The organism is Paenibacillus sp. SER-28, assembly GCF_052906305.1.
This window is the reverse complement of the sequence record NZ_JBRECM010000002.1, coordinates 748305-863647: the sequence shown is the minus strand read 5'-3', so window position 1 is coordinate 863647 and position 115343 is coordinate 748305. Positions and strand designations below refer to the sequence as shown.

Genomic DNA, 115343 nt, shown 5'->3' with positions numbered 1-115343 from the left:
TGGCAAGATGTGGCAAAGTTAATCCTGCTTCATTTGCAAGGGTTTGGAGCTTAGCAACGGCTTCGAACTTGATGCGATTTTCTTCTCGATTCGGATCTACAACAGTTGAAAGCTTCCCTAGAGAACTTGCTGCTCTTGAATCTGGGGCAACAGCTTCTCCCGAGCGGTATTTTCCCGTTAGTAGACCACCCGAAAGTGGGCTCCAAACCATTACGCCCATTCCGTATTTAACGGTTGCAGCAAGCAAATCGAATTCGATGCTTCGATTCAATATGGAATACGGGGCTTGCTCGGATACAAAGCGTGCGGTATTTTTGCGTTCGCTAGTCCATTGTGCTTCGGTCACTTGCCATGCCTGAAAATTGGATGTACCAATATAGCGAATCTTCCCTTCACGAACCAGGTCCGTAAGTGCATCAAGACTCTCTTCAATGTCAGTATGGAGATCTGGCTGATGTAGTTGATACAAATCGATATAGTCCGTTTGCAACCTTCTCAAGCTTCCCTCTACTGCACGCTTAATCCAATATTTTGAGTTACCGGATTGATTAAGCCCACTGCCCATGGGCATTCCGCCTTTCGTGGCTAGAATAACTTCCTGTCTGCGTCCTTTTAGGATGTGACCCAGAATTTCTTCGGATTGACCACTTGAATAGACATCCGCTGTATCGATCAGATTAATGCCTCCAGCCAAAGCCTCATCTAACATGACTGCAGCTTCTTTCTCCGTATTGTTGCCCCAAAAACCAAAAGTACCTGTACCTAATGCAAAACTGCTTATTTTAAGGCCTGTATTTCCTAATACACGATATTCCATGTTCAATCCATCCCTTCTCCATCTGCTAATTAGAATGATCGTTCTAATATTCGTAGAAGAGTTCACGGCAAGATCTCACACCACTCCTCATAACTCTTGGCTTCTTATCCGTGTATTCCTCCTACGCCAACAATATAACATATTTAGAATGATCGGTAAAGAATGATTTTATGCCCGAAATTAAGATCCTTCCTGAAAATGAACTAAGAAGACTCCAAAGCCGCGGTCAAAACGGAGCTGAAGTCTTCTTTTCAGTAGTAATGAACATCCAAAGCGGGATGTAAAAATTACATTAGTTTACGCATCTAACGTATACAAGGGCAGGTTTTCCGGTAAAGCCGCCGGGCGCAGACATGTGCTCTGCATGGGATAGAAGGTCTGCTGATCGGAGGAATCGTGGAACGCCCACATCGCCTCCAGCACATGATAAGCCAATTCACCACTAGCGCGGTGAGGCCGTCCGCTGCGGATAGCGTAAGCCATATCGGCAACGCCGATGCCCCGTGTATTCTCCTGGTAGCCCGGCAGCAGCGGTACCTCTGTCCATTCTTGCTCGCCTAGCAGCCTGTAGCGAACTGGTCCTCCGAACGTGTTCGGGTCAGGCACCTGTAGCGTCCCCTGAGTGCCGTATACCTCGATCGGTGGCAGAGTGCTTCCACCAAAGATGTCAAAGCTGGTAATGAGCGTACCGACAGCCCCCTGCTTGAAACGCAGCAATCCGGCCACATGGGTCGGTATATCGACCGGGATGGTCTGGCCTCTCTTTTTCTCGCTCGTAATCGTTCGCTGATCCATCGCCTTGCTTGTCATGCCCGAAATGGCAGCAATCGGACCCAGCAATTGCACCAGAGCCGTCAAATAATAAGGGCCCATATCAAACATTGGACCGCCGCCGACTGCATAATAAAATTCAGGATCAGGATGCCAATGTTCATGTCCACGGATCATCATGAAAGCCGTAGCGGCTACCGGACTCCCAATGACTCCGTCTTCAATCAGCTTCAATGATGTCTGTATACCGGAACCGAAGAAGGTCTCTGGTGCGCAGCCGACAAGCAGTCCCTTTTGATGAGCAAGATCCAAGACAGCCTGCCCCTGCTCACGGGTGACGGCAAGTGGCTTCTCCACATAGACATGCTTGCCTGCCTCAAGAGCTCTGAGACATACGTCGGCGTGAACGCCCGGAATGGTCAAATTAATGATGAGTTCGATCTCCGGATCAGCCAAAATCTCATCTACCGAATATACATGCGGAACGTTGAACGCTACCGCCTGCTCCTCTGCCCGACCTTGGTCCAGATCCGCTACAGCGTACAGCTCCAGAATGTCGAAACGATGGCAATTTTCCATGTAAATTCCGCTAATTTTACCACACCCGATAATGCCTACTTTCATTTTGTTCATGCCTAGACTCCCTTCTTCTTCAGAAAAAATGGATAATGGCATTCTTTTATTACCGCTGTTGGTTGTCTGTCATGCCTGTATAAGCCTCTGCCAGAGAGCTGCCCCGGGTGGCCACCGCCTGTTTGCCTGCTGCTGCCCACAGAAACCCGCTGCGCATCATCTCGGTCACTTGAGGCATATCTATGATATCTGCGTGATGGCCCAGCGAATTGTAGAAGACGCGGCCGTTCCCCCAGCGCTTCGTCCATACAACGGGCATATCCACTGGCCCATTGGCTGAATGAGGGCCTGGTACGATCGGAAAGCGTGTGGTTGCCAGCACTTCAACAGCCGGGTCTACGTGGAGGTAATACTGCTCGCTTTTGACCTGAAAATCCTCAATATGGTCTAGAAGTGGGCTGGAGCCGCGCTTCATGTTCACCATGTACTCTACGCCGTCATTGCCGGGATGCGCAACCCATTGCCCGCCTGTCATAAACTGCCAGTCCACGTTGTTCCGGAAGGCATCACACATGCCGCCATGGCAGCCTGTGAGACCTACGCCGCTTTGAACCGCAGCTGAGACATTATTGACCAGTTCCTGCTCAATCTGTCCCATGGTCCACATTGGAACGATCAGGTCCAAGTCAAGCAGTTTCTCAGCATCCTGGTAGGCTTCCAGGGTATTAGACACTTCCACCTCGAACTGCTCTTCCTTCAAAATGCGTTCAAAAATGGCCGCCACCTGCTCCGGCTCATGTCCGTTCCATCCACCCCATACAATCAGTGCCTTGCGCATCTGTAATCCACTCACCTTTCGGAATGTATTGTTATACTACATTTCTTCAATGGATACCCAGCGGCGTTCCTCTATGGATCGTTCTACCGCTTCAAGCACAGCCTGACAAGCAACACCGTCGTGGAAATTCGGCGACGGTTGCCGTCCTTCAGAGATGGCACTCAACATCTCAAGCATCTCATGGGTGAAGGTATGTTCGAATCCAATCGTATGTCCTGCAGGCCACCAGGCTTCGGAGTACTTGTGTGCCGGATCGGTGGCGAGTACGCGGCGAAAGCCCTGAACGTCCTCCTCATCCTGTGTGAAATACACTTCCAGTTCGTTCATTCGTTCAAAGTCAAACCGTACACTGCCTATGCTACCGTTGATCTCGAATGAATTTGTGCTCCGATGTCCGGCAGCAAAACGTGTGGCTTCGAAGCTGCCCAACGCTCCTCCGGCGAAGCGTGCCAGGAACAACGTGGCATCATCGACTGTCACTTCTCCCATCGGAGCATTTGCTTCAGCGCTCCTTTTGGAGCTCAACCCGCTCATCTCCAAAGCCAACGGGCGCTGTTTGATGAATGTCTCGCTCATGCCGATCACTTCATGGAACTCGCCGACCAAGAAGCGAGCGAGATCAATCAGATGGGCGCCAAGATCACCATGAGAGCCAGAACCGGCCACTTCTTTTTGCAGCCGCCATACCAGGGGGAAGTACGGGTCCATGATCCAGTCTTGAAGGAAGAAGGCACGGAAATGATAAATTTTGCCTAGGCGTCCGCTCTCGACTAGCTGCTTAGCCAGCTGGACAGCCGGAGAAAAACGGTAGTTGAAGCCTACCATATGTCTGATCCCTGCTTCCTCTGCTACCTGCAGCATGTCACGTGAATCCGCCAGCGAGAGCGCAAGTGGCTTCTCACAGAATAGATGCTTGCCATGGAGGGCTGCCTCAACGACAATTTCCTTATGGGCATTACTCGGGGCGTTAATGTCAATGAGGTCAATATCGTTACGTTTCACTAGATCACGCCAATCCGTAACACTTTCGGTCCAGCCGTACTGGCGGGCAGCTGCCTGAACCCCCTGCTCGTTGCGTCCACAGATAACGGACATCTCTGGCTGCAGCGGGGCATCTGGGAAGAACATAGGTAGACTACGGTAAGCGTTGCTGTGAGCCTTGCCCATAAATTTGTAGCCAACCATTCCGATACGAAGACGATTAGACATGTCGTGATCCTCCTTATGGGTCTGAGTTTCAACGAATTTTTGACGAATGGTGTTATGGACGAATGGATGACGCCCTGATAATCAGCTCTGTGGACAGGAGTTCTCTTATCGAGTCGCGCCCGGTTAGTTCCAGGGCTGGAATAAGATTCAGAGAATCGGGTATAAGTTTCGAGGCTGCAAGCTCCCCCATCTCATAAAAAGGTACGCGGACACTGCTTAGCGGCGGAACAGCCATCTCAGCCGCATCCGAATCGTCATAGCCTACAAACGCCGGAAACCGGTCTGCTGCCAGTCCGCGCTCACGGAGACCCTGCATTACCCCTAGGGCCATCCGGTCGTTCGCCGCAAATACAGCATCAATATCATTCAATTTGTCTGCGATTGTAGCTGAGGCTTCGAGCCCGCTTCGACGGCTGTAATTGCCTTCCAGAAGTAGATCGTGGTCATATTCAATACCGGCCTCCTGAAGCGCGTTACGGTAACCCTTCAATCGCTCAGTACTGTTGGAATAGATGTCCGGGCCGTTGAGAAAGGCAATCCGTTTGTATCCCTGCTCGATGAGGTGACTTACAGCCGCCCGGCTGCCTTCTACATGGTCTGCATCCACTTCACAGAACGATTGCCCTTCAAAATGGTGATTCATGACGCAGAACGGACGTCCTTCTTCCTGAAGTCTCTTTAGAGCTTCCTCCTCATCGTGGTCATCCCTGGCTCCAAGGATGATACAGGTATCGATTCTTTGCTGGCGGAAAAGACTACTGTAATCAATCCGTTCCCCCGGCTTTCGGAACAATAGAAGCAGATCGAGCCCGCTGTCTCTGGCCTTGTTTCCGATACCGCTCAGCATCTCAGAGAAAAAATAGGCTGAGAACAGGTGCGCCTTCGGGACATAAGGCATAACTACACCAAGATGGCCACTCTTACTTCGGGCAAAGTTACGAGCCAGCGCACTGGGTACATATCCAAGCTGATTAGCTGCGTCCAGAACCCTTCTCCGCGTATCCTCTTTGATAGGACCTACTGCATTCAAGACCCGAGATACCGTCGCTTCAGACACGCCGGAAAGTTCTGCTACTTCCTTGCGCGAAACGATATTACCCACCTCCAAATCATTTTATGTACGCGCGTACATTTTCTCATGCAGCCATACCTCTGTCAATCCCCAAAAAGCGTACCCCATAGATGGATAAGCTCTTTTCGTTACTCAAAGGAAAGGGTCTCGATTCCTTAAGGCTTGAGCAAGCTAATCATTCCTACTCCAATCATAAGTACTGTAATTCCCGCAAGTATGCCTATCCATTCCTTTGGACTCTTCTTTTCCTTAAATATTAAAATGCTGCCAACACAAGCAATCGCAATGCTCGCTTGAGAGATTGGAAAACTAGCCGCCATGCCGATCAGCCCGTTGGAAATAAATAATGCTAGATTCGCGATGCTCCAAACCAATCCTGTAGGTAAATTGCGAACCACCAGAGAGAATCGTAGCCGCTTTTTGCCCTTCAGGTTCATGACCATGGCTGAGCATAGCATACCGAGCGATTGCGGCAGAATGACGGATAGTCCCGATATATGAAAGAACTGATTAATAACGACATAACTACTTAACGCTAACCCCGAGCAAACCAACATTATGATAATGGGTACCGGCAAAGGCTTGGACAACCCAGCAGACTTGCCCTGATAGCTGGTTAACAGAACCCCTGCCAATATACACAGAAGAGAACCAACGCCTATCCCATATTGGTACCCTGTTATCCATTCACCCAAAATAAGTGCGGCAAATAGCGTCGTCCCTATCAACTGCAGACCACAAATCACAGGAATGGCGATCGATACGCTTACTTTTTGAAAAGCTTGAAACTGAAGCAATTGTCCAGCAGCCCAGAAAATACCAGATATAAAACTTACCACAAAATGAATCGGTGCTAATGAGGTAGGGTGAATGATATACAAGCACAGGGCAAACAGCACAGCACCAATCACGGTACCTGTCAGCTGTTCTCGGGGACTGGCTTTTGTTATATGTGCCAATATCGGCATAACTCCCCAGCCAACGGCTGGAATAAAAGCAATAATGAAATCCACGCGCGGAATTCTCCTCTCGTAAAAAGTACTCTTCCTACAATTGTTAAATAAGCTATGCAGGAAAAAAACTACAGTTTTACGATAGCAAAAAAAACCGCTTCTAAATACAAATATTTTTATAGATTAATATAGCAAAATCAAAGAAATTGTTTTCTATACGCACTGGGAGATATACTCATTACATTTCTAAAAGCTCGCGAAAAGGTCAATTGATCGGTATAGCCGACCGAATTTGATATGACCTGAATCGAATAGTCTGTATGTTGCAGCAGTTCACACGCTTTTTTAATCCTAAGGTCTATCAGATATTGTTTAGGCGTTTCACCAGTCTCAAGTTTGAAAACGGAGGTCAGATAATTCTGATGTAGACCGAGGTACTCCGCTACTTCACTAATCTGGATGCCGCTGATGTAGTTTTTCTCAATAAAGTTTATCGCTTGAACCGAATAAGGAAGCTGCTCCTTTACCGACATCGTTTCTCCCAAGTCGTGCACAAGTTTGGCGAGAATATGGAATAAATACCCCTGTATAGCCAACGATGAAGAAAGTGTGTTATCTCCGATCCGCAACATCTCAAGAATCGTGGAATGAAAGAACGTAATATCTTCAATATCGATTACATAAGGGTTCTGGCTCGGAAGTGATATGTTTTGCAGGTAGATGTCGGATTTAATGCCCATAAAGCCGACCCAACAGTACTCCCAAGGCTCGGCTTCATCCGCCTGGTAATAAGCTACCCTATTGGCCGGAATTAAAAAAGCCTGTCCTTCTCCTATATCGTAATTTTTGTTGTCAATCACCAACCTACCTCGTCCTTTTAGCACAAAATGAACCAGATTAAAAGCGCGGGCGATGGGTCCAAAATCCTGATTGGATAAGCAGAGCTCTGTGCCACAGTTATATAAAATCAAATCTGATATATTTTTATGCTCTGAACTGGTATACGTATCAACATATTGAATCATATTCTCGCCCATTGGCATCCTCCCCACTTTCCCAAATAAAGAACCTATGCTTGTTAATTTATCAGTATAGCATAAGTTAAGGATGACAAATATCCAGAAAAAGTTTAGCTCTAAACTATAGTTTTTTGTAAGGTTCTTTGTTTTTCCTATATTCGACTTAAAAAAAGTCATGTATTTTCTATCACTCCCTTTGTTATGCTGATTCAATAATAGCGTTAACAAGTGGTTGACATATTTTGAAAGGGGCTATGTACATGGCTGGTCTACAAGTTAATCAAAAGGAACGGACATTTCACTTAACGAACAAATACTGCAGTTATCTTTTCCGTGTCATGGAGAACGGGCAATTGGAACATTTATATTACGGCAAAAAAATAGAGTACCTGGGTCAATATGACCGTTTTATCGAGCGAAGCTACCGTCCCGTGTCTGTCGGTGAGTTTGATAGTGACTTGGTGACATCGTTGGAAAGTATTAAGCAGGAATTTCCTTCTGCGGGAAGTGGAGACTTCCGAGAGCCAGCAATTGAGATCATACAGGAGGACGGATCTCATATAATGGAATTCACTTATGACCATTACGAGGTAATCACTGGGAAGCCTAAAATCCCCCATCTTCCAGCTACGTTTTGTAAGGAAGCACATGAAGCAGAGACACTCCTCATAACGCTGACCGATTCTCTTACTGGAGCGGTGGCCGTGCTTGCTTACACTATCTTCAGCGAACTGCCCGTGATCACGAGATCCGTATCCATAACGAATTCCGGGAATAATCCCGTGAGAGTCAGCCGTCTAATGAGCCTGAGTCTTGATCTCCCTGACTCCGAATATGAAATTATTCATTTATCAGGGGCTTGGGGCAGGGAACGTCATGTGGAGCGTACACCATTGAGACCTGGGCTACAGTCGATTGGGAGCACACGAGGAATTAGTAGTCATGTTCACAACCCATTTCTGGCGCTTGCCAAACCCGGATCACAGGAACACCAAGGAGAAGTATATGCGGTTAATCTCGTTTACAGCGGGAACTTTCTTGCCCAGGCGGAAGTGGACAGCTATTCAACTACCCGATTGATGATCGGCATTCATCCTGACAAATTCTGCTGGACCCTGAAGCCAGGAGAATGTTTTTATTCGCCTGAAGCAGTTCTGGTCTATTCTGAGAACGGTTTAAATGGCATGAGCCAAGCATACCATAGCCTGTACAATAAACACTTAATTCGCAGCAGTTGGACCGAGCGGGAACGACCTGTATTGATCAATAACTGGGAGGGGACCTATTTTGATTTTACTGAGCAGAAAATAGTTGAAATGGCAAAAAAAGCAGGTGAACTGGGGATTGAACTCTTTGTCTTGGATGACGGATGGTTCGGTCGAAGAAACAATGATACCTCTTCCCTAGGTGACTGGTTTGAAAATCCTGAAAAGCTACCGAACGGTATCTCGAATTTGGCAAAGAAGATCAATGCGCTCGGGATGAAATTTGGTCTTTGGTTCGAGCCGGAAATGGTTAACTCCGACTCTCATATTATGAGGGAGCATCCAGACTGGGTTGTGGGAACACCCGGCCGTCAACGCAAGCATGGACGCCATCAATATGTTCTTGATTATTCCCAACCGCCTGTTGTGGATTACCTGTTTAAGTTAATGGATGACGTGCTCTCTTCTGCTCGGATCGAATACGTAAAATGGGATATGAATCGCTGTATTTCAGAAGCCTATTCGTTATCTCTGGGCAAGGAAAGACAGGGCGAATTTTTTCACCGCTATGTCTTGGGTGTATATGCTTTATATGAGAAACTGACTACCGAACACCCTGAGATTTTGTTTGAGTCCTGTGCTTCCGGTGGAGGACGGTTTGATCCAGGGATGCTTTATTATGCTCCGCAAACATGGACAAGCGACGATAGTGAGGCTATAGAACGTCTGAAGATTCAGTATGGTACATCCATGGCCTATCCGCTTAGCAGCATGGGTGCTCATGTGTCAACCATCCCGAACCACCAGGTAGGCAGAACTGCACCGCTGCAAACCAGATCCAATGTCGCCTACTTTGGTATATTCGGTTATGAACTTGACCCATTGGCTTTGTCCGAAGAAGAGTGCAATGTAATTAAAAAACAAATACAAGTGTATAAACGTCACCGACGATTAATTACACAGGGAACCTTTTACCGTTTGCTAAGTCCCTTTGAAAAAAATGAGACTGCCTGGATGGTCATTGATGCAGAATGTGAGCATGCTCTCGTCGGTTGGTACCAGGTGCTCTCGCGTCCGAATCAAGCTTATTTACGACTAAAGCTAGTCGGGCTGGACGAAATGGCAGTATATTTTGTGGAAGAGCTGGGCCAACGTTTTACCGGCAGCGAGTTAATGAACATTGGACTTATACTCACCCCGCCTCATAAGGCGGGACAGGATTTTAATATTGCGGAGAAATACGATTTCTCATCTCAATTATTTACTTTAACAAAAGAGATTTCCTCATGATTGGATTATGACTTGAAGAATTAGATCAAAGACCCGTTCTTCTCTCCAATTCCTCCGTATATCCGGCGCCCATCAAAGTGATCTGCGAGGCTGCGCTGTTAATATTGCGCACATCTTTGGATGTGAGTTCAATGTCTACTGCGCCTAGATTTTCTTCCAGACGGTAATTTTCGTGTGCCCGGGATTGGAACGATCCACGGCTTCTGGGCTAGCAGCCAGGCGAGTGCGATTTGGGCTGGCGTTGCTTTTAACTGCTCAGCCATCTCATTAAGCAGGTCGACCAGCACCTGATTGCCCTCCAGTGCTTCTGGAGTAAAACGTGGAAGAACGCTACGCAAGTCGCCATGATTGAATGTCGTATTTGCATTAAAACTCCCCGTCAGGTACCCCTTGCCCAAAGGACTGAACGGAACGAAGCCAATACCGAGCTCCTCTAGGGAGGGAGGAGTTCCTCTTCGGGGCGTCTCCACCACAGGGAATATTCACTCTGAATTGCAGTGAGTGGCTGAACCGCGTGTGCCCAACGAATGGTCTTCACTCCTGCTTCAGACAATCCCCAGTGCTTCACCTTTCCTTCCTGGATCAGATCTTGCACGGCTCCCGCTACTTCTTCGATCGGCACATCTGGATCGACCCGGTGCTGATAGTACAGGTCGATGGCTTCAATCTTGAGCCGACTAAGCGATTCTTCGGGCAACTTTCTTGATATGCTCAGGGCGACTGTTCATCCCGTACTGCTTGCCATCCTGGATATTGAAGCCGAACTTCGTGGCAATCACGACTTGATCTCGAACGGGCAGAAGAGCTTCGCCCAAGAGTTCTTCATTCGTGTAAGGTCCGTATTTTTTCTTTATCTAGTAGGAGGGTTTGTAATGAATGATAAATGTTCATTATTTTTCTTTAGTTAATTGGCTTACGATCCTATCAAGAGAGCTATTATACATTTGTTTAAAACATTCATGCTCTTCAAACTCTATTAATGTGATAAGCCTTTGAACTAATAAGTTCCTAAACCAACGATTCAAATAATTCATCTCCTCCCCCTTGCTTGATTCTAGGCTTGCCCGTCTGCTGGACACCCCGGGAGAAATTCCGTTTCTCGCTCCTCTTTACACGAAGGAGATTTTATATAGGCTGTTGCAGGGACCTTATGGAGTCGAATTGGCTCAGATTGCAGTCGAAGGAAGCAGCACCTATCGAATCCGAGAAGCTATTGACTATATTGTCCGGAATTGGGACCAGTCTTTTCGGATCGAAGATCTTGCAGACACCGCCAGCATGAGTGTTTCTTCGTTCCATCGGCATTTTAAAGAGGTAACCGCCATGAGCCCAATTCAGTTCCAAAAACAGCTGAGACTCCAGGAAGCCCGCCGCCTCTTATTAGCTGAATCGGCGGACGCCGCAGACATCGCTTTCAGGGTCGGATACGAGAGTTCCTCCCAATTCAGCCGCGAATACTCCCGAATGTTTGGGGCTCCTCCAAGAGCGGATATTAAGCGATTGAAGGAAAAATACGACCAGGTCATGAATGACTGAGTATCTGTACCGATCGGTGAAGAAGAAAAAAAGACGGCCTTGGGCCGTACCTTTTTCGGTATGCTTCGTTTAACTTCGCAGCGAGTGTGCCCGCTCCTCCTTAGCAGAAATGGCTGATACAGAATGCTTGCCATTGATAAATACGCTTGATTTCTTCATTAATAGACATATAAGTTAAAACATTCAATTATCATTTAGAAATTTAGGGGTTGAACACAGTGAAAGTGGATCAGGGCCAAATACAAGATTGGCGGACTGCTTGGCATCCTCGATGACCTTCATGACCTTTTCACTATGTTCAAGCATATCAGAAACTTTTTCCAAATCGTTTTCTCGGATGATACGGTCAAATTCAACGAATTCGTCATACATTCGATGCGAATGATCTTTTAGGTCCACCCGAATTGGCGTTTCCTTATTCGCAGTGTAATCAAAGCAGTCGCATATATTAGCTGAACTTGCCATGTGTATATAGCCCTTATTACCTTGAATGTTCACGGCATTGGGAGCCGTACTATCTTTTGAACCGATGCAGACACACTTGAAATCACCGTAATCAAGCAGCAGCATACCTGAAGTATCAATTCCACGCTCCATGTTCGCCCAATACTCCACTTTCTTAGGTCTCCCGAAGAATCCAACAACAAAATGAATATTATATAAATTAATATCCATCAAGGCTCCACCAGACATTTCTGGATTAAACGCAGGCTGGATTATTCCCGCTTTGAAAGCTTCATACCGAGATGAGTATTGAGAATAGTTGCATTCAACGATTTTGATCTCACCCAGTTTAGGTAGATACTCCTTCATGGACAAATAATTTTTCAAATATTGATTTGTTATGGCTTCCACCAATATCAATTTTCTTTCCTGAGCAATTTCTTTTAGCTCTAGGAATTCTTGCAAATTGGAAGTAAACGGCTTCTCACAAATGACATGTTTGCCACTCAATAATGCTTCTTTGGCATATGCATAATGAAGATGATTAGGCAGCCCGATATAAACTGTATCCACTTCACGATTCATCAGCATCTCGCTGTAATCCGAATAAATCTGAGAGATTCCATATCTATGTTGCCAATCCAGTAATTTTTCCTCATGACTAGGTCTAGAACAAATTGCCTTTAATAAAATAGTCGGGATATCCTGAATAAAGCTCAATAGATCCCCTACGATCATCCCTGCTCCGACAATTCCCAACTTCATTTTAGTTGCACTCCTCTATAGCTTTTTCAAGTATTTCCATACAAATTATCGTCTCTTCGTCTTTAATCACTTTTTCTTTACCAAGTACGATCGACTGATAGATATCGTCATATACTCGAGCATAGTCTCCCTTTTCAGAAACGACTTTTTCTTCATGATACTCGCCTTTATCATCCAGATATGTTAAGATGCCGTAATGCTCGGGCTGGTCGATACCGAAATCGGAGTGTCCCTTAGGTAGATAGTATAATTTCAGATGCTCCTCCTGACGATCCTTCGTTTGCTTTATAAAAACGCCTTTTTTGCCGTATACAACAAAACCCGGCCGCTCTTTTAAGCGAAAAAAGCTGGATTTGATGGATACCTTGAGCGAGGGATAATAAAAATCCAGATCAAAGTAATCATTCATTCTCCCAGTACCCAGCAATTGACGAACATCATAATGGATTGTGTCCGGCTTCCCAAAATAAGAAAGAACCTGGTCAATGGTATGAACGCCATGTCCATATAGGTAACTGTTATATCTGGAAAAATGAGAAGTGGAGTTCGGGATCTCAGGGCGATAATAATCATTATGCATCTCCACCTCCAGCAAATCTCCAAGCTTTCCTGATTCAATAACCTTCTGGGTAGTGAGGAAATCCGAATCGTAACGTCTATTCTGATAGCATTGTATAACCAGATTTTTCTCTTTAGCATATTGGAAGATCGACACGGCTTCTTCTTTGGTTAACATAAAAGGTTTCTCAACAAGTACATTTTTCCCGTGGTCTAGCGCCATTTTCGCATAAGAGTAGTGGGATTCTACAGGTGTACAGATAACAATCAACTGAATCTCCTTATCGTTCATTAAAGATTCTATATTATCTGTATACAGCACGTCAGGGATTTTTTTCCACTCCCTTTTATCTGGATTACGGGCATATATCGTCTTCACTTTCAATTCAGCTCTGTTCAATGAAAAAGGAAGATGATAACGGTTCGTGCTTTTCCCATTTCCAATATAACCGATGGTAAGCATATTATTTCCCCCTTAGGCTCTTTTTCATTTATTATAAAAGAAGAACGTTGATCGTAAAGGATTCGCCACCAAAATGGTACATTCAACCGATTATTTTTAAAAATGGTTGTTTATTTTTAAACAAAATGTTTATTTCATATTATTTTTCGAACGTTTTATTCAATTGAGCCGGGGTGAACCTGTTGAAAATACTGATACAATTATCAGAAATGCAAAACTTTACACCAAACGAAAAAAGCATTGCATCTTATATTTTGCTTCATAAGGAAAGTATCCTGCACTTAAATATTCAGGAGCTTGCAAAGGCAACGTATACTTCGCATTCCGCAATTAATCGATTAACACATAAACTTGGGCTATCGGGCTTCAAGGAGTTTATAATCAAACTTGCTCGGGAGTTTCAGCAGAACACCCAGAACATTTCCAATGTAGACCCCAACTATCCCTTCGGTTATGATGAATCCCCACTTCAAGTGGCGAAAGAAATTGCAGAATTAATGAAAGAAACGATTGAAAAAAACTTTACATTCATGGATGATAATTCATTGTCGCAAACAGCCCTATTGCTGGATCAAGCGAAAAGGATCTTTATATATGCGTTGGGCGATTCACAAATCCGTGCGAAAAGTTTCCAAAATAAATTGGTAAAAATAAACAAGTATGTGGTTATAGCTACGGAGCTGTCTGAATGGGCTTACCATACGGCTAATCTTACGACACAGGACTGCGCTGTGTTTTTAACTTACCACGGAAAGTCGCCGATTTTTTTAAAAGCAGCACGGCATTTCGCACATGAAAATATCCCTTTTATCACAATTACAGCAACCAATCAAAGTGAATTGGCCAAACTCAGTAATATCTGTATCCGGGTGCCTAATGACGAAGTAAAACATGCCAAGATTGGTACATTTTCGTCGCAAATTGCTTTTGACTATGTACTAAATGTGATCTATTCCTGTATCTATAAAATCGACTACTTGAAAAACATGCAAACCCTAACACAATCGTTGGAGAATTCGCATCTCAATGACATGATGAATGACGTATAAAATGAATATGCACTAAAATAAAAAGTCGCCAATATGGCGACTTTTTCAGTATATATATTGTTCTCCTCAGTCAAGAATCAACTTTCATCTATTGCTTTTCGAATATCATAATCATTGATATCGATATCTACATTCATTCCAAGTGCTAACTTTGCCAACTGATTTCCAATAAAGGGGCCCATGGTCAACCCGGATGCTCCAAGCCCATTTGCCGCTATAAGACCATCCCAGCCTGGAACAGCTCCGATCACCGGTAGAAAACCGGGTGTAAAAGGACGGAAACCAACTCTTACCTCCTGAAAAGTGCTGTTTGCTAAATCAGGGGCCAATGCTAAACCTTTATCCAGAATTTCCTGCATCCCCCCTGCTGTTACTCTCGTATCGTAACCTTCGATTTCATTTTCGTGAGTCGCCCCTATTACGATCTTCTGTTTATCAAAAGCCAGCAGATATTGATCAGAAGGCGGTATGACTACAGGCCAAGTGCCTGTGTCTTGCCTATTAGGAACCTGCAAATGCATAATTTGTGCTTTTTGATAACTAACCTTAAAATGAATGCCCAAAGGCAACATTAGTTGATTTGCCCATGCACCTGCACAAACAATGACCTTGTCAGACGAGAAGCTTCGTGCACCGACCACTACTCCCGTTATATGATCGGACTCATATTGAAGCGTAGCATTTCCTTGTATAAGGACAGCTCCGTTTTTTTGTGCTGATCGGACCAACGCATCCCGCAGCGCACGACCATCTATTCGGGCGGCACCGCTAATATGAACAGAATTATAACCTTCTACTAACAAAGGAAACCGTTCATGGGTTTCTTTTTCATTTAGCCGGGTAATTTCACCGATTTCCGGTGCATCCGCTTGTCGTAAGTGTGCCCGCTTCTCCATTTTTTTGATTTTCTCCAAATCATCATGAATACTGAGAGCCCCCACTTGAGCATAGCCCGTTTCTGTTTCTCCCTCGCTTTTGAGTTCTTCAATCAACCCAGGGTAAAAACGCGCTCCCGCTTTGGCTAGCTGGTACCAAGCCTGATTGCGTCGCTGTGATAGCCAGGGACAGATAATGCCAGCAGCGGCATCAGTAGCCTGTCCTTTATCTTTACGATCTACAATAATGACATTAGCACCCATTTTTGCTAGATGGTATGCTGTCGATGCCCCCAGAATTCCTGATCCGATTACGATGACCTTCTTCATGATTACATCCCTTTCCTAAATCACTGTATCCATTATAGCGAATAGTGCATGAATGCATAAAGTTTGAAATTAATATTTTAAATCCTTATAAAGTTCTTAGAATTGATCTTTAAAGTAGTTGTCAGAACAAATGAAAAGGATGAACTGATATGGATAACATTATTTTACAGACTAAAAATCTCTGCAAAACCTTCGGACGACAACAGGCGGTGAACAACGTCACACTGTCTATTCAGGAGAATTCCGTCTATGGACTACTTGGCCCAAATGGGGCTGGAAAATCAACCACCTTGAAAATGTTAACCGGTATGCTACGCCCGACATCCGGTGAGATTTTATTTCAAGGAAAACCCTGGTCCCGAAAAGATCTTGCTCAGATCGGCGCACTGATCGAATCCCCTCCACTCTATGAGAATTTGACAGCTAGAGAGAACCTCAAAGTTCGTACAACGTTGCTGGGATTGCCTGATTCGCAGATTGATGAAGTGCTGAACATGGTTGATTTGACCCATACCGGGAAAAAGCGCTCGGGCCAGTTCTCGATGGGTATGAAACAGCGGCTGGGCATTGCCATTGCTCTCCTCAATCATCCCAAGCTATTGATCTTAGATGAGCCAACCAACGGACTAGACCCCATTGGTATTCAGGAGCAACGCGAGTTGATTCGCTCCTTCCCGAAGCAAGGAATTACCGTAATTCTTTCCAGCCATATTTTATCCGAAGTCGAACAAATCGTTGACCATGTCGGTATCATTGCCGGCGGCGTATTAGCTTATCAAGAGGCGGTCACTCCAGGGCAAAACCTGGAATCGTTGTTCATGCAGATTGCACAGGAATACCGAAAAGGGGATGAGTAGGATGCAGCAATATATAGCCGCCGAACATCTAAAATTAAAGCGCACCTTCACAAAAAAGTTGGTCTGGCTTGCCCCCATCGCTACTCTTCTTCTGTGTACCGTACTCATGGGGGGACGTATGCTCCAAAGCGCCAGCTACAATTGGTGGTATTTCATGCTGCTGCCAGGTACCCTCACCTTAACGTGCTCAGGAGTGATCCAAAAGGATGGCAAGAAGCTGAAATACCGTGCTGTCCTCGGCATGGCTGTAGATTTGGCTCAGGTATGGTACGGTAAAATCGGGGTTTGCGTAAGACTCTTAATGGTTTCCTTTATTGTCCTATTTATAGGGATAACTCTTGGCGGATTCGTATTCTCAACTTCCGTGACACTAGCAGGAAGCGTTGCTGCAACTCTAATCCTCTTCATCACCTTTTTGTGGCAAGTTCCACTTTGCCTGTTCCTGACGGACCGAATAGGCATGTTTGCCACTCTAATTATTAATATGCTGGGCAACGTATCCTGCACCATTTTGTTCGCTACGTCCTCTGTGTGGTGGGCGGTCCCTTATGCTATTCCAGCCCGATTAATGTGCGCCGTCATTAAAGTGCTACCTAATGGGCTTACCGTTCCTTCAGGAGATCCGCTTTTGGATAAAGGCGTGATTGTGCCCGGCCTAGTGATCACAATCTGCCTGTTTATAATTCTGTCGATACTGACGGCGATGTCCTTCCGCAAGCGGGAGGCTAAATAAGATGATTTCTTTTTTCCGCTATCTGAAATCCGATGTGCTTAAACTTAGAAGGCAGCCCTTACTGCTTGTGCAGCTGTTTGTGCCGCTTTTAGGCATAGCAATCTTTCTAGCCTACTATTCCTTTACTCCGTATTCACCGATTTCAAAGGTGGACGGCTATTTGCAGGTCTTGGCCGTGGTTCTTCCTACCATGATTGGTATTGTCTGCTCTATTGCTGTTGAGCAGGAGTCAGTCGCTGGTAATTTCCAGCAGCTATTAATCTCGCCAATGAAGCTGCTACCTTTCCTGAGCAAGCTCAGCCTGCTCCTGATCTTGGGATTTGGCAGTGTGCTGCTTGCCTCCGGTGGCTTTGGGGCTGGCTATATATATCTTATGAGAGAGTCACCGTATGGCTTGAAGTTTTATGTGTTGGCTGCCTGCATTCTGTTTATGTCCAGTGTATTCCTCTATTTTCTGCATTTTTTCATTAGTTTGCGGTTCGGCAAGGGAGCTTCCATCGGTCTAGGCATTATGGAGAGTCTATTGTCCGCTTTGCTTCTTACAGGGCTGGGTGATCATAATTGGATATTCATCCCCTCTGCTTGGGCTGCCCGGTTCATCACGATCTGGGTGCAATACGATATAAACTCAGCAGTATCTATTCCTGAAGCTATACGGCTTGATTCGGGAGTCAGATATTGCGTAGTAGGGACCGTAGTCATCATGGTATTATTAGGATTATGGATTTTTCGTTGGGAAGGACACAATTCGTCGGAATAAAGACTAGAGTAAAGAAAGCAAGGGAAGTGAATTAAGCATGGCAAACTTGTTGGCCGTTGATGATGAACCCGCCGTTTTGGCACTCCTTCAAAATATTTTGCAGAAAGATGGCCATGTTGTCACGGTGGTCTCCGACTCCCCACAGGTTCTCACCATGCAGCTTGGAGCCTTTGACCTCATCCTGCTTGACGTGATGATGCCTACCATGGACGGGTTCACACTCTGTCGGGAAATTCGCAGCAAAATAGACTGCCCGATCCTGTTCCTCACCGCAAAATCCATGGAGAACGATGTGATGTTAGGGCTTGGGGAAGGGGCGGACGATTATATTGTCAAGCCGTTTGGTGCTGGAGAGTTGCGCGCAAGAATCAACGCCCATCTCAGACGGGAGAATCGTGAACGGCGTAATGTATTCTGCATCGGGGAAGTTCATTTCAATCTGTCCGGCAAGGAAATCACCGTTCAGAATGTTGTAGTCCCGTTTACCAAAAGCGAATATGAGATATGTAAGTTTCTAGCCCTGAACTGGGGACAGGTGTTCCCTAAAGAGCAGATTTACGAAGCTGTCTTCGGCTTGGATGGGGACAGCGATTCCGCCACCATCGTGGAGCATATTAAAAATATCCGAGCCAAGCTTGGCAAAGTAGATGTTTCGCCAGTGGAGACGGTTTGGGGGATCGGGTACCGATGGAAGTAACCAAAGTACAGCAAGCATGCAAGACAACCAAACTACGAACCATTTTTCTGGGTTATTTAGTTATGTTCTGTATCGGGACGATTGCGCTCGCTCTGTTCCTGGTTCTCATCTTCTATGTCCTGATGTCTTGTGGGACCATTCTCCCCGCGAACTATGCTGAGAATCAGGTGCGGGAGGACAAGACAATCATTGAAGCTGGCAAGACCCTACAGCCGGATTCTCGGCAGAAACTGTATAAATACGCATCATTCACTTCGGAAGGCCGCCTCAATGAGGGAAACCTTTCTGAAAAGCAGGCTCAAACTGCTTGGAGTGTTACGCAGCAGAACGATACTGCTTATCAATTTCCCTATAACTATGTAAAAGTCTCACATAATGATAAAGTTACTGTGATGCGCTATTCTGTCTCGGCTCAGTTTGAACTTCCTATCCTGCGTCAATACCTGCCGAACGCGGAATTGTCCTTTTTTGCCGTGTTCTGTATCGCCTTTCTGGGGGGAGGTGCCTTGCTGGCTTCCTCCTTCGGACGAAAGCTGGCACGTAAGATGAGTGGGTTGCAGCAGGCCACCAAACAAATTCAAGCACAGGATCTGGACTTCTCAATCGAATTCAGTGGCGTGATGGAGATCGATCAGGTGCTGCATTCCATGGATAAAATGAAAGAAACGTTAAAGACTTCGCTTCAGAAACAGTGGAATCTCGAAAGATCCCGCCGCGAGCAAATATCCGCCCTAGCACACGATGTCAAAACACCACTCACTATCGTTCGTGGAAACGTAGAGCTGCTGTCCGAGACCGATCAGTCCGAAGAGCAAAAGAACTATACGGATTATATATCGGAAAGCACCAGGCAGATGGAGCAGTATATTAAGACTCTTATTGAAATTTCAAAAGCGGAAACGCTAGTCACCCTGCGGGCGGAAACGATGGATGCTGACTTCTATTTAACGAAAGTGAAAGATCAGATAATAGCCTTGGCTGCTGTCAAAAAAATATCTGTAGCATTCGCTGCATATAACCTCCCTAAGACGCTGTATGCAGACCCAGTTCTACTTGAGCGAGCCATTATGAATGTTGCTTCTAATGCTGTAGATCAGGCGCCTGAATATAGCGAGATCCAGCTGACCGTAGAGTCTGTGGAAGACTGCATTCGGTTCAGCATCTTAGACGAAGGCCCAGGCTTCTCTCCAGAAGGCCTCAAACAGGCCGCCGAGCAGTTCTATATGGGTGACTCGTCCAGAAGAATAAATGGACATTACGGTATGGGTCTGTATATAACAAAATCCATTGTCAATCTACATGGTGGAAAGCTGATCATCACCAACTCCACCCAGACAGGCGGCGGACAGGTAAGCATTGAGATTCCGTCAGTTCATTAGCGACATAATGAGAAAATTACCGAAATAAATAATTTGCTCTTAAGCTTGGTTCGATTTATAAGGCACACACCTCTTCCTCGTTTGTTATTGAAACAATTTAAAACGCTACTGACATATGAAGGTCAGTAGCGTTTTATCATTTTGCCATCGGAATGAAAACACTCCTGGCACAGACTCGCGATTATTATAAGGAACATGGGTTTATTGGATTACTATATGTGCTGCTGAACGGATGATGCTATAATTTTGCTTTGTACTCCTTGATCAAGTACGGAACCAAGAATAGACGTTCCGATAGCCCCCGCCATAAAGCTTCCCATCATATAGATACCCATACCAACTCCGGTTTGGTTGCCACTTAATGTTCGAGAAATGGTGTTTGCCATTGTAATCGGTCGCCCTCTCCATTTTCCAGAACATAAGGGGCTACGCTTCTTGGATTATGGCTTCCTTCGGGTAAGTTATACTCTCCCCATTTAACAACATCTTGAAGGAATACAATGTCTGCTCTATTGGAAGCTTCAGTCATGTGATTCTCGGAAAACGTATTCATCGTTGTAGCAGGGTGTTCAAAGTATTGTCGGTTGATCAAATTTGCAAGCAATTTTTAATTAGCTCACGTCAATTCCAACGCAAATTTAAAAAAGCTAGCGGAATAACCTATACAAAAATGCTACAGGATATTCGTATTCACGAGAGTTGTAGCTTACTACTAGATACTAGTTGGAGCGTTCAAACGATCGCACTTGAAGTCGGGATTCATGATATGAAGTATTTCTATCGAATCTTCAAGGAACGATGTGGATTGACCCCGCATGAATTTCGTTTTAATGCCTGTTCGAATATACAGTAATCATTAAGCGTTAAATGATTCCCCTTACGAAGGTGACGAGAGATGACAACAAATTTTAAAATGAAAGAACTTATGGATCAATTCCAAATCAGTGAGGATACCTTACGGTATTATGAGAAAATGAGTCTTCTTCCTCCCGTGGCCCGCAAAAATAATGGGCACAGGATATATAACAATTCACACAAAGAGGCACTTCTAATGATCAAGTGTTTAAAAAAAGCCGGAATGTCGCTGAAGGAGTTAAAACCTATTATCCAGCTTCAATTAGATGAGAGCAACATATCAAATAATGAATGGCATGATAGGCTTTACAATTACCAAAAAAAGATAGATCAGCAGCTGCAAGAACTTCAGGAAATTAAGGATATGATTGAATTGAAATTGCAAACCGGGCAAAAATTTGGCCATAACTTTTTGCCGCTTGAGACCCAAACTTAATCTTTTTTTAAAACTGAATTGCTCTGCTTGACCTAGTGTTTACACCAGGTTGTAAGATGTGCATTAGATTCCCTCCAAGGATTCCACATCATACAAAAGGGAGCTTATAAACATGAACAATACAATAGCAATAGGAAAAACAGGATTAAAAGCATTTAAACTTGGTTTTGGAGCAGGTGTGGTAGGAGATTGTCATTGTTCTACATACACTTCCTAATACACAGAAAGGGTTCAAAAGTGAAAACTTTAGAACCCTTTTTTGCAGAAGTATTTATTTTGTAATCGTAATTTGTTTGGATGCAGTATTATAGTTCACCTGATACCCCGAAAGCTCGCTAATCACTCGTAATGGAACCAGCGTGTAGCCGTTAACAATAACCGGAGCTGTGATGTTCGTCGAATAACTCCGGGAGTTGTTCAACTCATACACGGCAAGGGTAGAATTCTTGACCTGAAGTACTACTTGTTTGCCGTCTGTAGGTCGAGTCAGAATGATCTTTTTGGTCGCTTTTTCATAATTTACCTCGTAACCTATCCGTTCACTGATAAAGCGTAGCGGGACCATCGTTGCCCCATTTATGATTCGCGGAGCCTGAGCCATCGTCGTAGCACGACCATCGACATAAGCTGATTTAGCTCCTGGTGTCAGGGTGAACGAAGTTGAATATGAGGAAACCGCATTGTTAGGGTATGAGGACGTTGTACCAGAAGTTGTTGTTGTAGTAGAACTCGTCCCGGATGATGAACTACTGGTCCCAATTGCTCTATTGCGAATAGCTTCTAACCGATCCAGCAAATCGCTTTTACGGGTTCCGCTCGGCAGATCACTGATTGCATCTCTGGCAGAACGCCAGTCGGAGGCATTCAGACTGTTTTCTGCAATTCGCATCAAATCTCTCGCTTTCTCATAGTTCGATGAACTAGATGACGAAGAAGAGTAGTAACCATCCGAATCCGTGCGTTCTGATATCTTTACACCGCTAGACTCTCTTCCATTACTATTGACAGTCACGACCTTAATCTCATACCAGCGTCCTTCTCGCAAATCCGTTATTTTATAGGACTCAGAGCTTGTAGTTCCCTCATAATCACCATCAACATATATCTTTACCTTGTCGGCTTTACTCGGCATATCGTAGGTGATTTTGATCCAGGTGTCGCTCTTACTATCTACTTCAAGATTGGACACTTCTGACGAATTGGAGGACGTACTGTCCGTTGTGGCAGTCAGTCTCACACCAGAGGACAATGCACCTGTGCTTCGCTTGGACCTAATCGTGAACGTGTAGGTCTGGCTTGCCGAAAGATTGTTGAATGTATAGGATGATCCTGTTGAATCAGTTACCAGTTGCCCATCCTTATACAGACTGACCGTATTAATTCCGCTAGGTCTTGTCCAGGAAACAGTAACGCTATAGTTATTAACTGATGTCACTGAAGCTCCTGTCACTTCGGGCACTGTATCAACGGTGAGCGCTGAGGTCGTAACCGGAATACTGATTCCTCCAGATATGTTGCCGGATTTGTCAATAGTCTTGACCAGTACTGTATAGTTTGTAGAAGCGATCAATCCACTGAATGAATAGGACGTCCCTGTAGTTCGCTGCACTTCCTTACCATTTAAATAGATGATCGCTTGGCTCAGGTCAGCATCCTTAGGCAATATGTAATTTACGGTAAAAGCGTTATATCCTACATTCGTAGCTGTCAGTCCGCTTACCTCTCCTGGAGGTGTCTTATCCACAGGACCATCAACGGAGGCCGTTTTAGCCTGTATTGTCGTACCTAGAGATTCATCTCCACTCTTATTCACCGTTTTCACGCGAAAAGTATATGTCGTGTTCGGCTGTAAACCGCTCATCATATAAGAGTTACTTCGAATGTTATCTACATATACATCGTTAGTGACATTTACCACTTTTATGTGGTCAAAATTAATGTCCGACGGATTGGTCCAAGACAAATTTACTTTTGTTGTTTCTGTAGGAACCGCTGTCAGATTGCTTACCTCTGCCGGTGCGATATTCGCAGTAACCATTTGACTCGACATTACTTTTAGCATTTGGTTAAGATAGGTATTCTGACTATAACCTTTTGTTAACGTAGTCACTTTCGTGCCCGAAGTAACAGGCACATGACGGCCTTGAGTGGTTGCTAATTTGGTATGTAACTGTGCTGTATTCAGGCCTGTCAGATTTAAGTTATGCCTTTCAGTCGACAACGCGCTAGCCACTGCATCGGGTGCCAAAATGCCATATCCCGTATTCAAAATCAGTGTAGCCGTTGCGAACGGAGCCATCCATTGACGCAAACGTTTTTTATTCATAATCTATGCTCTCCTTGATACCAGTATGGAAATTTTATTTGTCAAAACTAATAAGTCAAGCTTACAAACCCTTCTGCTGCAATCCAGCTTTTAAAATTCACACTATAATGTACAGGCATTCATTTAACTGTTATCGGAATTTACATACAAAATGTTTAGGCTTCACACTAGCATTTTTACAGATAGGGGTCGCGCAAACAATATATGCTAAGCCTTCGAACTACACCAGCGTAGTGTTTTTTCTTACTCCAAGCCATCTTTCTAAACCCCATTGTTTGTTTCAACAATTTAAACGAAATTACGATTATCGTCTCCGGGCACGCTAAGCTGTGGTACGTTGGATACTTCAATCATGTGAAAGCTCTGACATAACCTTTTGATTCAGCTATAAATATTCGATATATCGTAACTTTCTACCGTTTAATAACATTGCATTATAGGATATATTAAATTTTAAGCAATAGGAGAAGGAGGTGTATTATGTTCAAAAATGCCTTTAAGATGTTTGGTGTTATTGGTAATATTGAAGCGATTTCATATCTGCTGCTTGTGTGTATCGCTATGCCACTTAAATACGCAGCTGGAATGCCACAAATGGTAAGCTGGGTGGGTATGATCCATGGGGTACTGTTCGTGGCCTATGTTGTAGCGACTGTGGTCATGCTGATTCTGCGAAAAATAACGCTATTGCAAAGTCTTGCAGCCTTGATTGCATCGCTGTTGCCGTTTGGTCCTTTCATTTTTGATCGTAAGGTGCTTAAGAAAGCCGAAGCACGTGCCAGTCATAACAGCCCGATAAAAGCTACATAAGCATGTACAAGGGAAAGTGCCAACACAATAACGTTGCTTTTTCTTCCCACTCATGCAGCAGTATACAAAAACAACCGATGGCTCTAAACCACTCGGTTGTTTTTGTATACGCGAATTGTAAATTGTTACTTTCCCACGCAGTAAGGGAGACTCTAACTTTGTCATTCTTTTCTTCCCTATCTGCTATATTTATGTAATCACAACAACTAATCTCTCGGGTAATTTACACTCATAATATCCATAAAAGGAACTTTATCCGTTTCTCCATTACTCTCTACATGAACCTTTCCTGTTCTCGGGTCCATTTTAACAATTTGTCCACGGGTTGTTTCTTCGCGTCCCCATACGGTCAATACAACTTCGGATTGCTCTCGTTGTGCTTCTACAAGCTGATTCCCGATTTCCTCCAGTACAAATTCATCCCGAGTAGGCCGTTTGGGTACCTTCGCTTTTGCCACTTGCTATCACCCTTCCTTCGTGCAAAATCAAAATCAAATTCATTCTATTTTACCATACTTTTCATCATTTGGTGCTGGTAATGTGAGTAAAATTACGTCTCAGAACCACAAAAAAGCCGAGTTCTCAAAACCGAAAACATCGGCTTTTTAAAGTTGCTTGTTGGAGCTCATTAGGAGCGATTGAAAATCGAAGAGACAGGATTATTTGACCAACTGTGGAATGTAATCCACGATATTATATATAGGAGCACTGCTCTGTTGCGTAACGGCCAAAATCAATGCACCTTCGAGCATCGAAATAATAAGTACCGCCAGACTATGTGCCTTTTCCTCTTCCCAGCCCGAATCCTGAAGGCGCTCCATATAGATGTGCTGCCAATCTGTAAACGTATTCACACAAGCATGACGTAGCGATTCACTAATACAGGAAGTTTCCGCAGCAGCCCAGAAGCCAATCGGCATGAAGTCGTTAAAGCCGGTACGGTCTGCCTCCTCAGCTGTATTACGGATAAAATCCTGAATGGCTAGTACTGGATTATCATTCCCGTTCAGTGTCTGTTTTAATTTTTGCTTTATAAACTCATTCCCTCTTCTTATGCACTCCAAAGCCAATTCTTCTTTACCACGCGGAAAATAATAATAAAGTGACCCTTTCGGTGATCCACTCTCCGCAAGAATCTGATTCAGTCCGGTCGCGTGATACCCCTGATGAAAAAAGAGCTTCGATGCGGTTTGTACGATATTCTCGTATGATTCGGGTTTAGCAGCCATATACAGCATCCTTCATTATATAGTAGTTATAACTTATACTTTGACAAAAAAATAACAACATGTTTATTATATATAGACCGATCGTTATAATTCAACACCATTAATTTATTGGAGGAACAAAAACAACATGAATACAATGAGTCAATCGAGTTCACCCTCTGAACCCAAAACGTTCAAGGTGCTACCTATTATGATTGCCCTGCTCCTTAGCGGCTTTATTGGGATGTTCAGTGAAACGGCACTTAACATTGCACTGAATGATTTGATGCAGATTTTGCATATTACAACTGCAACAGCCCAATGGTTGACTACCGCTTATCTGCTTACACTCGGTATTTTAGTACCTGTATCGGGAATGCTGATTCAAACCTTTACGACAAGACAGCTGTTTGTGACATCGTTGCTGTTTTCAATAGCTGGTTGTCTCGTTGCTGCACTTGCACCTACTTTTTCAGTGCTATTGATCGCACGTATTCTTCAGGCCATTGGTACAGCGTTGTTATTGCCGTTGATGTTTAACACCATCTTGATCATTTTCCCGGCTGAAAAGAGAGGCGCGGCTATGGGGATCATCGGATTGGTAATTATGTTTGCACCTGCCGTTGGACCTACCATTGCAGGACTGGTACTGCAAAATCTGTCTTGGCACTGGATCTTCTGGATTTCTCTTCCGTTCTTGGTTCTCTCGCTGATTTGCGGTATTTTATTTATGCAAAACGTTTCAGAAACGACCAAGCCTAAAATTGATCTTTTATCTATCCTCCTGTCTTCCATTGGCTTCGGCGGTGTTGTGTTTGGTTTCAGTAAATCCGGAGAAGGTGGCGAAGGTTGGGCTAGCCTGATGGTTCTGCTTCCTGTGATTGTCGGTTTGGTATCGTTGATACTGTTCTCTGTACGTCAGTTGAAGATGAAGCAGCCTATGTTGAACTTGCGTGTGTTTAAATATCCTATGTTCGTGATCGGCGTTATTATGGTGTTCTTATGTATGATGACGATCCTTTCTACGATGCTGATTCTTCCACTCTTTTTGCAAAAAGGGCTGGCTTTGTCTGCTCTAACAGCAGGTTTGGTACTTCTGCCTGGTGGGATTATCAATGGTCTCTTGTCTCCCATTATGGGCTCACTATTCGATAAATTCGGTCCCAAATGGCTTGTCATTCCAGGGCTTGTGATTGTGGCCGCTGTTTTATTTTTCCTGTCTGGAATTACAACAACATCAACTCTCGTACTCATTATTGTGCTTCATAGCTGCTTGATGATCGGCATTTCCATGATTATGATGCCAGCTCAGACAAACGGACTTAACCAGCTCCCTATGGATTTATACCCAGACGGAACGGCCATTATGAGCACGCTCCAACAAGTTGCTGGTGCTATCGGTACAGCCGTAGCGGTAAGCATTCTCTCGAAGGGCATGGACAGCTATTTGAGCCAATCCAGTATGCCTGAATCCGTAAATGAAATGGCCAATGCCATGGCAATCGGATCACAAAATTCATTTTTCTTTGCGATGATTATCAGTGTGATCGGGTTGATCCTTGCGTTTTTCATCCGCAGAGTTCATGTTGAACATGGCACTGCCAAAGCACCCATGCATTAATTCATAAATTTTTAGCCATTCCAAATTAAACATATCTAAATATACTTAAAGGCTGCTAACCATCTCACTATTGGTTATGCAGCCTTTTTTTCATATGAATTTACATACACATTCATCAATTACATATTTACAAAGCTCCTTCATTTGGTTACGATATGGTTTATAAATTAAAGCGTAAAAATTACGATTACTATTAAGGAGGACTCCCTGTTGTTTAAGCGTTCGTATTTTAAACTATTTATACCTGCGGTAATGGCGGTGATGATGGCAGCCTGCGCTTCATCTCCGTCAGCTTCACCCTCTCCATCTGCTGCACCACAAGATAAAAGTGTCACCTTATTGTTTAACGTGCAAAGCCCTTCTATAGACCCTCATTCAGATGTAAATTACACAGCTGTTCGTGCTGGAGTAAGTGAAACACTGATCAAAGTGAACAAGGATCTTAAGCTGGAAGCTTGGCTTGCAGAGAAATGGGACAGCAAGGACGGACAGCACTGGACCTTCAACATCCGACCAGGTGTGAACTTCCACAGCGGTAAAGCCGTCAATGCCGCTGCTGTCAAAGCCTCTTTGGAAAGAGCGCTAAAGCTCAATCCATCGGTCAAAAATGCGCTGCATATCCGTGATATTCATGCGGATAGACAAATTTTGAACATTACGACAGACAAGCCTTTCCCAGAATTTGTGTCTGAGCTGGTTCATCCGAATACGGCTATTATAGACACCACAGCTACAGGTGACCTCCCATCAGGGACGGGACCGTTCAAGGTTGCCAGCTTCCGTGCTGGAAGTGAACTGAATTTAGATCGCCATGAACAATATTGGAACGGTGAAGTAAAGTTGAAACATGCCAAATTCATGTTTAACGAAGACGCCAATGCGCGTCAGCTTGCTTTTCAAGCCAAAACAGCTGATATTGTGTATCGCCCGCCAATTGAAAGCTTGGAGCTATTGAAAGCTGATTCTACTGTTAAGGTAGACTCGCTTCCTAGTTTGCGAACGCATCAACTGATTTACAATATGAACAATAACGATCTGAAAAAGACGGCTGTGCGTAAAGCATTCGATAACCTGATCAACCGGGATGAGATTGCTAGTGGTATCATGTCTGGTCAGGGAACCCCTGCTCAAGGCCCGTTCTTGTCCGACTTTCCTTTTTCACCGAAATATATTACGAAACAGTTTGATTTGAATGCTGCACGAGAAGGCTTCAAGCAAGCTGGATATACAGTGCAGAACGGAAAAGTTGCGAACCCCGACGGCAAGCCGCTTCATCTTACATTGCTAACTTACCAGTCGAGAGCGGAGCTTCCACTCATTTCCCAGCTGATTCAGGCTAACGCTAAAGAACTTGGCATTACGATTGATATCCGGCAGGTTGATAATATTGACGAATATCTCGCCGCACATCAGGATTGGGATTTAGCAACTTATAGTAGCATTACAGTCCCGCGCGGCGATGCAAGCTATTTTCTGAATGCGGCTTACATGCCTGAAGGAGCACTGAATTATGGGCGTGTGCATGTACCAGAACTCACGGGTATGATCTCACAGCTGAACACAACCGTGAATGAGGAACAACGCAACAAGCTGGCGCTGAAGGCTGTCACGCTGATTGACCAACAAAATCTGCAATCCTTTCTGGTCCATCCTAACAACGTAGTGGCCTATCGCGATTACGTACATAACTGGGTAACTAGCCAAAGTGAATACTACTTGCTGACCCAGGACCTGGATGTGAACTAGCATGTTTAAATCCATCGCCAAAAAGTTTCTTGAACTGGTTTTGTTCTTTCTTATTCTTTCCTTTGTGAGCTTTTGTCTGCTTAAGCTTGTTCCGGGCGATCCCGTCCGGAGCATTCTCCGAGTCGACGATGTAGCTGTGTCCAATCAGCAAATTGCAGATATGCGCAGCCAACTGGGGCTTGATCAGCCATTACCTGTACAATATGGGAAGTGGCTGATGCAGTTGCTTCAGTTTGATTTTGGACAATCTTATTTAACCCATCGTCCGGTATTCACAGAGTTTATGGAAAAACTGCCTTATACACTTCTGCTGACCGGAGGCTCCCTGTTCATTATGCTGCTGATAGCTCTCCCGCTCGGAACGATGGCAGCGCTCTACCGTAACCGTTGGATTGACAGAGCCAGTCGTGTGTTTGCCTTAATCGGCTCCTCGATTCCCAGCTTTTGGCTGGGGCTTTTGTTTATCGAATGGTTTGCAGTTAAATTGCGCATTTTGCCGTCTATGGGTGAAGGAACCGCTTTTCATTTGGTACTCCCTTCTCTTACCTTGGGATTGGCAATGGCGGCCGTTTATGTACGAATGATCCGCGCAAGTCTGATTGAAAGCTCGGGGCAAGACTTTATCAAAGCGGCGCAAGCGCGTGGAATCAGCCCCATCCGCATTTTTTTCAGACACATGCTTCGTCACAGTCTAGTTCCGCTTATTACGGTATTCAGTGAGAGTATAGGCAGCCTACTGGGAGGTACAGTCGTAATTGAAGTGCTATTCGCCTATCCGGGGCTGGGCAAATGGATTGTGGATGCCATCGCTGCAAGGGATTACCCCATAATTCAGGGCTATACCGTATTTATGGCTGCATTCATTGTATGTATCAATATTTTGGTAGAGCTGTCCTACCGTTGGGTCAATCCTGAAATCGCTTTGAAGGAGAAACGTTTATCATGATAAAATCCGTACATGCGGAAAACGGGCAGCTCACTAGAACACGATTGTCCAAAACATGGATCGTGTCGCTCTCCATCCTGCTCATTCTTGCAGCAATTACAGTCGTTCCGTTTCTTGCACCGCAAGATCCGTATCGCATCCAGATGGGGAATCGACTACAATCGATCAGCGCTACGCACTGGCTGGGAACGGATCATTTGGGCAGAGATGTACTATCGAGAGTCATAGCTGGACTTCGGACGACTGTCGGAACCAGTTTGTTGATTTTGGCCGTTTCGCTGGTTGTCGGGGTCCCTCTTGGTCTGCTTTCAGGATTTATTGGAGGCTGGATGGATCGTGTATTCAAGCGGGTGGTCGATGCCTTCATGACATTACCTGATTATATTTTTGCCATTGTACTGAGCGGTTTGCTCGGACCAGGCTTAGTAAATCTTATTTTCGCGGTGACTGCGGTAAAATGGGTTGGTTATGCACGTCTGGTGCGTAGTACCGTTCTGGCAGAAAAGCAAAAGGATTACATTTCGTTATCCATACTGGCGGGTACCTCCTCCCTGCGGATTGTCATGCGGCATATTCTCCCCCATGCAATTGGGAATGTTCTTGTGCTGGCTACGCTGGATATCGGCAAAATCATTTTAATGATTGCCTCCCTATCTTTTTTGGGCTTAGGTCCACAGCCGCCAATTCCCGAATGGGGTACTATGTTGAATGAAGGACGAGCGTATTTTCAAATGGCTCCCCAACTGATGCTGGTTCCAGGGATAGCTGTCGTGCTAACAGTGCTACTGGCGAACGTATTGGGAGACAAACTGCGCGACCGTTATGATGTTAAAACCTGGACAGAGGAGTGAACTGTACATGCTGACTATTGAAGGCTTAACGATTCGGACAAATGTAAAAACGATTGTAGAGCAACTGGAGCTTGCCATTCGTCCGGGGGAATGGTGTGCTCTAGCCGGCGAAAGCGGTAGCGGCAAAAGCATGACGGCGTTCGCTATCGGCGGCCTTCTCCCCTCTTCTGTTACAGCGGAAGGAATCATTGCGTGGAAGGACAATAATTTGCTAGCCCTATCCGCTAAACAACGACGTTCTTTGCTGGGTAGTGAAATATCTTACATTTTTCAAGACTACCACGGGGCTTTCACCCCCTTTCTTCGTCTAGGCAGCCAACTGGACGAGCTGATGCGCGCCCATGGCAAACAAGATCGCAAGGCGCGCAAACAGCGCTGTATCGAGGTGCTGGAGCGCGTACAGCTTCCCGCCGAGCGTGTGTACCGCAGCTATCCGTTCCAGCTCAGCGGCGGTCAATTGCAACGGGCAGCTATTGCGGCTGCACTACTGCTGGAGCCGAAGTTGCTTATTGCCGACGAGCCTACAACAGCGCTGGATACGCTCACAGCCCATCGGGTGCTCCAACTCATTGACCAAATCCAGATGGAGACAGGTATTTCCGTCTTGTGGATCACTCACGACCTGCGTCATGTACGCAAGTATGCAGATCGAATCGCAGTGATGCGCGAAGGTTCACTGGTTGAAATAGGTGACACGCAAGCGGTGCTGAACCATCCAGACCACCCGTATACTCGTCGTCTACTGGCGGCTATTCCGCCGCTGTCTCCGGGCGCTCTAGCACGTTTACCTTACAACAGCACTGAAGAACAGAACGCAATGGAAAGGAGCGCTTTACATGGATAACCAAGCCACCTGCGCTCAGCGGCAAGACACGTCTAATCCTGTCGTGACCGTCTCCGGTTTGACGAAGGCTTACGCTGGAGGCAAAACGGTGCTGCAAGATGTTGCTCTGACGATCTCCCCCCGAGAATGTCTGGGCATCGTCGGGGAAAGCGGCAGTGGGAAAAGTACACTCGCTCGCTGTATTTTGACACTGGACCCATTTGATCAAGGTGAGCTTAAACTGGATGGACAGTCTATCCGAGGGCTAAAGCGGAGCGAATTAAAACGGATTCGCAGCAGGCTGGGTGCAGTATTTCAACATCCATCTGCGGCTTTGAACCCCAGACTAACCATCCTGCACTCCCTGCTGGAGCCACTGGACCAGCTTAAGTACTATGTTCCTTCCTTTATGGCGGGTATGTCCTCAGAACGTCGGGATATAGCAGAACATTTGCTTGATATGGTAAAGCTTCCAGCCAGCTATCTGGACAAGTTTCCACATCAGCTCAGCGGTGGGGAAAAGCAGCGTGTAACCATCGCACGTGCCATCAGCACAGAGCCGGATTTTATCGTATTGGACGAGCCAACGGCTAGTTTGGATGTGACTACACAAGCTACCGTTTTAAATCTGCTCAAGGATTTGCAGGATGAGCTAGGACTGGCTTATCTGTTTATCTCACATGATCTGGCGGCTGTGCACTTTATGAGTGATCGAATCATGGTCATGAAAGAAGGCAGTGTGGTTGAGCATTTTCCCAAAGAAGCATTATTTCATTCGGATCGCCATCCTTATACACAATCATTACTGGAGGTTTTTTCAACATGTTGCCTTCCCACCGAGCCTATCTTGCTTTAGCTATCCCTTTAATTATTTCGACGATTACGACCCCGCTGCTCGGTGCGGTGGATACAGCTGTAATCGGTCATTTGAGCCATTCCGCGTATTTAGGCGGTGTAGCGGTGGGCACTCTTATTTTCAATACTTTATATTGGCTGTTTGGCTTCCTGCGAGTCAGCACATCAGCTTTCACGGCACAAGCCGCGGGGGCACAAAATAACGACCAGAGCATAGCTGCTCTCATGCGCCCACTGGCCATTGCTCTACTCATTGGTGCGGTATTCATTGTGTTACAAAAGCCAATTCTGCTAGCTTCTCTTCAGCTAATCCATCCGGCTCAGGATGTGGCGGCACAGGCAGCAATTTATTTTAACATTCGTATTTGGGGAGCCCCTCTTACATTGGTGAACTATGTGCTGCTTGGCTGGCTGATGGGATTATCCCGTGTGAAGGCTACATTATTTTTGCAAATTTCAATGAACGTAATCAATATGGTATTAGCTATTGTATTTACACAGATGATGCATTGGAATGTCACTGGTGTAGCAAGCGCTACTCTGATTGCGGAGGCTCTTGCATGTATATTGGGTCTAGTTCTGGTGTTCCGCTCATCGATTTGGAGAGAATGGAAGCAAAGCGGACAGATGAATTGGCGAGGTTGGTTTGGAGCCTCAGAGTTGAAAAGTGTCATGGCAACAAACCTTGATCTTATGATCCGTACAGCCTGTCTGCTGACGATGTTTAATCTGTTTACGGCGCGCAGTGCGAGCTTTGGAACCGATCAGTTGGCGGCGAACGCTATTTTGTTGCAGATCCATTATATTATGGCTTACTTTTTTGATGGGTTCGCCAACGCCAGTAGCATTATGACGGGTCAGGCTAGGGGTGCCGGGGATCGTAAAATGCTGCAAAGGGTTATTCACTTGTCCTGGTTCTGGACACTGGTGACCAGCATAGTGACGGGAGGATTGTATTTCGCACTGAAAGAGCCGCTTATCTCGCTATTTACGGATAATGCCACAGTGATTAGTCTTACAGGCCCTTATAATGGATGGCTTGTGGTCTTTCCGCTGGCAGCCGGGCTGGGACTGGTATTCTACGGTGTGTTTACAGGAATGACGGTAACGTATCCGATCCGTAATTCGATGCTGATCTCATTGCTCTGCTTTTTGATCGCTCTCTTCTGGTGCGTTCCCCATTATGGGAATCACGGACTTTGGCTATCCTTTATCGTATTTGCACTAGGACGGTCACTGTTTCTTGTAATCTATTTACCTCGCTTGCAGAGGATATAGCAGCACCTGATTTACATCGCTCTAAAAAACAAAGGATGTCCCATCCACCATGTACGTGGTGTTGGGACATCCTTTTATTATTTATTCATACGGCTTTCAGGTTAGAGTTTGCAGATACCTCTACTCGCCTTGAGGAACGGTCAAGCCCAAACCTTCGGCTACACGACGTCCATATTCAGGATCAGCTTTGTAGAAATGTCCGATCTGACGCAGTTTGATTTCATCACTTTCTACCGGTTTCATCGCATTTACGATGTTTCGGACCAAACGTGCGCGCTCTTCTTCACTGAGCAAGCGGTACAGGTCGCCCGGCTGTGTGTAGTGATCGTGATGATCGTAGGCTACGCTTTGCGCTTCGCCAGACACTTCAAAAGGAGCAATTTTGTGCGCAGGTGATTCTTTGGGTCCACCGAGACTATTAGGCTCGTAATAAACAGATCCTCCGCCATTGCTGTCACTGCGTAATGCACCATCGCGTTGGTAGTTGTGTACTTCTGCATGCGGACGGTTGATCGGCAACGAATTATGATTTGCACCTACACGGTAGCGATGTGCGTCGCCGTAGGCAAACAGGCGTCCTTGCAGCATTTTATCCGGGGATGCTTCAATTCCAGGAACAAATGAACCCGGAGAGAATGTCGCCTGCTCTACCTCAGCAAAGTAGTTCTCAGGATTACGATTCAGCACCATGCGCCCAACCTCAATCAGCGGATAATCCTTTTGAGACCATACTTTTGTCACATCAAATGGATCAAAGCGATACGTATCTGCATCTTCTACGGGCATAATCTGCACATGAAGTTTCCATGCCGGAAAATCACCTTTTTTGATGGCATTAAACAAATCTTCTGTATGATAATCCGGATTTTCACCGGCAATTTTTGCAGCCAAATCCACATCAAGATTTTGCACACCTTGCTCTGTTTTAAAATGATATTTCACCCATACTGCCTGTCCTTCGGCATTTACCCACTTGAACGTGTGACTACCGAAACCATGCATATGTCTAAGTGTAGCTGGAATACCGCGGTCAGACATAAGGATACTTACCTGATGCAGCGATTCAGGAGATAAGGACCAGAAATCCCAGACCGCATTCGGGTTTTTCAGATGGGTTTGGGGATGACGTTTTTGCGTATGAATAAAGTCAGGAAATTTAATGGCATCCCGAATAAAAAACACAGGTGTATTATTGCCCACGAGATCATAGTTGCCTTCTTCTGTATAAAACTTCACCGCAAAACCACGTGGGTCGCGTACAGTATCGGACGAGCCCAGCTCACCCGCCACAGTAGAAAAACGGATAAACATCGGTGTACGCTTGCCCACTTCAGACAAGAAGCTTGCTTTTGTATATGCAGACAAATCATTAGTGACTTCAAAATATCCGTGCGCCCCTGCACCTTTTGCATGAACGACACGTTCCGGCACACGCTCCCGGTTAAAATGCGCCAGCTTCTCCAGCAGATGCACATCCTGAATTAGTGTGGGACCCCGTGAGCCTGCTGTGATCGAATTTTGATTATCTCCAACAGGAGCGCCCCAGCTTGTAGTCAGGTTCGTTGGTTGGTTACTCATGATTGAAATCACCTCTTGAATGAATTGGTTAACTATGTGCCTTTCACTATAAATTGTGCACAAACAAAAATCAATACTTTTTTATAATTATTATAATCTAGGATTTAGAATTAGTTTAAAATCATAAACAAAAAAGCAAGCCCCTTAAGGCTTGCCGTATATGCACTACTGTATTTATTTACCAATATATATGTTTCATTTTTACTTTCTATAATGATTACTTTGATCACTTCTCGAAGTTTTGCCATTGAGGCTTTCAGACAATATTCATGTAGAATTCATCATAAAATCATAATAGCAGCTGCTTCCTATCAAGAAAATCCAAGATATCCTGAACCGACTGGATTACCTCTCGACCTTCAGTAGATACGATTAGATCAGGTTCCAGCGGTGCTTCATAGGGAGCATCAATCCCCGTAAAATGATGAATTTCTCCGGCACGCGCTTTCTTGTACATTCCTTTTGGATCGCGTCGCTCACATTCCTCCAGGCTGCACTGTATATAAATCTCATAGCAACCTTCCTGCTGTAAAATCTCCTTTACCATTTCACGATCTTCACGATAAGGGGAAATGGTGGCGCAAATCGTTAGAACACCCGCATGTGCCATTAGCTTTGCAACTTCGGCAATACGGCGGATATTTTCTTTACGGTCAGCGGGCAGGAAACCTAGATTCTGATTTAAACCGTGCCGAACATTATCTCCATCCAAAATAAACGTGTGTATGCCTCGTGCGTATAACGCTTTTTCAAGTGTGGAGGATACCGTTGATTTTCCCGAACCAGACAGCCCTGTAAACCAAAGCACCGGACTTTTATGGCCATTCAAAAGCTGACGCGCTTGCTTATCAATATCGGACACATGCCAGGTTATATTCGAAGATGGATTCATTCAGCACCTTCCTTTTTCATGAGATATTATAGTAAAACAGTTTTTATGCACTGCCTTCACTTCAAGAAAGAACATTTTTAAAGCTGTTTAAAGTATGTTGGTCTGCTTTGTGATCCAACACTGCAAAAACAATCCGGTCAAACAGCAAACCATATCCTTCATCTACAAGCACTTGCTTGAACCAGAGGGCAACCTCTTCTGGCTTATTGCGAAATACTCCGCAACCATAGGCTCCCAGCACAAGATGTTCTACGCCGTTTTGCTTAGCCATTCCAAGAACGTAACGGATCCGCTCCAGCATCACTTCCCCAATCCGATTCACCTGCTCTGGCTCCCGTTCTCGCACAACTCCAGCATTTACAGCAGGTGCGGTCAGGAAGTCGACTTGATATGGCTTCTCCAACAATGTTCCCTGATCATCCCGAAATACCGGAACTTCAGGCGAATAAATCATATAATCTGAATAAAAACAGCTCCGCAGCTTCCGATTATGTCCATACATCTCTTCCATTTGTGAAATGCAAGGATATAACGCTGACGAACGAGCCAAGCTTTCTTCTTGAGCCTGGCTACCTCCGAGAAATCCACCTCCCGGGTTTTTAGCTGATGCAAAATTCAAACACGCCACGTGGGTCAGCTTCTCCTCTACCTGGAGTCTGTATGCCGCCTGTAACGTGCTTTCTCCCGTAATTTCCAATTTTGCAATAATCGTCTGTTCTTCTATGCGGGAAGAAGGCCCCAATATACTTTTTATTCTTTGCTCTGTTTCTTGCTTTACAGCTACCAGTTGAGAAGGTGTATATAACTTCGAGCCTGTGACCGCATTTCCTATCTCTTTTGTCATATTTACTTGAACCTGTTTGATATTCGTGTAATATCCATTCTCCAAAATGGATAGTGTCTCCTGCGCCATATGTGATCGTGCATCCCGGCTACTCCGGGAATTCATTGTATTTTTCATGATGACTATACCTCCTTTTGCAATACATCCTCACGTAAATTCGTCAATATTTCTCCTAGCCAGTTCGTGCCACGCCATAGCTTGCGGTTCCGTATACGAGCATCGCTCTCAGCTAAGCCTACACCCCAAATGGTGTCGGTCGGACTAGCCTCAACCAGAGTGGTTCCTTTCGTTTTAAGCAGGTGCTTGAGCAAATTCGGATTTTGGGTGAACTTGGCGTAATTACCGTCATACACAAATTGCCGGCAATTGGCCTCCCACAAGGATTGGTCAAATCCGCGCACACTGCGGCCACGGGCTTTTTGCTCCCTTGGGGTAGGTGCTTGCATAATTTTCAGGGCCGCCTCTTCATCCCCAAAAAGCTGTGCTTTTTTCAACATCATATATTGCTCGGCACAGTTAAACTCCAATCCATCCACGACAAAATCAGAAGGATACCATTGCGAAAATGGCGAATGACTGCGATAAAAAAATGTAAACTTTTCCATGAAGATTCCTCATTTCATATTCCTTATGCTACATAAAACGCGCCCGAGGCTTAAATCGGTATAACTTGGACGGACGATGTCCAGCCGCCTTTCTATACTCATTGGTTTCTTCCACGAGATCAGCTATTTTGCGACGAAAGGCTGCGGCCAACAGCTCCTTACCTAGAATAATTTCATACACCTGCTGAAGCTCACTCAGTGTAAATAGAGCTGGCATCAGGTGAAATGCGATATCTGTGTATTCTATTTTGCTGCGCAGACGCTCTATACCGTACGCAATAATTTTGGCATGATCAAAAGCAATTCCTTGTGACTCAAGCACCTCTCGCTTGATTTCAATAGTTCTTCCCTTAAGAATTTCAGTTATTTTTACTTTGGCTGACAGATGGATGTCCCCATGCTTCAATGTGATTTCAATGTCTTGCTCCCATGTGTAACCTTCCGGCTGCTTCGTCCGCGTTTCCTGAGCTACGCTGTAATCCAGCTCAAACCACTGGGCATCATCGGCATCATCCCCCGCCTGTACCTCCAAGGAATCGTGATCCACCAATGCCATGTAAGCGCAGCTGATTACCCGCATACGAGGATCACGTGCCACATCTCCCCAAGTATATAGCTGCTCCATATAAATCTGATCCACATTCGTTTCCGTTTTAAGCTCGCGTCGTGCAGCCTCTTCCAGACTTTCATCTATACCTACAAAACCACCCGGCAACGCCCATTGCCCTATATAGGGATGCTCCCCTCTTTGGATCAAAAGAAGCTGGAGGGTCTTCTCAGGCAGCTTCCGATAATTTTGTTGGAGCTGATCCATTACCGTAAATAGCAGCATATCTACCGTTACGGATGGGCGCTCATATTCATTCGCATCATACAGGGCTAAGAACTCCTCTTCCGTCAAGCCACTGTGATTATGTTTCGATCCATCTGTCACTTGCCTCACCTACCTGTTCATATATGGGTCATTTGTCGCTTTTAATTCAAAAGTGACGAATGCTCTATGTAACTTTTAATTTGAATCAATTGATAAAAACAAAATGTTAATATCAATACAGTAATATATAAAAACTGCTTCGTCAATAGGGTGTATAGTCCTATTTTTAATCATTTGATAGTACTATTAGACTGTTTACTGAATTTCACTTGTTGCTTATTGTCATATCATGTATGATGTTTTGGTCAATATAGGAAACACAACATACTAATCACGTAGGGAGAAGATCTAATTGTCTAACCAGTTTAATCCGCAATTCAATCAGCAAGGAGCACCATCCAGACCAGCCCCTGTTTACCCGCCTCCTGTATCATTCAAGGAGTGGATGATCAGTTTACTTCTGATGGCTATACCGGTAGTTGGACTTATTATGCTGTTTGTGTGGGCATTTAGCGGCTCGACTAATCCGAGCAAAGCTAACTATGCTAAAGCAGGCCTTCTTTGGGCCGCTATTGTAATTGTGATCTATATCATTATGGCTGTTGCTCTGTTGCCTGCTATCATAAGTTCATTGAATTCAAGCAGCTACTATTGATTCTAATTACATAGCAAAATAACCTTCCGATGAATAACCTGATACATCAGAAGGTCTTTAAACTAAACTGCCGATCTCGTCGGCAGTTTTTATTTGATCTCTTTTCGCTTTACTCCTCCCAATTGGCGTAGCTCCCCCTAGAGCTTGAAAAAAAGCAAAAAAGAAACCCTAATCTTGTGTGGACCGGGTTTCTCAGGCAGCTAATCTAACTTCCTTTACTTATACCAAAGATCATCTGTTTCAAGTTCCTGTAGACTGCTCAAAAACGATTTTGAGTTATCAACATAAAGTTCGGTATCGATATAGTACAGCTTTTTATCATGTAAGCATTGATCAATATACTCTGCATTTAATATACTTTTATCTTCTACATTGGCAGCAAAAGCTTGCAGTTTGGGAAGCGCGGTTTTCTGATATTCAAGCCATGAATGGTGGAATCCAACTGGCTCCTCCAGACAATAAATGTCATGATACAACGCTTCAGCAATTCCCTTCTTCCTGAGATAGTCGGGTGAGAAAGGCATACTTTTGAAGTACCGGCCGGTCATGGCGAACACGCGGTAGCTCCAATGAGGAGCACCGTGATTAGATTGGCAAAAAAGATTCAGGAAGAATACAGAATAGTGCATTTTAATTGTAATAACTTGATGTTTCTTCACTTCCGAAACAATACGATCCGCCATCCGACTGTCAATGATCTCATCAAAATCAGCCAAAATGATCACATCATCGTCTTTAACTTTATCCTGTAAGATAGAGGTACTTCTGTTTCTTTGGCAAGCCTCATTATGAAACGCACTGTTATAGCTGAGCAGACGCCAGTACCAGCGGTCAAAGTTATCTGCGCCGCAGCTATCCACATCGAAGTACAATGAGTGCTTCTCAGGTTCACGAAACAGTTGATCCGCGTGAAATGGATGATGAATCACCTTGGGACCCACATAATCTGGATTAAAGTTGCAGGGCTTATCCAAATAGCTGAACGTCTTGTTGGCTTCGATCACGTGCAGCTCGTCAATCCAGCCGGCATTTTCTTTTATTTTAATATCTGCAATGCGATTTTCATTGAAAAATGGGCAAAATTCATATACTTTCATAATCTGAAGCTCCCCTCCCCTATCATGGTATATAGGCGAACACCGATGCTTTGGCACAGATGTTCGGTTATGAATCGTATTAGCTCAGCGATCGTCTGATCCTTATAATGTAGTGAACTATAATAGCAGGTTAAACTTAATCTATCGCGTCTAAGCCCTGCTGTTATATTTAGCTTGTAAGCAGAGGGATTGTCTGCGGCGTTCGTATTTCCGTAAGAAATGGATAAAGGCTCGTACAACTCATCGGCTATCCCATTCATTTCCTCTGATTGGTAATGGAAAAGCATGTGAGTTTCGTCCTTTAGTGGTTCCGTATTTGGATAAATATTCTGTATCAAATGGCGTAAAATAAAGTAATCCATGCCTTCAGATGGAATATGCCGCAACGTGTGTACGACATGTCCCAGTGTCATTTCCCAATTGTCGGACAGTTCTCCTTGCGGGATCTGAATTCGAAGGGGATATGCTCCGGCGAAAAAACCAATTGTACGATCAATCACGATACCCGGCAAAAAGGACTCACGTTGATAAGACATCACATGCAGCAGCAAATCTGATTGCTTTTTCAATTGGAAACAAGCCTGTGACAATGCCGTCAGTAAGATGCTCAGTGGCGTAGTATGGTGCTTTACAGCCAATGCTTTTAGAAGAAGAATATGCTCCTCTCCTTCAAGTAAATCATACGTTATAGTTCTCATGTGGCGATGAAGTGGCTGTATCTCCGATTCCGTGTCAACCTGTAAAGATTGGCCGCCTTCCACAACCTTACTCCAGAAAGTAGATGCTTTAGGAAAAAAGTCTTTCACCGCATATTGGATCAACGCCATGCACCAATCCCGATAACTGCTTCCCTCCTCCTCCGCATGTAACGCCAGATCATTCCCTTTTCCCGGCAGGAGAAGATGTCTCAACTCTTCTAAAAAAATGTTTATGGAAATCCCGTCAAAAATTAAATGATGGAACAGAAGTAATATCACCTGTTGTCTCTCTTCGCAATAATGGTCAAACAACACAACTTTCCATAAGGGTCCTTCTTTGATATCGAATTCACGCTGCACTTTCGAGCAGTATTCCGAAATGTAGGCGTCATGTGATCCCGAGACCATGTGCAAATCCACGTAAGAGACTACCTGTTCTACACTTATTTTCTGCTCAAACTGATACCATTCATCATCTTCCAGTTGAGCAAAGGATAGTCGTAAAGCCGCATGTTTGTTCAATAGTGACTCAAGCGACGTGTTCAGCAATTCTGTAGGGATGCAATTTTTGAGCCGGGCCAGGTAAGGTACATTAAACATGTTACGATTCACAAGATCTCTTTGAAAAAAACGTTTTTGTACAGCAGATAGCGGAAATCCGTCATCCGGATATGCTTTTCTTATAGACTGAATATATGGGATATCCATATTTGGACTAAGGACAGTTGTTGTATCCGTCATTGCATTGCTCAATGAGAGGGCCAAACGTTCGATCGTCTGTTCGCGAAATATTTGGTTAACCGTAACCGGATATCCGCTTTTTTGCAGCAGACTGGCTATGCGTAGCGCATGGAGCGAATGTCCTCCCAACGTATGAAAGTCTTCATTTTTGCCAATGTAATCTAGCTTCAGAACCATGCCCCAAACTTCTTCTATTGTTTGTTCCAATTCAGTCTTCGATCCAGCATTTGCTTCTCTATCACTACTATGGATTTCAGGTAAAGGAAGCTTTTTGCGATCGATTTTTCCGTTAGCCGTTAATGGGAATGATTTCAGCCAAACGTAACGAAACGGTATCATATAAGATGGAAGACCTTCAGCCATAAAAGTATGAAGCTGCTCCACTCGTTGCTCCTCTTCCGCTGTATAGTAAGCGATCATTCGCAAATCGCCATGAACCTCCCGGACAAAGGCCAGACATTCTTTCACTACAGGATAGCTGCTAAGACGGAACTCGACTTCTCCAAGTTCGATTCGATAGCCACGTAGTTTTACCTGATCGTCAGCCCGTCCAATATACTCGATATTCCCGTCTGGTAGCCATCTCGCCCGATCTCCCGTACGGTATAGAATTAAATTTGTACCTCTTTCACCATCTTTGGCAGAGCGATATGGATTCGGTGCAAACGCATGCAGTGTCAATTGGTTTTGTCGCCAATACCCCCTTGCAACCCCGTCTCCCCCCACGCATAATTCCCCGATTGCTCCGACAGGCTGAACACGACCCCACTTGTCCAGAATATAACAAGTTGAGTTACTAATGGGCTTGCCAATAGGAATATTCTGCTCAAAAGGCTTTTCGATCCGGTAGCTCGTCGAAAAGGTGGTGTTCTCCGTAGGACCGTATACATTGAGAATCGAAAGTTCCGGATAGGCAAGCCGGATACGATTTATATGCTTAACTGACAAAATTTCTCCACCTATGAGCAACCATTGGAGTCCAGCAAATATCTTTTCATTTTCTTCAATCCAGTGATTACACAGTGCGGAACTTAGCCATAGTGTATTAATTCTCCACTCCTTCATCCGCTGCTCCAGCACATGGATATTTAGAAGATCATCTTTTGAAACTACGAACAGCTGTCCTCCATTCAGCAACGTCCCCCAAATTTCAAACGTAGAAGCGTCAAAAACAGGCGAACCCGTATAGAGCAATCTGATATCAGAGGAAAACGGGAAATAAGAGGTGTTTTTTAGCAAGCGAATGACACTGCGATGTTCCACCATAACGCCTTTCGGTTTTCCTGTCGATCCTGATGTATACATTAGATAAGCAAGGTCATTGGGAGCAATCATGTTCTCCTTCTCTTCTTGTTTCACCACTCCATTTTGGTCAAAATGCTCTGTATCAATTAATATTAAATGGATTCCCCTACTGGCTTCCGAGATACGTTCCGCTCCTTCCTGTGAAGTGAGGATGGTGTCCAGTCCAGCGTCCTTGATTAATTCATGGGTTCTTGCTGCCGGAAAATCGGGGTCAATGGGAACATAGGCATATCCCGCTTTCATGATCGCCAGGATGGAGACAATGAATTCAAGAGAGCGCGGCAAGTAAACTCCGATAAACTTTCCATAATTGTTGTCATCAGCATCATCCGTTAACATCTTGGCAATGTGCTGGGACATGAGGTTTAGGGTGTGGTAGGACATAACCTGATTGTGCGCAATTACTGCCGGCTGCATAGGCCGTAGTTTCGCTTGCTCCTGGAATAAATCAACAATTGAACGTTCTCTGGGATATGCTGTATACGTATTGTTCCAGTCATAGACGATTCGTTTATATTCATCCTTGTTCATAAAGCAAACGTCTCCGACGGTGTGATTCGGATATTCCAACACATATTGCACCGTATTTAGCAGATGCTCTGCCAGTCGGCAAACCGTTTCTTGTTTCAGTCGATCTGCATCATACATAAACTTGATGGTGATCTGTTCCCCGTCATTGGCAACGGTGATCGTCATTGGATAATTCGTTTTCTCTCGTTCCTCCATAGCTGACATCTTCAATTCATTTTCAGGCTGCCGATAGTCGTTCAAATAATTTTCGAATGCTACGATGCTGTAAAACATGACATGTCCTTGAATACCAGACCAGCTATTCAGTTCGTTCAGGCTCACATAGCTGTAGTCGTTTAGTTTCTGAATGGTTTGGTGCAGCTTTTGTACATATTCAGTGATGGTTTGCTCCACATTCCAGTGCATGACCAAAGGTAACGTATTAATCAGCATACCCGTGATCCGATCCGATTGTGCAAGATCCGATCCCCTCCCGGACACGACCATGCCAAATACGGTTGTATCCGCATCTTGATAGACTTGTAGCACTTTGCCCCATGCGAACTGCACCAACGTATTTAGCGAAACTTGTGCTTGCTGTACAAAATCAGTGATCCGCTTGGTTCGTCTCGAATCGATACAAAAAGTCTCGATCTGCTGGTTCTCAATCGGTTGATGTACATCGGGAAGTATGCCCTTCTCTATCGGCAGATGGGTCGGCTCCGTTACGTCAGCCAAATATGCCTTCCAGAATGACTCGGCCTCCGTGCGATCCTTATTGTTTAACCAACGAATATAAGTTTCAAAAGAACGGGTCAAGCTGCGCTGTGGCATCCGGTTTTGCAGGCTACAAGCATAGAGTTCATGAACCCGACTCAGTAGTAGCGGCAGGCTCCAACCGTCCAGCAAAATATGATGGTAACTCCAGATCATCGTCCATTCATTCGAAGCGGTCTGAATCAGTGTTATGCGGAACGCAGGCTGACTCAGATCAAAACGGCGATTACGATCCATTGTCATCCAGCGTTCGATACACTTCTGTTGTTGCTCTGGTTGCTCTGCTTCAAAATCCAAAAATCTCCAATTCCATTCTACATTTCGGACAATACATTGTATGGGCTTGTCCAACGCCTCCCAAATGTAGCAAGTCCGCAAGCTATCATTTTCAGAAATGATGCTGTTCCAGGCTTCCCGGTAACGGTCTACCTCTAGCCTGCCATGATATTTCCAACTAACCTGCACAAAGTATTGATCGGAACTAGGATGATCTAAATAATGGAACAGCAGTCCTTCTTGTAAGGGACTTAGGTACATCATTTTATCCAAACCAAATTGCCAATGATATGTCTTTACGATCTGGTCAAGCGAATGCTGTTCCAGTGACACTGATGGAAAATCACTAGGAGTGAACTCTTGGTGTTCAGTCCGGCTGCAATGTTCGATAATAGCAAGCAAATGTGTTATAAAAGTATCTAACAACTGAGTAATGGTGGCTTCTTCATAGTGACGTTTGCTATATTTCATAAACAAATGCAGCTTGCCATGAACAATGGAACAGTTGAGTTCCAATAGGCTTGTTCCATGATTAAGCGGCGAGCTATAATCCTGTGCTGCGTCACTTGTAAACCCTAACCACTGGTTTAATTCGCTCGCATTCCCCTGATCAAACTGGCCCAAGTAGTTGAAAAGAGCCTGAGGTTCAGAAGCTGATAACTCGGAACGGACTTCTGTATTCGGATGGCAGTATCTCAAAGCGCCATATGACATGCCGCGGTGAGGAATACAACGCAACTGCTCTTTGACAGATTTAATCGTCGCTCTCAAGGGGGAATTGTCCGTAATCTGAATGCATACCGGAAACATGGAGGTAAACCAACCGATGGTTCTTGTCAGATCTATATCGGATACAAAGTGCTCACGTCCATGACCTTCTAAGCGAAACGCAATCGTCTTCTGCCCAGACCAAGCGGAGAGCGCCAGGGACCAGGCTGTAAGTAGCAGGTCGTTAATCTCGGTATGGTAAGCTTGGGAGCAATGGTGCAAAAGCAGTTCCGTATCGTCTGGAGTAAGCATCGTAACCCATTCCGAAGATTCACTGCTCTTTTTACGAGCCGGGGAATGGTCCACTGGCAGCACAAATGCTGCAGTTTGATGCTGCACTTTTTTCCAATATTCAATATGACGTAAAGTATCTTTATGTTTAGAATAACTCATCAATACAGAATGCCATTTTTTGTATGGATTTAAAACAGTAGGCAGCGCTATACCCTGATACAATTGATACAAATCCTGGACCAATATTCTCCAAGACACTCCATCAATGACTAGATGATGTATAGTCATAAACAGACGGGTTTTACCGTCAGGGTGACCTTGAATTACTCCTGCATACATCATGGCGCCCGTCTCATAATTCAATTGTCTGTTCCACGTATCACATATGCTTGAAATTTCGGATTCGGGATAATCGACTTGTTGAAGGGTGTAGCTAGCCAGTTGAATGGAAGCATCCTTTCGGTAGCGCTGCGAATACACATGTTCCTTGACTACGATCTCCATTGAAAGCTCTGGATGTAATCGAATCAATTGATTAATGGCAGTTTCCAGCTTCACAGCATCACAATCACTGAGTACAAACAGCTGAGATTGGTTGAAATAATGCGGCTCTACAAACTGTTGCTCGAAAAACCAGTGCTGGATCGGTGTCAAACCAAATTCGCCTGTCAAGTCAACGCTGAGATCTTCCTTTTGATCATTGTCTGTCCAAGTAACCACAGCAGCTAATTTCTGAATGGTTGGATACTCCGCAACTTGTCTTGGAGTAAGCATGATACCATGATCCCTGGCCATAGATACGACCTGAATGGCAAGAATTGAGTCTCCCCCAACCGCGTAAAAATGGTCGTTAACCCCGATATCTCCTCTTTTTAAAATCTGCCGCCAAATCCAAAGCAAGCGCTTTTCGAAACCGTCCTCGTCTGCTTCCACTACTTCATCAGCTTGAATAAATAAGTTGCCCCTCGGATCGGGGAGAGCTCCACGTTCGACTTTTCCGTTTGTATTTACTGGAAATGACTCCAGATAACAAAAATATGAAGGAACCATATAAGCTGGTAATACAGAGTTTAAGTGCTGTGTCAGATCGGCCTCTTTCAGTTCTTCTACGGCAGTATAATAGGCCACCAGTTTATGGTAGGACCCGTCTTTCCAGGCTTGAACGATACATTGACCGATGTCGGGATGTTGGCAGAGCTGATGTTCTATTTCACCCAGTTCGATACGATACCCTCTGATTTTAATTTGTTCATCACTACGGCCGATAAATACCAATTCACCACCCGGCGTCCATTTCACAATGTCCCCGGTTTTATATAACCGCTCACTGTGTGGTGGATTTTCACTGCTGATTACAACCTCTTTGTGAACGAACCGTTCCTGAGTCAGTTCTTCACGATTCAAATATCCTCTGGCAAGCCCTATACCGCCCACCCATAGTTCGCCGGGAACGCCGACAGGCACAGGACTGCCGAATGGATTCAAAACGAATAAACGTTTGTTATAGACGGGTTTGCCGATCGTAATTTCTTTCCCTGGTCTGCAGACAGAAGTAGAACAAATAATCGTCACTTCGGTCGGCCCGTAAGCGTTCACGAATCGTCTTCCTCTTCCCCAATAGTCTACAATATCAGACGTACAGGGTTCTCCAGCAGATACAATTGTCCGTAACCTTGGCAGTTCCCTATGTTTCATCGTTCGCAGCACAGATGGTGTTAGCATGGCAATGTGGATATTTTTCTCTTCAAGAATATCTGAAATGTCTGCATAAGGAGGCAGTTCCTCGTCTGACAGAACAACCACTGTTCCGCCTACTGATAGCGTGCCGATCCATTCGTAGACCGAAGCGTCGAAACTAATGGAGGCGAATTGCATGACTCTTGAATCTGAGGTGATACCAAACTTTTCAACAAGATAAGGGATCAACGTAACCAGACCAGCGTGTTCAATAAGCGTTCCCTTTGGTCTTCCAGTAGAACCGGATGTGTAGATGACATAAGCCAGATCATTATGTTTAACCTTGATCTTCAAGTTTTCGTAGGGATAGTAGCCCTGCCGTACCAAGCATTTATCCACACAAATCAGCGAATGTGCTCCCATATCCATTTGAGAAATATATGGATTCAGCCTACTTACTAATTGGCTGTGCGTTATAATCATTTGTGCCTGTGCATCTTCTAAAATAAATCGCAGCCGTTCCCCAGGATATTGGGGATCGATCGGAAGATAAGCAGCGCCCGCTTTCATAACTCCAAGCATCGACGGGATCACATCTGCGCTTCTATCCAAGACGATGGCAATCAGCGTGCCGGTCGGCAGAACGCCATGCCCCTGTATCGAATACGACTCTAAAATCATGCGGCTGATTTGATTTGCCCGGTGATTTAACTCATAGTAGGTCAGCTTCTGCTCTCCAAACTCTAAAGCGATTGCATCGGGTGTTTGGCCAGCCTGCTCCTCGATCAAATGAACCACAGTTTTATCCAAAGGATAGGCCTGTTCCGTATCATTCCATTGTTGCATCTGTCTGCGTTCTCTTGTGGTCAGCATGGGGTGAAATAGTACCGTCTTCTCCGGAAGAAGGAGTGCATTTGCCAGCAGTGTTTTGAAATGGCCTGCGAATCTAGCGATTTGCCTTTTTCCCAAACGACTGCCATCATACTGTATTGCGCACTCCAATACATCCGGGCCATAACGGTAGCAGAGCGCGATTTCTGGCTGATCTATACCGTAAAGGGGAGGAGACTTTTCCACATTCAAACTTGGAGAAGGAAAGTCACCATAAATTTCTGAGATACCCACATTGAAGAAATCCTTCTTCCCCCCTAATAGAGGATCGAATTTAGTTTGCTGCGAAAAATCCTCTCTCCACTCGTCGCTACTAAGTTGTTTGTTCCATTCCATTTGTATCCTTTGTATCAAAGAGAGAAGATGATCTTCCTTCTGTATATGAATGAGTAGTGGATAATCCAGACGACATCCTTTCCCTTCTTTGTCTGATACCACGGAATATAAAACAGGCAGAGCATATTGATTGGCGTAATGGGATAACAGTACGGACCATATGGCTGTTATAAAAGAAGGCATACCCAGCTGATGATGCTGTACAAAACCCATAATCGTTTTGACCTGTCTTGTCCCCAAACGAATCTTGTAAAGCGCTTGATCATGACCTTCGGGCTGTCCGGCATTTCCACTATGGTGAGAAAATAAAGGCAAGTAACGTCGCGGCCTATCAGAACAACTCTGATAAGATGTATTGGCTGATTCCATCACTTATTAAACCTCCCCTATCCGGGATGCCATACCTACAGCTTGATAAAAAGCAGCCCTGACTTCCTTAACCTCTATCTCGTAACTGCATCGTATAGAAAAAATAAGGCCGTCCGTGTAGGAAGAAGCAATGCAATTGAACAGTGAATAGATCGGCAGCGGATTTGGTTGCTTTATGACAGTATCATCATAATAATTGTTGTATTTTGAGCCTGCTTTGGCACTGTTTCCTAAATAGTTAAACATGAATAAGTCTAGTTGCTCGTACTGCTTCCCAAACTGTGCAAGTGTTCTGGCACGTTTCCACTTGTCTTTGTAATCAGGACTCGTAAAAAGATGCATAAAATTAATCGTGTGGTGCTTTAATAAATCTAGTCTGCTTCTGACAGACTGCATCATTTCATCTGGATTCTGCTTCAGTTCCATCAGCATAGGCACAAAATCGATAAATTCACCGGCCGTGTTATAATAAGCCGCCTCGTCGTACCTTCTTCCATCATATAAAAATAACAATGGTAGCTTATCCATACCTAAATAAGTTTGCAAGCCCTTTGTATAGACAGAAAGCGCAAACTCCAAAGAAGGATCTTCAGCAGGGATACTTACGTTAAACAGGTAGGCTTCTGTGCTCGTTCGAAGCTTCGGAGCTTGGAAGACATTTTGCTTGCTTTTTTGGAACGCTTCCAAATTAAAGGCTGATATCAATTCTTGTTCCGTGATTCCTTTCGGTCCACTTTGGATTTGTTTAACATACTCCACATAGGGCTTCACTTCATCCTTAGGAAGGGGTCGATTTTGAAGCAGACTCCTGTAGTAAGCAATCAACTGTCGTTCGGCTACTTCCGAGGTCACCCGATCGCATATCGCATGATGATAAATAGTAATGACATAATGTTCACGCAGGTTTCGTTTCAGCACAAACATGTAGAACAAAGTATGTTCTCCGGCGAATCGGGTGTTCGTTACATAATCATTTATCATGTCCGTAATAGGACCACATGGATTGTAATCCGACACGTCAATGATGTTTAGCTTTGGCAAACCATCGCTAGAAAGTACGTGTTCCCTCCAATAAGTCCATCCATCTCTTTGGACCGGGACGCTTCTCAGTAATCCTTGACTTTGTATAAAAAGAGCGTAAGCCTGATCCAAAAAATCGTAATTCACACACTCATCTAGCCTAAATATACCTAAGCTTGGAGGTGTATGAAACGAGATTTGCATTTGTTGAATTCCACTTAGCGGATATTCTTGTGCCACTTGCCCTGTTTTAATCCACTGATCTTTTCTCAAATAATCGTCTTCCAGCCGCTTGCGTAAACTTGCCGCCTGATCCAGATCCATGCTTTTTAAGCCCAGACGCTGGAAAAACTCCTCTTCATCCATGGTCCAGTATGGATCAGCCATTTTAGCTTTTTGATGCAGTGGTACAATGTAGTGAGGCAGTAGCTCTTGAGCTATTTTCCCATCCATGATCCGCATGATATGGTTTACGTCGGCCGCCGTGTCGTAGTAAAGCACCTGAATATCTCTAACTTCGTGAATAAAATCCCTTACTTGGTATTTCACCAGCTCGTAAACACCATCTGTTTCTTGGTGAAGCCAAGACATCAACTCTTGTGTTGTTTCTATGATGTCCTGCTGCTTTTGGGACCCTATAACACTATTCTGAGTTGAACGAAGATAATCAGCGAGTGCCCGAATCGTTTTATAGTGGTAAATGTCTGTTAAAGTGGCGTGATATCCTGCACGCTCCATTCTCGACATTAATGTAAGCGCATGAATAGAATGCCCACCGAGGTCGAAGAAGCTATCTAAAACACTGAACTGCTGCACCCCCAATACATCCTGCCAGATGTCCATCAGCTTCGTTTCCAGTCCCGGCTTCGGAGACACATATTCTGCACCACCATGTATATTCTCTTCAAGGGCCAACAGTGCCTTGCGGTCCAGCTTACCATTCAGTGTCAATGGCATTTGCTCTAGTTGTATATAAAAAGATGGAATCATGTAATTTGGCAGCTTTATAGAGAGAGCGGTTTTAATTTCATCTGCTGTCAGTTTTTTGGTCGCCGTAAAGTATGCTTCCAGCTGCTTTTGACCGTCCTCCTTTTCACGGGCGATAACTGCCGCTTCTTGTATATCATCTACTTTTAATAAATGCGACTCTATTTCCCCAGGCTCAATTCGAAAACCCCGTATTTTCACTTGATCGTCGATCCGACTGATATATTCGATGTTTCCGTCCGCTTGCTCTTGCACCCAATCTCCAGTTCGATACAACCTGCCTCCAGGTACCCATGATGACTGAATAAACCTCTCTTCTGTCAGCTCTGGACGATTCAAATAACCTTTAACTAATCCATCGCCAGCGATGTACAGTTCACCTGCAACTCCCTGCGGCAGAGGATGCTGCTCTTGATCCAAGATGTAAACCTTCGTGTTGCTGATTGGTTTGCCGATCGGTACGGTATTTGCATTTTCGTCCAAATGATCAATCGGGTAATAAGTAGCAAATACCGTGCTCTCTGTCGGTCCATAGACATGAATTAAACGGCCCGGACCTAGACGGGCAAACGCTTTACGCACATGGCTGACTGAAACCTTCTCACCACCGAATAGCAAGGTTTCAATAGTTGCAAAGCAATCGGGATTCACATCCACCAATGCATTAAAAAGTGCTGTTGTGACGAAGCATTTCGTGATCTGTTGTGTCCGTAGGACGCTTGATAGCTCACGTGCATTCATGGTTTGATCTTGTGAGTTCAATACGAGAGTGCCTCCGTTAAGCAAAGCCCCATAAATACCAAATGTAGAACCATCGAACGAAAAACTGGCCACTTGTAATATCCTATCTTTTGACGAGAATTGGATGTAATTCGTCTTTTTAACAACACGTATAATATTGTAGTGCATCGTCAGGGCGCCCTTAGGTTCGCCGGTAGAGCCAGACGTATACATAATGCAAGCAAGAGTATCGGAACCTTGATTAGATGTGAGATTCCCTGTTTCTTTCCCATAGTTCCGCTTGTCCAACAAATCCAGTACAACACTGGCGAGCTCTGTTTGTTGGTGGATTGGAAGCCGGGTCAGCAGGAGATTTGCACCAGAATCAGTCAGCATATAGCGTATACGTTCCTTCGGGTATTCAGGATCAATCGGCACATAGGCACCCCCAGCTTTTAAAATCCCGAAAATTCCGATGATCATTTCCAATGAACATTCGACCATAATTCCGACAGCCTCGTCATTATCTAAACCTTTAGCCCGCAAAACATGTGCTAGTTGATTAGCCTGTTTGTTCAGATCAGCATACGTCAAGTGCTTGTCCCCAAATACAACCGCTATGTGATCCGGTGTGCGCTCAACCTGCTCTTCAAACAATTGATGAATCGTTTTCTCCCGCGGGTAATCCGCTAACGTACCGTGTAACATGTTCCACTTCATCTCCTTCTCCTATTAACTTTTTTTTAAAAATGGGAATCTTTCTTATGAGCCAACGCTAAAAAAGAGTATGGTGGCACTTAGAAGTGATTTCGGATAGGCAGTTGGATGAAGTGAATGAAGACTACAGAGGATAAACCATAATACCGATATTACATTAGGTTGGGTATTTAACTGGAGAAAAAGAAATGACATCAGAGCTTGTTTTTCAACTGAAAATTTCTTTAAAATAAGTATATAGCTACTTTTTGCTCTACAATAAAATACCACAGATTGGTTACTCGACTGGAGGAAAAGAAATGACATCGGAGTGGCAGAGATTACAGACCAAACTGCCGGAATGGGTAGAACAAAGCCGTCATGAGTATATTCATGGCAAGGTAGCAGCATATATTCCTGAGCTGTCCAAAGCCCCGGCCGACGCGCTGGGTGTTGTTGTAATGAACGGTGCGGGTGAAACTGTGGTAGCCGGAGATACGGAAATCCAATTTACGATGCAAAGTATCTCAAAGGTATTTACGCTCATTCTGGCCTTGATGGATAATGGAGAGGACGTTGTCTTCTCTAAAGTGGGTATGGAGCCTACCGGAGACCGTTTTAATTCCATGCTAAAGCTAGAACTAGTTGAACCGGGCATTCCGTTTAACCCACTGATTAACGCCGGAGCAATCGCAGTCTCCTCTCTGATTCGCGGGAACAGTCCAGAAGAGAGATTTGCCCGTGTTCTCCAATTTTTCCGCCTGCTTACCCACAATGACACATTGGAATATGATCAGGATGTCTACGATTCAGAATCAGCTACAGGCCATTTGAACCGTTCCCTTGCTTATTTTCTAATGGAAAAAGGAATTTTAAGAGGTCATGTGGAGGATGTGCTTGAAGTTTATTTCAGACATTGTGCTGTCAAATTGAACTGTACTGATTTAGCTCGTATGGGACTTGTATTAGCTTACAATGGTCGAGATCCAGTGACAGGTATACCGCTGATTCCCCGCCGCTATGTACAGATCGCCAAAACATTTATGACGACATGTGGCATGTATGACGCCTCAGGGGAATTCGCCATTCAAGTCGGACTACCTGCCAAAAGCGGCGTATCAGGCAGTATTATGACGATGGTACCCGGACGATATGGCATTGGACTGGTTGGACCTTCTCTGAACCGTATGGGCAACAGTACAGCTGGTGTACACTTGCTGGAGAAGATGTCTCGGGATTTGGACTGGAGCTTGTTCTAAGTATACGAAAAAAGGGTATTCCCAGCCTTTACGGCTTAATAGGAATACCCTTTTTTGTTACGTGCCTTCTTTGTTACGAGATTTGACCGTTAATCAGTTTAATTTGAATGCGGAACGGATCAGCTACATACTTGGCGCCCTCGCGTTCTTGCACTCCATAGCCTGCTGCCTCTAAACGAGCGACAATGGCATCCAATTCCTTCTGATCTGGTACGATCAATTCAAAATAATCCAATCCGGCAGCGTGCTCAGGAGCTGGTGGGGCTCCTTCACCTGCCCATATATTCAAGCCCATATGGTGGTGGTAACCACCTGCGGAAACGAACAAGGCTGAAGAGCCATACCGGCACGTAATGTCAAAGCCAAGCACATCGCAATAAAATTGCTGTGCTTTGAGCAAATTAGACACATGGAAGTGGACGTGCCCAATTACCGTTCCCTGAGGTAGTCCCTGCCAAGGTAGATTTTCGGAAATCGCAACCAAGTTTTCTGCATCCACGGGATCTGTTCCCATCATGTAAAATCCATTAGCATCCTTTTTCCATTGATCACGGGGACGATCTGCATAGATTTCAATTCCGTTATTATCGGGATCATGGATATAGAGGGCTTCACTTACATCATGATCTCCCTGTCCGATTTCAACCTCATGAGCCAGCAGATTACGTAAGGTCAGGCCCAGAGCTACACGGTTTGGTAAAAGAATAGCAAAATGATATAACCCGGCAGCAGATTGACGCGGCAGAATAACTGCATTTTCAATATAGTTAAGGATCAGTAGCGCATGCTTCCCATCGACAGTCAATTCGGCGGTATTCGCCGTTTGACGCAGTAGCTGAAAACCAACCACCTCTGTATAAAATTGAATAGAACGCTCCAAGTTACTAACTTTTAATGAAACCTGCCCAATTTTGGTGTTGTCATGTATATGTGCTGTCATGAGATTTCCCTCTTTCTACATGGATTGGAGGACTAAACAATCAAAAATTACTTTTCTGTTGACTCACGACGCCCGAACAAAGAGTCCAGAGACAAGCGAGTCGTTGGTGCAAATACCAGATGAAGAGCTACCAGAATAAAAGCAATATCCAGCTCATAGCCAGCGCCTTGACCATTCCCCATCAACCCGCCGGACAGTTTTGCTGTAAAAATGGCGCCGATCAAAACAATAACCAAAAGCCCAGATACATAACGAGTAAGCAATCCAAGAATCAATGCAATCCCGCCGACCAACTCAATCACCGCAACGACATAACCTAGAAATCCTGGAACGCCAATGCTGGCAAACCAGCCTGCTACATTACCCAACCCCATTTGGAATTTAGCAATTCCGTGTGCCAAAAACAAAATTCCCAGTGCCACCCGCATAATTGTAGAAATGTTTCTGCTTGCTGAACTCATGTTTATCTCTCCATTCTGTTTGTTTATTACACTCATACAAGTGCATATGAATAATTAATTTATATTACTAATAATTTGGTTAAAAAAATAATCCTGTCTGAATCTATGCCGCAACACATTAGTGTGAATCAAACTCGAATTATTAGTAATAGAAATAATTATTTTGTAATGTGAATTTATCATAAGAAACTGTAGTCTGTCAACAAATTATTTGGTATGATAAATATTAAATTAGTATACATTATATTTCCTTAAAGGAGGAACGTTCTATGAGTATAGGATGCAACATACGCGCTGCTCGTAAACGTAAAAATTTATCCATTCAGCAAATATGCGAACGAACCGGACTATCGCAAGGGTTTATGAGTCAAGTAGAAAATAATAAAACCTCCCCTTCCATCGCTACATTGGACAGTATCGCTAATGCGCTTAAGGTCCCTCTCGCTTTTCTGCTTCTTAAAGATGAGGAACGGATGCAAGTAATTCGCAAGGACGAGCGCCGTAAAACCTTATATGGTAAAAACAACCTCCAGGTTGATCATTTGGGAGGGCAAGGAAACGTTAAAATGATGCTGGTGGACATGCCGCCAGGCTCGTCTACAGAAGAGGAGCATGCTCATGGGGGAGATGAGATTCATTTTATCTTGGAGGGCACGGTATACGTGGAGCAAGGCGAGGATTCGGCTACTCTGGAAGCAGGGGATTCCTTTAGCTGGAGAGCAGCTATCCCCCACTATGCCAAAAATGTGGGAGATAGCAACGCCCGAATTCTGATCTCCGTGTTTCTCGAAGCAGATAATGACGCTTAATCGATATTTACGCAAGCACGAAGTAACAAAAGTACAAATTCCATCAACAAAAGCGCGTACCGGAAGTATCTTTACTTCAACGATCCGCGCTTCTTATATTTTCACTTGCTATTGCTGTTCTTAACTTATTCCATCGCTTGTTGGACATCTGTACGCGATTCCCACGGTAACTTGAAGGTTTTCATAATTTGTTTGGTATCGGCCGGGAATCATTCCAGATCTATCTCTTTTTGGCTGCGTCAATGTCTCCAGGATTCAGACCTTCCCATATGTTTGGGATACTAACAGTCTCTGGATGCTCAAATACGAGAAACGCAGTCGGCAAATACCGCTCTCCGTATTCAGAAGAAGGCTTGTTCACAATGGCATTATCCTTGACGAGCACCGTTGAAGAACCTCCATCCAGATTAGCACCGATAACCGCTCCATGTTTAAGCAAAATATTTTGCATATCATACAAGTTGGCACCAATGCTGTACCCAGGCTGACGACCGTCGATGGTCACGAATATAATGGCCCCGTCTGCTCTTTGCCCCATTGCGGTACGGGGAGCAATTCCCCACCCCTCGCTTGCATTGCGAATCAAACCTTTCCCATTCACGATTAGGCGTGGTTGAAAAGTAACCGCTTCTTGTACATTCATTTTGGACAACTCTGACAACGAATAGTGACCGGCTATCATTTTTCCCTGTTTATCAATACCTACGATTTGAACAGAGGCATTTTTGCCCATGTCATTGTAGTATATCTCGCCCTGGGAAATGACAACGCCAATCGGTTTAAAACCATTCCCATTCCAGTTGGGATCGGCAAAGCCACCGCCATTTACGCCAGCAACAGCCCCTAAACGCTCGACCATACTAGATACCCTTTCTCCCCGGCCGACCTTGGCAGGAACCCCGAGCCGAATTTTAGTAGGGTCATGCACCGTCATAACATAGCCATGATAGTTACGGCCCGATACCTCTTCCACTTCAACCAGCGGCGTTTGTTGTACTTTGGTCGGTATCAGATCAGGCAAATTGATTGTATGTCTGTCCTTCTCCTCACCCATCGCTTCAAAACGGGCCGAATATTCAGCCACACGTTTTTTCGCCTCTGCTTCACCGATAAAGTACTTCGCCCAGTGACGATGTTGGGTCGTGATCAGCGTATCCGCAGCCAAATAGCGCATGTCCTTGCCAGATGACGTTAAGAACAACCACGCACCACCCCCTATTCCTGCTACCAGGAATACAATAAACAGTCGCAGTATAAAACGACCGAATTTTCCTTTTCGTTTCTTTTTTCTATTTTTCTGCCTGCGAGCTACTGCACGCTTTGGCAAGACTTCCGGTTTCATTCATCATCTCTCCTGTTATTGGTGACTTCTATCTTATTCATCACTATGGCCCATCAAATGATCCGTAACGATAGGCAGCGACATCTAACGACAATATCATAAACTAATTTTGTAGAATGATAGTGTCAATTTTTTAACAGATTCATCCACTCTGAAAAAAACACAGGAAAAAGTCCTCCACATGAATGTGAAGGACTGTAATTAAGGGTACTCTACGCTTTTTACGGAGCAGCCTCTGGTTCGAGCAGCATGAACAGTTCTTTCATCTGCTGTCGCTTGAGTTTGGGACTAAGCACATACAATGTATCGCCCGGTTCAATCACCGTCGTACCTCTCGGGGCAATAATTTGCTCGTTCCGAATTATAGCTGTGAATAAAATATCTTCAGGCAGCTGTATATCCTGAATCGCTTTGCCCGCAATCGACATCCCTTTTTGTACCTGAATGTGGTTAATTTCCGAAGTGGTTTTTCCCAGAGAAACTAATTCCAGCAGTGAAGGAGATGACGTCTCGTTAGGGTCCATCAAGCCAAGCTTCACCGCTAGCCACGAAATAGTGGTACCTTGAATAATCGCAGAAGTGAGCACGACGAAAAATACAACATTAAAAAACAAGGGTCCTACATCCATCTCATCCAGTAAAGGATAGGTTGCTAGTACAATAGGTACCGCCCCCCGCAGTCCTGCCCAGGATAACAGTGTCTTCTCGCGCACAGAGTATCTGGAAAAAAGTAAGCTTAGGAATACGCCTATTGGACGAGCCACGAGCATGAGGATGAAGGAGAGCGCCAAGCTTTGCCACGCAATGCCCAGCAATTGATCGGGAAAGACCAATAACCCGAGCAGGACAAACATCATAATCTGCACCATCCAGGCGAAACCATTGTTAAAATGGATAATGGATCGCTTGTAGGTCAAGTCGGAATTTCCCAAGACAATGGCCATGACATAAACCGCCAGCAATCCGCTTGCCTCCAGTAACGATGCCGCCGCATACGTCAAGACCGCAAATGCCAGCGCCATCACAGGATACAAACCGGATGAATCAAAATTCATTTTATTAATCGCATATACACCTATGCGTCCGAGTACAAAACCAACGACTAAACCGAAACCCATTTCCCATAAAAATAACAAGATATGTATCCAAATGGATTGCTCAGGGTGATGTATCAGCTCAATCAATGTTATCGTGAGAAATACAGCCATCGGGTCATTACTGCCGGATTCCGCTTCGAGCGTTGAGGTAATTCGTTTTTTGATGTTTTTACCTCCTAGAACGGAAAACACGGCCGCCGCATCGGTCGATCCGACAATAGCGCCAAACAGCATGGATTCCATCCAGCTTACGCCTAAAATAAACTTGGCGCATACGCCAATGACTACGGTCGTAATGATGACCCCTAACGTTGATAATGATAACGCAGGTCGAATAACTGGTTTAACGTCTGCAAACTTTGTCTGCATCCCGCCTTCAAACAAGATTACAATGAGCGCGAGAATGCCAACTAGCTGTGTGATAAAGGCATTATCAAAATAAATAAACTGACTGAGCACCATACCTACCGCAATAAACAAAACGAGCGCAGGCATACCGAAACGGCTGGAAAATTTGGTAGTCAGCACGCCGACCAGCAGCAAGCCGGACAGCAAAAGTACAATCAAATTAATAACGGTTGTCTGTTCCATACGGCTTCTCCTATCTTGAAAATAGATGTTCAATTTTTCGCCTTCTATCTATATACCCTCAAATCACACAGAATACTAATCCTAAATAAAAAATTATATAATAAAATCAAAAAATCCAGCTCATGGTTTGTGCTAAATCGCACTCCATGAGCTGGTTTGTATATTTTTTATAAGGCTTAAGCAGAGACTATCGTCGTGCTTTAGGCTTTAGGATGAATCATATGCGCAGGTACAACATATTGATCGAACTGTTCTTCAGTCAACAGTCCGCTGCGGAGTGCCGCTTCTTTTAGGGACAGCCCTTCTGCATGTGCAAGTTTGGCGATTTTAGCGGCATTTTCATATCCGATATGTGGATTCAATGCCGTCACCAGCATCAGCGAATTATTCAAATTGTGCTCAATTTTAGCGAGATCAGGCTCGATGCCAATCGCACAGTTGTCGTTAAAAGCAATCATGGAATCGGCCAGCAAATGAACAGATTGCAAAAAATTGTAGATGATTACTGGCTTAAACACGTTCAGTTCAAAATTACCCTGACTCGCAGCAAAACCGATAGCTGCATCATTACCCATTACTTGCGTAACGACCATCGTCAGTGCTTCACTTTGAGTCGGATTCACCTTACCTGGCATGATGGAGCTACCTGGCTCGTTAGCAGGAATCGTGATTTCGCCCAAGCCGCTACGCGGACCACTTGCCAGCCAGCGAACATCATTGGCGATTTTCATCAAATCGGCCGCGAGCGCTTTGACTGCTCCATGTACGGCCACCACTTCATCGTGGCTGGTCAGTGCATGAAATTTATTGGGTGCGGAAGTGAACGTTTTGCCAGTGAAACTAGAAATTTCCGCAGAGGTTCGGGAGCCGAACTCTGGATGAGCGTTAATTCCTGTCCCCACCGCGGTTCCGCCAATCGCCAGCTCCTTCATGTATTGCACCGTGTCAATGATAATTCGCTTGCTCTTGTCCAGCATGGCATACCAGCCGCTTATTTCCTGCCCCAGCGTCAGCGGTGTCGCATCTTGTAAATGGGTTCGTCCAATTTTTATAATATCCTTGAATTGCTCTGACTTCTGTTGAAAAGTCTCTTTCAGCTTATCAATGGCAGGCAACAAACGGTCCTCAACTGCAATGACACCCGCTACATGAAGCGCCGTAGGAAACGTATCATTTGAGCTTTGCGACATGTTTACATCATCATTGGGATGCAGCTTCGTATCTTTTCCCTGCTCTTGTAACCATTGGCTTCCCAGATGAGCAATCACTTCATTTACATTCATATTGGACTGCGTACCGCTTCCTGTCTGCCATACAACCAACGGGAAATGGTCATCAACCCGCCCTGCGAGAATTTCGTCCGCTGCATAAATAATGGCGTCCTGCTTCTCCTGTGATAGCTTACCCAGCTTATAGTTACTGATCGCCGCGCTTTTTTTAAGCACCGCGAACGCCTGTATGACCTCTAATGGCATTTTCTCCGAGCCAATCGGAAAATTTTCCTTGCTGCGCTGTGTTTGCGCTCCCCACAGACGGTCTGCCGGTACCTTGATTTCGCCCAACGTATCCTTTTCGATGCGGTAGTTCAACTCATTTCCTCCTCTTGGCCTATATAATTCAGACAAAATATGGTGCTCTCTCTTGCCTATTATACATTAAATTTCAAATGTTATCATTTATTTTGCAAGCGCTTTTTTACGATGCGGCCAGAGGAGGCGAAAGGAAATTTAATTTACAAGCATGGCTACTAGGTTCAACTAATGGTGATATTGCTTTTGCCATGGACTTCTTTTCTGCCCAGTAGCTTGTTCAGCGCATCGATGTAAGCTTTGGCGCTAGCTTCCAAAATATCAGTACTTGTGCCTCTTCCCAGAGCTGTGTACTCACCTTGCCTCAAAATAGCGTGTACTTCCCCCAACGCATCTTTGCCATATGTTACAGATTGGATCGAATAATCCTCCAACTCCACCTCTTCACCACTGGCCTTGTCTATAGCATGGAAAATCGCATCTACAGAACCGTTACCCATTGCTACTTCATCAATTGCTGTCCCATCTTGTTTACTCAACCGAATGGATGCGACTGGAACCGACTGATTGCCATAAGACACCTGAATGGAATCCAGTGTGTACATTTGAGGTGAGGCATTGCGGCTTTCGTCCATCAGGACGTGCAAATCTTCATCTAGCACCTGTTTTTTCTTATCCGTCAAGGCCTTGAATTTGCGGAACGCCTCTTGCAGCTGTTCCTCCGTCAAAGCATCAAACCCCATGTCCGCCAGTTTTTCTTTAAATGCATGTCGACCCGAGTGCTTGCCCAACACAAGTTTACTCGTCTTCAGCCCAATACGCTCAGGGGACACGATCTCATACGTTGTACGCTCTTTAAGCATTCCGTCCTGGTGTATACCGGACTCGTGAGCAAACGCATTGGCTCCAACAATGGCCTTGTTTCCCGGTACCGACATCCCCGTACGTTTGCTCACCAGTCGACTGGTGGCATACAGCTCCTCCAAAACCAGACTCGTTTGTGCACCATAAAGCTCAGTTCTGGTATCAAGGGCCAGTGCAACTTCCTCGATAGGTGTATTTCCGGCTCGCTCACCGATTCCATTGATGGTACCTTCAAATTGATCTACACCATTACGGATGGCCGCCAGCGTGTTAGCTGTTGCCATGCCAAGATCATCATGACAATGTGTGCTGAGTTGTATTTTTTCGATACCGGGCACTTGTTGCTTTACAATTCTAAACATTTCACCGAACTGATCCGGCGAGGCATATCCCACCGTATCCGGTAAATTGACGACCGTCGCTCCAGCACGAATCGCCATATCCACGACTTCACAAATAAAGTCCAGCTCGGTACGACTGGCGTCCTCTGCTGAAAATTCTACCTTGCTGAAATACTTGCGTCCATAACGAATGGCAGCAGCAGCGGTCTCTAATACTTTCGCTTTATCCATTCGCAGCTTATGTTGGCGGTGAATGGGTGAGGTAGCCAGGAACAAATGAAGACAGGTATCCTCAGCTCCTCGTAGCGCCTCTCTGACTGCATCAATATCCTGTTCTTTCGAGCGTGCAAAACCAACCAGTGTTGCTTGGGTAACCTGTTTGGCAATCTCCTGCATGCTGATAATCTCACCAGGCGAGGTTGCTGGAAAGCCGGTCTCAATCCGATCTACGCCTAATTTTTGCAGCTGAAGAGCAATTTCCACCTTTTCTGTGCTGGTTAAACTAACTCCTGGTGATTGCTCTCCATCTCTTAACGTTGTGTCCAACACCCATATTTTGCGCATACAGATACCACCTTTGGTTTGATTTTAGGAGATGCTCAAGTAAAAGGCTCAAAAGATCATCATATTCATCTGATCATCTGATGTTTAAGGATAAAAAAATTATGAACTTCCCATATGCTTTTGCAGCTCCAGCTTGGTGCCGTCCAAATGTTGAATGCTATAAAGTTCGGCAGCCTTGCCATCCTGATCCCGGATTGCTTCATATATTTTTTCATGCTGCAGAGTAAAATGATTTTGCATCGCTGGATCGGTAATGAGATTGTTCAATGCCTTGCGAATGGCCTCTACAAAGCTGCCATATACGTCTGTAAGCACCTTATTGCGTGTAGCTCCGGCAACAGCCAAGTGAAAAGTGATATCCGCATCTAGGTATCCAGTCAAATCTCCAGCGGCCAAAGTTGCAGCACGACGGTCCAACGCCGCACGCATTAAGCGTAAATCCTCGTCATTACGACGTAATGCAGCCAATCTGGCAATCTCTAGTTCCAACACACTCCGCACTTCATAAACCTCAATAATTTCAGCACGGCTTAGACGGTAATCCAATGGCTCTTGAGAAGTCGTCGGTTGGCAGACAAAAGTTCCGTGTCCTTGCTTTTTCTCTAATAGACCGGCATGCACCAGAACGCTAACCGCTTCACGTACTGTAGATCGCCCGACTCCGAATAGCTTCATGAGCTCAGGCTCGGTTGGAATCTTAGTGCCCACATTCCATTCACCAGCAGCAATTTTTCGTTGCAGCTGTTCAGCCACTTCATCGGCGATTTGCTTGCGTTTGACGGCTTGAAAAGGAAAATTCATCTGATCATCTCCTGTTTCGTATCATACTACGACTGCTTGTCATTCTGCAACCTTTTTCGTCCTCCTTCCCCATTGGTCCTTACCTATGCTTATATACCCAAATAAAGCCTGCACCGTTGGACACGATACAGGCCTATAAGGATAAATTTAAATGTTAGGATTTCGATTTATTAGGTGTAATACAATACAAACGGCTGGTTGCTTCAAAAATATGGCCTGGAGCCAGTGCAATCAATCCGATCTCCTCTGCTGGCAGGTCCGGACGATTCGGTGCATTGATCATGTTCATTTGCGGCTCAGGACAGATGAATTCCTTGTTCGCTTTGTTATTCCAGATCATCCAATGCTTATAAGCTGTGCCTACATCGTATACGAGGGTAGCACCTGTCTTACTGTGTGTCAGTTCCATGTAGTTGCGTCCATTTTGCGGAGCTGCCGTGTAATGATTATCCATAGAGGCAAAATAAGGACTAACTCCCGTCGTCTTCAGCAGTTCCTCTTCCGGAGATAAAGGCTGGAACTGACCTGTGGCCAACAACCGTTCCGTCAGCTCACGACGCTCACCGATTGTGACCTTAATCTTGTAATCCTCAGGCGAGCTATCGGGTACGAACGGAACGCGAATCGCTGTGTGAAAGGCAAATAAGTTGGGGATCGGTTGATCGCCCTCGTTATGGATCACATAACGCTGATGCAGGCCAAATTCGTCCAGGCTGTAGGTTAACTTCATGCTAAAAGTGAAGGGTAAATAGCGGAACATCGGATGTCCTTCCCTTACATGCTGATTCATTACCACATAGCTACCTTGCTCCCCGGAACCGTAGTCCTCAACCTCCCACCGCACAGTGTGTAAAAAGCCGTGCAGATGGTTGTGGGTCGCCTCTTCATTTATCGGCAGCTCATATGTAACACCATTCCACAGGAATTTTCCATCCTCATACCGATTCGGAGGGAACAGGAAAGGAATTCCGTAAACGGACGGGCTTTGCTTAAAAGCCTCTATGCTCTCAGCATCTGGCTCACGCAAAAAAGAATATCCCGTTTCATTGTCACGAAAAGAAATCAGATTTGCGCCGTTTCCCGGCAGGGCAACTGCTTCATATCGTCCAAATTTAAGACGAATCGCCGGTATTCCATAATAAAGATCACCAATTGCAGCATGTTGTTGTGTCATCAAAAAATCCTCCTTGATGAAATGACGATGTTTAATGAAAGCGTTTAGCTTTTGGCTTGACTATACCATGCTGAGCAAAAAAATTCCACGTCCACACAAAAAACGATGCCCCGCAAGGCATCGTCCTTCACACATCACTACACATAACGTCCCTGTTTGGGTACAGCCATGTGCTCAAAATCTCCCGCCAGTCGCTCCAGCTGATCTGTCAGCTCAGCACCATGCATGTAATGACCATGTCCTGTGACTGCAATCTCAGGCTTTAACTCGGCCAGCATTTCCACCGAACGCTGCGCAGCTTGCCAATCTGTTGTAAAATACGCAGGAGGCCCATGTATTTCTTTTTCCTGTAAAATAACGGCCAGTGCCGATTCCTGTTTCACCGTAATAAAAGCGTCACCGGCCACCATTAACCTTCTTCGCTCATGAAAAAGCGATACATGACCAGGTGTATGTCCTGGCGTATGCAGCCACTTCCAACCAGGGGCACCAGGGACACTGCCATCTTGGGGCAGTGATGTGATGCGATCATCGAGATCTATAGCATCATTGGGGTACAAGAAGGAAATGCCCGACATTAAACCTCCCCCTACACTAGGATCAGGTTTTTGATAATCCTTCATTCCCGTCAAATAAGGTAATTCCAAAGGATGAGCATAAACAGGTGTACCCCAATGCTGTACCAACTCAATAACCGAACCTACATGATCAAAATGACCATGTGTAAGCACAATAGCGATCGGAGGGCCAGTAAACCGTTCCTCTGCCAGGCGTATAATCGAGTCTGTAAATCCTGTCATCCCCGTATCCACCAGCACCCAGGAACGGCTTCCCGGCTCCCCAATAAAACACATATTTACAAACAGCGTCCGTAAGCTCAGGAGATCGGGAGCAGCCTCTTCATTTGCCGTCATTCCTTCGGTGAACAGATGATTTGCCAAAGCTTCACCCTCCTATTCACATGGAATTTCTTGTTAATATCGACCTTTAGGCTTCCCCCATGTCAGCAGATTATGCGGACACTGCTAAATATAATCCGCTTGTCACGAAAATAGACCATGTTTACATTACTCGGGTAATTTGCTCCATGCCGTATCTAGCAAATAGTCGAACAAATCATCGTTCTCCTCAATCCAGCTATCCATTTGCAGCATCTCTTCCTCCACCCGTGGCTCTCCCGCAAAATGGAGACTGTAATCCCACTCCTTTCCCCTTTTGCTGTGGAATGTGATTTCATATACAGAACTCTGTCCCTCTACTTTAAATACCACTTGGCCCAGATAAGCACCATTCTCATCTTTTGTCATTTGTGCCTGTTGAATATGTACTTCTTTCACTTCCTGAGGTGAATTTTGCTCTGTCATTCATCTATCCGCCCTTTCATTTTCACTAAATAGTACCAAAACTGATTTGTGAACCTTTTCGTTACATTGTACAATATATAAGCTATGTGTGGAATTTGCAAAAAAACTGTGCAAGTTACCCAAGCCTTGTTTAAGGCTTTTCGTGAAATGGAGGAAAGTTACATGTCAGATTTTCAACAAAAATTGCAAAAATATGCCGAGTTAGCCGTTCGGGTCGGCGCCAATGTCCATCCTGGGCAGACACTCATCGTTCATGCACCAATTTTGTCCGCCGAACTCGTGAGACTTATCGTCAAATCAGCGTATACTGCCGGAGCCAAGTTGGTTACAGTAAAATGGAGTGATGAGACTATTACTCGATTACAGTATGAACTAGCTCCTGATGAAACTTTTAATATTGCTCCCAAATGGTACGCTGCCGAAATGACTGAAGAGGTCGAAAATGGCGCAGCTGTACTGCATGTCATTGCAGAAAATCCGGATTTGCTTCAGGGAATTCCGTCCAGCCGAATTACTGTTGCCCAGCGTGTGCGGTCACATGAATTACGTCAATATCGAGAGTATCAAATGGCCGACAAATTCAGTTGGTCTCTGATTGCTTATCCTTCAGCAGAGTGGGCTGCCAAAGTATTCCCTGATCTGCCAGCTTCAGAGCAAATGGATAAACTGTGGGATGCCATTTTCAGCACCGTGCGTGTGGATCTGGATAACCCTGTGGAGGCGTGGAAAGAGCATTTGAAAACCCTTTCCAGCAAAGCTGATATTTTAAATGCCAAACGCTATAAAAAGCTGCATTATCTGGCTCCAGGCACAGACCTCACCATCGAATTGGCAAAAGATCATCTGTGGGTAGCAGCCGAAAGCGTCAACCAACAGGGACATACTTTTGTAGCCAATATGCCTACCGAGGAAGTGTTTACAGCTCCGCTCAAAACGGGAGTGAACGGTAAGGTCAGCAGCACCAAGCCACTTAGCTACAGCGGAAATATCATCGACAACTTTTCATTGACTTTTGAAAATGGACGTATTGTCGATGTACAGGCAGAAACCGGTTTGGAAACTCTTCAGCATCTCGTAGAAATGGATGAAGGTTCACACTATCTAGGGGAGGTTGCTCTCGTACCTCACAAGTCACCTATCTCTGATAAAAATATTTTATTTTATAATACGTTGTTTGATGAAAATGCCTCTAACCACTTGGCCATCGGTAATGCTTATGCATTTAACCTTAAAGGCGGCAAGGATATGACTCAAGAGCAGTTGGCTGCCAACGGCCTGAATTCCAGCCTGACTCACGTCGACTTTATGATCGGTTCAGCTGAAATGGACATTAACGGCGTTACCGAGGACGGTACTGAGGAACCTATCTTCCGTAAAGGAAATTGGGCGATCTAACACGGCAAAAAAGGCTCCCACCGCTTTATGCGTGAGAGCCTTCTTGCTTCTTCCTATAGGCTATGTTAGATCTATTTTACAACGTGTTAACCAAGAATTCGCTGCAACTCCAAAAACAATTTGTATCACGCTGATGATGTAAAGACAATAAGACAATTTACAACTCTTCGATTGGTGGTTTGATGCATGGATAAAGATGATTTCACGTAAAACATGCTGCCCAAGATATACACCTTTATAACATAAGTTTCAAGTTAAAAAATGGAAAAAAGGTCGCTGATCAGCGACCTTTGAATCTACTTTATTTCGTATGAAGTTAGCTTTTATGTCCAATTTTTTCCTTGTAGGCAAGTGAATATTGGTCAGCCGCTAAAATCGCATCAAGCACATCATCCGCTGTGACAGCAAATGGTAGATTGTGAGCAGTTTCGCCTTCTTTGGTAGCAGCCTGGGCTACCCTGTACAAATCCTCTCGGGAAGCTTCCTGTAGCTTAATGTCTTCGAGCGTGACAGGCAGATCGAGTTTTAGATAAAAGTCAATATACCGCTCCACCTCGGACAAAGGTCTTTTTTCCAAAGCAAGCTGGACTAAGGTGCCAAAAGCTACCTTCTGACCATGTGTCAGGTGATGAATATCCCCTTCCAGAACGGTAAAACCATTGTGAATCGCATGTGCGCCTGCCAAACCGCCGCTTTCAAAGCCCAAACCGCTTAGCAACGTATTGGCTTCGACTACGGCTTCAAGCGCAGGTGTGACGACTTTGCGTTTCACGGATTCATAAGCCTGCAGACCGTAATCGAAAAGAACTTCCTCACACTTGGACGCAATGGCTTCTGCCGCCAAGGTTGGCAAACCACCAGCCATTGTCGTTGCGCGAGCTTCAATGACCGCACGGACCTCAATCCACGTTGCCATGGCATCTGCAATGCCTGAGGAGAGGAACAAGGGCGGCGCTTGAGAAATGACTTTCGTGTCCACCAGGATCAGGCTTGGATTTTTACTGAAAAAGGTATACGTATCAAATGCACCCTCATCGGTGTACAAAACAGATAGTGCACTAGTAGGGGCATCTGTAGAAGCAGTCGTTGGAATAATCACAACTGAGGAACCGAGTAGTTCATTAACGGCTTTGGCCGTATCCAGCGTTTTACCACCACCTACACCAATGACAATATCGACCTGGGCGCTTCGTCCCTGATCCGCAATACGGTTGACTTCATTTTTCGATGCTTCCCCTTGAAACTCAATTTTAACCGCCGTAATATCAGCCTGTTCCAGACTTTTTACTACGCGGTCGGCTGCAATCTCCCAAACGAGTTTGTCCGCAATAACCAAGGCAGTATGACCTAATGGCTTAACATACTCACCTGTTTTATCAATCACATTTTTCCCTTGCACATATTTACCGGGACTAATAAATACTTTTTCGCTCATCGTTTAACTCTCCCTTCCAAGTTTGTACAATTTCTATTATACGGTTGAAAGGGCACACATCTCAATTTCGAAACCAAGATCTTCAATCATTTGATGATCAAATGTGACCTCTTGGCCTTCTGTCGTTAAATAATCTCCTACAAAAATTGAATTCGCTGCATACAGGCATAGCGGTTGTAACGAGCGTAAATTCAACTCTCTTCCACCTGCAACGCGTATTTCTTTGGATGGACAGATGAAGCGGAACAGTGCCAGCACCTTCAAAGCTTGGATAGGTGATATTCGCTTTGCTCCTTCCAACGGGGTTCCAGGGACTGGATTCAAAAAGTTAACCGGAATAGAGTCAGCATCTAACTCCCGTAAGGCATAAGCCATTTGTACGATTTCCTCATTCGTTTCCCCCATCCCGATAATAACGCCAGAGCATGGAGACATTCCGTGAGATTGAGCCATTTTCACAGTTTCGACGCGTTGATCGTATGTATGTGTGGTTGTAATCGAAGGATAGTTGGCCTTGCTTGTATTTAAATTATGATTGTATCGATGTACCCCAGCCTCTGCCAACCGCCGTGCCTGATCTCCCTTGAGAATCCCTAAGCAGGCGCAAATTTTGAGCGGCATCGTGCGATTAATTTCTTGTACTGCCTCAATCACCTGATCCAGCTCTCGATCTGTTGGACCTTTGCCGGAAGCTACGATGCAATACGTCCCTGCTCTCCGCGCTACTGCTTCCCTAGCTCCAGCCAACAGTGATTCCTTGTCCAGCATACTGTACTTGCTCACAGGCGCCGTGGATACGATAGATTGTGAGCAATAACCGCAATCCTCCGGGCACAGGCCACTTTTGGCATTGATGATCATGTTGAGCTTTACTTTTTTTTCATAAAAGTGATGTCGCACCTGAAATGCAGCTTGCATAATCGGTAATAATTCCTCATCGTCGGCTTCCAGTACCTCCATACCTTCTTCCAGCGATATACGGCTGCCTTGGATCGCTTTTTCAGCCAACAAGCCCCAATCTATAACCTCGTTTAGTAAATTCATACTTCTTGCCTCCCAAAATTTAATGATCATGTAAATGGATAAGATTTTCAACGTAGAGGAAGTTCCTTTTTTATTGTCAACCCAAGAGATTATGTTTAGGTTGACAATAACACGAACATCATATCAATTCATGTCCTTTCTGTAAAGGAGGCAAATTAAAAAGCGACCCCACATCGTTCAAGGTCGCTCTCAAGATTTATTCCGTATTCCGTTATGAGACTCCTGCTTCTTCCAAGATAATAGGCTGTTTTATCAGCCGAATACGTGAAATCCGCTTGTTTTCAACTTCTTCTACCGTGAACATACATCCCTCAAACACTACAGTCTGGCCAGGCTGTGGAGGAATAACCTCGACATGTGAGTATAGCCAGCCCCCTACCGTATCATAATCCTCATGATCAAGATCCAGTCCAAAGCGATCGTTCACTTCATCAATTAATAACATGCCGTCAATGGAAAATTCCTCGTCATTAATCTGCTCACAACTCGGACGTTCCTGATCGAACTCATCCTGAATTTCACCAACGATTTCTTCCATAATATCTTCCAGTGTTACCATACCCGATGTACCGCCATATTCATCAATCAAAATTGCGATTTGCGTCTTGCTACGCTGCATGCGTTTGAGCAGATCACTAATTTGCGTAGATTCCGGGACAGCAAGAATCGGTCGAATCATCGTACGGGTATCCAGTGTGTTCGCCCGTAGAAGGTCCTTAATATGGATAAAGCCGATAATATGGTCCTTATCTTCGGCGCAGATTGGATAACGGGTTCTCATGCTTTCCGTCGCAATCGCGAGATTTTCTTCTGTGGACTCATTACTGTATAAGCAGATCATCTCAGTTCGCGGAATCATGATTTCCCTGGCGGTCGTGTCGGTAAAATCAAATATATTATCAACAAGCGCCAATTCCGTATTATCAATTAGTCCGCTCTTATTGCTTTCTTTCATCAGAATGCGTATTTCATCTCCGGTATGCGCGGAATCGTCATTTTCAGATACCGGCTCCAGACGGAATAAACGCAGCAGGCTGTTCGCCATTCCATTTAACGCCCATATGAATGGATACATCAACTTGTAAAACCAAGTCATCAGCATGGCTGAATACAGCGTAATGGTCTCAGATTTACGAATAGCTATCGTTTTGGGCGCCAATTCACCCAACACAATATGCAGAATCGTAATAACAATAAATGCAATAACCACGGCAGTACCGTGCACGTATACCGCTCCTAATCCAGCGGCTGTAAATACAGGTTCGATCAAATGTGCGATGGCCGGCTCTCCGATCCATCCTAGTCCCAACGATGCTAGTGTAATACCCAACTGGCAGGCAGACAAATAAGCATCCAAGTTGTGTAACATATTGGCGGCGTACACGGCCTTTTTATTGCCCGCTTCCACCAATGTTTCAATACGGCTGCCTCTGACCTTCACCATGGCAAATTCCGCAGATACAAAAAAACCATTCAATAGTACTAATGCAAAAACAATAAATAAGTTAAACATACTCGGTAAAGGGTCACTCAATATGCTCCCCATCAGCCGTCATTACAGCAGACAGGCGCACCTCCTTCGGATAGTTTCATCATAGACAGAACGATAACACATCATAAGCAGCGTCAACTTCCCAACACATTCACTCCCTCCGGCTTCTAAAGCCATATTCCGCATAAATGATTAGATCATTCATCAGCTTATATTTAATTATATAACTATACTCTATACAGTCAAACCACAAGCAATGTCAGAAAAAACAGCTCCCCTATCATTTAGGTCATAAAGCTCTCGTTTTCGCCGCTTACCACTAAGAAAGCTACTATATTTGAGAAAGATTATAAACAAAATACATCCCCTGCCGTCTGGCAGAGGATGTAGACTCATATATATGAAGGCATCAGCGAACCGGGGATGCACCCGGATTCCCGATGACGCCGGGATATTGGTACAACAATGGCTCATCAAACGTTGCATAGTCCAGGTTTAGCATCAGTAGAATGGTCCGTTTGCCTGTCGCCGGATCACTAATAATAATGTGATCCCGACCTGCTGCTTCCAGAATGCCTTTGAATATTTTCGCATTCCATTCCCGGTTATTTTCATAGGTCATATAAAAGGTTCCCGTTTTGCCTAAGTTCAAGCGTAAAATATTTTCGATGTATGATTGCTCGTATTGCGGAGTCTGAACCTGCACTACAGTACCCGTTGGTGTCATAGGGCTGCCACTACTTACTTGAGGTGGAAAGCCAGTCATAGGCTGCGGCTGCATGGTTCCCATTGGAGCCATCCCTCTTGGCCATTCGGGATATCCGTTGCCGGAAGCATAAGATACGGGACGGTAAGCTTGCTGTGAAATCATGTAAATTCCTCCTAAAATGGTTTTAATTTAATTCTTCAAGCCATTCTGTAAAGTGTCTAATATACATTAGGACAATCCTGTACAGACGGGCTAAAAAAGCAGTGGGCTTTAAAACGTCCGGTATTGGTCTGGTCATACCAAGTGCCCGGACAGTTTCCTGCTGGTCTAAAAAACCATAATGCATTGGATGCCGGATGTAGCTTTTCTCCATTGATTACACGCTGGGCAAGTCGAATGTCCCGATCACGGGCTTTCTGATAAAAATACCCCTTCTGAGTGGCTTCAAAACCTCCGGGGCTTTGAAACACCATGTCATTCATAAGACGTATCCCCCGGAAATCTAGGCAATTGGATAAAATTCGGTTCACACCGACATTGCCAACCATGAGCATACCCATCTCGCCTTCACCTTCAGCCTCAGCCCGCATCAGCCGGGCGAGGGTCCTTACATCTTCTGAGTTGGTCTTGATTACAGCCACCGCGTCCCCTCCTCGCTTCTCCATCACATACCCTATCGTATGGTACAAATGCCCAATGGGTGACAGTCCAGAAAAATAAAAAAATAGCCCCAAGACTGGGACTACTCATTCAGGCTTTTATTATGGCTCATAAATCATTTTACGCGTCATGCCACCATCTACTACCAGATTCGTGCCTGTTACAAAATCATTGCCGGGTTGTGTCAAATACAGACAAGCCCGTGCGATGTCCTTAGGGGTTCCTACTCGCCCAGACGGATGCTGTTGATGGTCTTCTGCACGCAGTTGCTCATAATCCCCGGTTTCAATCCACCCTGGACTGATGCAATTGACCTGAATCCGGTCCTTTCCTAGCGATATGGCCATCGCGTGTGTAAGGGCCACAATGGCTCCTTTGGATGCCGCGTAGGCTTCTGTATCCGGCTCTGACATGAAAGCTCGTGTAGAGGTCATATTGACCACGGAGCCACCTTCTGCGTTTCGTTTCATCACCTTAGCCGCTTCCCTAGTAGCAATAAAACAGCTGCGTACGTTTGTATTCAGAATGTCATCCCATTCTGCTATCGTTAACTCATAAGGAGATTTCCATTTGGACACGCCAGCGTTGTTAATTAGCGTATGAATCGTACCGTATTCTTCTTCCGTGGCACGGATTAGCGCTACAATATCTTCTTCCTTCCGCACATCACAAGGAATAAAAATAGCCTGATAGCCCTCGTTCCGGGCCGCTGCAGCGGCTGCGGCCCCCTCCTCCTCATTGTGGTCCGCAAATACAACATGGGCACCCTGAGTAGCGTAGGCAAAAGCGACCTCTCTCCCGATGCCGTGCGCCGCTCCTGTTACAATAACAACTTGTCCCTCAAATGACACAAATCATTCCTCCTCTGAACTACACTGTTCTAGTATATATGTACCAAAATGTGCTGTACAAGAAACATCTACAGCCCTCTACCCTGGCATCTCGCAGAAGGCTGTAATGAATCCAAAAAATAGCTAGACTGAATTCTACATTTTAACCTGTTCCAAGCTATAGCGATTAAGACGCTGAAACCCGATATACCTTGTACCCTGAAAAGTAAGCCGTCCCTCATCCCCTTCAGCGCATTGACCATATTCTTCCCCAGATACCTTAAACTCCATCCGGTCGCCACTTTCCACCTCGAAGGTTACGTAATAGAAAGTATAGGTACGAGTCCCTTGTTCCTCCTGCCGCCTCTGTTGGAGATGTGTCCTTCTGGCTGTAATTCGGGAACCGACCGTCAATACAGGCTGCCTTTTATTCCGACTCCATTCCATGACTTCCCTGCCTGCAGACAACACGACAATACCCAACACGACAACGAAAAATACGGGCAGTACCGTGCCCAGCCAATCGAACATCCATAATGACTCAAAACCCATGCACCGCACTCCTCTCCGCCAGGCATTTCACAGGGAAACTACCGGGCATCCTGACCTGACCTAAGCTTTCTATAACAGTATATGTATGTTCTTGCCCAAATTTGATAGCAACCCTTAAGAACGCCAAGAGCCCCCACGGAATTATCCGGGAGGGCTCAAGATATGGCGATATCAGAATGATGCATCGATTTACACATGTACAAGCTGGAGATAACGTTGTGTTTCATCCAGAACTTCATGATTTTCGTCTTCAGCGTAACGCTCTGCACACTGCTTGCAGTCCTCTTCAGTCGTGCAACCATAGGCATCCTGGCAAGTATAACAAAATTGAAGGTAGTATTGGGTTAACATATGATCCTGATTCGCTCTCATGATTATCACTCCTATCGTTGTTTACAGGTTTAGTATAACAGCGGCTTATTTGTTAGTTTGTGATTTTTTTCACATATAGTCGTATAAAATTTAAATTTTTTAAAAATAAAACGCCCTGGGAAAAATACCCCTGGGCAATCACCTTTATAGCGATTATAAAATTCTCCAGTTCGCACCGCCGTCCGTCGTTTTCAGCAGCAGTGACTTTTTGTCATCAAGGCGTTCCAAAAGAAGCCAACCCACCGAAGAAGAAGCGAAACGGAGCTTAACCGATCGTGGGTAGTCTTTTAGCTTCAAAGGTAGCACTTTGTTGCCTGTGAGACTTGTCCACGTCTTCCCCCCATCCATTGTACGGCTCATTCCAGTCTCGGTTATGATCCACCCTTCCTTTTCATTTAGAAACGTACGGCCAGGGATAATAGAATTAATGTTGCTACTCAGACCCAAAGGCACACCGTTCCATTGTGTCCCTGTATCGTTTGTAAACAGTCCGTTATATTTTATGGCCTTATCCCCATAGCAAAGAACCGGAATCCAGTACGAGGCACTGCTCCCTTTCAGAGACTGCTGGGCTTCTGCTTTGGCCTGAGGGCAGCCCTGTATTCTGTTAGCTACCGGAGTCCAGGTTTTCCCTTGATTCAAAGTCTTGTACAACTTAACACTGTTATCCAGATTGATCGCTACAAACCCCTGATTGTTGGAAGAAAAGCTCATCCCCGCCAGGCTGCCCCGATCGGGTAAACCTGAGCCTGATTTGTTGGATGTCATACCCGAACTTTGCGCAACTTTATTCCATGTGGCTCCCCCGTCAGTGGTGTGATACAACAGTTTTTGTTGATCCTGCTCATTCAGATTTACATATGCCATGATCCAGCCAGTAGTTGGATTTACATATTGAATCGAGCTCACATGGTCCCCGCTTGGAAGCGCTGAAACATCCCAGCTCTGTCCTCCATCTGCTGTTCTCAGAATGACGGTTGCTGTTTTGTCCAAATTTTGACGGACAACCCAACCGTGACGAGAATCAGTGAAACTGATGTCCTTTCCATATTCAAGCTTGTCTTGAAATTGGACGTTTTCGGAGGGGGAAATATTATTCCATGTCTTTCCGCCATCATGAGTATCATAAAGCCGGAGCTCATTATGGGTAACCCCCCAAACTAACCCTTTATTGTTATCAATTAAATGAAAATCCGCTATTCGCGTCTGTACTACATATTTGGCGTTGGGATCGCCCACCTTTGGAGTCACTGGTGGATTAATTGTAATTGTCTGACCCTGGTCATCAGGTTCCTCAATCGGAGGTTTAGTTAACGTATCTGGGGCTTCAGCAGAACAGGCAGTCAGTAGAATGCCCGTCAGCAGCAGTACTCCCCCCAAGAGCGCACGCCAGCGCAGTTTCATATAAAATCCTCCCTCGATGGCATGCTGTAATCACGTGCCAAAAGCTTATCTGAAACAGAATTATACCATAAACGACTCTATGTGACACTTTTCGCGCAATGTCAAAAAAAACCGGACCTTCCACAAAAGTGCAGGATGCCGGCTCTTTTTATACTAGAATTTATTAAGATTTACGGTTCAACAAACTTTTGTGGTATCCATAGAAGAAATAGATCAACAATCCAAGCAGGAGCCACACAATGAATCCAATCCAAGTGCTAATATGAAGCTGAAGCATCAGACCGATGCAAACCAAAGCACTTAAAAGTGGGAGCAACGGAACCCACGGCACGGTAAAGCCTCTTTTCAAATCAGGGCGTTTCTTGCGCAGAACGATAACTCCTACCGATACCACAGCAAAAGCGAATAGGGTTCCAATACTCGTCAGATTGGTCAGTGCATGTAACGGGAACAATCCACTAGCCAATGCGATAATGCTGCCCACCAGCCAAGTGCTTCGAATTGGCGTTTGAGTTTTAGCATTTATTTTAGATAAAAAAACGGGTAAAAGGCCATCACGTGACATGGAGAAAATTAACCGCGTTTGACCATACAAGAGCACCAATAAAACGGTCGTCATCCCCGCAATCGCACCGACTGAAATCAATCCGGCTACGAAATCCTGATGAATAAAGCGGAGAGCAAACGCAACAGGATCACTTACCCCCAACTGCGTATAAGGTACCATTCCCGTTAGCACAACTGAAACCGCAATATACAGTACTGTGCAGATCGCTAGAGAAGAGATAATACCGATGGGCATATTCCGTTGCGGATTGCGAACCTCTTCGGCTGCAGTTGAGATGGCATCGAAACCCAGATAAGCAAAAAATACGATTGCCGCAGCACTCAAAACACCAGAAAATCCATAAGGCAAAAATGGTGTCCAGTTGTCAGGCTTAACATAAAAGATACCGATCCCAATAAATAGCAATACAACTCCGACTTTAACACAAACCATTATTAAATTGAATCGGACCGTCTCCTTGGCTCCGAGACTCAGTAACAATGTGATGAGCATAATGATACACACGGCTGGTAGATCAATAATGGTCCCCTTGGTCGAATCGAAGGCTGCGGTTAAAGCCAGCGGTAAATGTACATCAAATCCAGCCAGCAAGCCTTGAAAGTAAGCAGACCATCCACTACTCACAGAGGCGGCCGCCACTCCATATTCCAGAATTAGGTCCCACCCCAGTACCCAGGCCAAAATTTCTCCAAATACAATATAACTATACGCATAAGCGCTCCCAGCTGCGGGAACTGTAGATGATAGCTCCGCATAACATAAGGCTGCTAGTACGCAGGCAATACCTGCAATAACAAAGGAGAGCATCAATCCAGGACCTGCATTTTCTGCTGCTGCCTTGCCAGTAATAACAAAAATCCCGGTACCGATAATACATCCTACACCTAGCATGGTGAGATCAAAGGCACCCATTGTTCTCTTTAAGCGACCTGTAGATCCGCTTTCCTCATGCGGGAGCAGTCCTGTTTTTTTTCGAAATAAGTCCATATGCCGAATCCTCTTTCCATAATTTCATGCGTCAATATCGGTGCTGCAACGCTTTAGTGCGTGTTCTTATCATTCGATTAATTATTAGCGAGCTCGCCTTTGAAGTCAAGGAAAAATGTCATATTTCTTTGCGGTGGGTTAGTATATAGGGTACACTGAGTTGGAAAGATAAATTTTTAAGTAATATCCCAAAATGAAAAGGTATACAACCCGAGAAGGAGATGAGGATTTTATGAGCTTAAAACCTTACAAACGAAGTAGAGTGGCTATTGTCGGCATGGGAGCGGTTGGCACAACAACCGGCTACACCCTGCTGCTGCGCCAACGCATGCAAGAACTTGTCTTTATTGATGTCAACGTCAAAAAGGCGAAGGGGGAAATGCTCGATATGAATCATGGGCTTCCTTTTCTCGGCGGTGTCAAAGTATGGGCGGGTGATTATGAAGACTGCCGTAATGCAGATATCATCATTGTTGCAGCGGGAGCTTCACAAAAGCCGGGAGAAACACGTATTGATCTTCTCAAGCGTAATGCCGAAATTTTTGAAAGTATTATTGATAATATCGTCAAGGTCAATACACATGGCATTTTGCTGATCGCAACCAATCCAGTGGACATTCTCTCCTACATCTCTTGGAAACGCAGTGGTTGGCCTTCAAGCAGAGTCATTGGATCAGGAACGTTGCTGGACAGCGCACGCTTCCGCTATCTGATCGGGAAGCAAAAAGGCATCGATCCACGAAGCATCCACGCCCACATTATTGGAGAACACGGTGACTCCGAGTTACCTGTATGGAGCACAGCCAACGTAGCTGGAACTCCGCTTGAACTGGGTGAAGAAACGAAAAATGAAATTTTTGAAAATACCAAGAATGCTGCCTATGAAATTATAGATGCTAAAGGCGCAACTTCTTATGCTATAGGGCTGGCTCTCGACCGAATCGTAGCCGCCATTCTCGGTGACGAGGGGTCGGTACTTAATGTGTCCACCTTGCTGGAAGATTATAACGGAGTATCTGACGTATATTTAGGTGTTCCAAGTATCGTAGATCACAATGGGGTACGTGAAATTTTGGATCTTCCGCTCAATGACGAGGAACGTGCCAGGTTGCTTCAATCTGCGGACAAGCTGAAAGATCAAATTAGCAAAGTTCATATGTAGATCAGGAACATAAAAGCTAAACAAAACTGGCCTACACAGCGGTAATATCCGTTGAGAGGCCAGTTTTTTAGTCATTATAATGTAAAAGTTCAATTTGTCGTCTTGCTTTGCATTCGAATTACCAAGGTGGCGTATCGCCATCCTCATTTTCATGCTGGCGTTTCTCTTTTAGCCGCTCAGCCACCGTTTCAAACGATTCAGGTTGGAGCAACTCAATCGGTGAAAATCCCTTTTCAAACGTAAATGCATCGCCTTCAATAATAAGTGCATATCTATCATGAAGTTTCGTGATGTGCAGCTTGGCGCCAAAATCGGACAGTAGCCCACGCACGGCCGTATCATCTAGTTTAAAACGAACTTCAATTTCTGGTTTCAGCTCGACAATATGCTGTGCAGCCTCTACGACCTGAAGGGGTTCCCATTTCCCTTGCAAATCCCGTTTTTCGCTAGCCGCCCACAATTCCAGATCACGCTCTTCCTGCTGTCTTTCCTCATTAGATGCATCCGGCCATTTGGTTTCTACATAGTTCTGAACGAAGCCCATGACATGCTCATTGACAATTTCGGGCATGGATTGCTCATAGGTCACGAATTTCAAAAAATCTTCAAAATACCGGGCATGCGAAGACTGGTGAATTTTAAGCTCCCACTCATCGTTCATCCCCTCCTCAAGCATGTAAGGATACATGATGGATTTCATATTACGGGCAGAAATAGCCATTTCGACCTCACTCACCAGACTGCTTTCAGTAATTCTGGCAATTTTAGGTTCAAAATCACATTTAAGCACAAAAATAAACGGATCATCCGAGTGTGTATTCAAGGTAGCCTGTACAATGATCAGCGCTCCGCCGCGTACTGCGCTCGTATCCAGATACATCCGCACCAGATCGTCACAAGCATTTTTAAAATCTTCCTTATCCTCTGCTGCCCGCAGTCGGGCGAACATATTGAAATTCGGATTACTGCTCAATTCATGCTCCGGTTCGACGATAAAGCGGCCGATTTTGGTCGGTGCCTGCTCTGTGCTGGGATTTTTTTCAACCTTCCGCTTGCTAATACGAGTAAATTCCCCGTCCAGAAATTTTTTAACATCGCTTTCGTCATAATCGTAGTCGTCCATTGTAGCGTAATGCTTATAGGACTTACCACCCTGTCCTTCTTTTCCATCTACCTGAATTACAAAAAAAGATAAAAAATCCACTTGAAAGTTCATTTATGTTCCATTCGCTCCTTTTCAGGCATGTACGCGTAATTATATCACTATGATTTTAAAAGGTACATCGGATTCAGAGTCCTATTCCCGTCCTTAAGGATCATTGGCCTCTTTTTTTCCATGCTCTACTTTCTTCTTGGTTTCAAAAAACATTTGACTAAACAATAGTTAATTTATTATATTATCTATTATTATCTAGACAAAAATAAATTTTGTTTATTTAAAATGTTTTTCAAAGGGTTTGCGCCCTGAAAACAGGAAAGGAGAGTTTGTTGTTGTTTAAAAATCCATATATAAGGACCATTATCGCTTCCAATGCGCTGCTAAATTTGGGCATTTGGGTGCGCAACTTTGCCATACTGTTGTATGTAACAGATTTGACTCATAATGATCCCGTCTACGTATCGCTCATTTCGGTTGCTGAATTCATGCCTATTTTTCTGTTCGCTATCATTGGAGGAACATTTGCGGACCGTTGGCGGCCCAAACGGACTATGATTAGTTGCGATTTGCTATCCGCGGCCTCTATTTTTATTGTCTTGTTGGCATTATGGTACGGGTCATGGCAGATGCTTTTGCTGTCTACTTTCTTTTCGGCCATTCTATCTCAATTTTCTCAGCCGTCTGCAATGAAGATATTTAAGCAGCATGTAGCACCAGACCAGCTTCAGGGAGTGATGGCCCTTTTTCAATCTCTCATGGCATTATTTATGGTTATCGGTCCTGTTATCGGTACATTTATTTATCAACACTTTGGAATTTTCATTTCAATGTCTATAACCGGAATATTGTTTCTCATTTCGGCACTTGTCTTGACTCGTATTCCCCAAGATGAACAAGCACTTGAGATAGATGATCAACCCACTCATTTCATTCAAGAGCTTAAAGAAGGAATACGTTATGTATGGAATAACCGCACACTTCGCACGCTTGGGGGAACATTTACTGTAATTGGACTGGCGGTTGGACTTATTCAACCATTAATGATTTTTGTCGCCATCGAGAACCTTGGACAAAACAAGGAATTCCTGCAATGGCCATTAATGGCGAACGGAGCGGCTATGCTGGTGGGAGGCGGCCTGATTATGGGGGTTGCCAAAAAAGTACAGCCGCAATTGCTGCTGGTAGCCGGACTCTTGGTCAGCACACTGACAACCTGTGGTGTCGGATGGTCGCACAATATTGTGTTGACTATGGCACTACAAGTTTTCAGCGGCCTATTTTATCCTTGCATTCATATCGGTATCAACACGATGATGATGAAAAATGCCGAAGCTGCTTTTATCGGCCGCGTCGGTGGTGCCCTCTCTCCCCTGTTCTCCGGGATGATGGTCGTCGGTATGAGTATCGGCGGAACACTCAAACACGAATCCTCCCTGAACACTGTATATACCGTGAGCGCCGGTTTATTTTTGGTCGGAGCGATGCTGTTGTTACCATTGCTTCGTGACAGGCAGCCTGTACAAGCTGTCATAGCCGATGATTCTAAATAACAGCACAAGAAACCGCCCCTGGAGATATGATATGGCATCCTCCGGGGGCGGTTTCTTAATGTTTGTATCATGATTTCATACAGATTATGACTCTCTTTCTTCATGCTCTTGATTACAATTATAAGGATCATCATTCTCATTTAAAAAACATTGATACTGGGTATACATAATATACATTATGTTAATCTTATGATCCTCATTGTATCGAATTAAAGAAGTCGGCCTTGACTTCAACGCCTGTCCAATCGTATAGTATGGTTATATCTTCAATTAAGGGAGAGATTTTGATGTCGGTGAACGTTCTTAACTAAGCAATTGCATATTCAGGGAGTAACACCAGGCGCTTGCACCCTTCGGGGACAGGTTTGTTTCTTGCTGTGTTGTTATCCTGATATTAGTTAAGAACATGCGGATATCATAAATCGCCTTCGGGATTATCTTCATCCAGGCCTTATTCCGTGCTGTGTTCAGCACGGTTTTTTGTTTTCAGATTTTGTAACTTCCCTTTTAACGTTTCCATTCGATCCAAATAGCTTAGCAAAGAGCTGTTGCGTGAATGAATTGGAAACACGGAACTCGGAACTACAAAAGCTGTATTACAGGCTTATTTGTTGATAAATTCCCTCTTTCCTTAAGGGCGGAGAATGAACGTTTTGTTCATTCTCCGCCCTTTTTTATTTTAATAGCAAGTTTTCCAAAATCCTGACTACACAACTAAAGGAGAGATTTATTCATGAACGAAACTACAATGCTGCGATTGGAATATGATCAAATTAAAACAAGAGTTTCCGAATGTGCTTTTTCTTACCTAGGTAAGCATCACGCTGCTTCTATGTGCCCAATTACTGATATCCGTACCATTAAGATTCGTCTTGACGAAACCAACGAAGCGTTACAGATCATTCGCCACGGAGCAAGCGTCCCTGTTCCTTCGTTGGAAGGAATGGAGCACATTCTTCAACTGCTCGGAACCGGGTATATGTTCAGCGAGCGTGATTTTTCTCATATGGCTCAATTCATTCGAAGCTGCATTCAACTCATAAAATATATGCATTCCAAGGCGGACGCTGCTCCAACCGTCAGCGCTTATGCATCTTCCATGTATAGCATGGAGCCACTTCTATCCGAAATCGAAAGATGTATTCATTCGGGACGTGTGACGGATATCGCCAGTAAAGAACTAGCTAAAATTCGCAAAAAAATTGCGGTTACTGAAGAACGCATCAAGAGAAAACTTGACTCTCTCACAAGCCGTCACCGATCCATTATGCAGGAAAATATGATTAGTCAGCGCAATGGCCGTTACGTGCTTCCTATCAAAAAAGAATTCCGTAAACAAGTGAAAGGCAATGTACTGGATGAATCGGGAAGTGGTCAGACGGTTTACGTTGAACCTGCCGAAATCACGAATCTGCAATTCGATCAGAGCGCAAACATGGCAGAAGAATCTAAAGAAGAAATGAAAGTGCTGGGAGACCTGACGGCAATGGCCGAGTCATACAACCGGGAACTAAGCATCAATACAGAGACTGTAGGTGTACTGGATTTTTTATTGGCAAAAGCCAAATACGCCATGACTCTGGATGCTGTCCCTGTCGAACTTAACCTTGACGGGATTATAGACATCCAAGGTGCACGTCACCCATTGATGTCCAATACCATGGTGCCGCTTGATTTCTCAATTGGTGAAGGATATTCCTCACTCATCATCACTGGACCGAACACAGGCGGAAAAACGATGGCCCTTAAAAGCGTCGGTCTATTAACACTAATGGTGCAATCTGGGCTACTGGTACCTGTTTTGCATGGTAGCCGAATGGCTGTATTCGAGGAAATTGTGGTAGATATCGGGGATGGACAAAGCATTGAACATGCTTTGAGCACCTTTTCTGCACACATCCGCAACATGATTAGCATTTTAGAAACAACAGGAAACTCTACTCTGATTCTGATTGATGAAATGGCATCCGGCACCGATCCAGGAGAAGGAGTAGGCCTCTCTATCGCGTTGCTAGAAGAATTCCATCGCCGCCGAGCGACAGTAGTGGCTACAACGCACTTTAGCGAAATCAAGCATTTTGCTGAAAACACACCGGGATTTCAGAATGCTCGTATGGAGTTTGATACCGAAACGCTACAACCTTTGTACCGACTTCGCATTGGAGAGGCCGGAGAAAGCTATGCATATGCAATTGCCTTGAAGCTGGGCATGTGGACACGTATTATCGAGCGTTCTGAGGCCATTTCTGCAGGCAGAGCGTCTCGGAATACACAGGAATCGTTTGTTATTCCCCCTTCTGTAGATGATGAAAAGTCTGATGATGCAAATAAGCCTTTCCCTAAAAAAGAAGCTTTAGACCAGACAGTCACAAAACGGGGTAAACAAGAAATTCCTCTCAAAACCAAGCCTTTTGCCCTTGGCGATAGTGTTTATGTAGGCTATCTGGATCGAACTGGAATTGTATACAAAACCGAGGATGAACGGGGTAATGTCGGGATTTTGATCCAAGGACAGAAGCTAACCATGAACAAAAAGAGGCTCGTCCTTCACATCGCTGCTACTGAATTGTATCCTGACGACTATGATCTGGATATTGTTTTAGAAACCAAGGAAAACCGCAAAAAACGAAAACTGCTGGGACGTAAGCATGTCGAAGGACTGATGATTGAATCTCCCCCGGAAAATGAAATATAGACGCATGCGTATATTCTCAACTGAAAAATAAGCTATTTTATATTGTCAGTGAAACTTGAATCTGCAAGTGGACACTTGATAAGAGTGATTCACTTGCAGATTTCACCACACTAAAAACATAATATATATTATGTAAACTATATGCTTCCTTATTAGACAGGACAAGATAAATCAGACATGGAAATATAACTTTTGTTATCATTCAAGATGATAGGTTTGTTTGTAGTTATATATAGCACCTAGCAAATTCGCTTCATTGCCTAATTTACTTTGCTCAATATCTGCACGCACAAAATTTAAGATCGAATCTAGATAAAGTTTCTCTAGTTCTTCTTTAATAGTAATAACCAGTAAAGGATTTGCAGATATGCCTCCCCCAATTACAAACTTTTCAGGGTCAAGAATCGTTTGCAAATTAATAATTTGTGTTGCGATGTTCCTACAGTATTCTTGAAAAATCGCTTGGACCGTGTGATCACCTTCTTCAATGAGCTTGAATACTTTTTCACCTGTCATAGAATCTGCAGGAAGCCCTTTAGCTTTGGCAACAGTTTTAGATAATACAGAACTACTCCCTTGCATACCAAGCAAATAATCAACATTGTCTGCATACTCATTGTTAGTTCTGATGAAGGAGAATTCCCCAGCCGATAAATGATGGCCTTTCAGCAATTTACCTTGAGAGATGATTCCACCGCCCATTCCGGTTCCAACGACCAGAACAACACCATCAGCGATTCCCTGTAATGAACCACACCATGCTTCTCCCAGAGCAGCGCATTTTCCATCATTTTCAATTGCTACGGGTAAATGAAACGCTTTCTTAAAAACTTCGATCATATTTATATCATTTATATATCTTAATGAACCGCCATGCACCATGTGACCGCTTGCTGAATCCACAATACCTGGCATGCTGACAGCTATACCTTCACATTCATCTATAAACTGATTATGAATTTGCTTCAAAGCTACAAGTAGATTCTCAAGTGAGTCCAATGGAGTTTTAACTTTCCCCTTACACATAAACTCACCTTGAAAATACAAACTAAATTTAATAAAAGAGCCGCCAATATCAAAAACCAGTATTTTATTTTTCATGCTACGTATAGTCCTTTCATGATGCAATTTGGGGTCTTATCAATAACGATAATTAACATTATTGCTTTTGTAAATCCATCATTTTTTTATCGTTAATAAGTCACCGTTTTCTTCGTTGGATTTAGTGATAAAACTGGTTGCATTTTTAATGTTCTCACATGCGTTTTTCATAGCAAAACTATATTTTGCTATACTCATAAGTTCCACATCATTTTTACCATCTCCAAAAGACATGGTCGACATCGAAAGTGCCACTATTATTCAGAAAAGTACCATCCAGATCACTTACCACCAGTTTAAACATATATAAATCCTCCCTTAATATATAAGCTCTTTATTAGCCAAGTTTAATTTACGGCTTTTCATTTTCTTTCCATGGATCAACATCAAAATCTCTATTAAAATCTTCAAACATTCGTGCTGCAAGCTTTTGAACATGAGGAGAATGAGCCAAACTACTGATCATGAAGTACATAATGATTAAAATTATGATACATGAGATACCTTCTATCGCCCACACAGTCGCACCTCCTTATTCCGTAAATCCAACTTAGTGCCAGAATTTGATCCATTTAATAGGTGCATTGCATATTCTGCATTCTGCACACTTATTAAATTAATTAATTAAACATGTTAATAAAGCGAGTAAAAAAAGCTTCTTTATTAAGTGGACATAGAAAGTTATTCAAAAAAATCATCGATGGAGCGGTAAGGTTTTACTTCCCTAGGCTGCCCGGATAATACTAAGCACCAATAAGTACCAACCCATATAACTGAGCAAAGTAAAATCAGTGAGATCATAGAGTGCCCTCGCTTTCTCTTTTAGGTTACACGTTTACTTTAGCTGATGAAACGCGTTTCAGGTCAAGTGATAATTTCTATTAACCCTTCATAATTCTCTTTTTCAATGTACGATTCACTTGCTAGGAATTGAACAGCATAAAAAGAAGGAAACAATGACGGCAATCGGGGAAAATCTATGCTTGCCTGAGAAGTTAAAACCCCAAAAACGGGAGGGAGTAATGTTGTTCCTGTATAAGCAACTGACATTTGGTATCCCATGAGTTTGGAAGAATTCTCTTTACCAAACCGAGTTGGCGTTTCATGAAGAAGTCCAGGGTAAATCGGTGCAAGTCCTAACCCAATAAGAATAAACCCATTTCTCTCCTCCTCTCCTCTCTTCACTACACATATATACATTATTTAAAGACAATGATCGGACGTTCCAATTCTTTTAGAGTTAACCCTCTCAGCCCTGTTTTAAAATCTTCATAAAATAAATCTGAGAGTATAACGTCAGGATACAAAGGCATCTTATGCTTAGATTTGTAGGATTCTAAAAAATGAAAGAAAGACACTTCTTCTATATTCTCTCTATAGATCACAATTCGGTCAGGATCAAATACAGATTGTAATATTCGGATAATTTCACATATACTATTAAAGAAAACTTCTGTTCCTTTGCTTTCATCCCAAACTATCGACGGAATGAATTTGATTTCACCAGCCAATCCATGTTTGCCTTTTAACACCCCATTTCGCAAATAAATTCCCATCCCTGGTGGAGAATTCTCAGGAAAATAAATAGCCAGCACACATTGATCTTCATCTATTTGTTCTCTATAGACGTATCCACATACAGCGGCATTTACGTCATTCTCCACAATAACCGGCAAACCAAATTTGCTTTGCACATCCTCTGCTAACCGAATTCCATTTAACCTTTCATGACTGCTGACTGTAATTTCTCCATTTACAGATTGTCCCGGGATTCCTATACCAATAACTTTGATGGAGGGATAGTGAGAAATGATGTCTTGAATCGTGGAATAAAATTGTGTAGCATTAAAAATTTGAAAGGGATGCTCTTCTTTCATCAGAACGTCCTCATTTAAATTAACTACCGTGGTATTGACAACATCCGTCCCTTGTTTTTCATTAATATGTATAATCAGTGCTAGACTATACTCATAATTAAAACGATAGGTTAACGCATGCCTGCCTCCGTTTGAAGGGACAATTTCATCTTCAAATATTTCTCCATTATTAAGCAATTCCTGCATAAGCGTATTGATAGTTACCACACTTAAATCAGTTAATGCGGCTAGTTGGGGTTTTGTTGTCTTATTGATCTGTTTCAATACTTTTCGAACCAGGTTCAGATTTATTTCTTTAATTAAATTTGTATTAGCTTTTTCCATACATAGCACCTTCTTTCTATAAAATCATGAAAGCACTTCATAAACCATGTTTATAAAGCACTTTTACTAATTTTGCAGCAAAATATTACCTTAGTCAAGGCAATATCGTACTAGCCTTTATTTCACCATTGCTTTCCAGCTTATTCTGAATTATTCTAATGCTAATCATAAGACGATCGCTAAAATAAGGAGGCTAATCAATTGAAGAATGCTGTTGAAGAACTGGCAAGGATCATCGAGGATTATGAAAAAGAATTTTTTTCGATCACAGAACATGAATTTAATGCCAAACCGTTCTCGGAGAAATGGTCCAAAAAAGAAATACTGGGACATCTGTGCGACTCCGCTTCTAATAATCAGCGAAGATTTATCATGATTAAGCATTCAACATCCCCTATCAAAATTGAATCGTATGCGCAAAATGAATGGGTGGCAGCTAATCAGTATCAGGAAGTGTTCTCTTACGTGGATGTCATACATCTATGGAAACTATTGAATAAGCAAATCATAAATGTATTAAACTCATGTACATCATTCGATTCTAAGAAAAGATTTCAAAAAGATGACCACTCCACCGAAACATTACAGTGGCTAGTCGACGATTATATTCAGCATTTGCGGCATCATTTGGAGCAAATCATTCAAAAACAAGACTAACGCTATGAAAAAGAATACTACGTTTATGATCGTAATGACCTAAAGCCGTTGATGTGATTTTCAAGTCAGGATGTAATTCTGCCCAATGAGTTTACATAATAATTATTATGTAAACTCATTTTTATTTAATCTCAACTTTCATGTTATACTCACAATCCTGATATTGGTATCTGAATATCCAGCTTATCCATTGCTTTTTCTTTTTCCCGATCAGTGACATGTGTATATACTGTGGTTGTCTGAATGGATGAATGCCCCAGTAGCTCCTGCACGGTACGCAGATCTGCTCCCTTACGTAATAGCATTGTCGCAAATGTATGTCTCAGCTTATGGCTGGAATATGCCTCCCGGCGTTCCATACTCTTATCTTGCTGGAATCGTTCGAACGTTTCTGTAGCGATCTGTTGAATGGTGCGCACTGCCAGACGGCGGCCTTTTTGGGATACGAACATCGCATCCTCTTTACCTCTCCACGGCGTCAATCTTTCCTCCAACGCATGCTCTACAAAATCACACACGGCTTCCGGTACCGGGAGAGTACGCCACTTACGCCCTTTACCAAACACATCTAAGGTACGTCTTTCTCGGCTATAATCCGAGACATTCAATGAATGAACCTCCCCCACCCGCAATCCCATGTAGACCATCAGCAGAAAAATAGCCATATTACGATTTGCATATTTCCCCTCCACCGCGAGCAAAAACGGATGAATATCCTTTTCATCCAGATAGACGGGCATACGATTCTTTTCAGTCTTTGCTTTTTTAATTCCCGCTGCCGGATTTGTGCTGCATAACTCAAATTCCTGTAGCGCTTTAAAGAAACTGTTCACCGCTGCATGCTTCCGGTTCCGCGTACTATCTCCGGCGCCTCCCTCCCGCGCTTTAGACAAATACGACATAACATGAATCTTCTTCACCTGATCGAGTGGTTTTTCACGCAACGTCCGTAAAAACTGCTTCACATCCCCCATATAATTTTTTTGCGTATGTATCGTATATCCCGCATCCTTCATCCAGATCAAAAAAGCTTCCAGCTCCTCAGTATATATTTCATCAATTTCTTCAGTTGTATCGAGCTCCACATGTCGCATCTCTTTTTTCATCTCGCTCGCCTCCAATTCAGTTCATATTCCGAAATATACTGTAAAACGATCATTTTCGTCTGATTTTTATCGACAATCCAATCGACATCTTATGCAGGAGGGATTCTAAAAGTCGTTTTAAACCTAAACAGCGTATAATTTATATTATACGCTGTTTTTTTAGCGCTTTTCAAGGGCAAATAGAGCGTTTTTCCTCTTGTCCAGCCTGGTATCTGCCTTCAAGCAGACATTTCAAAGCACTTAACGGCGTGGCATAGGGTCAGAGGGGGTCGATCCCACAATGTAGACAAATTAAAACACGCTCAAGAAAAGTTCACCTAATGTAATTCATTCATATCCAAAACAAAACTAAATAGCCAATAGTCTTGCATGCGGCCCCACTTCTCTACTTCATCAGCAAGCTGGGGGGCGCTGCTCTCGATCGGTAGCAGTCAAAATCGCCATAGATCCAGCTTCTGGGCAAATTTCGAGCAGTGTGTAGAAACAGTCTTGTTCACAGGAAAAGTATGGACTGGCCTGCCTGACGGCAAATTTCTACTGGACGCCTACATGCTTTTCATTTAAACTATTAAAAATTAATTTTCGAAAGAGTGAGATTACAACGACAGCACGAGGCTCCAGCACCCGGATCTTACAAACGAAAATACAAACATCACTTTCCGTCAGCCGAAACCCCGATTAATAACTACATAATAATTATTATGTAAACTACGATTGGAGGATGATTGTATGATTAACAGATTGTACTGGTTACCGATCGGTCAGCTTGATATTGATCGTTCCTCACTCAACCATCATGCACAGCCCGGTGAACTGGTGCGCCTGCAAATCTGGTCGTATCTGCTGGAGACAGATCACGGTCCGATTCTCATTGATACCGGTATGCCGGATTCGTTTATCGACAATCCAAATTATTTTAAAAGTACACCGTTTGAAGGGCGCTTCATTCCCCATATGTCAGCCGATGATAGTATCGTGGCTGTACTGGATCGGATCGGCTATCAACCGGACGATATCCATGCCATCGTAATCTCTCATATGCATATGGATCATGCCGGAGGCAATCCGCATTTTCCAAATACACCGATTTATGTGCAGCAGACCGAAGCAGACGCTGCGATCGGTAATCTGGAGTATGCGCCACCGGAATGCGTGCAGGCGGACTTGAATTACCGACTGCTTCAAGGGGATCATGAGCTGGTTCCAGGTTTGCAACTGTTCTATACTCCGGGGCATTCGCCGGGTCATCAGTCCGCGTTGGTCACAACAAAGGAATCGGGTCCGGTCATGCTGACGATTGATGTTGCCTACACGCAGGAGAATTACACAAACGACGTGCCGTTTGACGGCTTTGACCGTGAACAGGCACGTCAGTCAATCGCCCGCATTCAGCAGATTGTGCAGGAGGTTAAGCCGAATCTGTTGTTCTTCGGTCATGATCCTGAGCAGGTAGTCGTTCAGCCGGTATATCCACAATACAAATAATGATGATAAAGCAGCTATTTCTCCACCATTCCGGATCTTATCGGTCTGGGGTATGAAGAAATTGGTATTATGAATGCACACAAAATAGACGTATCCGAAGCCGTGCTTCATTCGGATCACGGCTTCCAGTATACGTCTACGGCGTACAACACACGACTTGAAAAGTTCGGCCTCAAAGGCAAGTGGTGCGGACTGGCAGAATAGTCGTAATTCAGCCAGTTCCCCCCATGATCTCAATTTCTTCATTCGATTTTTAAATAATCATTATTGTATCTCCCCACTTCAAAAATGTTATAGCCTCTTAATCTTTTCTTTTCATTAAGTAGTTGTAATGACTCCGACATTTAGAACTGCAAAATTTGGTTAACTGAGCTCGCTAATATGGAATAAACCAATGATTGCATTGAATACAACTTTGCAGTTCTAGTTGCTCCCCCCATAGCTTTCAGCAAACTGATAAGTGATTCCATATACATTCGCTTTAACTGTTCGGGTTCATCTATAAATTCAGTATGTAAATGCTGATCTTCAGAAACCTAGCTAACTTTTAAGCGCACAAATTGATTTTCTGCAAATACACAATTGATCCTTTGTATTAACTCGCTATTAAGCCCCTGCTTGTTCAGAACAGCCTGAGCAATATCCAATACGCTCCTTACTGACAAATATTCCAAATGGATTAATACACTTAATCCGTTTATATCAAAAAAACAATTATATACATGAAGTTAATTACGCCTAATCCCCTGTTATCGCTAGCATCAGGAAGTATATCTAAGAACTCATGGGGTGAGTCGCTGTCGACACGGCATGGATGATGAGAAAAAGCAATTTGCTGTCTCGCTCCGTTTTCCCTTGATCATCCAGCACGATATACTTAAAGAAGTCGAAAGGCAAACTTAAATTCAGCCTATGCTCATTTCAAAAATGTAGGTTTATTCATGACAAAGGGAGTGTTCATTTATTTATGAGTACCGAAATGCTGGAACGTCGAAGTGAAATTCTAAAACGAAACATCCATCAGTTGCTGGTTCAGGAAAATCAACACGGCGTGACACGTCAGGAAAATTACACGTTGCATAAAATGATCAGAGAGCTGCATCAAACCTCTCATGCCTTGAATACTTCCCGTTGAGATGAAAGGCTGCTAAATTAAATGAAACAAATAACCTTCAGCCCCACTTCCTTAGTGGTGTTGAAGGTTATTTGTTTGCGTAGCCTTTAATTGACAGGTGGTACTCTTTCGTGACGTTACCCTTTGGAGCGACTCAACAGGTATAAGAAGTATGGCGCACCAATGATGGCTACAATTAAACCTGTCGGGATTTCTTTCTGTAAAGGTAAGGATCGTGTGATCGTATCCGCTACAAGTACCAGGAGTGCTCCGACTAAAGCACAGGTTACCAGCAGCATTTTATGCTTCGGCCCCACCAGCTTTCTCGCCAAATGTGGAGCCACCAAACCTACAAAGCCGATACCGCCACTAACCGAAACACTAGAACTGGCCAATCCAACCGCAGCAGCGAGAAGGAGAATACGTTCCTTTTCGATAGCTGTACCCAACCCCGATGCCGTCTGATCTCCCAGATTAAGCACATTCATCACATTTGCTTTGTAGTATGCGAAAGGAAGCAATACAATCAGCCAAGGCAACAGAGCCATCACGAATTTCCAGTTTGAGCCCCAGATGCTTCCTGCTAACCAATTAGCTACAAACGTGTAACTTTCGGGTGTCAGCTTAAGAGTCATAATGATCATCGCAGCACTGATACCCGCCGCTACGCCAATTCCGCTCAGCAGTAGCCTTGTCGGAGAAATTCCTTCACCTTTCTTGTAAGAAAGCGCGTAGATGAGAATAGCAGCTGCTCCTGATCCAATCAGTGCAAGGGCGGGAAGTAAAAACAATGAATTCGTAGTTTGCATAGATGGAAAAAGCAATACAAACAGCATGACCATCAACCCGGCGCCTGCATTAATGCCTAGAATACCAGGGTCCGCTAGGCCGTTACGCGAAACCCCCTGCATGATGCAGCCAGAAACAGCGAGACCTGCACCGATAAGAAGGGAAATAACCATTCGTGGCAATCGGAATTCAAATAGGATTAATTCCTGCTGTGGAGTCCCTTGTCCAAACAAGGTTCTAAATAGCTCCATTGGCGAAAGCCGGATGGTTCCCGTATTCGCACTTATGGTGAACGCAGCAATGAGCAATACGAGCAGAATGACTACAACCATCCAATCATGTATTTTTTTACGATGACTAGCTTTGGCAATAGCCCCATTCGTAACGTTATTCATCTTACAGTGCCCTCCTTTCTTTACGTGCCAGATAAAGGAAGAACGGAACCCCAATTAAGGCAATAAGTACGCCCACCGGTGTTTCCTCAGGTGCGTTAATCATACGGGCTGCCAGATCGGCAAACACAATGAGTAAAGCTCCCATAATGGCCGAGCATGGAATAATCCAGCGATAATCGACGCCAACCAGCTTGCGGGTTATATGGGGAATAATCAATCCCACGAAACCTATAGAACCCACCAACGACACCGCTGCACCCGCCAAAATCAGAACAAGAATCATTCCAACTACCTTTACCACCCCAGTTCGCTGACCAAGGCTCAACGCAATTTCGTCTCCCAAACTAAGCAGCGTAATGGAGCGCGACAACATGAGAGCACCGATAAAAGCTGCCACAACCCAAGGCAAAACTATACCGAGCTGAACCCACTTGGTTCCACTAAGCCCTCCGGCATACCAAAAGGCCAAATCCTGTCCAACATCAAAGTACAAACTGATCGCATCTCCTAAGGCAGACAGCAATGCTGTAACAGCTGCACCCGCCAATACAAGACGAACTGGCGTAAGACCTGATTTGGATATGGAGCTTGTACCATATACCATCACAACAGCCAGAGCTGCACCAACAAAGGAATACAACATTAACTGTAAAAAGGAAGAGCCAGGAAAAAGGGCAAAGCAAATCGCCATCGCCAAGCTGGCTCCCGAGTTCAATCCAAGCAAGCCCGAGTCAGCAAGCGGATTCCGGGTCATTCCTTGCATAATTGCACCTGCTACGGCAAAACAAACTCCAATTAAAACCCCACCCAGAATCCGAGGCAGACGGATTTCCCAAATAATTTGATGATTTTGAAACTGAGGATTAAAATGGAAAATAGCGTTCCATACCTCTTCCAGCCTAATTGAGGCTGCACCAAAAGATAGAGATAGCGCGATACCGAACGCTAAAAGTCCAAGCCCAACTGTCAGGATAAGCGAAGCCGCCCAAGGCCGCGAGTGGAATTGAGTCGGCGACTGGTTATGATTACTTTGAGCGGGGCTATCCGATGATTCTGATAATTTCATAACTATTGTTCACCCTTACTGTTGAATAGTATGTAGCTATCACGAACTGTGTTGAAGATGATGTTGATAATGAGAATTATTATCATGCAATCTTTACTATTGTAAATTAATGTGGCAACGGCATCAATAGCAAATTTCGAAGAATGCCTAATACTCTGCCCTATTGTGAACAAATAAAGCCCTTCGGCATAAATACCAAAGGGCTGCCAACAACACCGAAGCGACTACTTCTGTGTGGCGTTCTCTTTATTCCGCTGGACGATCAAATCTGCGATTTCTTCAGCTTGCCCTACAATGGCAATGGGATCGAAGTACCAATATCGATCCTCCTGGAGCTCAAAAACCTTACCTTGCCGGACTGCATTCAGTGATTTCCATATGCTGTCTCCTTCGTAACCGCTCAAATCCTTGTTAACCGTCAGAAAGATATAAGAGCCAGCATATTGATTAATGACTTCTTTTGACACCGATTTCCATTGAGTCTCACCAAATAATTCTTTTTGGACAAGCGGCGGAGGTGTCAAATTCAGTCCTTTGTATACCGCCTGTCCTCCTCTGCCAAAATTATCGCCATATACATAGTATTCTTTTTCCGAAGCTTCCATTACGGTGAAAGTATCTCCAGGCTGAACAATTCCCTTTAGCTTGTCACGTGCAGCCTGCATCCGCTGATCGTATTGGGCAAGCCATGTTTTGGCTTCCTGTTCTTTTCCAAGCAGCTCACCAAAAGCTGTCAGTTCCTCATGAACATTCTTGTACGTTCCATAAGGAATGACGATGGTCGGAGCAATTTTACTATATTTTTCATATTCATGAGCATCTTTGGAACCAATCAGAATCAAGTCAGGCTCCAGAGCCAATACTTTTTCAATGGATACGCTGCCGCGATCTCCAATGCTTGCAATGCCCTGCACAAGCTCCTTCGAAAACGGATTATCCAGATAATATTTAACACTTCCCACAGGTTTAATTCCTAGTGCTAATAAATCATTCTGGTACATATCTACAACAATCCGCTGAGGGTGAACCGGTATTTTAATATCTCCATGAATCGTTTTGACTGTTTTCATTTCCTCTGACTTTTGTTCGCTAGATATTTGATTCTGCTTTTCATCCGGTTGCTTTACATTTCCACCACAGGCGGTAAGAGCTAAAATGACTGACAGAAGCATCATTACAATCCACATTTTCTTTGTCAAACCTGTTCATTCCTCTCTCTATTTACGGTGTCATATTGGCCTATTTACGTTCCGTATTGAGCTTGGTGCAGGCGGCTATATGCCCCTTTTACTGCCAATAACTCTTCATGTCTGCCTTGCTCGGCAATCCCTTGATCTGCAACTACGATAATGCGGTCAGCATTTTTGATCGTTGCCAGACGATGCGCGATAACGAGTGTCGTACGGCCTTGGGATAGCTCTGTCAGCGCTTGCTGAATCGCGGCTTCTGTCTCTGTATCCAATGCTGATGTTGCTTCATCTAAAATAAGAATTGGCGGATTTTTAAGGAACATCCGGGCAATAGACAAACGTTGCTTTTGACCACCGGAGAGCTTCACACCTCGCTCACCGATCATTGTATCCAGACCATCCGGATATGAGCGAACAAGGTCTTCAATCTGAGCTCGACGAGCAGCATCCCAGATTTCTTCTTCCGAAGCATCAAGCTTACCGTAAGCAATATTTTCACGAATCGTTCCATCAAAGAGGAATACATCCTGCTGTACGATACCAATCATGGATCGCAGCGATTCCAGCTTCATTTCACGGATATCCATTCCATCAATAGTAATGCTACCTTCCTCGACATCGTAGAAGCGAGGCAACAAACTGCAAAGTGTCGTTTTACCTGCTCCTGAAGGACCCACAAGTGCTACGGTTTCACCCGCATGGATAGATAGGTCCACTTTGCGTAATACCTTATCTTTGTTTTCGTAACCAAACGTTACACCTGCAAATTGAATATCTCCATTAAGATGGCTAACCGCCTTGGCCCCAGGCAGATCTTCTACATCCGATTCACTTTCCAGCAAATCCAGGTACCGTCGGAAGCCGGCAATCCCTTTCGGATACGTTTCGATGACAGAATTAATTTGTTTAATCGGCCCCAGGAATACATTAGACAGCATTACAAATGCAATAAATTCCCCGTAGGTCATCTGTCCTTTAATAACAAACCATGTTCCACATACTAGCACAAACAATGAAACCAGCTTCATTAGTATAAAACTAATCGAGGAATTCCAGGCCATAATCCGGTACGCGATCAGCTTCGTTTTACGGAAACGCCCATTATTTTCAGCAAACCGTTCCATTTCATGTGCTTCGTTGGAGAACGCTTGAACAACACGAATCCCACTTACATTATTTTCAATACGAGCGTTATAATCCGCAATATCAGAAAACATACGATGGAATGCAGCAGACATTTTACGGCTGAAATAAAGAGACAAGTAAATCATGAGGGGTACAATGATGAAAGTCAGTACAGCCAGCTTCCAGTTAATACCGAGCATGATACCAAAGGCTCCCCCCAGTGTCATCAACGCGATGAACAAATCTTCGGGTCCGTGGTGGGCAATTTCCCCAATATCCATTAGATCGTTGGTCATACGTGAAACGAGATGCCCTGTTTTGTTATTGTCAAAAAAACGAAAAGATTGCTTTTGTACCCGATCAAACAACTTTTTACGCATGTCCGATTCGATGTTAATGCCCAGCTTGTGTCCCCAATAGGTAACCACGTAATTCAGCGCAGCACTTATGACATAAATACCGAGTAGAGCCAGACAGGCATATAAAATCCATTTCCAGTTCCCGCTGGGCAGCAAATCATCGACCACCCGGTTGACTGCAAGCGGAAAAGCTAACTCCAGCAGTGCAGCCAGCAAGGCACAAGAGAAATCAATGATGAACAAAGTCCGGTAAGGACGGTAGTATTCAAAAAATCGTCTAAGCATGGTTATGACTTCTCCTCTCTTATTTCAATTGAACTGATCACTTCGGATCAACGGAAAACATTTTAACAGCCTCATCGAGTGATTGGTCAACGGCTAGCGGTGAGTAGGTAAACCACGGATCGGCTTTGATGAAATACACTTTGTGGTTTTTGACAGCCGGGAGATTTCTCCACAATGCACTTTGCTCAATTTGCTTAAGCATTCCGTCCTTGCTCGCTTCATCATAAACCAGCATAATAATTCGGTCTCCTGATAGTTCAGGTAACTTTTCCATTGAAATAACATCATAGACATAATTAAATCTCGGGTCCTTCGCCAGCTTCTGGCGTATGTACTCAGGAGGATTCAATTCCAGTGAACGGTAAATAACATGTCCTACATTCCGCGCTCCATATACCCTTAACACATTCTTATCGTAGGCCATATAAATCGTAACCGTTTCATCTTTTTTGAATTTTCCAACCAGCTTCTTTCGACCTTCCTCAGCCTTTTTGTTGAAACTAGCGATCCACTGCTCGGCTTCCTTGTCCTTACCCAGCACGGCTGCGACACTCCGCAGTTGCTCAAATACATCGCCTTCTCCAAACGAAACGACTACGGTTGGAGCAATTTTCTCTAGCTGCTCCTTCACTTCGGGCGTGGTATATTCTGTTGTGATGATCAGGTCCGGTTGTAACTCCAGCACCTTTTCTACATTTGTCGGGTTCCCAATATCCGCAACTCCGTCAATCTTACCTTTTAAATAGTCGCCTTCCAACAAATGGGAAGCAGCACCTGCAGGCTTAACTCCCAAGGCCAGCATAGCATCCAAATATTGTGTCGTGACAACTCGCTGTGGATTTGCAGGGATACTGATCTTATTGCCAGTGGCATCAGTATATTCGCGCATAACAACCGTCTTGGATTGCCCGGAAGGATCATTAGTGCTGGTCTTGTCGTTTGTCTGGTTGTTGCTAGCTGCGTTTCCACATGCACTCAATACAACCATCAAAAGAACCACAAGACAAAGCGTGGATTCCCATTTTAATCTGTACCTTTGTTGCACAATATACGTCCTCCTTAGATATATACAATTCATAATATGATAGTGATTCTCATTATCATACAATTGTTATTCTATCTTTTACCGTCTCTTCTTACAATACAAAAATAAAAAACTTCCATTTATGTGTATGTATCGTCATCGTAGAATAGCAAAAAAAAGGACTGATGCGCATTACAGCATCAGTCCGAATAGCTTAATATGTTGGGTCAAGCGCCCATTTTATTTCGATTGATCCACTAACTCCAGCTTAGCGGGAATTGATGTTTTCACGGTTTTACCTTGAAGTACATCCTTGGCTGCCTGTACCGCCAATTGACCAATAAGCTCGGGTTGCTGAGCTACGGTGGCTGTCAGTTTCCCTTCCTTAATTGATTTAAGCGCATCCTCGTTACCGTCAAAACCGATGATTGGAATGTTCTTACCTGAGCTTTGGATTGCTTCGATCGCACCCAACGCCATTTCATCATTGTGGGCAAATACTGCCTGAACGTCCGGGTTGCCTTGCAGCAGATTTTCCATCACGTTCAAACCTTTGGTCCGATCAAAATCGGCGGATTGTTTGGCAATGACTTTCAGATCCTTATCTGCTACTTCATGAAATCCTTTTCCGCGTTCACGGGTAGCGGATGCTCCTGGAACACCTTCCAGTTCAATCACCTTGGCACCTTTTCCAACTTGATCAATCACATATCTGGCAGCCATTCGTCCTCCCTCTACGTTGTCTGAAGCGACGAGTGCTTTTACATCGCCTTTGTCAGCAGAACGATCCAGTGTAATAACCGGGATGTTCAATGCATTCGCTGATTGTACCACAGTGGAGATGGCCGACGAATCTGTCGGATTAATGAGCAACGCGTTTACTCCCTGTTGAATCAGATCATCCACGTCATTACTTTGTTTCGCCGAATCATTTTGTGCATCCACAACAATGACCTGCATTCCTTGTTTTTTGGCCTCTGCCACAACTCCGTCTTTGAGAGATACGAAGAATGGATTATTCAGTGTTGAGATCGACAAGCCGATTTTGATGTCCTTCAGGTTCGCGGCCGCTTTAGGTTTCGCCCATTCGGGCGGTTCCAAGGAACACCCTGTCATGAGCAGGAGCAGCAATGCAGTCATGATTAATGTAAGCTTTTTCATATTTATGTGTCTCCTTCTACGCAGATTAGGTGTATTATGCGGATTTTTTACGGTCAATCAATACAGCAATAGCGATGACTATCCCTTTTACTACCATTTGATAAAATGAGTTAACCCCCAGCAAGTTCAAGCCATTGTTTAGTGTACCGATGATAAGCACACCAATTAACGTACCTACGATTCGTCCGCGTCCTCCCGAGAGACTTGTTCCACCTAATACGACAGCCGCAATGGCGTCCAATTCATAAGAAGTACCTGCTGTCGGTTGCGCCGAGTTCAAACGTGAAGTCAAGATAGCTCCCGCCAATGCGGAGAGCATTCCAGCAAGAGAGTAAATCCAAATTTTTACACGCGGCACTTTAATACCAGATACAATCGAAGCCTTCTCGTTACCACCAATGGCATACGTTTTACGTCCGAATGGTGTTTTATGCAAAATGATCCATAGGACAGCAAAGGTAATAAGCATCGTAATCGCTGGAACCGGAATACCGAACTGATAGCCACGACCGAACAATTGAAATACCAGACTGTCCCCGAGTCCTGTAATAGGGTTACCATTGGTATAAACGAGTGTCAATCCTCTGAAAATGGTCATGGTTGCTAGTGTAGCGATGAACGGAGCCATTTTACCCTTCGTAATCATCAAGCCGTTGACCATCCCCATCACGCCACCCAATGCACAGCCGATGATAATCGCCAAAATAGGATCGAACCCGGCCAGCATCATATTTGCGACAAACGCACTGGATAGTGCTAATATGGAGCCGACTGACAAATCTATTCCGCCTGTGAGAATAACGAAGGTCATACCGAACGCAATCAACGCATTAATGGATACCTGGCGCAATAAATTCAAAATATTAAGCGGTTCCAAAAAGCTGGGATTTAAGACCGATACGATAATCACCAAAATAATGAGTCCCAACAACGGGCCAAGCTTCTGTGTGATTTGTGACATTTGAAAGCCTTTGCTGCTTTTTGATTCATTCATAGTTGTCATATTACTGTCCTCCTGTAGCTAGCGTCATAATATTTTCTTGTGTGGCTTCTTCCCTGCTCAGCTCTCCGCTGATCTTTCCCTCGTGCACCACGACAATACGATCGCTCATGCCGAGTACCTCAGGGAGTTCCGAGGATACCATGATAATCGCGACTCCACGTTCGGTCAGCTCGTTCATCAACTGGTAGATTTCCCGCTTGGCTCCCACATCCACACCTCTCGTCGGTTCGTCAAGAATGAGTACATTTGGACCAATACCTACCCATTTGGCAATAACCACCTTTTGCTGATTACCACCTGACAAACTGCGAACCGTTGTTTCACCCGATTGGGTTTTAATTTGTAAGCGCTTAATTAAAGTGTTAACAAAATCCAACTCTTTTTTACCTGAAATAAATCCTTTTGAGGTAAAGCTAAAGAGATTTGGCAGCACCATATTTTCCCGAATGGAAAAATCCAGAACCAAGCCCTCATCTTTTCGGTCTTCTGTAATGAAGCCAATCCCTAGTTTCACCGCGTCATCCGGCTTGCGAATAGTCACCTTTTTTCCACGTACATGGATCTCACCACGATCCAAAGCATCCAGTCCAAATAACGCCCTCATGATCTCGGTTCGTCCCGAGCCCATCAAGCCTGAAAAACCTACAATTTCACCAGACCGCACAGTAAAATTCACATTTTCAAACAAGCCTTTATGCGTGGCATTTTTGACCTCCAGCACCACTTCTCCCAAAGCGGGCGTTCTTACCGGATAGCGTTCAGTCAGCTCTCTACCTACCATTTTCCGTACAACTTCATCAAAATTCGTATCGGGAATCGCCTGAGTATCCACCGTTTTCCCGTCACGCATGATGGTAATCCGATCACAGATCGCGAATATCTCCTCCATCCGATGTGAAATATACACGATCGAAACACCATCTTTTTTCAAAGAAGTAATAACCTCGAACAGCTTCTGAATTTCACGTTCGGTTAAGGCGGCTGTCGGCTCATCCATCACGATAACTTTAGCATCCGTCATGAGTGCTTTGGCTATTTCAATCATCTGCTGTTGACCCACTGAACACTCGCCTGCTTCACCGTTTAATGGAAGGTTTACCGAAAGCTTGCTGAATTGCTCATTTGCTAACGCTTTCATTTTAGAGCTGTCTAGTAAGCCCCACTTGGATGTCATTTCCTTGCCGATAAACAGATTTTCCAGCACTGTCATCTCCGGCCACACATTCAGTTCCTGGTGAATAAAAGCAATTCCTTTTTGCTCCGCTTCTTTGGGGTCGGCAAAATAGGTTTCCTGGCCGTCAATGATGATCGTTCCCTCATCTCGCCGATGCAGTCCGATTAAAATATTCATCAGCGTTGATTTTCCTGCACCATTTTCACCCATGAGGGCATGTACTTCTCCTTCACGAAGATCAAAGTCAACACCACTCAGTACCTGATTGGTTCCAAAGGCTTTGTGAATTCCTTTCATTTGAATCTGCATGCTGTACCCTCCTTTTTATTCAACATTGATTTATCCAAAATGAACTCCTGCCTGCAAAATACAATTGGCAAATGGCTTAGCCTCTCCTGTACGAATGACCGCCTTCGCATAACGGGTCAGCTCCTTGAATTGTTCATGAGAGCAAAACTCAATGACGGCAGTCTGCTTATTAATCTGTGGATGTTCTAATTGCTCCCCTGCAAAGTTGCGCATAATATACTGCAATGCTTGTTCATTTTCTTGTTTGATTTCTTCGGCCAGCGTTACTTTTTCGATCACCATATCTGCTGCAATGACATCAACAACGTCCTGAAAGGATGGAACACCCAGTTTAAGGGCCAAATCAATTTTGGTAACGCCTTCAGGAACAGGTAAGCCGGCATCAGCCACGACAATATAGTCTGTGTGGCCGAGATCCGCCAGTATTTTGGATATATGACTGTTGAGGATTCCATGTTTCTTCATATTATATTTGCTCCTCCACTTCACGACGGGTTGGCATTCCACCTTGGGCTCCAAATTTGGTTACGGACAATGACGCAGCACGATTAGCAAATTTCACACTGTCGGCCAGCGATTTTCCTTCGGCCAGTGCCACTGCAAAAGCAGCGTTAAACGTATCTCCTGCACCTGTTGTATCAACGGCCTCTACTTTATAAGTAGGAACCACGACTTCCTGTTCTCCGTCGAAGAATCGTACACCGTTGCTGCCCTCAGTCACAAACAGCTTGTTGGGATATTTACGCAACGCTTCTTGCAGGCTCATATCCTTAAACATAATGGCAGCTTCATGCTCGTTTGGCGTAATGTAGGTCGCATTCGCAATTACGCTTTCTTCCACTTCACGAGCCGGGGCTGGATTCAGCAACAAGGGTATCTGGTATTTCGCACAAATCTCGCTTACGTAAACAACCGTTTCTGTTGGTATTTCCTGTTGAATTAGCACAATATCCGAACTTCGGATGACGTCAAGCGCTTCTTCCACATAGGCGGGTGTCACTTCATTATTTGCTGCTTTTACCACGACAATACTGTTATCACCTTCAGCTAGTACAATATGCGCTGTACCGCTTTCCATATGTGTAACCGGTTTCACATAGCCAGTATGAACATGATTTTCTTCAAAATTTCGTAAAATCTGTTCTCCAAAATGGTCATCCCCTACACGTCCAATCATCGTAACGTCTGCTCCGAGTCGTGCTGCGGCTACTGCCTGATTGGCTCCTTTACCTCCAGGTACGGTTGTAAAGCTTTCACCCAATACCGTTTCACCAGCACCGGGACGTTTGGACGAAGTAACTACAAGATCCATAGAACTGCTTCCGATAATCGAAATTTTAGCCATCATAATCCACCTTTCTCGTCGTTTCCCGTTCTATAAATTTGACGGGCAATTGTATGCTTGAATAGGTAAGTACTTTCGAATGAAGATTAGGTACGCTTGACTTCGTTACTTGTGACTGCTCAATCAACTGAATGAGTAGTCCTGCTGCTTCCCAGCCCATTTCATAAGCAGGTTGTCGGATCGTTGACAAAGGCGGGAATAACAAACTGCTTAATGGTATATCATCAAACCCGATAATTTGAACATCATCTGGGATTTTCTTTCCTAATCTATGTGCCTCATGCATCACCGCTGTAGCCACGATATCGTTACTTGCGATAACTCCGTCCGTATCCGGGTACTTGCTAAACAGCTCTTTGGCCCACGACTCGGCCTCCTTGAATGAAAAGGAAGTTGTCTCGACCACATGGTAAGCAATTCCGGATTGCTGAAGCTCTTCAACCGCCCCGCGAAAACGGTCTTGTGCTGGACGAATATGTGCAGGGCCCTGCATGACTGTAATTTGTTTGCTGCCGCGGGCAACCATTTCTTGAGCAGCCAAGCAACCGCCATGGGCTCCATCCGCATATACGGAGAGGCTGTCACTGGAAGTTCGATCGAGAAAAACGACCGGGATCTTCAGTTTGGCGTAACAGTCGGCATCGGGATCATTGGTAGAAGAAATAACACCAACGACATTATTTTGAACAAAAGTATCCATGTAATCCAATTCTTTTTGGCGATCTTCATCACTATTACCGAAAATAATCCGAAAATCATTTTCCTGCATTCGATCCTCCACCCCACGAGCTAACAAGGGAAAGTAAGGGTTCGTAATATCCGGCAGCAGCAGGCCGATTAATCTGGATTTCTTTTTATACAAAGAACGTGCAACTTCATTGGGCTTGTAATTTAACTGCCTCACAGCAGCCTCTACCTTTCGCCGTGTATCCTCATGTACATATCCAGTTTCATTAATAACTCTGGATACGGTCGCTACGGAAACACCTGCAAAGCTGGCGACTTCTTTAATTGTTGTCATAGTGTAGGTTCAACTCCAATGTGTAACCGGTTACACATATAAAATATCATAGCATTAATTTTTTGACAAGCATTAATTATTTGCACGTTGAATGCTTTAGCTTTATAATTCTTATTGTAACTAATGAAGTTCCACCTTTATACACATTCTAAAGTGGGGAGCACCTCTCCCGGTTACTCAATAAAATACGTATACATGGAGGCTTTTTCCTGATGAATATTGAAGTATGGTCTGATTATATGTGCCCATTCTGTTATATTGGCAAACGCCGTTTGGAGCAAGTATTACAGCAATTTCCACATCGCAATGAGGTGCAATTGACATTCAAGAGTTTCGAATTGAACCCGGATGCTGTGAGAGATAGCGGTAAAACGATCAATGAAGAACTATCCGCTAAATATGGGGTCAGTCTGCAAGAGGCTCAGGCTTTGAATGATCGAATGAACGAAAACGCACGCTCTGCGGGTCTTGATTATAATATTCATGCCATGGTGCCGACGAACTCTCTTGATGCTCACCGCTTAACACTTTGGGCTCAAACACAAGGCAAAATGCTGGAACTGAGCGAGCGTTTATTCCAGGCTGTATTCATCGAAGGCAAGCATACAGGGGATCATGAAGTGCTGGTAGCGCTGGCTACTGAGGTTGGTTTGGATCAAAAGGAAGCGGCTGCTATATTAGCCAGTGATCGTTTTACCGACGAAGTTAGAGCTGATGAATCCGAAGGCGCTGAGTTAGGTGTTCAGGGTGTACCATTCTTTGTAATTGATCGAAAATTTGCTGTTTCTGGTGCCCAGCCGGAGGAAGTATTCCATGATGCGCTTCAAAAAGCATGGGATGAACGCTCACCTTTCACCATGATAAGCGGCAGCTCGTCCAAACAAGATGAAGGTGGTATATGTACCGACGAGGGTTGTGAGCTTCCAGGCCGTGAATGAAGATTTTCTATTCCCTAGATAAATTTTAAAAAAGCGTGCCAGCACCCAATTAAACCTGAGGCTTGCACGCATCTTTATTTTATAACGTTTTAATCATTCCGCCATCCACAAGGATGGTGCTCCCTGTCAAATAGGATGAAGCTGAAGACGCCAGAAAAGCAACAACTTTACCGAACTCTTCAGGCTCTCCATACCGCCCCAATGGAATGCCCTCTTCTGCTTGTTTACGAACCTGATCTGTCGTTTGCTGGGTTTTCTCAGCTCGATGCTCGTCCAAGCTACGCACGCGATCGGTTGCAATTCTCCCCGGTGCTACAGTATGTACCAGAATATTATGAGGAGCTAATTCCAGAGACAATGTTTTCGCCAATCCAGCGACTCCCGTACGTAGCGTATTTGAAATGATTAACCCCGGAATTGGCTGTTTAACTGAGGAAGAAGCAATATTTAAAATCCTACCGTTTTGTTGTTTTTTCATATAAGGTAACACCTCACGGATCAACCGGATATGACTAAGTAAATTTTGTTCAAAGGCCTGCATCCACACTTCATCTGTAAAATCATCAAAGGTACCGGCAGGAGGCCCACCCGCATTGTTAACCAAAATATCAACGGTGCCAAACAAATCAGCTGTACGGCGGATGGCCTGGGAGATATGTTCTGGTTTTGTTACATCGCAAACTACATATTCAACGCGGCCACTCGCTGTTTCCAGTAATTCCGCCTGCGTCCGCTGAAGCTCTGCTTCGTTCCGTCCTGAAATGACGACATTCGCACCCTCGCGTGCCAGCTCCCGTGCGCTTGCCTTGCCGAGTCCTTTACTGGAACCTGCAACAAAGGCTATTTTTCCCGTTAATCCTAAATCCATCTATAACACTTCCTTTTCTCAGTGTTCTCTATTTAATTGTACACATGACCAGCACATAATGCGAATAGCTTGGTAGTATCATGAATACGAAATCATTAATTGCAAGGTAAAACAAAAAGGCCTGACATTTAGTTAGGGGCCCTTTTTGCTTTACAAAATTTTGTTTGTTTACAACACGTTATGATGTTGATGTAGCAGTAGTTGTTGGCTACTCGTATACAACAACGGACTGGCTCTCAGGCTCCCATTTAACATTTGTCCCCAAGGCCTCTCCGATTACCCTTACAGGTACCATTGTTGTCCCATCCACTATGGATGCTGGCTGCTCGATAGAATACGGCTGACTGTTAATATATGCTTTCGGACTGTTAACAAATAATTTGACGGACACGCCGTTACGGGTGACAGTAACAGCTTTTTCTTTCGGATCCCAAGAAACCTTTGCATCCAAAGCTTCGGAAGCTGTTCTAAACGGAACAAGTGTGGTCCCATTGCGGTTAATCGGTTTGGCATCGTATTCTTCACCATTCACGAACAGCTTCATACCCGGCGGCCGTCCAGCCTTCTTCGAGAATTCACCGAGCTTTTTGTAGCTGTCCAGGTCGGACACATTAGCCAGTACCGCCTCCTCCTGCATGTAAACGGCATCTGTCACATTTCCGTTTTCAGCCAGTAGCTCAGCTGCCTCAGTCAGTGCTTTACCAGAATTCCGGATCAATTCAAGTTCAGCAACCTGCTCTGGAGTCAAACGGTCCGGGTATTTCGTAAGCAGCAGATTCGCAATAACCGCTCCTGCCGGCTTATCCTTCGTATTTTCTACCGCGTGAAGCAGACCCTTGTAACCGTTGCGTCCCTTGTGACCATTATGGTCTTTGGACTCTTCGTACGTATCATCCGTTACTGCAACAGGTTCGGTTTTTCTGATTTCTGCGAGTTTTTCTTTTTTACTGTTTTCATCCTTTTTACCGGATGCTTTTTCCTTTTGTTTTTTGGACTGATCATTGTCTGAGTCATAGGGATTGATTAGCTCTTCCCCACTCTTTTCATTCCCGTCTTTAACAGACGTCTTTGCTTCCTGTTTGTTCTCATGATCATTTCCGCGTCCCTGCTTGGCCTCAGCGGTTCCTGCTGCCAATCCCAAGACCAGTATACACGCTAATAAAGCTGTCCAAGTGTTTCTCATGATGCGATTCCTCCTTATAGTAAAGACCGGGCTCAAATGTCCCTAGATGTATTAACGGCTTCTCTAAGCTGATTTTTTATCTTTTCTTTAACTAATGTGTGGGACACCAATATAGCCGCAGTCCAGATTGCCAAAACCACTATAAAATTTTATTATACGCCTAACCTATTTACACAGTATAATGAGAATTACACATGGATTTTTAAGTATCAGCCTTTACATTCGCATAATAGAAAGAAGATGAAACAGACATGTTCGGCACCATTCTTTTGGACGTTGTTTTACCTATTTTTGTACTTATCGGTTTTGGTTGTATCATGCAATATTATTTTCGACTGGATTTGTATACCTTAGCTAAAATCAATTTTTACTATATCACCCCCGCAGTTGTGTTTACGGGTCTTTATAACTCGGAAATTTCTTTAATGCTCATGGGTGAGGTTTCACTTTTTTATGCCTTGTACATAGCTATTCTGTACGTAATCAGCACTACCGTCGCCAGATCTCTGAAATACAGTCCCGGAATGCGTGGAGCTTTTACAAATAGTGTAATGCTAGATAATTCAGGAAATTATGGTCTACCAATCAATCAGTTGGTGTTCAAAGGTGACCCTTTGGCCATTTCCGTTCAAGCTCTGATTATGACCTTTCAAAGCTTTGTCACATTTACATACGGCACTTTTGTTGTGCAAAACGGCAAGGCCAATACTCGAAAAATATTAATTAATTTTTTAAAAATGCCTGTTCCCTATGCGCTTGCGCTAGGTTTGCTCCTAAATCTGCTGCATAGTCCATTGCCTAATTTACTAGCTGAACCTTTGAATTATATTAGTCAGTCGATGGTTGCCGTGGCTCTGCTTACTTTGGGAGCACAAATTGTGCAATATCCCTTTCGTTTGCGCCGGACTGCCGTGTACATCAGTATGGTACTACGCCTGATTGTTGGTCCAATGGTCGGTTTTATGCTCGTCTTGCTGCTGGGTCTTAAGGGAATTCCCGCTCAAGCCTTGCTCATTGCATCGGGTATGCCTACCGGCGTTAATACCAGTATTTTGGCGGAAGAATATAAAAACGAACCCGATTTTGCCGCACAAACAGTATTACTTTCCACGATTGTGAATGTCATTACGATGACCCTATTAATTTCAGCATCCCGGCATCTTGTTTGAGGTGTATGATCAATATAAAAAATGGATTAGAGACGCTTTTTGTCTAAGGACAGGAGCGTTTCCTTTTTCGAGATAAAAGAACATATGTTCCCGTCAGTGTTTCTTTTTCTACTTAAAGTGGTTTGTTTGTTTTGTGGAGATTGTATGCGAGAAATAGTTTTTTTCTATTATGAATTTTTCATATAGTGAAATAATTATACTATTTAATTTGAATCTCTATTATCTGCCTGTTTTCAATTTGCCGTTGCTTTTTCCCAAAAAAGAATGCGGGACAACAAGGTCATCAAAAATAAAGCCAGCTCACTCATTAGAGTGGCTGACTTAGGATTATCCTTATTAAGGTTAGGGCTCAATTCCCCATTGCTTGCTTCCAGACAGGTAAGCGGTTATTTTAGCAGAATCTTGTAAACTGTTTGCTGTGGGATTAAATGAATAATCATCGGTTTGTGTGTAACTGCTCCAGTCCTCTTTGGATATCCGGGTTTGTAACTCCACACTTTGACCGGGCTCTAAAGAACCCGCAGCCGAGTTAAACCCGATTTCTGCATAAGAATCTGCCCCTGGCTTCGCATTGGATAATGTTTTGAAGCTAGCAATCACATTCCCTGTACCGACGCTCGACCAATCCGTGAAGAAATTTTGTGCTTTCTCCCCGTTAATGGTGTAATAATAACGCAATGTCACGTCTGCTAGGGAAATTGATGAGGTTCCCGTATTAGTTATTTTAAACTTGGAACTGATTGTATTGCTTGTGTCGGATACATTCCCATTGAAGGCTTGCACCTTCAGAACGCCCTCGCCTGTTCCCGGCTCACTTGGCGTATCCCCTTTCACCGTAATCGTGAACAACGCATCAGTGCCTGTACTAAAATGGAAGTTGAGCGTGGTCTCTCCTTTAGGAAGTTTCGATAAATACTTGTTAGTAAGAACGACTGTTTCTTCACTAACTGTATAATCTTCACCCTTGTTCAGCACCACGCTCCCCTGCTTGATCGCTTCTAGCGTATTACCGTTAAGTGTAAGCTTGACAGTAATATCGGTATTGCTGTTATCTACTCCATAGGTTGCAGTCGTTGGTGTAATACTTGCTTGCCCGGTAGATGGCTGATCACCACCCACACGATCTGCCACCAGAATGCCGCGGCCATTCGTTCCCAGATAAGCACGTCCGTAAACCCGAGGGTCCCCAATAATTTTGGTCACTCGAGCATATTGATGCTTGTCATCATTAATGCGCGCCCAGTTTGCGCCAGCATCGTCCGAACGGTAAAATCCACGTGTACCATCAATTTTACCAACGATAAATACCGCTGCATTCGTACGGTTCGGCGCTGCCTTACCAAAGCCTACAAAATCCGCTTCCTGCACATTAGAGAGCTTGGTGAACGTAGCGCCAGAATCCTTGGAATGCCATAAGCCATATGGCCCTCCATCCTCGGAGCCTCCGGCGAACCATACATCTCCTTCTGCTCCTCGTACAGCATCAATATCAGTATTGCCTGCTGTCGGTAAGCCAGTTACCGCTGATGGCGTAAAGGATACGCCTCCATTGGTGCTCACATATATTTTCCCGGAGGCAAATGCGTAATATTTATTAGGGTTCACTCGATCAGAGACGATCTTTGCATTCGCTGGAATCCCTGTGCTTGCTGTCCATGCGTTGCCGCCAGTTTTGGAGTAGAACACACCTTTGTCCGATGTACTCCACAGCAAGCCATTCCCATCTGCCGCTACGGCGATGCTGCCTCCTCCTGCTGTACCGGAAGGCTCGCTATTTGCCTTATACCAGTTGGTTCCGCCATCATTAGAAAAACCGATGGATTTGGCATTTGGATCTTTTTTATAATCTGCTTTACCTACCCGGGCCATAAAAGAAGGACTCAACTCGGCATAATCGATGCTTTCGCTGCTTGTAAAGGTCGGATTATCCAGCATTTTAGCTGGAGCCTTGAACAGATCGTCATGCCTGAAACCAGAGACATCACCTACTGCGCTCACCAAAGGCGCGCCAACTGGAGGGCTCACCAAATCCAAAATCGCTGTTTCCTCTACCCCTTTAGCGGCTACCGAAATATCCAGTTTTCCACCTTTATCCCAATTGGTCAGATTTTTAGAGCCATAAATCGTAGCTCCCGTGCCGTACAGCATATGGTCTGAATTAAACGGATCTATCTCCAGATCTCCGATCATCCACCCTAGCTTGGGCGATACTTCCGGTGGAGCAGGATTGGCATTGAAAGTCAGCCAAGGCGCACCGCTTATATCCAGATTGTATTTCAGCTTGCGAGACGGATAACCATCGAACTCCCAAATAGGACTCCAGGTTGCCCCACTATCCGTGCTGCGGTAAATCGTTTCATCCGGCCACCAGGCATTCAAGGTAGCAACCATAAGTGTACCTGGCTTCTGGGCATCCACCGTCAGTCCACCATATCCAAAATGATTGTCCGCGCTGCTGCTACCAATAGGGCTAATGTTAGTCCACTGCCCGCTTGCTGTATTCAATTTCCACAGTTCACCCTTTGTTCCGTCATATGGACCAGCTCCATCGCTATAAGAAATATACAAGTTGCCGTCCGCTGATAAAACGCCGTGATGTGGCAAATAGCCCGTAGGCTGTCCCGCTATAGCAGACCAGGTTGTCCCGCCATCTGTACTGCGATAGACACTTTGCTTTTTATCTGCAACACCTACATAGATCGTCTGCGTTGCTTTACTGGAAGAGCCTGTTTTTTTATCAAAGGTAATCCAGGCCAAACCGACAATGTCGCTGGTATATTCATTGGAAGGGTCCTGTACATACGTCCCTGGATTCGGGAAACTGCTAACCTTGCTCCAAGTTGCTCCGAAGTCAGAGCTTTTCCATAGTCCATTACCACTTCGAGCTCCAAAGAACAAAATATTATTCTTATTTGGATCAATCGTCAGACGTTCACCCATTGAACGCCCCGGCATATTGCCCCCCACCTTAAAAGGAAGCTTGGTTGTCTTCCACGTATTGCCCCTGTCGGTGGAACGCATAATCTGCCCGTTTTGTTTATCCCATGAATTAGTATACGTACCTGTAGCTATATATACACGATTCGGATCAATAGGATCGGTCGCCAGTGCATCGACACCATTTTTGTTCCAATCCTCCCAGCCCACAGAATCCGTCAGCGGAATCCAGCTCTCATTGGCAGCATTCCAGCGGTAAGCTCCTCCAATATCTGTACGGGCATAGATTAGGTCTTTTTCCGTTTCATTAAAAATAATGCCAGGTACAAAACCACCACCTCCACCCGTAACGACACTTTTCCAACTGTAATCGTCACTTGGAGCAGCATGAGCCGGTGCTATCATTCCTGTCCAGGAAGCACCCGCTACCACAAGCGCCAAACAAGCAATTCTCAACCTGTTTTTTGCCTTAGTCAATGAATTCAACCTCCTTCTTCAATATCATTTGAATATGCGAGTCATTTTGAAATCAAAGTAATCAGCCGATTCTGAATACGTTCCTATCGTTATCGTTGCCTCTCACAAATCTGACAAATGTTTTCTCAGGCTCACCCCCATTCAACCAATATATACGGTGCGATACTCGTTTTGTTAGCGCTTACATTGGTGTCTTGCTCAATAGATTCGTCATCTTTTTTTCATTTCCTTGTGTGAAAAATCAAGATAATGCAATATTATCTCCTGCTCCTCAGCTTATAATATGAGGTTTGGACTTCCTTCAGAGTTAACACCTTTTATTTAATTCTATTATGAATTTTTCATATAATGAATTAATTACTTCATTTTCATTCTTTATGGATGTCAAAATACTTTGATTTACAACAAAAAACCGCGCATAGCGCGGTTCCAGCTTACATTGCTTCCGTTAATACTGTCGTCAGTTATAAACATATGCATATTATTGCAAGTATTCAAGCGCCAGAGCTAAAAAAATATGTCCTGAGATGAGCAATGCTCGCTCATCAAAATCAAAGTGAGGATGGTGATGAGCAAAATGCGTTCGTTCATCCTCATTGCGTGCACCCACATGAATGAATGCTCCCGGTCGCTGCTCCAAATAATAAGCAAAATCCTCTGCTCCCATGACCGGCTTCAAATTCAAAAAAGCGTCTGCTCCATACAGTCTGCCAATGAGCTCGCGTACACGTTCCGTTTCGGCTTCGGCATTCACCAAAGAAGGATAGCCATTCAAATAGTCAATTTCGTATCCGGCATGATAAGCCTCAGTCAATCCCTTGACGATACTGCGAATTTCATTCTCGACTTCCTTACGCACTTCCTTATTAAACGTACGTACAGTCCCTTCAATTTTGGCCTTATCTGCAATCACATTAAAGGCAGTTCCAGCTTGAAATACCCCAATCGTTAACACTGCTGATTCAATAGGGTCCACCCTGCGACTAACCACCTGCTGCAACCCGTTCACAATTTGACTGCCGATAACAATAGAGTCCACCGTCTGATGCGGTCGTGCGCCATGCCCGCCTTTACCGTTGATCTGGATCGTAAACGCGTCGACAGCCGCCATCGCAGGCCCACTCTTTAATCCAATTTTACCAAGCGGAATTTCAGATGCGAGGTGAATACCGTATACCGCCTCTACCCCATCCAGACAGCCATCCTCAATCATAAACTTGGCTCCACCAGGCGGTTTTTCTTCTGCATGTTGAAAAATAAACACAAGCTTTCCCTTCAACGCCTCACGGTTATGGCTCAATACGCGTGCCACTCCAAGTAACGCAGCCGTGTGACCATCATGTCCGCAGGCATGCATAACACCCGGAACGGTCGATTTATAAGGCACATCCTTTTCATCCTGAATGGGAAGCGCATCAAAATCAGCACGAAATGCAATCGTTCTACCTGGCTGACCGCCTTCTAAAAACCCGAGCACACCGTTTCCACCCACATTCGTTCTTACCTCAATGCCAAAAGAGCGCAATTGATCGGCGATAAATGCAGACGTATTCGTTTCTTCAAAAGAAAGCTCGGGATGCTGATGTAGATGTCTTCTCCATGCAATCAGCTCTTGTTCACCATCTTTTAATTCCTGAACCCATTTTTCTAGCATAATACCCTCTTTTCCTATTGAATTTATATACTTCTATCCTTATCTTACCATGAATGGCCTATAGAATGTAGTTCTCTTATCATACCGATAGCAGATCAAAGGGGTGTCTTGAACCTAGTACGGGTAATGACAAGCGGCATAATGTCCTGTGCTAATCGCTGTCAGTTCAGGCACTTCCTCACGGCAACGCGAGGTCGCTAGTGGACAGCGGGTATGAAAACGACAGCCGGATGGAGGCTTCGCAGGCGAAGGAATCTCACCTTGTATCGTAATTAACTCCCGGCGGTTTTTCGGATTTGGATTAGGTATCGATGCAACAAGCCCTCGGGTATACGGATGGGCAGGATGCCTGAACAACTCGTCACTTGGCGCAATTTCTACAAGTTTTCCCAAGTACATAACCCCTATCCGATCTGAAATATGGCGGACTATATGCAATCCGTGTGCGATAAACAAATAGGTCGTATCCAGCTTACGCTGTAAGTCCTGAAGCAGATTGACAATCTGCGCCTGAACGGAAACATCCAAAGCCGACACTGCCTCTCCTGAAATACCATCGCCATCTTTTTGCCGCGAAGTGAGCTTAATTCCTGTTGCGACAAAACGGTCAAATCTAATGTACTGCAACCGTATTTGTCGTTGGGCAATTCGTCCGTTTTCATAATCGGTTAGCCGCATAATCGACTTGGGGGTAAACGTTTTTCCGCTGCCGGATTCACCGTTGGGGCAGACCATTTCTCCCGTCCTGATCGTTAGTGATACGTTGTCGAGTGCTTGCAGTAAACCTTTTTTAGTGTGAAATTCGACCGTATAAATGTTCAATCTTCAGCAATGATGACAAACGAACTTCCTCCTTCTATAGCACTTAAGAATAGGCTTTTTGATGCTAATTTGCATTTCTTTTCGGGTCCAACTGGTCTCTTAGAAGCCTTGAATTGATAACAAAAAAAGAGCCGACAGGATACTCTCCCCGACTCTTTTTCATTACTGACTTTCTATTTCGAATTTTTCAGGTATTGAAAAACTGACTTATATTCCCTCTTACCGGATGTGTTTGTTCCCTGTACTCACCTTTCGTATAGCTTCCAATCACCTTACGCCAAAAGGATTGTGCCGGCCTATTGGTGCTCATTTGGGTCACCTTCCAACGTCCGTTAAAACGTCCAAACAGCTCATGAGCCGCCCAAGTCCCAACCCCATTATGCCGATAAGGACGAAGTACAAAGAACTCAGCCATGTAGTAGTCAGCTTCTCGATTGCTGGACATTCGGTCAACGAGTGCAAAGCCCACAGGAATATCCTGTCTCCAAATCAGAAAAGGCAGCTTCTGTTCACCGCTCGTCCAATATTGATACAAGTCTGGATAAGCCGGGAATGTACCCTTCTCAGTGACATCAATTCGAAGATAGGCTGTAAAATCGTATAAATAAAATTGCATGAGCTGTACAATAATGTCCTTTTGCGACTCCGGTACACTCTTAATAGACAGCTTCAGTTCCGATTTGATATTATACCCCATACTTTCACCTCTCTTGGCGGTTCAATCTGTTCTTTAACTTCGAATTACATCCCATCCAGTGCTGTTCAAAATATGCTAAAATACATATATATTATGACCGGACGAGGTGGAACCCAATGAATATACAAAAGATCATCGACCGGCGCAAACTAGATGAAAAAATGCCGGGATTACCATGGTACGTGCAGCAATTTATGGATTACAAGCTGCCCGACCTGTCCCCTTCCACACTACTAGAATATGTGCGGGATTACCAAGCTTTCTTTTCATGGCTTCGCTCGGAAGGCTTGTCTACTGGAGAAACAAATGCCCAAGTTACACTGGAAGAATTGGAGACACTTCATATGGACAGTATTACAGGCTTTCGATTATTCCTGTCTACTAAGCGCGAAGGCTCCAACTCCCGTATTACCATTTCACGTAAGCTATCGTCCCTGCGTTCGCTTTTTCATTATTTGAGTCAGATCGCTGAGGATGAAAATTTTTATCCGTTGCTCAAACGCAACATTATGGCCAAGGTCGAAATCAAGCGTATACATAAACCCAAGGATACGGCGGCCAAGCTTAAAGGTAAAATACTGGAAGAGGAAGAACTGCTTGAATTTATCGGTTATATTTATGAAGGCTATGGTCACGATTTGGCCGATAACAAGCAGGCGTTATATTCCTATGAACTAAATAAGGAACGGGACGCCTGCATCGCCAGCCTCATTTTGAACTCAGGCCTGCGCGTATCTGAAATCGTCAATCTGAATCTGGATGATTTAGACATAAACAATAAATTACTATATGTGTACCGCAAAGGCAATAACGACGAAACCTTTAAAACGCCGGTGTATTTCCGCGAGCAATCCAAAGATGATCTCATACTTTATTTGTCCCTGAGACATACCCGTTACCGCGCCCCCAAAAAAGAAAAAGCTCTCTTTGTCGCACGTCCTAACGGCAGTACAGAAGGCAAACGGATGACCAAAAGAGCGATTCAGGCAATGATCATCAAGTACGCCAAGCGTTTCGGCAAGCCTTACCTTACCGTGCAT

Annotated in this window: 96 protein-coding genes and 3 pseudogenes (2 of these 99 cut by a window edge); 32 read left to right on the top strand and 67 right to left on the bottom strand. The window is 44.4% G+C overall.

The features are described from left to right. The 7 genes from ACUYLD_RS09505 to ACUYLD_RS09475 all read right to left on the bottom strand — a co-directional run. Positions 1 to 817 carry the 5' portion of an aldo/keto reductase gene (locus ACUYLD_RS09505; protein ID WP_446674870.1) on the bottom strand. 221 nt of this gene lie to the left of the window's left edge, so the window shows 817 of its 1038 coding nt (coding positions 1-817); the start codon lies at positions 815 to 817; the stop codon falls past the left edge of the window. Positions 818 to 1114: 297 nt separating this feature from the next. Next, positions 1115 to 2221: a Gfo/Idh/MocA family protein gene (locus ACUYLD_RS09500; RefSeq protein ID WP_446674869.1), complete on the bottom strand. Its 1107-nt coding sequence runs from the start codon at positions 2219 to 2221 to the stop codon at positions 1115 to 1117. A gap of 49 nt (positions 2222 to 2270) precedes the next feature. Further along, complete coding sequence (locus tag ACUYLD_RS09495) at positions 2271 to 2999, bottom strand: ThuA domain-containing protein (protein ID WP_134904013.1); 729 nt, start codon at positions 2997 to 2999, stop codon at positions 2271 to 2273. 36 nt (positions 3000 to 3035) lie between these two features. After that, positions 3036 to 4208 (bottom strand): Gfo/Idh/MocA family protein, encoded by a 1173-nt coding sequence (locus tag ACUYLD_RS09490; RefSeq protein WP_446674868.1) that lies wholly within the window; start codon positions 4206 to 4208, stop codon positions 3036 to 3038. Positions 4209 to 4260: 52 nt separating this feature from the next. Beyond that, on the bottom strand, positions 4261 to 5316 hold the full coding sequence (locus ACUYLD_RS09485) for a LacI family DNA-binding transcriptional regulator (protein WP_250268437.1): 1056 nt from the start codon (positions 5314 to 5316) through the stop codon (positions 4261 to 4263). A gap of 119 nt (positions 5317 to 5435) precedes the next feature. Then, positions 5436 to 6293, bottom strand: a complete 858-nt coding sequence (locus tag ACUYLD_RS09480; RefSeq protein WP_254349579.1) for a GRP family sugar transporter — start codon at positions 6291 to 6293, stop codon at positions 5436 to 5438. 137 nt (positions 6294 to 6430) lie between these two features. Beyond that, on the bottom strand, positions 6431 to 7270 hold the full coding sequence (locus ACUYLD_RS09475) for an AraC family transcriptional regulator (protein WP_446674867.1): 840 nt from the start codon (positions 7268 to 7270) through the stop codon (positions 6431 to 6433). A gap of 242 nt (positions 7271 to 7512) precedes the next feature. On the opposite strand from ACUYLD_RS09475, the gene ACUYLD_RS09470 reads away from it, so the two are divergent. After that, positions 7513 to 9747: an alpha-galactosidase gene (locus tag ACUYLD_RS09470; protein ID WP_446674866.1), complete on the top strand. Its 2235-nt coding sequence runs from the start codon at positions 7513 to 7515 to the stop codon at positions 9745 to 9747. A 25-nt stretch (positions 9748 to 9772) separates the two neighbouring features. Here ACUYLD_RS09470 and ACUYLD_RS09465 read toward each other — a convergent pair. Beyond that, positions 9773 to 10589, bottom strand: a pseudogene (locus tag ACUYLD_RS09465) (aldo/keto reductase); the annotation flags it as partial. A 199-nt stretch (positions 10590 to 10788) separates the two neighbouring features. On the opposite strand from ACUYLD_RS09465, the pseudogene ACUYLD_RS09460 reads away from it, so the two are divergent. Continuing rightward, a pseudogene (locus tag ACUYLD_RS09460) lies at positions 10789 to 11283 on the top strand (helix-turn-helix domain-containing protein); the annotation flags it as partial. A 183-nt stretch (positions 11284 to 11466) separates the two neighbouring features. Here ACUYLD_RS09460 and ACUYLD_RS09455 read toward each other — a convergent pair. Beyond that, positions 11467 to 12492 carry a Gfo/Idh/MocA family protein gene (locus ACUYLD_RS09455; RefSeq protein WP_250261272.1) on the bottom strand — a complete coding sequence of 342 codons (1026 nt, stop codon included), beginning with the start codon at positions 12490 to 12492 and terminating at the stop codon, positions 11467 to 11469. A 1-nt stretch (position 12493) separates the two neighbouring features. Beyond that, positions 12494 to 13513: a Gfo/Idh/MocA family oxidoreductase gene (locus ACUYLD_RS09450; protein WP_250261271.1), complete on the bottom strand. Its 1020-nt coding sequence runs from the start codon at positions 13511 to 13513 to the stop codon at positions 12494 to 12496. Positions 13514 to 13695: 182 nt separating this feature from the next. Here ACUYLD_RS09450 and ACUYLD_RS09445 point away from each other — a divergent pair, with 182 nt between their 5' ends. Then, the gene (locus ACUYLD_RS09445; protein WP_250261270.1) at positions 13696 to 14562 is read left to right on the top strand and encodes a MurR/RpiR family transcriptional regulator; all 867 of its coding nucleotides are present in this window, start codon (positions 13696 to 13698) and stop codon (positions 14560 to 14562) included. Positions 14563 to 14639: 77 nt separating this feature from the next. Here the strand turns inward: ACUYLD_RS09445 and ACUYLD_RS09440 are convergent, their stop codons facing one another. Beyond that, on the bottom strand, positions 14640 to 15767 hold the full coding sequence (locus ACUYLD_RS09440; RefSeq protein WP_446674865.1) for an NAD(P)/FAD-dependent oxidoreductase: 1128 nt from the start codon (positions 15765 to 15767) through the stop codon (positions 14640 to 14642). 149 nt (positions 15768 to 15916) lie between these two features. Here ACUYLD_RS09440 and ACUYLD_RS09435 point away from each other — a divergent pair, with 149 nt between their 5' ends. The 5 genes from ACUYLD_RS09435 to ACUYLD_RS09415 are packed head-to-tail and all read left to right on the top strand — an operon-like array spanning position 15917 to position 20193. Further along, entirely contained in the window at positions 15917 to 16624 is a 708-nt protein-coding gene (locus tag ACUYLD_RS09435; protein WP_069289620.1) for a lantibiotic protection ABC transporter ATP-binding protein, read from the top strand. Position 16625: 1 nt separating this feature from the next. Further along, positions 16626 to 17357, top strand: coding sequence for a lantibiotic immunity ABC transporter MutE/EpiE family permease subunit (locus ACUYLD_RS09430; RefSeq protein ID WP_446674864.1), 732 nt, complete (start codon positions 16626 to 16628; stop codon positions 17355 to 17357). 1 nt (position 17358) lies between these two features. Further along, positions 17359 to 18117: a lantibiotic immunity ABC transporter MutG family permease subunit gene (locus ACUYLD_RS09425; RefSeq protein WP_446674863.1), complete on the top strand. Its 759-nt coding sequence runs from the start codon at positions 17359 to 17361 to the stop codon at positions 18115 to 18117. Positions 18118 to 18154: 37 nt separating this feature from the next. After that, positions 18155 to 18814 carry a response regulator transcription factor gene (locus ACUYLD_RS09420; RefSeq protein ID WP_446674862.1) on the top strand — a complete coding sequence of 220 codons (660 nt, stop codon included), beginning with the start codon at positions 18155 to 18157 and terminating at the stop codon, positions 18812 to 18814. Continuing rightward, positions 18805 to 20193 carry a HAMP domain-containing sensor histidine kinase gene (locus ACUYLD_RS09415; RefSeq protein ID WP_446674861.1) on the top strand — a complete coding sequence of 463 codons (1389 nt, stop codon included), beginning with the start codon at positions 18805 to 18807 and terminating at the stop codon, positions 20191 to 20193. Before ACUYLD_RS09420 ends, ACUYLD_RS09415 begins: the two co-directional genes overlap by 10 nt. 212 nt (positions 20194 to 20405) lie before the next feature. On the opposite strand, the gene ACUYLD_RS09410 is transcribed toward ACUYLD_RS09415, so the two are convergent. Then, positions 20406 to 20579, bottom strand: a complete 174-nt coding sequence (locus tag ACUYLD_RS09410) for a hypothetical protein (protein WP_348619789.1) — start codon at positions 20577 to 20579, stop codon at positions 20406 to 20408. A 143-nt stretch (positions 20580 to 20722) separates the two neighbouring features. Here ACUYLD_RS09410 and ACUYLD_RS09405 point away from each other — a divergent pair, with 143 nt between their 5' ends. Both ACUYLD_RS09405 and ACUYLD_RS09400 read left to right on the top strand, forming a co-directional pair. Beyond that, complete coding sequence (locus ACUYLD_RS09405; protein ID WP_446674860.1) at positions 20723 to 21046, top strand: helix-turn-helix transcriptional regulator; 324 nt, start codon at positions 20723 to 20725, stop codon at positions 21044 to 21046. Between the two features lie 42 nt (positions 21047 to 21088). Then, complete coding sequence (locus tag ACUYLD_RS09400; protein ID WP_446674859.1) at positions 21089 to 21484, top strand: MerR family transcriptional regulator; 396 nt, start codon at positions 21089 to 21091, stop codon at positions 21482 to 21484. A gap of 271 nt (positions 21485 to 21755) precedes the next feature. Here ACUYLD_RS09400 and ACUYLD_RS09395 read toward each other — a convergent pair whose 3' ends face one another. Further along, on the bottom strand, positions 21756 to 23810 hold the full coding sequence (locus tag ACUYLD_RS09395; protein ID WP_446674858.1) for a stalk domain-containing protein: 2055 nt from the start codon (positions 23808 to 23810) through the stop codon (positions 21756 to 21758). Between the two features lie 480 nt (positions 23811 to 24290). On the opposite strand from ACUYLD_RS09395, the gene ACUYLD_RS09390 reads away from it, so the two are divergent. Then, positions 24291 to 24620 (top strand): DUF3817 domain-containing protein, encoded by a 330-nt coding sequence (locus ACUYLD_RS09390; protein WP_446674857.1) that lies wholly within the window; start codon positions 24291 to 24293, stop codon positions 24618 to 24620. A 206-nt stretch (positions 24621 to 24826) separates the two neighbouring features. Here the strand turns inward: ACUYLD_RS09390 and ACUYLD_RS09385 are convergent, their stop codons facing one another. Next, a complete protein-coding gene (locus ACUYLD_RS09385) occupies positions 24827 to 25078 on the bottom strand; it encodes a YolD-like family protein (protein ID WP_061828313.1) in 252 nt (83 codons plus the stop codon). A 201-nt stretch (positions 25079 to 25279) separates the two neighbouring features. Continuing rightward, complete coding sequence (locus ACUYLD_RS09380; RefSeq protein ID WP_061828312.1) at positions 25280 to 25849, bottom strand: TetR/AcrR family transcriptional regulator; 570 nt, start codon at positions 25847 to 25849, stop codon at positions 25280 to 25282. A gap of 136 nt (positions 25850 to 25985) precedes the next feature. Between ACUYLD_RS09380 and ACUYLD_RS09375 the strand changes: the two genes are divergently transcribed. From ACUYLD_RS09375 to ACUYLD_RS09345, 7 genes are all read left to right on the top strand, one after another. Further along, positions 25986 to 27449: a DHA2 family efflux MFS transporter permease subunit gene (locus ACUYLD_RS09375; protein ID WP_446674931.1), complete on the top strand. Its 1464-nt coding sequence runs from the start codon at positions 25986 to 25988 to the stop codon at positions 27447 to 27449. A 210-nt stretch (positions 27450 to 27659) separates the two neighbouring features. Then, a complete protein-coding gene (gene nikA / locus ACUYLD_RS09370; RefSeq protein WP_446674856.1) occupies positions 27660 to 29195 on the top strand; it encodes a nickel ABC transporter substrate-binding protein in 1536 nt (511 codons plus the stop codon). Between the two features lies 1 nt (position 29196). Further along, positions 29197 to 30141, top strand: a complete 945-nt coding sequence (nikB, locus tag ACUYLD_RS09365; protein WP_446674855.1) for a nickel ABC transporter permease — start codon at positions 29197 to 29199, stop codon at positions 30139 to 30141. Then, a complete protein-coding gene (gene nikC / locus ACUYLD_RS09360) occupies positions 30138 to 30992 on the top strand; it encodes a nickel transporter permease (protein WP_446674854.1) in 855 nt (284 codons plus the stop codon). Before nikB ends, nikC begins: the two co-directional genes overlap by 4 nt. A gap of 7 nt (positions 30993 to 30999) precedes the next feature. Continuing rightward, positions 31000 to 31836, top strand: a complete 837-nt coding sequence (locus ACUYLD_RS09355) for an ATP-binding cassette domain-containing protein (RefSeq protein WP_446674853.1) — start codon at positions 31000 to 31002, stop codon at positions 31834 to 31836. Continuing rightward, entirely contained in the window at positions 31829 to 32671 is an 843-nt protein-coding gene (locus ACUYLD_RS09350; protein ID WP_250261256.1) for an ABC transporter ATP-binding protein, read from the top strand. The genes ACUYLD_RS09355 and ACUYLD_RS09350 overlap by 8 nt, the downstream gene beginning before the upstream one ends. Continuing rightward, positions 32638 to 33948, top strand: coding sequence for an MATE family efflux transporter (locus ACUYLD_RS09345; protein WP_250261255.1), 1311 nt, complete (start codon positions 32638 to 32640; stop codon positions 33946 to 33948). Before ACUYLD_RS09350 ends, ACUYLD_RS09345 begins: the two co-directional genes overlap by 34 nt. A gap of 120 nt (positions 33949 to 34068) precedes the next feature. Here ACUYLD_RS09345 and katA read toward each other — a convergent pair whose 3' ends face one another. The 5 genes from katA to ACUYLD_RS09320 form a co-directional block, all read right to left on the bottom strand. Next, positions 34069 to 35526: a catalase KatA gene (gene katA, locus ACUYLD_RS09340; protein WP_165176889.1), complete on the bottom strand. Its 1458-nt coding sequence runs from the start codon at positions 35524 to 35526 to the stop codon at positions 34069 to 34071. Positions 35527 to 35815: 289 nt separating this feature from the next. Continuing rightward, positions 35816 to 36418 carry an adenylyl-sulfate kinase gene (gene cysC, locus ACUYLD_RS09335; RefSeq protein WP_061828305.1) on the bottom strand — a complete coding sequence of 201 codons (603 nt, stop codon included), beginning with the start codon at positions 36416 to 36418 and terminating at the stop codon, positions 35816 to 35818. 61 nt (positions 36419 to 36479) lie between these two features. Further along, positions 36480 to 37379 (bottom strand): TIGR02452 family protein, encoded by a 900-nt coding sequence (locus ACUYLD_RS09330; protein ID WP_250261254.1) that lies wholly within the window; start codon positions 37377 to 37379, stop codon positions 36480 to 36482. Positions 37380 to 37384: 5 nt separating this feature from the next. After that, positions 37385 to 37867 carry an NADAR family protein gene (locus ACUYLD_RS09325; RefSeq protein WP_250238945.1) on the bottom strand — a complete coding sequence of 161 codons (483 nt, stop codon included), beginning with the start codon at positions 37865 to 37867 and terminating at the stop codon, positions 37385 to 37387. A gap of 28 nt (positions 37868 to 37895) precedes the next feature. After that, a complete protein-coding gene (locus tag ACUYLD_RS09320; protein WP_250261253.1) occupies positions 37896 to 38801 on the bottom strand; it encodes an NUDIX hydrolase in 906 nt (301 codons plus the stop codon). A 292-nt stretch (positions 38802 to 39093) separates the two neighbouring features. Here ACUYLD_RS09320 and ACUYLD_RS09315 point away from each other — a divergent pair, with 292 nt between their 5' ends. Next, positions 39094 to 39396, top strand: a complete 303-nt coding sequence (locus tag ACUYLD_RS09315) for a hypothetical protein (protein ID WP_254347401.1) — start codon at positions 39094 to 39096, stop codon at positions 39394 to 39396. A gap of 215 nt (positions 39397 to 39611) precedes the next feature. Here ACUYLD_RS09315 and ACUYLD_RS09310 read toward each other — a convergent pair whose 3' ends face one another. Genes ACUYLD_RS09310 through ACUYLD_RS09300 form a run of 3 tightly spaced genes read right to left on the bottom strand, consistent with a single transcriptional unit; the run spans position 39612 to position 52522 of the window. Continuing rightward, entirely contained in the window at positions 39612 to 40493 is an 882-nt protein-coding gene (locus tag ACUYLD_RS09310) for a hypothetical protein (protein WP_446674852.1), read from the bottom strand. After that, positions 40490 to 49075, bottom strand: a complete 8586-nt coding sequence (locus ACUYLD_RS09305) for an amino acid adenylation domain-containing protein (RefSeq protein ID WP_446674930.1) — start codon at positions 49073 to 49075, stop codon at positions 40490 to 40492. Before ACUYLD_RS09305 ends, ACUYLD_RS09310 begins: the two co-directional genes overlap by 4 nt. 6 nt (positions 49076 to 49081) lie before the next feature. Then, complete coding sequence (locus ACUYLD_RS09300; protein WP_446674851.1) at positions 49082 to 52522, bottom strand: amino acid adenylation domain-containing protein; 3441 nt, start codon at positions 52520 to 52522, stop codon at positions 49082 to 49084. A gap of 296 nt (positions 52523 to 52818) precedes the next feature. On the opposite strand from ACUYLD_RS09300, the gene glsA reads away from it, so the two are divergent. Next, positions 52819 to 53757: a glutaminase A gene (glsA, locus tag ACUYLD_RS09295; protein ID WP_061828299.1), complete on the top strand. Its 939-nt coding sequence runs from the start codon at positions 52819 to 52821 to the stop codon at positions 53755 to 53757. 73 nt (positions 53758 to 53830) lie between these two features. Here the strand turns inward: glsA and ACUYLD_RS09290 are convergent, their stop codons facing one another. Both ACUYLD_RS09290 and ACUYLD_RS09285 read right to left on the bottom strand, forming a co-directional pair. Beyond that, complete coding sequence (locus tag ACUYLD_RS09290) at positions 53831 to 54697, bottom strand: VOC family protein (protein WP_446674850.1); 867 nt, start codon at positions 54695 to 54697, stop codon at positions 53831 to 53833. A gap of 47 nt (positions 54698 to 54744) precedes the next feature. Further along, a complete protein-coding gene (locus ACUYLD_RS09285; protein WP_061828297.1) occupies positions 54745 to 55158 on the bottom strand; it encodes a DoxX family protein in 414 nt (137 codons plus the stop codon). Between the two features lie 269 nt (positions 55159 to 55427). On the opposite strand from ACUYLD_RS09285, the gene ACUYLD_RS09280 reads away from it, so the two are divergent. Further along, complete coding sequence (locus tag ACUYLD_RS09280; RefSeq protein ID WP_250268463.1) at positions 55428 to 55967, top strand: helix-turn-helix domain-containing protein; 540 nt, start codon at positions 55428 to 55430, stop codon at positions 55965 to 55967. A gap of 220 nt (positions 55968 to 56187) precedes the next feature. Here the strand turns inward: ACUYLD_RS09280 and ACUYLD_RS09275 are convergent, their stop codons facing one another. The 8 genes from ACUYLD_RS09275 to ACUYLD_RS09240 all read right to left on the bottom strand — a co-directional run bounded on the left by ACUYLD_RS09275 (position 56188) and on the right by ACUYLD_RS09240 (position 65634). After that, positions 56188 to 57309, bottom strand: a complete 1122-nt coding sequence (locus tag ACUYLD_RS09275) for a phosphodiester glycosidase family protein (protein ID WP_250261247.1) — start codon at positions 57307 to 57309, stop codon at positions 56188 to 56190. Between the two features lie 221 nt (positions 57310 to 57530). Continuing rightward, positions 57531 to 58997, bottom strand: coding sequence for a potassium/proton antiporter (locus ACUYLD_RS09270; protein WP_446674849.1), 1467 nt, complete (start codon positions 58995 to 58997; stop codon positions 57531 to 57533). A gap of 200 nt (positions 58998 to 59197) precedes the next feature. After that, positions 59198 to 60586, bottom strand: a complete 1389-nt coding sequence (gene fumC, locus ACUYLD_RS09265; RefSeq protein ID WP_025722755.1) for a class II fumarate hydratase — start codon at positions 60584 to 60586, stop codon at positions 59198 to 59200. A gap of 164 nt (positions 60587 to 60750) precedes the next feature. Then, complete coding sequence (locus tag ACUYLD_RS09260) at positions 60751 to 62295, bottom strand: 2-isopropylmalate synthase (RefSeq protein ID WP_254349604.1); 1545 nt, start codon at positions 62293 to 62295, stop codon at positions 60751 to 60753. 99 nt (positions 62296 to 62394) lie between these two features. After that, entirely contained in the window at positions 62395 to 63096 is a 702-nt protein-coding gene (locus ACUYLD_RS09255; RefSeq protein WP_061828291.1) for a FadR/GntR family transcriptional regulator, read from the bottom strand. A 154-nt stretch (positions 63097 to 63250) separates the two neighbouring features. Next, positions 63251 to 64270, bottom strand: a complete 1020-nt coding sequence (locus ACUYLD_RS09250; RefSeq protein WP_061828290.1) for an aldose 1-epimerase — start codon at positions 64268 to 64270, stop codon at positions 63251 to 63253. Between the two features lie 137 nt (positions 64271 to 64407). Next, the gene (locus tag ACUYLD_RS09245; RefSeq protein WP_446674848.1) at positions 64408 to 65211 is read right to left on the bottom strand and encodes an MBL fold metallo-hydrolase; all 804 of its coding nucleotides are present in this window, start codon (positions 65209 to 65211) and stop codon (positions 64408 to 64410) included. A 126-nt stretch (positions 65212 to 65337) separates the two neighbouring features. Beyond that, positions 65338 to 65634 carry a hypothetical protein gene (locus ACUYLD_RS09240; RefSeq protein WP_061828288.1) on the bottom strand — a complete coding sequence of 99 codons (297 nt, stop codon included), beginning with the start codon at positions 65632 to 65634 and terminating at the stop codon, positions 65338 to 65340. Positions 65635 to 65796: 162 nt separating this feature from the next. On the opposite strand from ACUYLD_RS09240, the gene ACUYLD_RS09235 reads away from it, so the two are divergent. Further along, positions 65797 to 67029, top strand: coding sequence for an aminopeptidase (locus tag ACUYLD_RS09235; protein ID WP_446674847.1), 1233 nt, complete (start codon positions 65797 to 65799; stop codon positions 67027 to 67029). A gap of 316 nt (positions 67030 to 67345) precedes the next feature. Here ACUYLD_RS09235 and ACUYLD_RS09230 read toward each other — a convergent pair whose 3' ends face one another. The 10 genes from ACUYLD_RS09230 to ACUYLD_RS09185 form a co-directional block, all read right to left on the bottom strand. Beyond that, on the bottom strand, positions 67346 to 68464 hold the full coding sequence (locus ACUYLD_RS09230; RefSeq protein WP_446674846.1) for a glycerol dehydrogenase: 1119 nt from the start codon (positions 68462 to 68464) through the stop codon (positions 67346 to 67348). Between the two features lie 36 nt (positions 68465 to 68500). Next, complete coding sequence (gene bioB / locus ACUYLD_RS09225) at positions 68501 to 69508, bottom strand: biotin synthase BioB (RefSeq protein WP_061828285.1); 1008 nt, start codon at positions 69506 to 69508, stop codon at positions 68501 to 68503. A gap of 211 nt (positions 69509 to 69719) precedes the next feature. Beyond that, positions 69720 to 71021, bottom strand: coding sequence for a hemolysin family protein (locus tag ACUYLD_RS09220; RefSeq protein WP_254325702.1), 1302 nt, complete (start codon positions 71019 to 71021; stop codon positions 69720 to 69722). Between the two features lie 388 nt (positions 71022 to 71409). After that, on the bottom strand, positions 71410 to 71871 hold the full coding sequence (gene gerQ, locus ACUYLD_RS09215) for a spore coat protein GerQ (RefSeq protein ID WP_235309726.1): 462 nt from the start codon (positions 71869 to 71871) through the stop codon (positions 71410 to 71412). A 56-nt stretch (positions 71872 to 71927) separates the two neighbouring features. After that, complete coding sequence (locus ACUYLD_RS09210) at positions 71928 to 72350, bottom strand: cell wall hydrolase (RefSeq protein ID WP_061828283.1); 423 nt, start codon at positions 72348 to 72350, stop codon at positions 71928 to 71930. A 120-nt stretch (positions 72351 to 72470) separates the two neighbouring features. Beyond that, positions 72471 to 73220, bottom strand: a complete 750-nt coding sequence (locus tag ACUYLD_RS09205; protein WP_446674845.1) for an SDR family NAD(P)-dependent oxidoreductase — start codon at positions 73218 to 73220, stop codon at positions 72471 to 72473. 135 nt (positions 73221 to 73355) lie between these two features. Then, complete coding sequence (locus ACUYLD_RS09200; RefSeq protein ID WP_013371386.1) at positions 73356 to 73751, bottom strand: DUF2500 domain-containing protein; 396 nt, start codon at positions 73749 to 73751, stop codon at positions 73356 to 73358. A 189-nt stretch (positions 73752 to 73940) separates the two neighbouring features. Beyond that, positions 73941 to 74123, bottom strand: a complete 183-nt coding sequence (locus tag ACUYLD_RS09195) for a hypothetical protein (RefSeq protein ID WP_061828281.1) — start codon at positions 74121 to 74123, stop codon at positions 73941 to 73943. A 153-nt stretch (positions 74124 to 74276) separates the two neighbouring features. After that, the gene (locus ACUYLD_RS09190) at positions 74277 to 75527 is read right to left on the bottom strand and encodes a WD40/YVTN/BNR-like repeat-containing protein (RefSeq protein WP_209942436.1); all 1251 of its coding nucleotides are present in this window, start codon (positions 75525 to 75527) and stop codon (positions 74277 to 74279) included. Positions 75528 to 75690: 163 nt separating this feature from the next. Next, a complete protein-coding gene (locus tag ACUYLD_RS09185) occupies positions 75691 to 77082 on the bottom strand; it encodes an amino acid permease (RefSeq protein WP_076295092.1) in 1392 nt (463 codons plus the stop codon). A gap of 232 nt (positions 77083 to 77314) precedes the next feature. Here ACUYLD_RS09185 and ACUYLD_RS09180 point away from each other — a divergent pair, with 232 nt between their 5' ends. Next, positions 77315 to 78244, top strand: a complete 930-nt coding sequence (locus tag ACUYLD_RS09180; RefSeq protein WP_029517496.1) for an L-lactate dehydrogenase — start codon at positions 77315 to 77317, stop codon at positions 78242 to 78244. Positions 78245 to 78362: 118 nt separating this feature from the next. Here ACUYLD_RS09180 and ACUYLD_RS09175 read toward each other — a convergent pair whose 3' ends face one another. Next, complete coding sequence (locus ACUYLD_RS09175) at positions 78363 to 79460, bottom strand: DUF3900 domain-containing protein (protein ID WP_069289650.1); 1098 nt, start codon at positions 79458 to 79460, stop codon at positions 78363 to 78365. A gap of 275 nt (positions 79461 to 79735) precedes the next feature. On the opposite strand from ACUYLD_RS09175, the gene ACUYLD_RS09170 reads away from it, so the two are divergent. Both ACUYLD_RS09170 and ACUYLD_RS09165 read left to right on the top strand, forming a co-directional pair. Beyond that, complete coding sequence (locus tag ACUYLD_RS09170; RefSeq protein WP_254349609.1) at positions 79736 to 80953, top strand: MFS transporter; 1218 nt, start codon at positions 79736 to 79738, stop codon at positions 80951 to 80953. 733 nt (positions 80954 to 81686) lie between these two features. After that, positions 81687 to 83648 (top strand): endonuclease MutS2, encoded by a 1962-nt coding sequence (locus ACUYLD_RS09165; RefSeq protein WP_446674844.1) that lies wholly within the window; start codon positions 81687 to 81689, stop codon positions 83646 to 83648. Positions 83649 to 83846: 198 nt separating this feature from the next. Here the strand turns inward: ACUYLD_RS09165 and ACUYLD_RS09160 are convergent, their stop codons facing one another. From ACUYLD_RS09160 to ACUYLD_RS09140, 5 genes and pseudogenes are all read right to left on the bottom strand, one after another. Further along, entirely contained in the window at positions 83847 to 84749 is a 903-nt protein-coding gene (locus ACUYLD_RS09160; protein ID WP_254325541.1) for an ROK family protein, read from the bottom strand. A 78-nt stretch (positions 84750 to 84827) separates the two neighbouring features. After that, positions 84828 to 84947: an HAD hydrolase family protein gene (locus ACUYLD_RS09155; protein WP_446674929.1), complete on the bottom strand. Its 120-nt coding sequence runs from the start codon at positions 84945 to 84947 to the stop codon at positions 84828 to 84830. A gap of 154 nt (positions 84948 to 85101) precedes the next feature. Then, complete coding sequence (locus tag ACUYLD_RS09150; RefSeq protein WP_172828244.1) at positions 85102 to 85269, bottom strand: hypothetical protein; 168 nt, start codon at positions 85267 to 85269, stop codon at positions 85102 to 85104. Between the two features lie 403 nt (positions 85270 to 85672). Further along, a pseudogene (locus tag ACUYLD_RS09145) lies at positions 85673 to 85907 on the bottom strand (MFS transporter); the annotation flags it as partial. A gap of 41 nt (positions 85908 to 85948) precedes the next feature. Then, complete coding sequence (locus tag ACUYLD_RS09140; protein WP_446674843.1) at positions 85949 to 86950, bottom strand: ROK family protein; 1002 nt, start codon at positions 86948 to 86950, stop codon at positions 85949 to 85951. Positions 86951 to 87151: 201 nt separating this feature from the next. Between ACUYLD_RS09140 and ACUYLD_RS09135 the strand changes: the two genes are divergently transcribed. After that, entirely contained in the window at positions 87152 to 87607 is a 456-nt protein-coding gene (locus ACUYLD_RS09135) for a DinB family protein (protein ID WP_446674842.1), read from the top strand. Positions 87608 to 87756: 149 nt separating this feature from the next. Here ACUYLD_RS09135 and ACUYLD_RS09130 read toward each other — a convergent pair whose 3' ends face one another. Further along, positions 87757 to 88713 carry a tyrosine-type recombinase/integrase gene (locus ACUYLD_RS09130; RefSeq protein ID WP_061828272.1) on the bottom strand — a complete coding sequence of 319 codons (957 nt, stop codon included), beginning with the start codon at positions 88711 to 88713 and terminating at the stop codon, positions 87757 to 87759. A gap of 729 nt (positions 88714 to 89442) precedes the next feature. Here ACUYLD_RS09130 and aiiA point away from each other — a divergent pair. The 3 genes from aiiA (at position 89443) to ACUYLD_RS09115 (ending at position 91333) form a co-directional block, all read left to right on the top strand. Then, positions 89443 to 90198 (top strand): quorum-quenching N-acyl homoserine lactonase AiiA, encoded by a 756-nt coding sequence (gene aiiA, locus ACUYLD_RS09125; RefSeq protein WP_446674841.1) that lies wholly within the window; start codon positions 89443 to 89445, stop codon positions 90196 to 90198. Positions 90199 to 90267: 69 nt separating this feature from the next. Then, positions 90268 to 90402 (top strand): hypothetical protein, encoded by a 135-nt coding sequence (locus ACUYLD_RS09120; protein ID WP_268820037.1) that lies wholly within the window; start codon positions 90268 to 90270, stop codon positions 90400 to 90402. A gap of 763 nt (positions 90403 to 91165) precedes the next feature. Then, complete coding sequence (locus ACUYLD_RS09115; protein ID WP_007432475.1) at positions 91166 to 91333, top strand: hypothetical protein; 168 nt, start codon at positions 91166 to 91168, stop codon at positions 91331 to 91333. Positions 91334 to 91449: 116 nt separating this feature from the next. Here the strand turns inward: ACUYLD_RS09115 and ACUYLD_RS09110 are convergent, their stop codons facing one another. The 11 genes from ACUYLD_RS09110 to ACUYLD_RS09060 all read right to left on the bottom strand — a co-directional run bounded on the left by ACUYLD_RS09110 (position 91450) and on the right by ACUYLD_RS09060 (position 103558). Beyond that, positions 91450 to 92496 (bottom strand): FecCD family ABC transporter permease, encoded by a 1047-nt coding sequence (locus ACUYLD_RS09110; protein ID WP_061828269.1) that lies wholly within the window; start codon positions 92494 to 92496, stop codon positions 91450 to 91452. 1 nt (position 92497) lies between these two features. After that, on the bottom strand, positions 92498 to 93562 hold the full coding sequence (locus ACUYLD_RS09105) for a FecCD family ABC transporter permease (protein ID WP_446674840.1): 1065 nt from the start codon (positions 93560 to 93562) through the stop codon (positions 92498 to 92500). 224 nt (positions 93563 to 93786) lie between these two features. After that, positions 93787 to 94749, bottom strand: coding sequence for an ABC transporter substrate-binding protein (locus ACUYLD_RS09100; protein ID WP_446674928.1), 963 nt, complete (start codon positions 94747 to 94749; stop codon positions 93787 to 93789). Positions 94750 to 94805: 56 nt separating this feature from the next. Continuing rightward, positions 94806 to 96521 carry an ABC transporter ATP-binding protein gene (locus tag ACUYLD_RS09095; RefSeq protein ID WP_069080614.1) on the bottom strand — a complete coding sequence of 572 codons (1716 nt, stop codon included), beginning with the start codon at positions 96519 to 96521 and terminating at the stop codon, positions 94806 to 94808. Positions 96522 to 96558: 37 nt separating this feature from the next. Next, positions 96559 to 97566 (bottom strand): ABC transporter substrate-binding protein, encoded by a 1008-nt coding sequence (locus ACUYLD_RS09090; protein WP_061828267.1) that lies wholly within the window; start codon positions 97564 to 97566, stop codon positions 96559 to 96561. A 219-nt stretch (positions 97567 to 97785) separates the two neighbouring features. After that, on the bottom strand, positions 97786 to 98706 hold the full coding sequence (gene rbsB / locus ACUYLD_RS09085; RefSeq protein WP_446674839.1) for a ribose ABC transporter substrate-binding protein RbsB: 921 nt from the start codon (positions 98704 to 98706) through the stop codon (positions 97786 to 97788). 34 nt (positions 98707 to 98740) lie between these two features. Then, positions 98741 to 99709 carry an ABC transporter permease subunit gene (locus tag ACUYLD_RS09080; RefSeq protein WP_013310465.1) on the bottom strand — a complete coding sequence of 323 codons (969 nt, stop codon included), beginning with the start codon at positions 99707 to 99709 and terminating at the stop codon, positions 98741 to 98743. Position 99710: 1 nt separating this feature from the next. Then, positions 99711 to 101192 (bottom strand): sugar ABC transporter ATP-binding protein, encoded by a 1482-nt coding sequence (locus ACUYLD_RS09075; RefSeq protein ID WP_029517485.1) that lies wholly within the window; start codon positions 101190 to 101192, stop codon positions 99711 to 99713. Between the two features lie 30 nt (positions 101193 to 101222). After that, a complete protein-coding gene (gene rbsD, locus ACUYLD_RS09070; RefSeq protein ID WP_069289656.1) occupies positions 101223 to 101657 on the bottom strand; it encodes a D-ribose pyranase in 435 nt (144 codons plus the stop codon). Between the two features lies 1 nt (position 101658). Next, a complete protein-coding gene (gene rbsK / locus ACUYLD_RS09065) occupies positions 101659 to 102537 on the bottom strand; it encodes a ribokinase (RefSeq protein ID WP_061828264.1) in 879 nt (292 codons plus the stop codon). Next, positions 102530 to 103558 carry a LacI family DNA-binding transcriptional regulator gene (locus ACUYLD_RS09060; RefSeq protein ID WP_165176955.1) on the bottom strand — a complete coding sequence of 343 codons (1029 nt, stop codon included), beginning with the start codon at positions 103556 to 103558 and terminating at the stop codon, positions 102530 to 102532. The genes rbsK and ACUYLD_RS09060 overlap by 8 nt, the downstream gene beginning before the upstream one ends. A 212-nt stretch (positions 103559 to 103770) precedes the next feature. On the opposite strand from ACUYLD_RS09060, the gene ACUYLD_RS09055 reads away from it, so the two are divergent. Then, positions 103771 to 104496 (top strand): DsbA family oxidoreductase, encoded by a 726-nt coding sequence (locus ACUYLD_RS09055; RefSeq protein WP_446674838.1) that lies wholly within the window; start codon positions 103771 to 103773, stop codon positions 104494 to 104496. Positions 104497 to 104575: 79 nt separating this feature from the next. On the opposite strand, the gene ACUYLD_RS09050 is transcribed toward ACUYLD_RS09055, so the two are convergent. Further along, positions 104576 to 105364, bottom strand: coding sequence for an SDR family oxidoreductase (locus tag ACUYLD_RS09050; protein WP_446674837.1), 789 nt, complete (start codon positions 105362 to 105364; stop codon positions 104576 to 104578). A gap of 208 nt (positions 105365 to 105572) precedes the next feature. Beyond that, positions 105573 to 106547 (bottom strand): copper amine oxidase N-terminal domain-containing protein, encoded by a 975-nt coding sequence (locus ACUYLD_RS09045; RefSeq protein ID WP_446674836.1) that lies wholly within the window; start codon positions 106545 to 106547, stop codon positions 105573 to 105575. A gap of 251 nt (positions 106548 to 106798) precedes the next feature. Between ACUYLD_RS09045 and ACUYLD_RS09040 the strand changes: the two genes are divergently transcribed. After that, positions 106799 to 107716, top strand: coding sequence for an AEC family transporter (locus tag ACUYLD_RS09040; protein ID WP_235309707.1), 918 nt, complete (start codon positions 106799 to 106801; stop codon positions 107714 to 107716). 342 nt (positions 107717 to 108058) lie between these two features. Here the strand turns inward: ACUYLD_RS09040 and ACUYLD_RS09035 are convergent, their stop codons facing one another. The 4 genes from ACUYLD_RS09035 to ACUYLD_RS09020 form a co-directional block, all read right to left on the bottom strand. Then, complete coding sequence (locus tag ACUYLD_RS09035) at positions 108059 to 111130, bottom strand: X2-like carbohydrate binding domain-containing protein (protein WP_446674835.1); 3072 nt, start codon at positions 111128 to 111130, stop codon at positions 108059 to 108061. Positions 111131 to 111611: 481 nt separating this feature from the next. Next, positions 111612 to 112784, bottom strand: coding sequence for a M20 metallopeptidase family protein (locus ACUYLD_RS09030; protein ID WP_446674834.1), 1173 nt, complete (start codon positions 112782 to 112784; stop codon positions 111612 to 111614). 114 nt (positions 112785 to 112898) lie between these two features. Continuing rightward, positions 112899 to 113606 carry an oligopeptide/dipeptide ABC transporter ATP-binding protein gene (locus ACUYLD_RS09025; protein ID WP_446674833.1) on the bottom strand — a complete coding sequence of 236 codons (708 nt, stop codon included), beginning with the start codon at positions 113604 to 113606 and terminating at the stop codon, positions 112899 to 112901. Positions 113607 to 113793: 187 nt separating this feature from the next. Then, complete coding sequence (locus tag ACUYLD_RS09020; RefSeq protein WP_023988942.1) at positions 113794 to 114303, bottom strand: GNAT family N-acetyltransferase; 510 nt, start codon at positions 114301 to 114303, stop codon at positions 113794 to 113796. Between the two features lie 116 nt (positions 114304 to 114419). On the opposite strand from ACUYLD_RS09020, the gene xerS reads away from it, so the two are divergent. After that, positions 114420 to 115343 carry the 5' portion of a tyrosine recombinase XerS gene (gene xerS / locus ACUYLD_RS09015; protein WP_446674832.1) on the top strand. The gene runs 177 nt beyond the window's last position, so 924 of the gene's 1101 nt are visible here — the first part of the coding sequence; it begins with the start codon at positions 114420 to 114422; the stop codon falls past the right edge of the window.

Coding starts and splice junctions, on each gene's coding strand:
- ACUYLD_RS09500 (WP_446674869.1), bottom strand. CDS start 2,221: ATGAACAAAATGAAAGTAGGCATTATCGGGTGTGGTAAAATTAGCGGA.
- ACUYLD_RS09495 (WP_134904013.1), bottom strand. CDS start 2,999: ATGCGCAAGGCACTGATTGTATGGGGTGGATGGAACGGACATGAGCCG.
- ACUYLD_RS09490 (WP_446674868.1), bottom strand. CDS start 4,208: ATGTCTAATCGTCTTCGTATCGGAATGGTTGGCTACAAATTTATGGGC.
- ACUYLD_RS09475 (WP_446674867.1), bottom strand. CDS start 7,270: ATGGGCGAGAATATGATTCAATATGTTGATACGTATACCAGTTCAGAG.
- ACUYLD_RS09470 (WP_446674866.1), top strand. CDS start 7,513: ATGGCTGGTCTACAAGTTAATCAAAAGGAACGGACATTTCACTTAACG.
- ACUYLD_RS09455 (WP_250261272.1), bottom strand. CDS start 12,492: ATGAAGTTGGGAATTGTCGGAGCAGGGATGATCGTAGGGGATCTATTG.
- ACUYLD_RS09450 (WP_250261271.1), bottom strand. CDS start 13,513: ATGCTTACCATCGGTTATATTGGAAATGGGAAAAGCACGAACCGTTAT.
- ACUYLD_RS09440 (WP_446674865.1), bottom strand. CDS start 15,767: ATGAAGAAGGTCATCGTAATCGGATCAGGAATTCTGGGGGCATCGACA.
- ACUYLD_RS09435 (WP_069289620.1), top strand. CDS start 15,917: ATGGATAACATTATTTTACAGACTAAAAATCTCTGCAAAACCTTCGGA.
- ACUYLD_RS09430 (WP_446674864.1), top strand. CDS start 16,626: ATGCAGCAATATATAGCCGCCGAACATCTAAAATTAAAGCGCACCTTC.
- ACUYLD_RS09425 (WP_446674863.1), top strand. CDS start 17,359: ATGATTTCTTTTTTCCGCTATCTGAAATCCGATGTGCTTAAACTTAGA.
- ACUYLD_RS09420 (WP_446674862.1), top strand. CDS start 18,155: ATGGCAAACTTGTTGGCCGTTGATGATGAACCCGCCGTTTTGGCACTC.
- ACUYLD_RS09415 (WP_446674861.1), top strand. CDS start 18,805: ATGGAAGTAACCAAAGTACAGCAAGCATGCAAGACAACCAAACTACGA.
- ACUYLD_RS09410 (WP_348619789.1), bottom strand. CDS start 20,579: ATGGCAAACACCATTTCTCGAACATTAAGTGGCAACCAAACCGGAGTT.
- ACUYLD_RS09400 (WP_446674859.1), top strand. CDS start 21,089: ATGACAACAAATTTTAAAATGAAAGAACTTATGGATCAATTCCAAATC.
- ACUYLD_RS09395 (WP_446674858.1), bottom strand. CDS start 23,810: ATGAATAAAAAACGTTTGCGTCAATGGATGGCTCCGTTCGCAACGGCT.
- ACUYLD_RS09390 (WP_446674857.1), top strand. CDS start 24,291: ATGTTCAAAAATGCCTTTAAGATGTTTGGTGTTATTGGTAATATTGAA.
- ACUYLD_RS09380 (WP_061828312.1), bottom strand. CDS start 25,849: ATGGCTGCTAAACCCGAATCATACGAGAATATCGTACAAACCGCATCG.
- ACUYLD_RS09375 (WP_446674931.1), top strand. CDS start 25,986: ATGAGTCAATCGAGTTCACCCTCTGAACCCAAAACGTTCAAGGTGCTA.
- nikB (WP_446674855.1), top strand. CDS start 29,197: ATGTTTAAATCCATCGCCAAAAAGTTTCTTGAACTGGTTTTGTTCTTT.
- nikC (WP_446674854.1), top strand. CDS start 30,138: ATGATAAAATCCGTACATGCGGAAAACGGGCAGCTCACTAGAACACGA.
- ACUYLD_RS09355 (WP_446674853.1), top strand. CDS start 31,000: ATGCTGACTATTGAAGGCTTAACGATTCGGACAAATGTAAAAACGATT.
- ACUYLD_RS09350 (WP_250261256.1), top strand. CDS start 31,829: ATGGATAACCAAGCCACCTGCGCTCAGCGGCAAGACACGTCTAATCCT.
- ACUYLD_RS09345 (WP_250261255.1), top strand. CDS start 32,638: ATGTTGCCTTCCCACCGAGCCTATCTTGCTTTAGCTATCCCTTTAATT.
- katA (WP_165176889.1), bottom strand. CDS start 35,526: ATGAGTAACCAACCAACGAACCTGACTACAAGCTGGGGCGCTCCTGTT.
- cysC (WP_061828305.1), bottom strand. CDS start 36,418: ATGAATCCATCTTCGAATATAACCTGGCATGTGTCCGATATTGATAAG.
- ACUYLD_RS09330 (WP_250261254.1), bottom strand. CDS start 37,379: ATGAAAAATACAATGAATTCCCGGAGTAGCCGGGATGCACGATCACAT.
- ACUYLD_RS09325 (WP_250238945.1), bottom strand. CDS start 37,867: ATGGAAAAGTTTACATTTTTTTATCGCAGTCATTCGCCATTTTCGCAA.
- ACUYLD_RS09310 (WP_446674852.1), bottom strand. CDS start 40,493: ATGAAAGTATATGAATTTTGCCCATTTTTCAATGAAAATCGCATTGCA.
- ACUYLD_RS09305 (WP_446674930.1), bottom strand. CDS start 49,075: ATGGAATCAGCCAATACATCTTATCAGAGTTGTTCTGATAGGCCGCGA.
- ACUYLD_RS09300 (WP_446674851.1), bottom strand. CDS start 52,522: ATGAAGTGGAACATGTTACACGGTACGTTAGCGGATTACCCGCGGGAG.
- glsA (WP_061828299.1), top strand. CDS start 52,819: ATGACATCGGAGTGGCAGAGATTACAGACCAAACTGCCGGAATGGGTA.
- ACUYLD_RS09290 (WP_446674850.1), bottom strand. CDS start 54,697: ATGACAGCACATATACATGACAACACCAAAATTGGGCAGGTTTCATTA.
- ACUYLD_RS09285 (WP_061828297.1), bottom strand. CDS start 55,158: ATGAGTTCAGCAAGCAGAAACATTTCTACAATTATGCGGGTGGCACTG.
- ACUYLD_RS09280 (WP_250268463.1), top strand. CDS start 55,428: ATGAGTATAGGATGCAACATACGCGCTGCTCGTAAACGTAAAAATTTA.
- ACUYLD_RS09275 (WP_250261247.1), bottom strand. CDS start 57,309: ATGAAACCGGAAGTCTTGCCAAAGCGTGCAGTAGCTCGCAGGCAGAAA.
- ACUYLD_RS09270 (WP_446674849.1), bottom strand. CDS start 58,997: ATGGAACAGACAACCGTTATTAATTTGATTGTACTTTTGCTGTCCGGC.
- ACUYLD_RS09260 (WP_254349604.1), bottom strand. CDS start 62,295: ATGCGCAAAATATGGGTGTTGGACACAACGTTAAGAGATGGAGAGCAA.
- ACUYLD_RS09255 (WP_061828291.1), bottom strand. CDS start 63,096: ATGAATTTTCCTTTTCAAGCCGTCAAACGCAAGCAAATCGCCGATGAA.
- ACUYLD_RS09250 (WP_061828290.1), bottom strand. CDS start 64,270: ATGACACAACAACATGCTGCAATTGGTGATCTTTATTATGGAATACCG.
- ACUYLD_RS09240 (WP_061828288.1), bottom strand. CDS start 65,634: ATGACAGAGCAAAATTCACCTCAGGAAGTGAAAGAAGTACATATTCAA.
- ACUYLD_RS09235 (WP_446674847.1), top strand. CDS start 65,797: ATGTCAGATTTTCAACAAAAATTGCAAAAATATGCCGAGTTAGCCGTT.
- ACUYLD_RS09230 (WP_446674846.1), bottom strand. CDS start 68,464: ATGAGCGAAAAAGTATTTATTAGTCCCGGTAAATATGTGCAAGGGAAA.
- bioB (WP_061828285.1), bottom strand. CDS start 69,508: ATGAATTTACTAAACGAGGTTATAGATTGGGGCTTGTTGGCTGAAAAA.
- ACUYLD_RS09220 (WP_254325702.1), bottom strand. CDS start 71,021: ATGTTTAACTTATTTATTGTTTTTGCATTAGTACTATTGAATGGTTTT.
- gerQ (WP_235309726.1), bottom strand. CDS start 71,871: ATGATTTCACAGCAAGCTTACCGTCCCGTATCTTATGCTTCCGGCAAC.
- ACUYLD_RS09200 (WP_013371386.1), bottom strand. CDS start 73,751: ATGGGTTTTGAGTCATTATGGATGTTCGATTGGCTGGGCACGGTACTG.
- ACUYLD_RS09195 (WP_061828281.1), bottom strand. CDS start 74,123: ATGAGAGCGAATCAGGATCATATGTTAACCCAATACTACCTTCAATTT.
- ACUYLD_RS09190 (WP_209942436.1), bottom strand. CDS start 75,527: ATGAAACTGCGCTGGCGTGCGCTCTTGGGGGGAGTACTGCTGCTGACG.
- ACUYLD_RS09185 (WP_076295092.1), bottom strand. CDS start 77,082: ATGGACTTATTTCGAAAAAAAACAGGACTGCTCCCGCATGAGGAAAGC.
- ACUYLD_RS09180 (WP_029517496.1), top strand. CDS start 77,315: ATGAGCTTAAAACCTTACAAACGAAGTAGAGTGGCTATTGTCGGCATG.
- ACUYLD_RS09175 (WP_069289650.1), bottom strand. CDS start 79,460: ATGAACTTTCAAGTGGATTTTTTATCTTTTTTTGTAATTCAGGTAGAT.
- ACUYLD_RS09165 (WP_446674844.1), top strand. CDS start 81,687: ATGAACGAAACTACAATGCTGCGATTGGAATATGATCAAATTAAAACA.
- ACUYLD_RS09160 (WP_254325541.1), bottom strand. CDS start 84,749: ATGAAAAATAAAATACTGGTTTTTGATATTGGCGGCTCTTTTATTAAA.
- ACUYLD_RS09155 (WP_446674929.1), bottom strand. CDS start 84,947: ATGAGTATAGCAAAATATAGTTTTGCTATGAAAAACGCATGTGAGAAC.
- ACUYLD_RS09140 (WP_446674843.1), bottom strand. CDS start 86,950: ATGGAAAAAGCTAATACAAATTTAATTAAAGAAATAAATCTGAACCTG.
- ACUYLD_RS09130 (WP_061828272.1), bottom strand. CDS start 88,713: ATGAAAAAAGAGATGCGACATGTGGAGCTCGATACAACTGAAGAAATT.
- aiiA (WP_446674841.1), top strand. CDS start 89,443: ATGATTAACAGATTGTACTGGTTACCGATCGGTCAGCTTGATATTGAT.
- ACUYLD_RS09120 (WP_268820037.1), top strand. CDS start 90,268: ATGAATGCACACAAAATAGACGTATCCGAAGCCGTGCTTCATTCGGAT.
- ACUYLD_RS09115 (WP_007432475.1), top strand. CDS start 91,166: ATGAGTACCGAAATGCTGGAACGTCGAAGTGAAATTCTAAAACGAAAC.
- ACUYLD_RS09110 (WP_061828269.1), bottom strand. CDS start 92,496: ATGAATAACGTTACGAATGGGGCTATTGCCAAAGCTAGTCATCGTAAA.
- ACUYLD_RS09105 (WP_446674840.1), bottom strand. CDS start 93,562: ATGAAATTATCAGAATCATCGGATAGCCCCGCTCAAAGTAATCATAAC.
- ACUYLD_RS09100 (WP_446674928.1), bottom strand. CDS start 94,749: ATGTGGATTGTAATGATGCTTCTGTCAGTCATTTTAGCTCTTACCGCC.
- ACUYLD_RS09095 (WP_069080614.1), bottom strand. CDS start 96,521: ATGCTTAGACGATTTTTTGAATACTACCGTCCTTACCGGACTTTGTTC.
- rbsB (WP_446674839.1), bottom strand. CDS start 98,706: ATGAAAAAGCTTACATTAATCATGACTGCATTGCTGCTCCTGCTCATG.
- ACUYLD_RS09080 (WP_013310465.1), bottom strand. CDS start 99,709: ATGACAACTATGAATGAATCAAAAAGCAGCAAAGGCTTTCAAATGTCA.
- ACUYLD_RS09075 (WP_029517485.1), bottom strand. CDS start 101,192: ATGCAGATTCAAATGAAAGGAATTCACAAAGCCTTTGGAACCAATCAG.
- rbsD (WP_069289656.1), bottom strand. CDS start 101,657: ATGAAGAAACATGGAATCCTCAACAGTCATATATCCAAAATACTGGCG.
- rbsK (WP_061828264.1), bottom strand. CDS start 102,537: ATGGCTAAAATTTCGATTATCGGAAGCAGTTCTATGGATCTTGTAGTT.
- ACUYLD_RS09060 (WP_165176955.1), bottom strand. CDS start 103,558: ATGACAACAATTAAAGAAGTCGCCAGCTTTGCAGGTGTTTCCGTAGCG.
- ACUYLD_RS09055 (WP_446674838.1), top strand. CDS start 103,771: ATGAATATTGAAGTATGGTCTGATTATATGTGCCCATTCTGTTATATT.
- ACUYLD_RS09050 (WP_446674837.1), bottom strand. CDS start 105,364: ATGGATTTAGGATTAACGGGAAAAATAGCCTTTGTTGCAGGTTCCAGT.
- ACUYLD_RS09045 (WP_446674836.1), bottom strand. CDS start 106,547: ATGAGAAACACTTGGACAGCTTTATTAGCGTGTATACTGGTCTTGGGA.
- ACUYLD_RS09040 (WP_235309707.1), top strand. CDS start 106,799: ATGTTCGGCACCATTCTTTTGGACGTTGTTTTACCTATTTTTGTACTT.
- ACUYLD_RS09030 (WP_446674834.1), bottom strand. CDS start 112,784: ATGCTAGAAAAATGGGTTCAGGAATTAAAAGATGGTGAACAAGAGCTG.
- ACUYLD_RS09020 (WP_023988942.1), bottom strand. CDS start 114,303: ATGGGGTATAATATCAAATCGGAACTGAAGCTGTCTATTAAGAGTGTA.